At 58.5% G+C, this 104,292-nt stretch carries 87 protein-coding genes, 3 tRNA genes and 2 pseudogenes; 41 read left to right on the top strand and 51 right to left on the bottom strand.

All coding sequences use genetic code 11. From position 1 onward, the window contains the following. Positions 1 to 69: 69 nt before the first annotated feature. On the top strand, positions 70 to 843 hold the full coding sequence (locus TRM7615_RS22880) for a DNA cytosine methyltransferase (RefSeq protein WP_181892923.1): 774 nt from the start codon (positions 70 to 72) through the stop codon (positions 841 to 843). A 2-nt stretch (positions 844 to 845) separates the two neighbouring features. Then, on the top strand, positions 846 to 1,682 hold the full coding sequence (locus TRM7615_RS22875) for an NgoMIV family type II restriction endonuclease (protein ID WP_108792115.1): 837 nt from the start codon (positions 846 to 848) through the stop codon (positions 1,680 to 1,682). 227 nt (positions 1,683 to 1,909) lie between these two features. Here TRM7615_RS22875 and TRM7615_RS22870 read toward each other — a convergent pair whose 3' ends face one another. Further along, a complete protein-coding gene (locus TRM7615_RS22870; protein ID WP_108792113.1) occupies positions 1,910 to 2,611 on the bottom strand; it encodes a GntR family transcriptional regulator in 702 nt (233 codons plus the stop codon). A 79-nt stretch (positions 2,612 to 2,690) separates the two neighbouring features. Between TRM7615_RS22870 and TRM7615_RS22865 the strand changes: the two genes are divergently transcribed. Both TRM7615_RS22865 and TRM7615_RS22860 read left to right on the top strand, forming a co-directional pair. Continuing rightward, on the top strand, positions 2,691 to 3,722 hold the full coding sequence (locus TRM7615_RS22865) for an AbrB family transcriptional regulator (RefSeq protein WP_108792111.1): 1,032 nt from the start codon (positions 2,691 to 2,693) through the stop codon (positions 3,720 to 3,722). 59 nt (positions 3,723 to 3,781) lie between these two features. Beyond that, positions 3,782 to 3,857, top strand: a tRNA-Val gene (locus TRM7615_RS22860). Between the two features lie 621 nt (positions 3,858 to 4,478). On the opposite strand, the gene TRM7615_RS22850 is transcribed toward TRM7615_RS22860, so the two are convergent. From TRM7615_RS22850 to dctP (TRM7615_RS22825), 6 genes are all read right to left on the bottom strand, one after another. Further along, positions 4,479 to 4,934: a universal stress protein gene (locus TRM7615_RS22850; RefSeq protein WP_306417737.1), complete on the bottom strand. Its 456-nt coding sequence runs from the start codon at positions 4,932 to 4,934 to the stop codon at positions 4,479 to 4,481. 68 nt (positions 4,935 to 5,002) lie between these two features. Continuing rightward, positions 5,003 to 6,520, bottom strand: a complete 1,518-nt coding sequence (locus TRM7615_RS22845) for a malonate--CoA ligase (protein WP_108792109.1) — start codon at positions 6,518 to 6,520, stop codon at positions 5,003 to 5,005. Between the two features lie 2 nt (positions 6,521 to 6,522). Continuing rightward, positions 6,523 to 7,770 carry a malonyl-CoA decarboxylase gene (locus tag TRM7615_RS22840; RefSeq protein WP_108792107.1) on the bottom strand — a complete coding sequence of 416 codons (1,248 nt, stop codon included), beginning with the start codon at positions 7,768 to 7,770 and terminating at the stop codon, positions 6,523 to 6,525. Next, positions 7,767 to 9,083 (bottom strand): TRAP transporter large permease, encoded by a 1,317-nt coding sequence (locus TRM7615_RS22835; RefSeq protein ID WP_108792105.1) that lies wholly within the window; start codon positions 9,081 to 9,083, stop codon positions 7,767 to 7,769. The genes TRM7615_RS22840 and TRM7615_RS22835 overlap by 4 nt, the downstream gene beginning before the upstream one ends. Continuing rightward, on the bottom strand, positions 9,083 to 9,631 hold the full coding sequence (locus TRM7615_RS22830; RefSeq protein WP_108792102.1) for a TRAP transporter small permease: 549 nt from the start codon (positions 9,629 to 9,631) through the stop codon (positions 9,083 to 9,085). The genes TRM7615_RS22835 and TRM7615_RS22830 overlap by 1 nt, the downstream gene beginning before the upstream one ends. A 77-nt stretch (positions 9,632 to 9,708) precedes the next feature. Further along, a complete protein-coding gene (gene dctP / locus TRM7615_RS22825; protein WP_108792100.1) occupies positions 9,709 to 10,698 on the bottom strand; it encodes a TRAP transporter substrate-binding protein DctP in 990 nt (329 codons plus the stop codon). A 140-nt stretch (positions 10,699 to 10,838) separates the two neighbouring features. Here dctP (TRM7615_RS22825) and TRM7615_RS22820 point away from each other — a divergent pair, with 140 nt between their 5' ends. Beyond that, complete coding sequence (locus tag TRM7615_RS22820; RefSeq protein WP_108792098.1) at positions 10,839 to 11,486, top strand: GntR family transcriptional regulator; 648 nt, start codon at positions 10,839 to 10,841, stop codon at positions 11,484 to 11,486. Between the two features lie 258 nt (positions 11,487 to 11,744). Here TRM7615_RS22820 and TRM7615_RS22810 read toward each other — a convergent pair whose 3' ends face one another. From TRM7615_RS22810 to dctP (TRM7615_RS22790), 5 genes are all read right to left on the bottom strand, one after another. Further along, positions 11,745 to 12,602, bottom strand: coding sequence for a carbon-nitrogen hydrolase family protein (locus TRM7615_RS22810; protein WP_108792094.1), 858 nt, complete (start codon positions 12,600 to 12,602; stop codon positions 11,745 to 11,747). A 3-nt stretch (positions 12,603 to 12,605) separates the two neighbouring features. After that, positions 12,606 to 13,763 carry a M24 family metallopeptidase gene (locus TRM7615_RS22805; RefSeq protein WP_108792092.1) on the bottom strand — a complete coding sequence of 386 codons (1,158 nt, stop codon included), beginning with the start codon at positions 13,761 to 13,763 and terminating at the stop codon, positions 12,606 to 12,608. A gap of 40 nt (positions 13,764 to 13,803) precedes the next feature. Then, on the bottom strand, positions 13,804 to 14,064 hold the full coding sequence (locus TRM7615_RS22800) for a hypothetical protein (protein ID WP_108792090.1): 261 nt from the start codon (positions 14,062 to 14,064) through the stop codon (positions 13,804 to 13,806). 3 nt (positions 14,065 to 14,067) lie between these two features. Then, complete coding sequence (locus TRM7615_RS22795; protein WP_108792088.1) at positions 14,068 to 14,709, bottom strand: TRAP transporter small permease; 642 nt, start codon at positions 14,707 to 14,709, stop codon at positions 14,068 to 14,070. A gap of 67 nt (positions 14,710 to 14,776) precedes the next feature. Beyond that, positions 14,777 to 15,778 (bottom strand): TRAP transporter substrate-binding protein DctP, encoded by a 1,002-nt coding sequence (gene dctP, locus TRM7615_RS22790; protein ID WP_235824187.1) that lies wholly within the window; start codon positions 15,776 to 15,778, stop codon positions 14,777 to 14,779. Between the two features lie 406 nt (positions 15,779 to 16,184). On the opposite strand from dctP (TRM7615_RS22790), the gene TRM7615_RS22780 reads away from it, so the two are divergent. After that, a complete protein-coding gene (locus TRM7615_RS22780) occupies positions 16,185 to 16,883 on the top strand; it encodes a GntR family transcriptional regulator (protein WP_108792084.1) in 699 nt (232 codons plus the stop codon). Between the two features lie 391 nt (positions 16,884 to 17,274). Here the strand turns inward: TRM7615_RS22780 and TRM7615_RS22775 are convergent. Beyond that, a pseudogene (locus TRM7615_RS22775) lies at positions 17,275 to 18,439 on the bottom strand (IS3 family transposase). 214 nt (positions 18,440 to 18,653) lie between these two features. Between TRM7615_RS22775 and TRM7615_RS22770 the strand changes: the two are divergent. Continuing rightward, positions 18,654 to 18,908: a hypothetical protein gene (locus tag TRM7615_RS22770; RefSeq protein ID WP_108792082.1), complete on the top strand. Its 255-nt coding sequence runs from the start codon at positions 18,654 to 18,656 to the stop codon at positions 18,906 to 18,908. A 77-nt stretch (positions 18,909 to 18,985) separates the two neighbouring features. Here TRM7615_RS22770 and TRM7615_RS22765 read toward each other — a convergent pair whose 3' ends face one another. The 9 genes from TRM7615_RS22765 to TRM7615_RS22725 form a co-directional block, all read right to left on the bottom strand. Beyond that, positions 18,986 to 19,696 carry a porin gene (locus TRM7615_RS22765; protein WP_165821500.1) on the bottom strand — a complete coding sequence of 237 codons (711 nt, stop codon included), beginning with the start codon at positions 19,694 to 19,696 and terminating at the stop codon, positions 18,986 to 18,988. A 170-nt stretch (positions 19,697 to 19,866) separates the two neighbouring features. After that, positions 19,867 to 20,586: a hypothetical protein gene (locus TRM7615_RS22760; protein ID WP_125133734.1), complete on the bottom strand. Its 720-nt coding sequence runs from the start codon at positions 20,584 to 20,586 to the stop codon at positions 19,867 to 19,869. Between the two features lie 225 nt (positions 20,587 to 20,811). Further along, positions 20,812 to 21,957 (bottom strand): iron-containing alcohol dehydrogenase, encoded by a 1,146-nt coding sequence (locus tag TRM7615_RS22755; protein ID WP_108792076.1) that lies wholly within the window; start codon positions 21,955 to 21,957, stop codon positions 20,812 to 20,814. 4 nt (positions 21,958 to 21,961) lie between these two features. Continuing rightward, complete coding sequence (locus tag TRM7615_RS22750; protein WP_108792074.1) at positions 21,962 to 23,338, bottom strand: aldehyde dehydrogenase family protein; 1,377 nt, start codon at positions 23,336 to 23,338, stop codon at positions 21,962 to 21,964. Positions 23,339 to 23,428: 90 nt separating this feature from the next. Beyond that, entirely contained in the window at positions 23,429 to 24,784 is a 1,356-nt protein-coding gene (locus tag TRM7615_RS22745; RefSeq protein WP_108792072.1) for a glutamine synthetase family protein, read from the bottom strand. 97 nt (positions 24,785 to 24,881) lie between these two features. Further along, on the bottom strand, positions 24,882 to 25,916 hold the full coding sequence (locus tag TRM7615_RS22740; protein ID WP_108792070.1) for a TRAP transporter substrate-binding protein: 1,035 nt from the start codon (positions 25,914 to 25,916) through the stop codon (positions 24,882 to 24,884). A gap of 56 nt (positions 25,917 to 25,972) precedes the next feature. Then, positions 25,973 to 27,298, bottom strand: coding sequence for a TRAP transporter large permease (locus tag TRM7615_RS22735; protein WP_108792068.1), 1,326 nt, complete (start codon positions 27,296 to 27,298; stop codon positions 25,973 to 25,975). Beyond that, positions 27,298 to 27,816 carry a TRAP transporter small permease subunit gene (locus TRM7615_RS22730; protein WP_108792066.1) on the bottom strand — a complete coding sequence of 173 codons (519 nt, stop codon included), beginning with the start codon at positions 27,814 to 27,816 and terminating at the stop codon, positions 27,298 to 27,300. The genes TRM7615_RS22735 and TRM7615_RS22730 overlap by 1 nt, the downstream gene beginning before the upstream one ends. Continuing rightward, the gene (locus TRM7615_RS22725) at positions 27,813 to 28,610 is read right to left on the bottom strand and encodes an N-formylglutamate amidohydrolase (RefSeq protein WP_235824186.1); all 798 of its coding nucleotides are present in this window, start codon (positions 28,608 to 28,610) and stop codon (positions 27,813 to 27,815) included. Before TRM7615_RS22725 ends, TRM7615_RS22730 begins: the two co-directional genes overlap by 4 nt. 145 nt (positions 28,611 to 28,755) lie before the next feature. On the opposite strand from TRM7615_RS22725, the gene TRM7615_RS22720 reads away from it, so the two are divergent. Both TRM7615_RS22720 and TRM7615_RS22715 read left to right on the top strand, forming a co-directional pair. Next, complete coding sequence (locus TRM7615_RS22720; protein ID WP_108792062.1) at positions 28,756 to 29,631, top strand: MurR/RpiR family transcriptional regulator; 876 nt, start codon at positions 28,756 to 28,758, stop codon at positions 29,629 to 29,631. A gap of 284 nt (positions 29,632 to 29,915) precedes the next feature. Further along, complete coding sequence (locus TRM7615_RS22715) at positions 29,916 to 35,084, top strand: calcium-binding protein (protein ID WP_108792060.1); 5,169 nt, start codon at positions 29,916 to 29,918, stop codon at positions 35,082 to 35,084. 161 nt (positions 35,085 to 35,245) lie between these two features. Here the strand turns inward: TRM7615_RS22715 and TRM7615_RS22710 are convergent, their stop codons facing one another. Then, positions 35,246 to 36,814, bottom strand: coding sequence for an arylsulfatase (locus tag TRM7615_RS22710; RefSeq protein ID WP_108792132.1), 1,569 nt, complete (start codon positions 36,812 to 36,814; stop codon positions 35,246 to 35,248). A 160-nt stretch (positions 36,815 to 36,974) separates the two neighbouring features. Here TRM7615_RS22710 and TRM7615_RS22705 point away from each other — a divergent pair, with 160 nt between their 5' ends. From TRM7615_RS22705 to TRM7615_RS22690, 4 genes are all read left to right on the top strand, one after another. After that, positions 36,975 to 37,877 (top strand): LysR family transcriptional regulator, encoded by a 903-nt coding sequence (locus tag TRM7615_RS22705; RefSeq protein ID WP_108792058.1) that lies wholly within the window; start codon positions 36,975 to 36,977, stop codon positions 37,875 to 37,877. Positions 37,878 to 38,198: 321 nt separating this feature from the next. Beyond that, positions 38,199 to 39,239 carry an Ldh family oxidoreductase gene (locus TRM7615_RS22700; RefSeq protein WP_108792056.1) on the top strand — a complete coding sequence of 347 codons (1,041 nt, stop codon included), beginning with the start codon at positions 38,199 to 38,201 and terminating at the stop codon, positions 39,237 to 39,239. Positions 39,240 to 39,296: 57 nt separating this feature from the next. Further along, positions 39,297 to 39,671: a DUF4345 domain-containing protein gene (locus TRM7615_RS22695; protein ID WP_108792054.1), complete on the top strand. Its 375-nt coding sequence runs from the start codon at positions 39,297 to 39,299 to the stop codon at positions 39,669 to 39,671. A gap of 5 nt (positions 39,672 to 39,676) precedes the next feature. Further along, a complete protein-coding gene (locus tag TRM7615_RS22690) occupies positions 39,677 to 40,534 on the top strand; it encodes a DUF302 domain-containing protein (RefSeq protein WP_235824185.1) in 858 nt (285 codons plus the stop codon). Positions 40,535 to 40,554: 20 nt separating this feature from the next. Here TRM7615_RS22690 and TRM7615_RS22685 read toward each other — a convergent pair whose 3' ends face one another. The 6 genes from TRM7615_RS22685 to TRM7615_RS22660 all read right to left on the bottom strand — a co-directional run bounded on the left by TRM7615_RS22685 (position 40,555) and on the right by TRM7615_RS22660 (position 50,218). Next, positions 40,555 to 41,013, bottom strand: coding sequence for a MarR family winged helix-turn-helix transcriptional regulator (locus tag TRM7615_RS22685; protein ID WP_108792050.1), 459 nt, complete (start codon positions 41,011 to 41,013; stop codon positions 40,555 to 40,557). Further along, the gene (locus TRM7615_RS22680) at positions 41,000 to 42,145 is read right to left on the bottom strand and encodes an Acg family FMN-binding oxidoreductase (RefSeq protein ID WP_108792048.1); all 1,146 of its coding nucleotides are present in this window, start codon (positions 42,143 to 42,145) and stop codon (positions 41,000 to 41,002) included. The genes TRM7615_RS22685 and TRM7615_RS22680 overlap by 14 nt, the downstream gene beginning before the upstream one ends. Positions 42,146 to 42,553: 408 nt before the next feature. Then, positions 42,554 to 43,867, bottom strand: a complete 1,314-nt coding sequence (locus tag TRM7615_RS22675; protein WP_108792046.1) for an aspartate aminotransferase family protein — start codon at positions 43,865 to 43,867, stop codon at positions 42,554 to 42,556. Positions 43,868 to 43,878: 11 nt separating this feature from the next. Continuing rightward, positions 43,879 to 46,290 (bottom strand): GcvT family protein, encoded by a 2,412-nt coding sequence (locus TRM7615_RS22670; protein ID WP_108792044.1) that lies wholly within the window; start codon positions 46,288 to 46,290, stop codon positions 43,879 to 43,881. Next, on the bottom strand, positions 46,287 to 48,680 hold the full coding sequence (locus tag TRM7615_RS22665; RefSeq protein ID WP_108792042.1) for a GcvT family protein: 2,394 nt from the start codon (positions 48,678 to 48,680) through the stop codon (positions 46,287 to 46,289). The genes TRM7615_RS22670 and TRM7615_RS22665 overlap by 4 nt, the downstream gene beginning before the upstream one ends. Then, on the bottom strand, positions 48,680 to 50,218 hold the full coding sequence (locus tag TRM7615_RS22660; RefSeq protein WP_108792040.1) for a trimethylamine methyltransferase family protein: 1,539 nt from the start codon (positions 50,216 to 50,218) through the stop codon (positions 48,680 to 48,682). The genes TRM7615_RS22665 and TRM7615_RS22660 overlap by 1 nt, the downstream gene beginning before the upstream one ends. Positions 50,219 to 50,325: 107 nt before the next feature. On the opposite strand from TRM7615_RS22660, the gene TRM7615_RS22655 reads away from it, so the two are divergent. The 9 genes from TRM7615_RS22655 (at position 50,326) to TRM7615_RS22615 (ending at position 56,344) form a co-directional block, all read left to right on the top strand. Next, positions 50,326 to 51,309, top strand: a complete 984-nt coding sequence (locus TRM7615_RS22655) for a LysR family transcriptional regulator (RefSeq protein ID WP_108792038.1) — start codon at positions 50,326 to 50,328, stop codon at positions 51,307 to 51,309. Beyond that, positions 51,306 to 52,358, top strand: coding sequence for a TauD/TfdA family dioxygenase (locus tag TRM7615_RS22650; RefSeq protein WP_108792036.1), 1,053 nt, complete (start codon positions 51,306 to 51,308; stop codon positions 52,356 to 52,358). The genes TRM7615_RS22655 and TRM7615_RS22650 overlap by 4 nt, the downstream gene beginning before the upstream one ends. A gap of 111 nt (positions 52,359 to 52,469) precedes the next feature. Then, positions 52,470 to 52,964 (top strand): hypothetical protein, encoded by a 495-nt coding sequence (locus TRM7615_RS22645; protein ID WP_108792034.1) that lies wholly within the window; start codon positions 52,470 to 52,472, stop codon positions 52,962 to 52,964. A 152-nt stretch (positions 52,965 to 53,116) separates the two neighbouring features. Next, positions 53,117 to 54,055 carry a pirin family protein gene (locus TRM7615_RS22640; RefSeq protein WP_108792032.1) on the top strand — a complete coding sequence of 313 codons (939 nt, stop codon included), beginning with the start codon at positions 53,117 to 53,119 and terminating at the stop codon, positions 54,053 to 54,055. Positions 54,056 to 54,076: 21 nt separating this feature from the next. Further along, positions 54,077 to 54,589 (top strand): GNAT family N-acetyltransferase, encoded by a 513-nt coding sequence (locus TRM7615_RS22635; protein ID WP_108792030.1) that lies wholly within the window; start codon positions 54,077 to 54,079, stop codon positions 54,587 to 54,589. Between the two features lie 77 nt (positions 54,590 to 54,666). After that, positions 54,667 to 54,743, top strand: a tRNA-Asp gene (locus TRM7615_RS22630). Between the two features lie 75 nt (positions 54,744 to 54,818). Beyond that, a tRNA-Asp gene (locus tag TRM7615_RS22625) sits at positions 54,819 to 54,895 on the top strand. Between the two features lie 93 nt (positions 54,896 to 54,988). Next, the gene (locus TRM7615_RS22620) at positions 54,989 to 55,834 is read left to right on the top strand and encodes an MBL fold metallo-hydrolase (protein WP_108792028.1); all 846 of its coding nucleotides are present in this window, start codon (positions 54,989 to 54,991) and stop codon (positions 55,832 to 55,834) included. Between the two features lie 303 nt (positions 55,835 to 56,137). After that, the gene (locus tag TRM7615_RS22615; RefSeq protein WP_108792026.1) at positions 56,138 to 56,344 is read left to right on the top strand and encodes a DUF1963 domain-containing protein; all 207 of its coding nucleotides are present in this window, start codon (positions 56,138 to 56,140) and stop codon (positions 56,342 to 56,344) included. 40 nt (positions 56,345 to 56,384) lie between these two features. Here TRM7615_RS22615 and TRM7615_RS22610 read toward each other — a convergent pair whose 3' ends face one another. After that, positions 56,385 to 57,755 (bottom strand): M20/M25/M40 family metallo-hydrolase, encoded by a 1,371-nt coding sequence (locus TRM7615_RS22610; protein ID WP_108792024.1) that lies wholly within the window; start codon positions 57,753 to 57,755, stop codon positions 56,385 to 56,387. Between the two features lie 354 nt (positions 57,756 to 58,109). Here TRM7615_RS22610 and hemA point away from each other — a divergent pair, with 354 nt between their 5' ends. From hemA to ispG, 3 genes are all read left to right on the top strand, one after another. Next, a complete protein-coding gene (gene hemA, locus TRM7615_RS22605) occupies positions 58,110 to 59,333 on the top strand; it encodes a 5-aminolevulinate synthase (protein ID WP_108792130.1) in 1,224 nt (407 codons plus the stop codon). A 130-nt stretch (positions 59,334 to 59,463) separates the two neighbouring features. Then, the gene (locus tag TRM7615_RS22600; protein WP_108792022.1) at positions 59,464 to 60,684 is read left to right on the top strand and encodes a helix-turn-helix domain-containing protein; all 1,221 of its coding nucleotides are present in this window, start codon (positions 59,464 to 59,466) and stop codon (positions 60,682 to 60,684) included. 72 nt (positions 60,685 to 60,756) lie between these two features. Beyond that, the gene (gene ispG, locus TRM7615_RS22595; RefSeq protein WP_108792128.1) at positions 60,757 to 61,878 is read left to right on the top strand and encodes a flavodoxin-dependent (E)-4-hydroxy-3-methylbut-2-enyl-diphosphate synthase; all 1,122 of its coding nucleotides are present in this window, start codon (positions 60,757 to 60,759) and stop codon (positions 61,876 to 61,878) included. Between the two features lie 162 nt (positions 61,879 to 62,040). Here the strand turns inward: ispG and TRM7615_RS22590 are convergent, their stop codons facing one another. From TRM7615_RS22590 to TRM7615_RS22580, 3 genes are all read right to left on the bottom strand, one after another. Further along, positions 62,041 to 63,216, bottom strand: a complete 1,176-nt coding sequence (locus tag TRM7615_RS22590; RefSeq protein ID WP_108792020.1) for an MFS transporter — start codon at positions 63,214 to 63,216, stop codon at positions 62,041 to 62,043. A 200-nt stretch (positions 63,217 to 63,416) separates the two neighbouring features. Beyond that, entirely contained in the window at positions 63,417 to 64,169 is a 753-nt protein-coding gene (locus TRM7615_RS22585; protein WP_108792018.1) for a DsbA family protein, read from the bottom strand. Continuing rightward, on the bottom strand, positions 64,169 to 65,578 hold the full coding sequence (locus TRM7615_RS22580; protein ID WP_108792016.1) for a M48 family metalloprotease: 1,410 nt from the start codon (positions 65,576 to 65,578) through the stop codon (positions 64,169 to 64,171). The genes TRM7615_RS22585 and TRM7615_RS22580 overlap by 1 nt, the downstream gene beginning before the upstream one ends. Here TRM7615_RS22580 and TRM7615_RS22575 point away from each other — a divergent pair. Both TRM7615_RS22575 and TRM7615_RS22570 read left to right on the top strand, forming a co-directional pair. After that, a complete protein-coding gene (locus tag TRM7615_RS22575; protein ID WP_108792014.1) occupies positions 65,577 to 66,722 on the top strand; it encodes a pyridoxal phosphate-dependent aminotransferase in 1,146 nt (381 codons plus the stop codon). The genes TRM7615_RS22580 and TRM7615_RS22575 overlap by 2 nt on opposite strands. Positions 66,723 to 66,895: 173 nt before the next feature. Further along, the gene (locus tag TRM7615_RS22570) at positions 66,896 to 68,116 is read left to right on the top strand and encodes an N-acetylmuramoyl-L-alanine amidase (protein WP_108792125.1); all 1,221 of its coding nucleotides are present in this window, start codon (positions 66,896 to 66,898) and stop codon (positions 68,114 to 68,116) included. Between the two features lie 18 nt (positions 68,117 to 68,134). On the opposite strand, the gene TRM7615_RS22565 is transcribed toward TRM7615_RS22570, so the two are convergent. Both TRM7615_RS22565 and TRM7615_RS22560 read right to left on the bottom strand, forming a co-directional pair. Continuing rightward, on the bottom strand, positions 68,135 to 69,115 hold the full coding sequence (locus TRM7615_RS22565) for a Hint domain-containing protein (protein ID WP_108792012.1): 981 nt from the start codon (positions 69,113 to 69,115) through the stop codon (positions 68,135 to 68,137). Then, complete coding sequence (locus TRM7615_RS22560; RefSeq protein ID WP_108792010.1) at positions 69,105 to 69,629, bottom strand: toxin-activating lysine-acyltransferase; 525 nt, start codon at positions 69,627 to 69,629, stop codon at positions 69,105 to 69,107. Before TRM7615_RS22560 ends, TRM7615_RS22565 begins: the two co-directional genes overlap by 11 nt. A gap of 212 nt (positions 69,630 to 69,841) precedes the next feature. On the opposite strand from TRM7615_RS22560, the gene TRM7615_RS22555 reads away from it, so the two are divergent. Both TRM7615_RS22555 and TRM7615_RS22550 read left to right on the top strand, forming a co-directional pair. Beyond that, the gene (locus TRM7615_RS22555) at positions 69,842 to 72,334 is read left to right on the top strand and encodes a penicillin-binding protein 1A (RefSeq protein WP_108792123.1); all 2,493 of its coding nucleotides are present in this window, start codon (positions 69,842 to 69,844) and stop codon (positions 72,332 to 72,334) included. A 25-nt stretch (positions 72,335 to 72,359) separates the two neighbouring features. Then, entirely contained in the window at positions 72,360 to 72,752 is a 393-nt protein-coding gene (locus TRM7615_RS22550; protein WP_108792008.1) for a RidA family protein, read from the top strand. Here TRM7615_RS22550 and TRM7615_RS22545 read toward each other — a convergent pair. Then, positions 72,749 to 73,585 carry an aminoglycoside phosphotransferase family protein gene (locus tag TRM7615_RS22545; protein ID WP_108792006.1) on the bottom strand — a complete coding sequence of 279 codons (837 nt, stop codon included), beginning with the start codon at positions 73,583 to 73,585 and terminating at the stop codon, positions 72,749 to 72,751. The two genes, TRM7615_RS22550 and TRM7615_RS22545, sit on opposite strands and share 4 nt — an antisense overlap. A 77-nt stretch (positions 73,586 to 73,662) precedes the next feature. Here TRM7615_RS22545 and prfB point away from each other — a divergent pair, with 77 nt between their 5' ends. The 3 genes from prfB (at position 73,663) to TRM7615_RS22530 (ending at position 77,164) form a co-directional block, all read left to right on the top strand. Further along, positions 73,663 to 74,790 carry a peptide chain release factor 2 gene (prfB, locus tag TRM7615_RS22540; RefSeq protein ID WP_108792004.1) on the top strand — a complete coding sequence of 376 codons (1,128 nt, stop codon included), beginning with the start codon at positions 73,663 to 73,665 and terminating at the stop codon, positions 74,788 to 74,790. A 179-nt stretch (positions 74,791 to 74,969) separates the two neighbouring features. After that, complete coding sequence (locus tag TRM7615_RS22535; RefSeq protein ID WP_108792002.1) at positions 74,970 to 76,391, top strand: amidase; 1,422 nt, start codon at positions 74,970 to 74,972, stop codon at positions 76,389 to 76,391. Then, positions 76,391 to 77,164, top strand: a complete 774-nt coding sequence (locus TRM7615_RS22530) for a DUF2189 domain-containing protein (RefSeq protein WP_181892839.1) — start codon at positions 76,391 to 76,393, stop codon at positions 77,162 to 77,164. Before TRM7615_RS22535 ends, TRM7615_RS22530 begins: the two co-directional genes overlap by 1 nt. A 116-nt stretch (positions 77,165 to 77,280) precedes the next feature. On the opposite strand, the gene TRM7615_RS22525 is transcribed toward TRM7615_RS22530, so the two are convergent. The 5 genes from TRM7615_RS22525 to TRM7615_RS22500 all read right to left on the bottom strand — a co-directional run bounded on the left by TRM7615_RS22525 (position 77,281) and on the right by TRM7615_RS22500 (position 82,616). Next, positions 77,281 to 77,508 carry a hypothetical protein gene (locus TRM7615_RS22525; RefSeq protein WP_108792000.1) on the bottom strand — a complete coding sequence of 76 codons (228 nt, stop codon included), beginning with the start codon at positions 77,506 to 77,508 and terminating at the stop codon, positions 77,281 to 77,283. Further along, positions 77,505 to 78,662 carry an aromatic ring-hydroxylating oxygenase subunit alpha gene (locus TRM7615_RS22520; protein ID WP_108792119.1) on the bottom strand — a complete coding sequence of 386 codons (1,158 nt, stop codon included), beginning with the start codon at positions 78,660 to 78,662 and terminating at the stop codon, positions 77,505 to 77,507. Before TRM7615_RS22520 ends, TRM7615_RS22525 begins: the two co-directional genes overlap by 4 nt. A gap of 125 nt (positions 78,663 to 78,787) precedes the next feature. Next, entirely contained in the window at positions 78,788 to 79,585 is a 798-nt protein-coding gene (locus TRM7615_RS22515; RefSeq protein WP_108791998.1) for a helix-turn-helix domain-containing protein, read from the bottom strand. Positions 79,586 to 80,229: 644 nt separating this feature from the next. Further along, the gene (gene ilvN / locus TRM7615_RS22505) at positions 80,230 to 80,790 is read right to left on the bottom strand and encodes an acetolactate synthase small subunit (RefSeq protein WP_108791994.1); all 561 of its coding nucleotides are present in this window, start codon (positions 80,788 to 80,790) and stop codon (positions 80,230 to 80,232) included. A gap of 74 nt (positions 80,791 to 80,864) precedes the next feature. After that, positions 80,865 to 82,616, bottom strand: a complete 1,752-nt coding sequence (locus tag TRM7615_RS22500) for an acetolactate synthase 3 large subunit (RefSeq protein ID WP_108791992.1) — start codon at positions 82,614 to 82,616, stop codon at positions 80,865 to 80,867. A gap of 420 nt (positions 82,617 to 83,036) precedes the next feature. On the opposite strand from TRM7615_RS22500, the gene TRM7615_RS22495 reads away from it, so the two are divergent. Next, complete coding sequence (locus tag TRM7615_RS22495) at positions 83,037 to 83,885, top strand: HalD/BesD family halogenase (protein ID WP_108791990.1); 849 nt, start codon at positions 83,037 to 83,039, stop codon at positions 83,883 to 83,885. A 284-nt stretch (positions 83,886 to 84,169) separates the two neighbouring features. On the opposite strand, the gene TRM7615_RS22490 is transcribed toward TRM7615_RS22495, so the two are convergent. Both TRM7615_RS22490 and TRM7615_RS22485 read right to left on the bottom strand, forming a co-directional pair. Further along, a complete protein-coding gene (locus TRM7615_RS22490) occupies positions 84,170 to 84,817 on the bottom strand; it encodes a response regulator transcription factor (protein ID WP_108791988.1) in 648 nt (215 codons plus the stop codon). Further along, positions 84,814 to 86,244: a cache domain-containing protein gene (locus tag TRM7615_RS22485; RefSeq protein WP_108792117.1), complete on the bottom strand. Its 1,431-nt coding sequence runs from the start codon at positions 86,242 to 86,244 to the stop codon at positions 84,814 to 84,816. The genes TRM7615_RS22490 and TRM7615_RS22485 overlap by 4 nt, the downstream gene beginning before the upstream one ends. Positions 86,245 to 86,490: 246 nt before the next feature. Between TRM7615_RS22485 and TRM7615_RS22480 the strand changes: the two genes are divergently transcribed. From TRM7615_RS22480 to TRM7615_RS22465, 4 genes are all read left to right on the top strand, one after another. Beyond that, entirely contained in the window at positions 86,491 to 87,576 is a 1,086-nt protein-coding gene (locus TRM7615_RS22480; protein WP_085796332.1) for a TRAP transporter substrate-binding protein, read from the top strand. Positions 87,577 to 87,687: 111 nt separating this feature from the next. Continuing rightward, positions 87,688 to 88,623: a TRAP transporter small permease subunit gene (locus tag TRM7615_RS22475; protein ID WP_108791986.1), complete on the top strand. Its 936-nt coding sequence runs from the start codon at positions 87,688 to 87,690 to the stop codon at positions 88,621 to 88,623. Positions 88,624 to 88,640: 17 nt separating this feature from the next. After that, positions 88,641 to 90,995, top strand: coding sequence for a TRAP transporter large permease (locus TRM7615_RS22470; protein WP_108791984.1), 2,355 nt, complete (start codon positions 88,641 to 88,643; stop codon positions 90,993 to 90,995). 113 nt (positions 90,996 to 91,108) lie between these two features. Beyond that, entirely contained in the window at positions 91,109 to 91,735 is a 627-nt protein-coding gene (locus tag TRM7615_RS22465; RefSeq protein WP_108791982.1) for a hypothetical protein, read from the top strand. Between the two features lie 6 nt (positions 91,736 to 91,741). Here TRM7615_RS22465 and TRM7615_RS22460 read toward each other — a convergent pair whose 3' ends face one another. The 6 genes and pseudogenes from TRM7615_RS22460 to TRM7615_RS22435 all read right to left on the bottom strand — a co-directional run bounded on the left by TRM7615_RS22460 (position 91,742) and on the right by TRM7615_RS22435 (position 95,962). Continuing rightward, positions 91,742 to 92,830, bottom strand: coding sequence for a DUF2855 family protein (locus TRM7615_RS22460; RefSeq protein WP_108791980.1), 1,089 nt, complete (start codon positions 92,828 to 92,830; stop codon positions 91,742 to 91,744). Between the two features lie 238 nt (positions 92,831 to 93,068). Beyond that, positions 93,069 to 93,457 (bottom strand): annotated as a pseudogene (locus TRM7615_RS22455) (VOC family protein). A gap of 6 nt (positions 93,458 to 93,463) precedes the next feature. Further along, positions 93,464 to 94,279 carry an arginyltransferase gene (locus tag TRM7615_RS22450; RefSeq protein WP_108791978.1) on the bottom strand — a complete coding sequence of 272 codons (816 nt, stop codon included), beginning with the start codon at positions 94,277 to 94,279 and terminating at the stop codon, positions 93,464 to 93,466. Between the two features lie 232 nt (positions 94,280 to 94,511). Continuing rightward, complete coding sequence (locus tag TRM7615_RS22445; protein ID WP_108791975.1) at positions 94,512 to 94,949, bottom strand: RDD family protein; 438 nt, start codon at positions 94,947 to 94,949, stop codon at positions 94,512 to 94,514. Between the two features lie 79 nt (positions 94,950 to 95,028). Next, positions 95,029 to 95,457 (bottom strand): DUF2852 domain-containing protein, encoded by a 429-nt coding sequence (locus tag TRM7615_RS22440; protein WP_370739833.1) that lies wholly within the window; start codon positions 95,455 to 95,457, stop codon positions 95,029 to 95,031. Between the two features lie 184 nt (positions 95,458 to 95,641). Further along, positions 95,642 to 95,962, bottom strand: coding sequence for a hypothetical protein (locus tag TRM7615_RS22435; RefSeq protein ID WP_125133732.1), 321 nt, complete (start codon positions 95,960 to 95,962; stop codon positions 95,642 to 95,644). Between the two features lie 115 nt (positions 95,963 to 96,077). Here TRM7615_RS22435 and TRM7615_RS22430 point away from each other — a divergent pair, with 115 nt between their 5' ends. The 4 genes from TRM7615_RS22430 (at position 96,078) to TRM7615_RS22415 (ending at position 98,690) form a co-directional block, all read left to right on the top strand. After that, positions 96,078 to 96,461, top strand: a complete 384-nt coding sequence (locus TRM7615_RS22430) for a helix-turn-helix domain-containing protein (protein WP_125133731.1) — start codon at positions 96,078 to 96,080, stop codon at positions 96,459 to 96,461. A gap of 206 nt (positions 96,462 to 96,667) precedes the next feature. After that, positions 96,668 to 97,282, top strand: a complete 615-nt coding sequence (locus TRM7615_RS22425) for a helix-turn-helix transcriptional regulator (RefSeq protein ID WP_108791967.1) — start codon at positions 96,668 to 96,670, stop codon at positions 97,280 to 97,282. Between the two features lie 61 nt (positions 97,283 to 97,343). Beyond that, a complete protein-coding gene (locus TRM7615_RS22420) occupies positions 97,344 to 98,015 on the top strand; it encodes an acyl-homoserine-lactone synthase (RefSeq protein WP_108791965.1) in 672 nt (223 codons plus the stop codon). A gap of 312 nt (positions 98,016 to 98,327) precedes the next feature. Next, a complete protein-coding gene (locus TRM7615_RS22415) occupies positions 98,328 to 98,690 on the top strand; it encodes a tyrosine-type recombinase/integrase (protein ID WP_108791963.1) in 363 nt (120 codons plus the stop codon). Between the two features lie 374 nt (positions 98,691 to 99,064). Here the strand turns inward: TRM7615_RS22415 and TRM7615_RS22410 are convergent, their stop codons facing one another. Further along, on the bottom strand, positions 99,065 to 101,752 hold the full coding sequence (locus tag TRM7615_RS22410; RefSeq protein WP_108791961.1) for a calcium-binding protein: 2,688 nt from the start codon (positions 101,750 to 101,752) through the stop codon (positions 99,065 to 99,067). A gap of 1,484 nt (positions 101,753 to 103,236) precedes the next feature. Next, positions 103,237 to 104,079, bottom strand: coding sequence for a hypothetical protein (locus TRM7615_RS22390; protein ID WP_125133730.1), 843 nt, complete (start codon positions 104,077 to 104,079; stop codon positions 103,237 to 103,239). Between the last annotated feature and the right edge of the window lie 213 nt (positions 104,080 to 104,292).

Raw genomic sequence — 104,292 nt, 5'->3', positions numbered from 1 at the left:
TGCCCCGTCAGAACCTCAACCTGCCGCAACTTCGTGACAATCTCCTCAGGCTTTGGTCGCTTGTTGGCCATGTGTTTCCTCCGTTTTCCTAAACATAGCGGAGGACCACTTCAGTGGGGGAAGACCAGCAAACAGTTGGGTGCAGCCGATGAGCGTGATCTGTTTCCCGAAGCGCTGCGTGTCGTGGATGAAGTGCGCCCCAAGGCGGTGATGCTTGAGAACGTGCGCGGCTTCATGGATGCGGTGTTTCATGATTACCGCCAGAAACTGAAGCGCCAGCTCAAGAAGATGGGCTACAGCTTTGTCGACTGGCATCTCTATAACGCGAGCGATTTCGGCGTGTCACAGTTGCGCCCCCGGGTCGTGATTGTTGCCGTGCGCGATGAGTTTGCCGACAAATTCGAATGGCCCAAGGGGGGCGATATGCAGCCGCCCAGTGTGGGCAACCTGCTGCATGATCTGATGGGAGCGAGAGGATGGACCGGTGTCGATCAGTGGCGCGACGGCGCGGATGAAATTGCGCCGACCATCGTCGGCGGATCCAAGAAACACGGCGGTCCCGATCTGGGCCCGACCCGCGCGCGGCGCGCCTGGGAGGTTTTGGGGGTCAACGGCAAGTCGATCGCGGAGGAGGCACCAGACCCCGATTTCGAAGGGATACCGCGTCTGACCGTGCGTATGGTGGCGCGTATTCAGGGGTTCCCGGACGACTGGCAGTTTGCCGGGCGCAAGACCAATGCATACAGGCAGGTTGGCAATGCCTTTCCGCCGCCCGTGGCCGAGGCTGTGGCGCGCAACGTCAAGGCGGCGATCACCGCGCGGCGTCTTTACGCGGTCGCCTGAGCATGACCTGGCTGCGCGAGGCGCGGGCGCGGTTTCATGCCAGATGCCTGTCCGGCCCGATCACGGAAACACGCGGTGTTCCGTCGGTGGCAGATGTCTCCAATACCTCGAGCCGCGAAATCGCAAAGGCCATGGTGGCAAAGATTGGCCCACTGATCAGCCATGCCGAGAAACCGGCTGGGCAGACCGCAGGCAGCCTGTTTGAGGCCGCGTGCCAGGATTTCATTGCGGAGTGTTTCGAGCAGTTTACCCATCTGCGACCAGGGCGGTTTTCCGTCGAGCGGGGGCAACAGATTTCACGCTACGCGCAATATGCGCATTTGGATGAGCTGCGCGCTCTGGCGGATGCGAGTCGGACGCTCAAGACGCATCTGGGCACGGACTACCTGATCAAGCCGGATGTGGTTGTGGTGCGTGGGGCCGAGACGGATGCAGTGATCAACCAGAGCGGCGATCTGGTGGATGCTTCGGTGGCGCGGCACTCGGGCCTGCGCCAGGCCAATGGGGCGCGAGCGACATTGCATGCTTCGATCAGTTGCAAGCTGACGATCCGGTCAGACCGAGTGCAGAACCCCCGCTCTGAGGCGCTGAACCTGATCCGCAACCGCAAGGGGCGGTTGCCGCATATCGTGGCGGTGACCGCAGAACCCGTGCCGTCGCGGATTGCGGCGATTGCGCTTGGGACGGGGGATATGGACTGTGTGTACCATTTCGCGTTGCTCGAACTGGTCGAGACCATGCGCGAACAGGAGCGCGACGCGCTGGAACTGGTCGAGACGATGATCGACGGACAGCGGCTCAGGGATATCTCGGATCTGCCATTGGATCTGGTGGTCTGAAAGAGGAGAGGAGTTCTCCCGCCCGTCGTCAATTTTTCTGCCGAAAAACCTCCTCCCGTTGGGCCCAGCCTCGCTCCGCTCGGCGGTTGGTGCTTGTCGTGAAACAGATGCCCTATGCGGGACCGCGCCGAGCCGCAGGCGAGGCGCCCGGCCCAACGGAGCAAGGGCCCGTGAGGGCATGTAGCGAGGGCGGGAGCCTTCCCCTGTTCTGAGAACCGAGCCCGGGTTCAGTCGCGAAACGCTTCTGCCAGCACATCCTCGGCTTGGGGCGCCACGCGACGTTCGGCGCGCAACAGGCGAAGGCGTTGGCGATGCCCCGCCTCGATATGGGTACGCATCGCGGCCTCGGCTGCGTCCGCATCCCGGTCACGCAGCGCGCGCAGGATGGCCTCGTGCTCTGTGACGGAATCGGCGGCGCGCGTGGGGTCTGACAGTATGATCGGACCCAGGATCAGCAGGGTTTTCTGCAGCCCGGCCATGGCCTTGATCAGAAACCGGTTTTTGGCCGCGTCCAGCAGGGTCAGGTGAAATTGCCGGTTCAGGTGATAGGCCTGGGGCAGATCATCGCAAGCGACCATGTCGGCGTTCAACGCCTCCAGCTCAGCCAACTCGATGTCGGATGCCGTACGCGCCGCCATCCGTGCAGCTGTGCCTTCGAGCACGGCGCGCATGTCATAAAGCTCCATCACCTCGGCATAGCCCAGCTTGCGGATCGTGGCGCCCACGCGGGGGACATGTTCGACCAACCCGTCCACCTCGAGCATGCGGATGGCTTCACGCACGGGTGTGCGGCTCAGCTCCAACCGAGAAGCCAGCTCGGTTTCGGTCACCCGGTCGCCGGCCTGCAGGGTGCCGTTGCGGATGTCATCCAGCATTCGGGCATAGGCGATGGCGGCTGAAGAATTTTCTTTCCGCGGTGTGCTGCTCATGAGATTGGCCTTGGATTGACAGTATTGCATCCGATTGTATACGACTGGATGCATAAGTTCTAGAGCCCGAGTCTGCCCCATGCCCTTGCCGCCACGTTTGGTAACCTTTGTGATCGCTGCGCTTGGGGCAGGGGTGTTCTGGGCGCTGGCCTTGCCGCTGCCTTTTCTGTTTGGCCCGATGTGCACCTGCCTGATCGCGGCGCTGGCAGGGGTGCAGTTGCAGGGCGTCAAGGTGATCTCGACCTCAGCCCGCACGGTGCTTGGCGTCGCCGTAGGCAGCGCCATCACGATCGACTTGATGATGAAACTGCCTGATATGGCGGTGACGCTGGCGATCATGGCCGCCTACATTGCCTTGATCGCGGTGATTGGCGTTCCGTTTTTCACACGGATCTGTGGCTTTGACCGGGTGACCGCCTATTTCAGCGCCATGCCGGGCGGGTTGCAGGACATGATCCTGTTCGGGCAAGAGGCAGGCGGCAATGTGCGCGCCTTGTCACTGATCCACGTGACCCGCGTTCTCGTGATCGTCTCGATCGCGCCGTTCATCCTGACCGAGTTCTATGGGGTCTCTCTCAGCGGGGCCGTTGGTGCACCGGTGACGGACATACCCCCGACACAACTGGCAGTGATGGTGGTGATCGCCATCGCGGGCTGGAAAGGGGGCGAGCGGGTTGGGCTCTTTGGTGCAGCGATCCTGGGTCCTCTGATCCTTGGGGCGGCGGCAACGCTCTTGGGTGTGCTTAGCTATCGTCCGCCAGCCGAAGCGATCTTTGTTGCGCAATTTGTGATCGGCATGGGGCTGGGCGTCTCTTACACCGGCATTACGGCAACCGAGCTGCGCCGGATCGTTTTGTCTGGCGCGGCCTTTGTCGTGGTGTTGGCGGCGATGGCCGCGGCGATCACGCAAGCGGTTGTTGTATTGGGGCTAGCCGAGCCGGTCGAAGCGTTTTTGGCGTTCTCACCCGGGGGGCAGGCCGAGATGACGGTACTGGCGCTGGTTGTCGGGGCCGACCTTGGATTTGTGGTGCTGCATCACCTGGTTCGGATGGTCGTTGTCATCGCAGGTGCTCCGGTGGCCGCGCGATATTTCCTGAATGAAAAAGAATGACAAAAACTGCGCGTTTCCCTCTTGCGTCTGCCTGTCAGCTTGGGTAAATCCGCCCCCACGGGTGATTAGCTCAGTTGGTAGAGCGCTTCGTTTACACCGAAGATGTCGGGAGTTCGAGCCTCTCATCACCCACCATATCTTTCAATGACTTAGGCTGTTTTTGCGAAGTGCGCCTTAGGTCACCGAACCTATCAAACTCCAAAGTAGCAGCGGCATCGGCCAAATGTTCAGGCATGAACCGGGCATAGATCTTCAGGGTGATCTGAATATTGGAGTGCCCAAGATACTGGCTCACCGCCTATATGGGCGGCCCAGACGACAACATCTTCACGGCTACAGTGTGCCGAATCTGGTGGATGTTCAAACCTTTCAATCCTACGCGTTCAAGGGCGTCGAGACGCGACAGTAGATGATCGCGTTCGCTTGTTCATTTTCGGTTGTTGATCCTGCCATTGGTCCTCTTCTGCGCGGGTCTGCGCCCATTCGTTGTTCAACAAGGATACCAAATCACTGGAATCCTGATCCAATGCTTCCTGATCTTCTCCACAGATTTGCGGAACGGGTTTGATGTCATATGGTTACCGCCGGGTCGCGGCCCGGCTGCGGGGTGCTGGCCGGATCCTCTTGGCAGATTGCTTTGCAATGGCCTGTCGGGCGACGGGTGAATGACAAACGTGCTTGACGTCTATGGTGGCGGGAGGGGCCGAAGGGTGAAATGGTCGGGGAAGACAACAACTAAAGCGATACTTTCTATAGCTATCTTACGACATGAACTGCACAAGACGCGTGGCGAACAACACGTGCCGCGGTAGATCCCGACAGGTAGTCCTGTAGGCCGGGTCGATGGCTCGCAATAACAATGCAATCGGCTTGATGATTTTCGGCATAGTCCAGAATGGTCCGTCCCGAATGACCCTCGACAATGTTCAGAGTGGCATTCTCCAAACCCTCCAGCATGGGGTTAAGCACTTCAGAGATTTTCGATTTGGCGATTTCAAAGTGATCTGCAGGAAGCAAGTCTTCTGAATACTGAGGAAGATGCTCCACAACATGCAAAACGAAAATCTGTCCATCTTCTCCACTCAGAGTCTGGGCAACTTTCATCGCCGTTTTCCCATCGCGGTCTGTATCAAGAGAAATAGGCACAAGAATATTGTCATACATTTGCTGATTTCCATTTTGCAGAAATTGTTTTTGTTCTCTGGTCTTCATCACCACGCTGAAAAAGTGACCCGTAACGGTCGATCAAGAAAATCGTCGCGGGTCTCAGTTCAGGGAGGTCACGCAGGGGCGAACAGGTCTTTGTAGTCGTCACGCAGCTCTTTCTTTTGCACTTTGCCCATGGTGTTGCGCGGAAGTTCGGGCAAGACGACCAACTTCTGTGGCTGTTTGAAACGCGCGAGCGAGGTTCCGACGCTTTTTTTGATTGCTTCAAGGTCAAGCTCTGCCCCAGCTTCAGCCACAAGAACGCCAACGACAGTTTCGCCAAAGTCTGGATGGGGGACACCTATGACAGCACTTTCCAGTACGCCCTCTTCGTCATCCAGGATGAGCTCGATCTCTTTGGGGTAGATGTTGTACCCACCCGAGATAATGAGATCCTTGTTACGACCGACGATATGCAGGTAACCGTCATCATCGATCTGTCCAAGGTCGCCGGTTATGAAGAAACCATCTTCTCGCAGTTCTTCAGCGGTCTTTTCTGGCATCTGCCAATAGCCTTTGAAGACGTTAGGACCACGCACCTCAATTTCGCCGATCTCGCCCTGTGGCAGGGTTGCTCCTGAGTCACTGTCTGTGATCTTGATCTCGATGCCGGGAAGCGGGAACCCAACAGTGCCTGCACGGCGCTCACCCACGTAGGGGTTGGACGTGTTCATATTGGTTTCAGTCATACCGTAGCGCTCTAGGATGCGGTGGCCTGTGCGGTCTTCGAATTGTACATGTGTCTCTGCCAGCAACGGTGCACTGCCGGACACGAACAACCGCATACCCTTTGCCAGTTCTTTGGTGAAACGCGCGTCTTCCAACAGGCGGGTGTAGAATGTTGGTACGCCCATCATGGTTGTCGCGGATGGCATTCGATCAATGATCACATCGAGATCGAACTTCGGCATAAAGATTATCTTGCTACCTGCGAGCAGCGAGATGTTTGTTGCCACAAACAGTCCGTGTGTGTGGAAAATCGGCAATGCATGCAGAAGGATATCATCAGATGTGAATTGCCACTCTCTGGTCAGAGCCTGACAGTTTGAAAGCAGATTCCCCTGGGTCAGCATCGCGCCCTTGGACCGCCCTGTTGTTCCTGAAGTGTAGAGGAAGGCAGCCAAGTCATCTTCGGACCGGTCGACGGTCGAGAATGTGGACGGCATCACCTCGGCTTGCAGTGCAAAACTGCCGCTTCCGTCGTTGTTCATTGTTTCCAGAACTGCGCCTGTTGCCTCTGCAATTGGCTCCAGCTCTTCAGATCGTTTGGCATCGCAAAGGATGACCCGCGCACCACTGTTTTCGACGAAGTATGAAACTTCGTCTGGTGTGTAGGCGGTATTCAAAGGTAGGAACACGAGCCCGGACTGGACACAAGCCGCATAGACAGCCAGCGCCTGAGGCGATTTTCCTATCTGGACCGCAACGCGGTCACCCGGTTTGAGGCCGAGTTGTGTGAAAACGTGCGCATATTGGGCTGCACGCTCAAGGTAATCGCTGTGCGAGATGATAGCACCATCCGCCAACTCAAGGAATGGTGTCGTCTTGCCCAGATGTTGCCCGAAAAGTGTATCATACAATGGGTTTGCCATTATCAATCTCCTGTGCTTTTGGGGGTCACTGACCCGCTCAGCGTTTTGACTGCAGCGGACGCGACGACCGTTTGATCCCCAACAAATTGCTCGTGGTTTTGCGAGATTTGAGAGAGGTCATAGAGATAGTTGACCATCGTCCCGTTGGACTGTCTGCGCCCATTCGGCGAAGTGTCTGCTTCTGCATGGACGGCGTGAACCATGGCGCCATTGCCCAGATGGAATCTCGCCACTGGGTCAAACGGCATACCGTCAGATCGTTTGGCCTCCAGCAGGTAGTGCGCGGCGAGGGCTTGATTGTCTGCGGCCTTCAATACCTCTAGGTCCGTTCCACCAAGCCATTTGTTCAGCCCGGGTATTGGTGACAGCGTCACAAATGTAGAAAGCCCCGGCAGATCCTTTGATAGATCCGAAACGACTTGTTTGATGAGAGAATTGCCGAATGAAATACCCGCAAGCCCGGATTGGCAGTTGGAAATCGAATAGAAGACAGCAGTGTCGGCATCTTCTGCCTCGATCTCATCTCGCCCGTCCGCAAGCAAATCTTGAATCGAATTTGGAACGCCTTTGGTAAGAGCCACCTCAACAAAGATGAGGGGTTCATCTGCCATCGATGGATGGAAGAAGCCAAAGCAACGACGGTCTGTCGGTTTCAACCTGCGCCGCAGGTCATCCCAACTGTCAATTTCATGCACGGCTTCGTAGGCAATGATTTTCTCTAGGATGTCCGCTGGGCTGGCCCAATCAATTGGCCGCAGCACCAAGAAGCCTCGATTGAACCAAGACGCAAACAAATGCTTGAAATCCACATCTAATGGCTCAAGGTCAGGGCGTTCCTTCATCAAGCCCAACAGGTCCTTGCGCATCTTAACCAATTGGCCGGTCGCGCCCTGAACTTGATTGAGACGTCTTGCCAATTCCTGGCGTCGCGGTTCACAGGCTGCCGCAAAGGCACGATATGTGCCTTTGCTTGGATTGTGTTTGTACGCTTCCAGCGAACTGATGACCGCGTCAGGATCGATCTCAAGCTCATGTGCCATGAACTCAAAGAACCCGGTTTTCTCTTCCGCGCTCATTGCTGCGTAGCGATCCAGCAGGTTACGGGCCAGCGTTACACCGGACACCTCTCCATGGCTGCTGAGCAGGGCTTCACACAGTTCTGATGTGGTTCTGCCATCAACTTCACCCGAGAGCGCCTTTTGGTAACGCCGCTCGAACACCGTCGAAATCAGCTCGCTGAAGTAGCTCATACCGCTTCTCCCATCACGAAGTCCGGCAACCAGGTTGCAATGCCAGGGAAGAAGCAGAGCAGGATGATTGCAATTACCATGCAAGCCACGAACGGCAGCGACCCCTTGAGAATGGTCTTGAGCGAGATGTCGGGCGCGATGCCGTTGATCACGTAAAGGTTCAAGCCCACGGGTGGCGATATCAGGCCAATCTCCATGTTGATTGTCAGAACAACCGCGAACCAGATTGGGTCAAATCCAGCTGTTGTGATGATCGGCAGCAAGATCGGCGCAGCCATCAGGATCACTGCGACCGGTGGCAGGAAGAAACCTGCAACCAAGAGAAACAGCATGACAAAGCCCATCAGGACCCAGCGGTTTACATCCAGTGTCCCGATCCATTCTGCAATTGCTTGCGTAATGAACAGGCTCGACAGCATATAGGAGAAAACACCGGCGGCTGCGATGATGAACATGATCATCACGCTTTCCTTGGTGCTGTCCCGCAGAACAACCCACAGGTCCTTGGGGTTCCACAGCTTGTAGATGACCATTGCGATCAGCAAGCATAGCAGCGCGCCAACGGCAGCCGTTTCAGATGGTGTCGCGATGCCGCCATACATTGCATAGAGAACGCCAATGATGATCCCCAGGAATGGCAACACGCGGGGCAGAATTTCGAATTTTTCTTTCCAAGTGTAATTGCCCGCGCTCAGCAGAGCCTTGTCGCCGGATTTCCAGGTGGAGTAGAGCGACCAGAGCATGAAGAGCATCACAAGCAAGAGACCGGGCAGGACGCCTGCAAGGAACAGACGACCAATCGAGGTTTCTGTCGCGATGCCGTAGACGATCATGGTGACCGACGGTGGGATCAGAATACCCAATGTACCACCCGCCGCGATCGACCCTGCGGCCACGCCATCGGGATAGCCACGCTTGCGCATCTCGGGGATGCCCATTTTGCCGATGGCCGCACAGGTGGCCGGGCTCGAGCCAGACATCGCAGCAAAGAGCGCGCAAGCGCCAAGGTTCGAGACGACCAGACCGCCAGGAACCCGCGTCAGCCAGCGTTCAAGAGCTTCGTATAGGTCGGCCCCCGCTCTGGTTGATGCGATTGACGAGCCCATGATGATGAACATCGGGATCGAAAGGAGTGCAAAGTTATCGAGCTTACCGAAGAGAATTTCGGGGATCAGCTCAAGCGAACGTAGCCCATCGAAGATCAGCAAAAATCCGGTCGAAACGATAAGCAGTCCCAGTGCGACTGAAACGCCAGAGAACAACACCATGATTGTCGCGATTGCGACGATGCCACCGAGCAAGATCGGGTCCATTACACGTCCTCCAAGCCAAAGGGAGCGTCGATTTTCAGGAGGACGGCGACCAGATCAGCGATGAGTTGAAGCAGAAACAGGCCAAACCCAACTGGGATTGAAAGATAGGGAATCCAAAGCCGGACAGCCCAGATGGTGTCGGACTTCCAATTGCGTTCATAGGCAAGGTGCCAGTGTTCATAACCGTAGAAGAGCACAATCGCCACGATCGCAATCGATAGCCCCATCGTGAGCAAGTACATATAGTACCGAGCAGTTTTTGAGAGTGCCAGCGGGATCAGGTCGACATTTACGTGACCACGAAGCCGCTGCACATAAGGCAACCCAACAAGCGTGGCGCCGATTGCAAGATAAACGACGGCTTCTGTCTGCCAAACAGTCGAATGGTTCAGAACGAAACGGACGAAAATCATTTGGCAGGTGATGGAAACGGCGGCGACGATCATGGCCGCTGAGCACCAACCGGCGAGGGTAGAGAGGGCCGCTACACCGCGCAAAAAGGGGTTGTTCCCCGTGCGCGAAGAGACGGCTGAGCTTTGGCCAGCCATGTCAGCTTTCCTTCCAGGTTGAGAGATTTCTTGAAGTCGGCGACCGTCATTCACTGGCGGTCGCCCTTGCTGTGGAATTACTCGACGGCCAGAGCCATATCCAACAATGCCTGGCCGTCCGGAACGTCCTCAACAAACGCTTTGTAAGAGGTTTCCTGTGCCAAAGCGCGCCATTCCGCAAAATCCTCGGGTGTCATCTCTGCGATTTCGACACCGGCCTTCTCAAAGACTTCGACTGAAGCGGCATCTTGCTTTTTGGCTTCTTCAAGATAGAAGGTTTCGGCCTTTGCTGACGCGGCCAGAAGAGCCTCTTGCTGCTCAGCATTGAGACCTTCGAAGGTCGATTTGTTCATCAGCAACGGTTGATACATGAACCACAGGGCAACGTCTTCCGTTGCGGGCGTGTAGCATGCGGCCTGTTCGTAAATACGGTACGAAACGAAAGAAGAAGACGATGTATTGGCCGCATTCAGAATCCCGGTTTGCATCGCGTTGTAGATTTCGGATGACGCCATTGATGTGATTGATGCATTCGCGCCGGCCAGCATCTGTTCAAAAGCTTTTCCAGCAGCACGTGTCTGAAGCCCATCAATATCTGAAGGCTTGGTGATGCATCTATCTTTGCCAACGAAGCCGCCTGCCAGATAACCATGGACCAGCACCATGACATCGTCTTCAGCCATCTTCTTTTCGAGGGCTTTCATATACGGAGAATTGCTCAAACGTGCAGCGTGGTCGTGGTTTTTTACCAGTCCAGGCATCAGCGTCAGGTTGAAAGCGGGTTGCTGACCACCGGCATAGCTCAACGGAAGCACGGTCATGTCGAGCTGCCCGCGGCTCAGTGGGCGGTATTGTTCGCGCGGTTTGAACAGCGACTTGGAACCGAAGATTTTGATGTTGAGGTCGACGTCGGCTGCCGCCACCTCATCCGCAACAATTTGTGCCACCTGATTGCGAATGTCCTTGTTCGACCACTGGTGGGACAGGCGCAATTCAGTGGCTCCTGCCATCGTTCCCAGACCCAGAGCTGCAACCATCGCGACAGTCGTTAGAAATTTCGTTTTCATAGGTTCCTCCCATATGTGAGCCGACTCTCCTCAGGTGCGGCAATACGTGATCATCACGAGCCTGGCATCCTATGTCAATATTATTGTATACAAGATTTAAATTCTTGCTCCGACCAAACCAATTGGAGTATCCTGTCCCCATGGAGATAAAACGAGCAGAACAGATTGCTGAAACACTGGAACAGCTTGTATTCCAAGGGGAATATGAAGACGGTCAAAGGCTTGATGAAATCAAACTCGCCGAACAGTTCAGCGTTTCGCGCACGCCAATTCGGGAAGCGCTACAGCGGTTGGTGATGTCCGGGATGGCCGAGCAAATCCCCCGCAGAGGCGTATTTGTTCGCCAGCCTGGGCCTGTAGAGTTGCTCGAAATGTTTGAAACCATGGCGGAACTTGAAGCTGCATGTGGCCGTTTCGCAGCAGCTAGAATGACGGACGAGGGTTTGGATCGTCTGGCGGATGCCAACTCTCGATGTATGGATGCAGTCGAAGAAGAAGATGCTGCCAGATATTATCTTGAAAACGAGGCGTTCCACCAAGAAATCTACCGCGGGTCGACAAACTCATATCTGCAGAGCGAGGCATTGCGGTTGCAAAATCGATTAAAGCCGTATCGCCGCGTACAACTAAGGTTTCGCGGGCGTATGGCTCAGTCGCTCGCCGAGCACGAAGAAATTGTTCAAGCATTGAAGGCTGGGGATTCCGAAGGTGCTGCCAAGCTGCTGCGTGGCCACGTCACAGTGCAAGGTGAAAAGTTTCAGCAGCTGATGGCTGGGTTGAAGAACTAGGCACAAGGTCAATCTATCCGAAAACCGGCCTCCGAACTTGACCGCTTTAGGTGCGAGGGACGAATGCTACGGCGCCCCATTTGCACGTCAAAACCAATCGCATGGTCGTCCTGTTTGCCGCCCAAGCCGACAGGGCTGTGGTCTGCTGTCAGCGGCAACTTTGTGGGGCTGAAGAACGCCTGAATTCGGCTGACATCAAAGTCACCAAACCTTTCTTGTTCCGCCGAAACCGAGTGCACAGACTGCCAACTGATAACGTTATCTCTGCTCAGGGGCACCCGTCGCCATGTTTCGGAGAGATAGAGCTTGAGCTTGATCGAACTCCCGGCAAAGGCCACGAAGGTTCTGCCTGTCGATCAGATAGGGCAGGCGGGATTGCGCTGCCTGCACAGCTCCTTTTTCGATCTTGGCCTGCAATATTTCTTCTCCGGCCCCGGCCCGGGCCAATTCCGCACCGTTTGGCGCAATCACACAGCTGCCGCCAAAAAAGCTCATGTCGTTTTCCGTGCCGCAGGAATTTGCGTAGCAGACATATATGCCGTTCTCAAAGGCCCGGGCTGGAATGACCGTATTGGCAACCACCCCCCATTGCGCACCCAGGGCGGTCGGCACCAGTACCAGCTCTGCTCCGGCACTCGCAACGGCACGAAAGGTTTCGGGAAACTCGGCATCATAGCAGATCAACGTTGCCGCCTTGATGCCGTCAATCTCGAATTGGGTATAGCTTTCTCCCGGGCTGAAGTGATCCCCTTCAAATCTCGGCGGCAGCAGCAGCTTTCGGTGACAGGCCAAAAGAGTTCCATTGCGAGCGATACAGGCGGCGGCATTGTAGATCCGTTCTCCTTCGCGCTCGGCGAAGCCATAGTGGATTGCAATGTTGTGTCGACAGGCGAGTGCGGCAATCGTCCGCGCCAAAGATCCGGCAACGGGTTCTGCCCATTCCGTCACTTTTTCCCCGATGTTGTAACCGGTCAGGAACAGCTCGGGCAGCAGCAGAAGATCTACCTCCTGCCCATCAAGACGGGCCAGGCACTCAGCCAACCAAGCAAGACGCGCCTGCGGACCGAAAAGGTCCGCAGGGCTTTGTGCAACTGCGATGTTCAGACTGTCCACCATGGCTTAGCCCTTGCTCAACAGGATTTCACGGGGGTAGCTGGTGATATAGTCAAAGCCCGTGTCGGTGACGACAACGGAATCGCCAATCCGGCCGGCCGTCACCCCGTCCACCGAGATCCCACCATCGACCGCGAAGGTCATGCCGGGCTGCAACACGGTCTTATCCCCTGCTTTCAGCTCGGGTGCTTCCAGATAGGCCACCCCGATGGAACGACCGGTGCGATATCCGGTTTCGTACCCGCGCTCTTGATAGACTTCATTTGCGGCGGCGGCGATATCCTCGGCCAGAACACCGGGACGGATCGCGTGGATTGCGGCCTGCTGTGCGGCGATCGCAGCCTCTTGCACCCGCCGATCTTCGTCACGCACGTCGCCAATGTGGAACATGCGGTCAAAACCCAGCTTGTATTGCTTGAACTGCGCCATATTGCAGAAACAGAAGTAAACCGGGTCGAATTTCTCGTAAGCCTTCACACTGGCGCGGCGATGCACCATCGAGGCATCCTTGCCACTTTGCACGATCTGCAAGTTATGGATCATCGGCGAGACGAAACGCTCCCAGCCGGTGGCGGTCAGGAAGCCTGCGGCTTTGCGTGATCCTGCCTCGATCACCGAAAGCGCGCTTTCGTATTCCTGCGCGCCCTCGCGCAGACTGTCGTGCGCGGCGGCCATCATGGCCCCGGCGATCTGACCGGCTTGCTTCATCACCTCGATCTCGAACGGGGTTTTGATCATCCGCATGTCGCCCAGCACCGGGGCAATATCCTTGAGCGGGACGCCGGGATAGGTTTCATCCAGATGGTTGCGCACAATCGCCGGAACGGTGGTCCGTTCGATCCAAATCTCGGACGGGTTTTCGCCGAGAGCGCCCGCCAGCGCGCGGCCCCAGGTACGTTGGCCCGCATCTTCCCAGGTGCGCACGTCGTCAACCCAGGTCATCTCTGCAACCATTTCGCTTTCCATCAAGGGTGTAACAACCACAGGGGCGTTATCGGCATCGACCACCAACATTGTTGGGCGGCCGAATTCTATTCCGAGATAGCCCCAGAACCCAGCGAGGTAAGCCATTGAGCTTTCATCGGTAAACACGGCTTTCCGAATGCCCTGTTCACGCATTCGCTCCTGAAGAATTGCTGTCCGTTTCTGTGCTTCTTGCAGCATGTTCTGGGATCCTTTTTGAATTTGGGTTTCAGTGTAGCGGCTAACGACACTCGGTCGAGAAGCCCGGGATGATACAGCGCCACGGGGACACGAAAGTTACGATCAGCACCATCGGCAGGTGGCAAAGCAGCAAGAGCTTCGTTGTCGGGCCAACATAGATCGACAGCGGTAGAGAACGAGAGATGATCAGCCCGACCATCAGCCCGTAGACCAGGGCGCCTGCGCCGAAGGCGAATCCGACGGGCACTTCGATCAGCAACAAAAGGACAATGGCCAGGAAGGCCAGCAGGAAGAAGGTCATGGCTCAGTTGCCTCCCTTGCCGGTGAATTGGCCGGTGAATTGGCCGGTGATCTGGTCAGTGATCAGCGCGCGGGCTTCCAGGAAGGTCTGCAGCGCTAGGTAGAGGATCACTAGGGCAAAGCCCGACACTATGCTGAAATCCAAGATGTATTTCGGCAGGCGCAGGTATGTGCTCTTGCGGTTCAGGGACAGATTGTAGGCGGCAAAATCCCAAGCGAACCAGGCAAAGACCGCGACGGTCACCAGGCTGACCAGCGTGCCGAACAGGTGCACGGACAGCACCGTCCTCGGGTTCTGTGTGACCAGTGTCAGCACGCTGCCTTGGATATGGCCGCGTTTGCGGGTGCAATAAGCCATGCCGATGAAATAGATCCAAAGGGCGAGTATCGGCGCCAGTTCCTCGATCCCCAGGAAAGGCGAGGCGATGACGTAGCGCATGAAGACCTGCGCGGCCATCAGAAGGCCCAGATACAGGATCGCCGTGAACAAGATCACGCTCATCAGCCAGGCCAGGCGGCGTTCGACGGCATAGAAACCACCAAGTCCGCGACAGACCGGTTTGGCGGGATCATGAGCGGCCGGGATGATCGGTTCGTGGGGCAGCACGTCGTCAAAGCCGCCCGTATGCAGAAGTTCCTTGGTCATGCGCCTCCTCCCAGATCTGTGCATGAGGGTGGTCCGCACCCGCGGGAGAAACGGGCGCAGCGAGGGATCAGTTCCCGGCTGTGGCCTTGATCTGATCCATGACATCCGCGCCGATGCTCGCTTCGATGTAGGGGTATTCGACGGCGGTCACCTGGGTGCGGTAGGCGTCCATCTGCTCGAGGAACAGCTCGATCACCTCGATCCCGGCCTCGCGCGTTTGGTCGAACCATTTGGGGCTTTCGGCCTCGGCGTTTTTCCAGGCCCAGGTTACGGCCTCGTCGGCGGCGGTGCGGATCCAGCTCTGCTGTTCTTCGCTCAGACCATCGAACCAGCGCTTGTTGGCGGTCCAGAAGGTGTGTTCGAAGTTCTCACGAGTAAAGACATAGGGGCTGACCGCGTCCTTGAAGAGCGGCACTTCGGAGGGCGGCGAATAGGCGCGGCCGTCAATGGCGCCGGTTTGCAGCGCTGTGTGCACCTCGGAGAAAGCCATGGGCACGGGTGCGAAGCCCGTCGCCTTGTAACGTTCGATCGCCATCGGCATGCCCAGCACGCGCGTCTTGAAGCCTTGCGCATCCTTATGGCAGCTGGTCGGCACGTCGACACCCTTGCGCATGACGAAACCGGTGAATTCGGTCGGAATCGTGCCCAAGAGCGCTATGCCAAGATCGCCCATGATGCCGTCATAGACCTCGTTCATGACCGAGCCGGGGCCATAGACCTTGCGCCCGGTTTCCAAGTCGCTGGCCACATAGCCCAGTACCGACACGTCAAAGCGCGGGTCCAGTTCCGAGTGGTTCCAGCTCATAGTCATCTGCACAGCGCCTTGCGAGACCCGCTCGACGATCGACGCCCAATCGCCCAAGTCGCCACCGGGATGGTAGGCAACGGTCATTTCTCCGCCTGACAACTCCTTGAGGCGAGCCGAGAACTGTTCGGACACCGCGTGGAAGATGTGCCGGGTGCCCATGACGTGGTCCAGAATGATCTCTTTGGCAGTGGCCGTGCCTGTGCCCGCAGCCAGCAGGCCCACAGCGGCGAAGCCTGCCTTGATCTGTTTCGAAGTTGTCACCTTTTCATCCTCCGACTTGGTGATTCGTCCGTTTCGGGATGAGCGGGAAATTGGCACAAACTCTGAAAGCTGCATACAGCAATGTGCCATAAATTGATCAATGCAAAAATTTATGTGAAAAATTTCGATTCGTGTATACAGCTATGTGAGGGGGACCTCGCATGTTCGATGATGGCAGACACGAGCGGGCAAAATCGGATTCGTCCTTTTGGCGACAGAGCAAACGATTGAGGACGACATGTTTACTTTGCATCCGGAAGACGTTGGCATTCATTTCACCCGCGCCTGGATCGAAGACAGCATCACTGTCGACACCCTTCCGCGCGAACTGTGAAATTGATCGTCGCCCGAAGGACGACGAGTTGATATTACAGACAAAACCGCGCCTGGCCGAAAGGGAGCACGCGTGACCGCAGCCAAGATACAACTGACCCCTCCCAGTTGGGGGGAGCGAAAGCCGGGGGTGGAAGAGATCCAGGACCTCATCCTTAAGCGGATCTGCTTTCTGGAATATACCCCGGGTGATCGACTGAAAGAAGCCGAACTTGCCCAGGAATTCGGTGTCAGCCGCACGCCCGTGCGTGACGCGATCAGCCGGATCAACCACTTGGGCCTGGTGGACACAATCAACGGTGTCGGCAATGTGGTCATGGAGCTTTCGCCTGAAAAGATCGCTCATGTTTATGAAATGCGTCTGCACCTTGCCTCTCTGATCGGGGCCACTGCGCCGTGTTCGGTCGAAGACAGTCATCTGGATCGGGTGCGTGATCTGCAGGAGCAGGCCCGCCAACTGAGCAATTATGTCGACAGTCGCCAATATGTCATCGTGAATGATCAGCTAAACACGCTTATCAGCGATCTGATTGGCAACAGCGTGCTTCGCTCATTCTGGACCCAAGCCTATTACCAGGCCGCCAGCACCTGGCATCGGGTCGTCGACAGCGCCGGGTCTGAGGTTGCCGAAGCCCTGTTAGCTGAACTGATCGATTTGGAAATGGCTCTGATGGAACAGGACGTGATGGCCGTCGGCTATATCCAGCGCATCCACATCGGCTATGGCTACGCCCGCATCAGGAAGTTCCTCTTTGGTGAAGTGCCCGATTGACCGCTGCGGCTTGTTACCTTTCAGCACAAGCTCCGGACCATCCACTTCAGTGTATTGCGGTCATTCGTTCAACGTGAAACGAATTCATAGTGTCCGCCAGTTTTGAGCGTCAGGCGCATGCTGTTTCAAGAGTGGGGGACTTCAACGTTGCGCTTGCCCCGTCAGAAATTGGGTGCCTTTTTTCGGTGGTTGTACTCTTTGTTGTCGTTGTCGCGGGCCGTGCAGATGAGATGGCAAGCTCCAATCTGGATAAGTCTGCAGGGCTGTGCCAGCAGGGAAAATTTCACAGAGGCTGGCCACGAGCCTGACCTCGCTGAGCGGAGCGCGCATTGGAATCCGGTCCAGTCAAGGGATCCGTGAGCAGCTTCATCTGACTGGTCCAAGTTGATTGTTAGTGCATGATTGGCCTGCTTTCCATCAGGATGATGGCCTCTGGTGCCGGTGGGCGATAGCCCAATGCACTATGTGGCCGTTTGGTGTTGTAGTGCTTCCTCCATTCTTCGACCAGGATCTGGGCTTCACGCAGGGTATAGAAGATCTCCCCGTTGAGCAGTTCGTCCCGAAACCGGCCATTGAAGCTTTCGCAGTATCCGTTCTCCCAAGGTGAGCCAGGCTCAATATAGGCGACCTTGGCACCCACGGCCGCAATCCAGTCCCGGACGCCTTGAGCCAGGAACTCAGGACCGTTGTCTGAGCGGATGAAGGCAGGCGCCCCGCGCATGATGAACAGATCCGTCAGAGCATCAATCACGTCTACAGAGTTCAGCTTTCGCTTCACCTTGCTCGCCAAGCACTCCCAGCTATGCTCATCAATGATGTTCAGCGTCCGGAACGCCTTCCCATCATCTGTCCGACAATGAACGAAGTCATAGGACCAGACATGGTTCTGATACTCAGGCCGCAGCCGCACGCATGATCCGTCGTTCAGCCAGAGCCGCCCCTTCTTTGGTTGCTTAGCTGGAACCTTCAGCCCCTCTCGCCGCCATGGCCGTTCGACACGCCCGTCACTGATCGACCAGCCTGCATCTCTGAGTAAAGCCGCAATCCGACGATAGCCGTAGCGGCCATACTGCCTAGCCAGTTCAATCATGTCGGCAACTCACCGACCTTCATCGGCGCAGCCTCTCGGGACATGTCTCTGTGTCGAGCGACGTTGCCCCAGCACACAGCAGTCCCGGCGCTCAGACACTTTGACCTGGCTGCGGACGAAGTCGATGCAAGCACGACGACGAGCGGGGCTCAGAAGTTTCCCTTTGCTGCTTCCGTGAGGGTCAACTTGTCGAGCGTCAGGTCCGATACAGCTCGTCTCAGCCGATCGTTCTCCTTCTGTAGTCGCTTCTATTCCTTCAACTGATCCACGCCCATTCCACCCGTCGCCATTGTCGCTCGGACCAATGGCGCAACAAGGCTCCGTGCTTGCGCCAGCGGTAACAGGTCTGTTCAACAACGCCAATCTGTCTGATCGCATCCAGACGAGGCATGCCTTGCCCCATCAATACTTCAACCTGCCGTAACTTCGAGACAATCTCCTCGGGCTTCGGTCGCTTGTTTGCCATTCTCGGTCCTTCGTTTCATAAACATAGCGGGGGACCAGTTCAGTTGGGGAGGCTCACTTTTGAGAACAAGGAATTGGACAACTCGGGTCCTATTGCCATTTAGGCATTGAATGTGCGTGGCAAGGCTGTCCTCACCCGCGAAGCGAGTCAATTGGCGGCTTTTTTGACGGATTTCATAGACAACAACAATGTCAGCTAAACGCTAACCGATGCCTTGATCGACGATCTGGGGCTGAAGACGGATGCGCAAAAAGTGGCGGATCAGATCGAAGAGCTGACGGGGAAGATTAGAATTATGACTTTCTGGATGGGAGAGTTTGCCAAAGATCCGACCAAGACGGACGAAGAGAAACTGGCGGCAAAGACCTGGTATGAAGCACAGATTGCCGAGTTGACGCGGGCCAAGAACGTTCTTGAGCAAGGATGTGATCCTTACCTTGTTGCACAAGGCAATGGATCTTGCACTTAGGTGCGGGCAACCTGAACACAAACTGTCCGTCGCAAGGACCCTGCGACGGACAGATCTAGATCGATGATGAAGTGAGCTTACATGCCCGGCAGGCGGTCCAGAATGGCGCGGCGGCCAAATGTGGTGCCGGGGCGGTCGCCCAGATTGAATTTCATGCCAAAGCCGACAAAGGCGTCGTTGGAACTGAAATTGGCGACGCGGGCGTTGCCGTTGCCCAACTCGCCATAGAGCGCCACGCCGCTGCCGAGCTCATAGTCGGCACCGATGGCCAGGCGGGTCAGATCCGAACCGGTTTTGTTGTCCATATAGTCGAACTGCGCGTTCAGGTTCAGGTTGGCGCCGACGTCGCTGCTGATCTTGGCCCCCAGAAGCGTGGCGTTCTGCCCTTGCACACGCCCGCGTGAGAAATACCCTTCGACCGTAAGCGCGGTGAAATCATAGGTCGCTTCCAGGCCATAGAAGTTGCGGTCGATGGTGTTTTCGTCTTCGGTGCCCCAAAAGGCGCCAACAGCCCCGCCATAGTTGAACTGGTAGATCCCGTGCAAAGTTGCTGAATGGCCCGATGTGTTGCTTTGGCCGAAATTATAGTAGCCCAAGTCGATCTGGGTAGAAAATGTATCGCTCAGACCAACTTCGAAAGATCCGCGCAAAGCCTGCCGCGTGCCTTTGGAATTGTTGGTGAACTGATAGTGGGACACGTCAACATTTGCGCCGCTGATCGCCTGAGCGTTCGCGCTGATCGGGACGAGCCCCATGGCCAGCACCGCCGCCACTGCCTGGGGTTTCATTGTTCTGCTCCTTTGCCTCGTGCTGTGCACGGGTTTGCCTGTGTGCATCTCTGCACGGCGCTTTGCGCGCTCTGATAGGCACAATCTAATGCATGGAGCGAATCAGGTAAAGTATTAAAGGCAATGAAGGAATCGTCGGCGCCATCTGGGGCGCCGACGCTGAAGATGGATCAGAGACCCGGCATCTTGTCCAAGAAACCACGGCGGCCAAAAGTGGTGCCGCGTTTGGCGCCCAGGTTGTAGCGCAAACCAAAGCCGACAAAAGTTTCGTTGGCGCCCACGGGTCCCGCGTTGGCGTCAAAACCGCCGACTTCGGCGTAGAACGCGCCCCCTTCGCCAAAGTTGTAATCGGTCCCGACACTATAGCGTGTGGCGTCCACACCATTACGCGCATCGATGTAATCAATGTTGGCTTTCAGGCGCCAGGCTTCGTTGATGTTGCCCCGGATTTGCAGACCGGCGAGGGTTCCGTTGCTGCCGTTGTTTCCGGCCGCATCAGCGATGGATGCATAGCCTTCGAACTGGACACGGCCCGCCTCGTGACCGGCTTCGACGCCGTAGAAGTTCACGCCCTGGTTGTTGAGGTCGTCCCGACCTGCAAAAACGCCCAGCGACGTAAATTCGCCCACGTGGAAATTACCGTGCAGGGTCACGTTGGTCCCCACTTCGCTGATCGCATTCAGATCGTGAACACCAAGATCCGCTTGCAAGCCAAAGGCACGGGTAAAGGCAACTTCGCCAGATCCCGCGAGAGAGCGTTTGGATACGCGGGTGTTGTCGGTGAACGCGGAATAGCCCACATCGACATAGCCACCAACCAGTTCGGCGGCTGTTGTGGATTGCGCGAACGCGATGGTCAGCCCGAGGGCTGCCAATGTCAAAGTTCTCATGGACCTGCTCCAATTATGTTATGTTTTTCGCGCTTTAGCGCATTTTCCTACCAGCTATCACATTGATCCAAGGGCGATACAGCCCCAGCGGTAAAATGGTGATGTTGTTGCGGCGCGAGCACAGCCGCCGCACGTAACTTAGTGCCTGGTGGTTCTTGCACAAAAAAAACGGCCCCAACCAATAAGGGTTGGGGCCGTAAGCTTGTTTCCAAGCGACTAAGCGCCTCAGAGGATCGCTTCGAACAACGCTCTGGTGTTCTCCGTCGTCATCTCAACGGGGTTGCCGCCCGTCGATGGATCGTTCAGCGCATCCCGCACCAGAGCGTCCAGATCAGGGTTGGAAACACCCAGTACGGTCAGTGTCTTGGGGATGCCAAGGCTCTCGTTCAGGTTGTCAACGTAAGCTGCAAATCCGTCAAATCCACCTTCGATGCCCAGATAGGCGGCGGCCTGGGTCAAAACACCCTCGGCGGCAGGGCGATTGAACTGCAAAACGGCAGGCATGCAGACGGCGTTGGTGGTGCCGTGGTGGGTGTGGTGATGCGCGCCGATGGGGTGCGACAGGGCGTGGATCGCACCCAAACCCTTTTGGAACGCGGTCGCCCCCATGGCAGCGGCCGACATCATATGCGCGCGCGCCTCAAGGTCGTTGCCATCGGCATAGGCGCGCGGCAGATAGTCCTTGACCAGGCGCATGCCCTCTAGCGCCATGCCCTGAGACATGGGGTGATAGTGCGGTGAACAGAAGGCCTCGACACAATGGGCAAAAGCATCCAGACCGGTGCCTGCGGTGATGAATTTGGGCATCCCCACGGTCAATTCCGGGTCGCAGATCACCACCTTGGGCAGCATCAGCGGGTGGAAGATGATTTTCTTTTCGTGGGTGACCGAGTTGGTGATGACGCCCGCGCGCCCCACCTCTGATCCTGTGCCAGCAGTGGTGGGCACGGCCACGATCGGGTGGATGCCCGCCGGATCGGCGCGGGTCCACCAATCGCCGATGTCTTCGAAATCCCACAGGGGACGGGTTTGACCGGCCATGAAGGCCAGCGTTTTGCCCAGATCGAGGCCAGAACCGCCGCCAAAGGCGATCACCCCGTCAAAGCCACCCTCGCGGTAGACGGCCAGCCCGGCCTCGACGTTTTTCTCGTTCGGGTTCGGGTCAACGTCCGAAAAGATCGCGCGCCCCAGGCCAGCCGCCTCCAACAGGTCGAGCGTCGCCTGCGTGATCGGCAGATCGGCCAGGCCTTTGTCGGTCACCAACAAAGGCTTGGTGATGCCAGCCGCCGCGCAGGCGTCGGCGATTTCAGAAATGCGGCCCGCGCCAAAGCGGATGGCGGTGGGGTAGGACCAGTTGCCAACAAGGTTCATCAGATCAGCCCTTTTTCAGGTGGTAGGATTTGGGACGCGTCAGAGCATGAAAGCCCAAGACGGACAAGCCTGCACCGCGCCCGGTGTCTTTGCATCCGGTCCAGCAGAGCGCCGGGTCCAGGTAATCGCAGCGGTTCATGAAGACGGTGCCAGTTTCCAACTGCTCACCGATCTCGTCGGCCTTGTCTGTGTCGGCAGTCCAGATCGAGGCGGTGAGGCCGAACTGGCTGTCGTTCATAAGAGCGATGGCCTCTTCGTCGTTTGACACCTTCATGATCCCCACAACGGGGCCAAAGCTCTCGTCCCGCATGACGCGCATGTCGTGAGTGACATTGGTCAGGATCTGCGGCGTGAGGTAGGCACCGCCATCGTCGGCCTCCATCGTCTCGATATGTGCCACGGCGCCTGCCTCGACGGCCTCGGCGATCTGCGCGCGGACCTCTTGCGCAAAGCGGACGTGTGCCATCGGACCCATGGTGGTCTCGGCTTCCAGCGGGTTGCCCAGCTTATAGGTCTTTACCAGTGCCACGGCCTTTTCAACAAAGGCGTCATAAAGGCTCTCGTGGACATAGATGCGCTCGATCCCGCAACAGCACTGGCCCGAGTTGAACATGGCCCCGTCGATCAGTGTATCAACGGCAGCGTCCAAATCGGCGTCCGCGCGGACATAGCCGGGGTCTTTGCCACCCAGCTCGGTAGAAACTGGGGTAAAGGTGCCAGCGGCGGCCCGTTCCATCGCCTGACCACCGCGCACCGAGCCGGTGAAGTTCACAAAATTTACATGGCGGCCCGAGATCAGCTCAGCCGTTGTGTCGTGGTTCAGGAACAGGTTCTGGAACACGTCCTGGGGCACACCTGCGGCAAGGAATGCCTCAGCCATCCGCTCACCCACCTGCAGAGTTTGCGCTGCATGTTTCAAGAGCACGGTGTTGCCTGCAATGAGGGCAGGGGCCACGGTGTTGATCGCGGTCATGTAGGGATAGTTCCAGGGCGCCACGACCAGCACGACGCCATGCGCCTCGCGTTCGATCTTGCGCAGGAATGCGTCGCTGTCTTCGACCACAATCGGCGCCAGCGCGCTTTCGGCGATCTCGGCCATGTGGCTGGCGCGCTCGTTAAAGCCGCCAAACTCGCCACCATAGCGCACGGGGCGACCCATCTGATGGGCCAGCTCGACCGCCATGCGGTCAGTGGTCTTGCCCACCTCGGCCACAGCGGCCTGGACCAGAGCAATCCGCTCGGCCAAGGGACGCGCGGCCCACTCTCTTTGCGCGGCCTTGGCGCGGGCTGCGGCAGCCAAAGCTTCCGACGGGCTGGCCAAGGGCCGCTCCAGATACACCGATCTATCAATCGGTGAGATACATTGAACGGTTCCAGTCATCACTGAACTCCAACTAAGGGGCACCAACGTCCCTGACTTCATCTTTTCAAAAATACTCCGGGGTCTGGGGCAGCGCCCCAGTCCGACATATCAAGCCTTTTCGAACCCGCGCGCGATTTCCCAATCGGTTACCACGCGGTCGAACTCTTCCTGCTCCCAATCGGCGCAGCGGGTGTAGTGATCCACTGCCCAATCCCCCATCGCCTCACGCAGCATGGTCGAGGCACGCAGTGTTTCCACCGCATCGCGCAGCGTGCGGGGGATTTCACGGGCATCGCTGTCTTCATACAGATCACCCGCCGTTGGCGGTGCCAGCTCCAGTTTCTCTTCGATCCCTTTCAAACCGGCGGCCAGCAGGGCGGCCTGAGCCAGATAGGGGTTCAGGTCCGAGCCACCGATCCGGCATTCCATGCGCACACCCTTGGTGCCTTCGCCGCACATGCGGAAACCGGCGGTGCGATTGTCCACCGACCAGACGGTCTTGGTGGGCGCGAATGTGCCCTTCATGAAGCGTTTGTAGCTGTTGACGTAGGGCGCGAGGAAGAAGGTGTAGTCGGGGGCGTATTTGATCATGCCCGCACAGAACTGTCGGCCTAATTCGCTTAACCCATGGGGGGCGTCGGCGTCGTAGAATTCGGGATTGCCATCGCGCCAAAGGGACAGGTGTACATGGCTGGCCGAGCCAACCCTGTCGTGGTGCCATTTCGGCAGGAAGGACGCCGCGTGGCCGTGGAAATGCGCGATCTCTTTGGTCGCATGTTTGGCAATGGTGTGATTGTCGGCGCAGGCCAGCGCGTCGGAGTAGCGGATGTTGAGCTCTTCCTGCCCGGCCTCGGCTTCGCCTTTGGTGTTTTCTACGGGAATTCCAGCAGCATAGAGGTGATTGCGGATCGGCCGCATCACATGCTCTTCCTTGCTGGTCTGCAAGATGTGGTAATCTTCGTTGTAGCCAGAGATTGGCGTCAGATCCCTGAAATCACCTGCGCGGATTTCGTCAAAGGTGCGGTCGAACAGGAAGAACTCCAGCTCGGTCGCCATCATCGGCGTCAAGCCCATGGCTTCGGCGCGGGCGATCTGTGCCTGCAGGATCTGGCGGGGTGAATGGGGCACAGGCTCGTGTGTGTGGTGATCGAGCACATCGGAGAGCACCATCACGGTGCCTTCGAGCCAGGGCATCGGACGCAGGGTGGAAAGGTCGGGCTTCATCACATAGTCGCCATAACCTGCTTCCCAACTGGTGGCCTTGTATCCGTCAGGGGTGGCCATCTCCAGGTCGGTGGCCAGCAGGTAGTTGCAGCAATGGGTTTCCTCATAGGCACTGTCGAGGAAGTTCTGTACGTGAAAACGTTTGCCCATCAGGCGGCCCTGCATGTCCACCAAGCACACCAGAACCGTATCCACCTCGCCCGAGGCGGCTTGTTCCTTGAGGGTTTCGAATGTCAGCATGACGCACCTTTTCTGTGGTCGCGGGTCGTTTGAATGACCCGGTAATGTTCAGTATGGGGTGTCTGGCCCGCGCTCAGCGGACCAGACATGTTTAATATCAGCCGTAGCGGTAGGGGCGACCTGCCTTTTCCATGTCCGCGTTGTACTGTTTGAAGATCTCGACAACCTTAGCCTTGGTCTCGGACTCGGCGGCGATCTCGTCCCAGAAGACGCGCGCGGCGGCTTCGACCGTTGACCATTCTTCGTCAGGGATCGAGGTCAGCTCCATCTTCGGTCCGTGGACGCGCAGCTTGGCCTCGCCACCCCAATACCACCACTGGCGGTAATAGTGCGACTGGTCACAGCAGACGCGGAACAAGGTTTGCAGGTCTTCAGGCAGTTCGTTCCAACGGTCCATGTTGGCAAAGAACGATCCGGCCCAGGCGCCCGAGATGTTGTTGGTCAGGAAGTAGTTGGTCACATCTGCCCAACCCACGGTGTAGTCCTCGGTGATGCCCGACCATGCGATGCCGTCCAGCTCGCCGGTCTGGACCGCAACTTCGATGTCCTCCCACGGCAAGGTGACCGGTACGACGCCGAACTGTGCCAGGAAGCGGCCCGCTGTGGGGAAGGTGAAGACGCGCTTGCCCTTGAGGTCTGCGAGGCTGCGGATCGGGTCCTTGGTGGCAAAGTGGCAGGGATCCCAGGAGCCTGCGCTGATGTGCTTGACGCCGACCTTGGAGTATTCCGCGTCCCAGATCTCATTCAAGCCGTACTGGTTGAACAGCACCGGTACATCCAGCGAGTAGCGCGAGGCGAAGGGGAAGTAGCCGCCAAAAACAGTGACTTCGGTGGGTGAAGCCATCGAGTCGTCGTCCGACTGCACCGCATCGATGGTGCCGCGCTGCATGGCGCGGAACAGCTCCCCGGTGGGGACCAGCTGATCGGCATAGAACAGTTCAATCTGCATACGGTCGCCAGCGATCTTGTTGAACATCTCGATCGCCGGGTCGATCACGTGAGCCGCCAGAGCTGCGCCCGCATAGGTCTGCATCCGCCATTTGATGGTGGACTGTGCAAGCGCCGGGGTGGCCAGAGGGGCCGCGGCGGTGCCGACGGCGGCGGTGGTTAAAAACTTGCGTCTTGTCGTCATTGGTACTCTCCCATGGTTGTTGTTGGTCGGTTCAGGTGCCCCGGTAGGGTCCAGGGTCAGTTGTTGTAAACGTAGTCTGGCAGCCACAGCGCGATCTGCGGGAAGGTCATGATGGTCGCGAGCGCCAAGGTCATCACCAGCACAAAGGGCAGGATCGAGCCGTAGATGTCGCGCAGGGTCACCTCGGGCGGGGCCATGGCGCGCATCAGGAACAGGTTATAGCCAAACGGCGGGGTCATATAGGCGATCTGGGTGGTGATCGTGTAGAGCACGCCGTACCAGATCAGGTCGAACCCAAGCGCGCCCACCAGCGGCACATAAAGCGGGGCAACGATGACCAGCATAGCCGTGTCGTCCAGGAATGTGCCCATCAGGATAAAGCTCAGCTGCATCAGGATAAGGATCATCCAGGGGCTGAGGCCAAGACGTTCGGTGAACACGCCCTCGATCGCCTTGACCGCGCCCAGACCGTCGAACACTGCGCCAAAGGCCAGAGCGGCGAGGATAATCCACATGAACATGCAGGAAATGCCCAGAGTGTTGCGGACAGAGTTTTCGAAGACGTCACGCGTCATGCGACCCTTGAGGACGGCGGCAGCAAAGGCGGCCAGCGCGCCAATGGCCGAGCTTTCGACCAGCGAGGTCCAGCCGTTCACAAAGGGCACCATCATCGCCGCAAAGATCCCCAGCGGCAGCAGACCGGCGCGCAACAGGCGCATCTTTTCCGCCATTGGCACATCGCGATCTTCTTTCGACAGGGCGGGCCCGAGCGCCGGGTTCACCTTACAGCGGATCACGATATAGAGGATGAACATCGACGCCATCATCAGGCCGGGGATCACGCCAGCGAGCCAAAGCTGCCCCACCGGTTGGCGCGCGATCATCGCATAGAGCACCAGAACGACCGAGGGTGGCACAAGAATGCCCAGACTTGATCCGGCCTGGATCACCCCCGTCACCATCTTCTTGTCGTAGCCGCGTTTGAGCAATTCGGGCAGGGCGATGGTCGAGCCAATCGCCATACCTGCCACCGAAAGTCCGTTCATGGCCGAAATCAGGACCATCAATCCGATGGTGCCAATCGCCAGACCGCCGTTCAGGCCGCCCATCCAGACGTGGAACATCTTGTAGAGGTCGTCGGCGATCTTGCTTTCTGACAGCACGTAGCCCATGAAAATGAACATCGGCAGGGTCAGCAGCGGATACCACTTCATCAGCTTCATCGCCGCCGAAAAGCCCAGATCATAGCCGCCCCGATCGCCCCACAGCAGGAGCGAGGCCATGACAGCCACAAACCCGATGGCCCCGAACACGCGCTGGCCGGTCAGCAGCATCAGCATCATGGTCGAGAACATGAGGATTGCGATCAACTCATAGGACATCAAATGGTCTCCTTCGGAATGTCTTCTCCGCGGATACGCAGGATGTCTTTTAGAAGTTCGGAAATGGCTTGCAGCAGCATCAGGAACAGACCAACGCACATGATGGTCTTGATGGGCCACAGATAGGGACGCCAGGCCGTGGGGCTACGCTCGCCGTATTGGAACGAGTAGCTAAGGCTGTCATAGCCGCCATAGAGCATGACGCAGAGGTAGACGATCAGGAACAACACCGTCAGGGCATCGGTCCTGGCCTGTCGTTTGACCGACCATTCGCCATAAAGCAGGTCCATGCGCACGTTGGACCCCATCTGGATCGAATACGGCCCGCCCAGAATGTAATAGGCGACCATGGCAAACTGCGCCATTTCCAGCGTCCAGAGCGAAGGGAGGAAGAAGGTTTTCGAGATCGACGACCAGAGCAGAATGCCCATCATCACGAAGATGCCGTACATCACCACGCGGCCGATCAGCCGGTTCATCCCGTCGATCCAGGCGATGTAGCGCCGTGCGAGGGTCATGTCGGGGCCTCCCCAGTCTTTTCCAAGGCGGTCAATTGGTCGACCACCTGTGCCAGCATCGGCGCCAGCAGGCCCGAGATACGGTTCACGCCCTCAGGCGAGTTGATCAGGTCATTGCGCACTTCGATCATCACGTTGGGCAATCCGCGCTTTAAGGCATGCTCGCGTAACGTGTGTGTGACACCATCGGTGGCCGAGTAGGGCTCGTTGAGTGCGGTATCGAGCCCGCTGCCTTGCGCCGCCTCCAACAACAACTGCGCGGCGCGGTCATCCGAGTCATGCAGGATACCCAGTTCGACCGTGCGCGGCTGGCCGCGATAGATCGGCGTGAAGCTGTGAATGGTGATCATCACGGACGGTGTGGGGCGGGCGTCCAGCGTCCGGCTCAGCAGGTCGCGGAACGGTTCATAGACTTCCGCGACACGGGACGTGCGGTGTGCATGCGTCAGGTCGACATTGCCCGGAACCTCGAACCGTTCGCTCTTGGCAGGGACGGCATCGGGCGCAGATGGGGGGCGGTTGCAGTCATAGACCAGACGGCTGACGCGGGAATGCACCAGCGGCGCATCCAGCGCGCCCATTAGCTCGACCGACAACTCCAACGCGCCAATATCCCAGGCCGCATGAGAGCGCGCAGCCTCATCGCTCAGCCCCAGACCATTCAGGCTGTTAGGGATGAAACGGCTGGCGTGTTCGCAGACCAGAAAGGCCTGACCCTGGCCGCGCGCATTCAGCGCGCGCGCCGCAGGGCGCTCCAGTTCAGAAAGGAGAGGTGACTCGGTTTCGGCAGACATGTGTAGCATTAGTTACAGCCGGTGGCGGCCTGTCAACATAATTTCTGTAGACATCGTTACAAAGCTGGTTAGGCTGTAGTAAATGCTAACCTGACGTTCCCGATAGGAAACGCGCGGCAGCCAACGAGAGACAAGAGGGATACCTTTGACCCCGACCACCAAGCTTGTGAAACAATTGCTACAGGATCACACCGCCGAGCTGACGCCGTCAGAGCGGCAACTGGCCTCGGTCCTGTTGCAGGACTATCCGATGGGCGGGTTGCAATCGATCACCAAGCTGGCCTCTTCAGCAGGTGTATCGACACCGACGGTGATCCGGATGGCGCGCAAGCTGGGGTTTGATGGGTTCCCTGATTTACAGGATGCACTGCGTGAGGAGGTCGCGGCCCAGATCAAGCAGCCCCTGTCCAAACGCGATGCCTGGATGGTGGATGACAGCGCCGAGCATCCACTGATGCGGTTCGCGCAGGTGGTCTGGACCAACATGCGCCACACACTTGAGCGGGTCGATACCGAGATGTTCGATACCGTCGCGCGGCTTTTGGCGGATAAGTCCCGGCCTTTGTATGTGGTGGGCGGGCGCATAACACGGTCGAATGCGGACTACCTGTTCAACCACATGCAGATCATCCGCCCCAACGTGACCATGCTGGGCAATTCCGCCAACGTCTGGCCGCAGTACCTGCTGGACATGGACAAGAACTCGGTCTTGGTGATCTTTGACATCCGCCGATACGAGGCGCATCTGGAGAAACTGGCCCAGATCGCCAGCGAGCGCGGTGTGACGGTTGTTTTGTTCACCGACCAATGGGGCTCTCCCATCGGGCGCTGTGCGGATTACACGTTCAATGGGCTGGTCGAGGCGCCATCAAGCTGGGACAGCACCATGGCGATCCTGCTGATCGTCGAGGCTCTGATAGCCGAAGTGCAGGACGCGCGCTGGGAAGAAAGCAAGGAACGGATCGAAGAGCTCGAGTCGATGTTCTCGTCCACGCGGCTGTTTCGCAATCAGGGAAACTGATCCCCAAGGCGATAGGGCCATTGCCGGCTGAGTGCAGGCGGCCCAAGACGGCAACTCAATGCCTCTCCAGATTGGAGAGTTGGCCGTCCGATTGGCCTTCGTTTGCTACTTAGGCAAAACTCGGACACGCATGGCGTCGGTCAAGCGGATAAAAATGTCTGTATCCAACGCTCCTTGCTTGCTAGAGTTTCGGGGAATTTATTACGGCCTAGCTGAAAGAAGACGTTTTTTTTTGAGTTTTGGTGGTGTTCGGCGATGGGCCTCCTTGAGATGGGAGCACTTTCGTGACGCAAAGACCCTATCGGGCAACTGCCTATTATTCGCTGAGCAATGTTACTTTTGAGGGAACTCAGTTTCGGCCCGGGTCGACACTTAGTTTTGAGACCGGCGGCGCCACGCGCTCGTACGATCATGTTCACGACGTTGGGAACAATGGCATTCTGACGTTTGATTCAGATTATTGGGCCGACGATATCTATAACCGTGTTTTTACGGGCTATACTATTACCGGAACTGATGGACGGGAATATGGTGTGTTCTCGTCAAATGTTAACCGTTCTACCAACCAATATTATGTCCCGGTTGGCGGCGACTATCAGACCACCACCCTGATCCCATCGTCGGGTGTATCAAACACGTTCCAGTATAATGCCGACGCCGTTGTCCAGTTTGTCGTTGATCCCAGGATCGCGACCTACGAAGGCGACAGCTTTTTGGTGAACACATACACGCCTGACTATCAGTGGCGCCCAAAGGTTGCCGCCCTCACGGATGGCGGGTTTGTGATCACCTGGATCAGCGACGAACAGGACGGGAGCGACTATGGTGTCTATGCCCAGCTTTATGATGGGGCCGGCACCCCTGTCGGGGATGAGTTTCGGGTCAACGATATTCCCGGTGGCAACCAGACAAACCCGGTTCCAATCGCAAACCCGGACGGCGGCTTTACGATCTTCTGGATTAGTTCAAGCGTCTCGCGGATGCAGAGGTATGAGGCGGACGGTACCCGGGTCGGCGAGCAAGTTGTTGTCGATGTCAACAGCGCCAGGGTTTTCTCGGCGGATCAGAGCGGGAACTTTCTCGCCGGACATCCAGTCCTGAACGAAGAAACCGGCACGTATCAGTTCGGGTTGCGCCTTGTCGACGCACAGGGGAGTGCAAGCAACCTGGGCTCGGGGTTTGAAGTGGAAACGGTCGTCAACGGCAATTCCGGGACGGTTTCCAGATTTCAAATGGATCCCTTGTCTGATGGTGGGTTTCTGGCGACGTGGCAATGGAGTCGTGATGGCGCGGAGGTTGAAAGCCAAATCCGGGCGCAACGGCTTGACGCCGATGGTGACCCGGTGGGTGACAGCTTTGCGATCACCGAACTAAACAGCCACGATGCCCGCTATTTGGCAGTGGCCGCTCTGACAGGGGGCGGTTTTGCCGTTGTCTGGGACCAAGGCGACAACGAATATGTCCTTGCATTTGATGGGTTTGGAACAGCGCTTTCTGATGACGTTTGGCTACTACCAACCTGGGGCAGAGGAGGTCACGACAGGCCAGCAATAGTTGCGCTGCGCGACGGCAGCTTCCTGGTGGCATGGGAAGCCCCCGACGATGATGTCAGCGGAATATGGGCGCAGCGTTTCGATGCAACCGGTGTTGCCCAGGGCGCGGCATTCACTCTCAATCTGCAGCTGGAGGGAAATCAGTGGCATCCCGCGCTGGCCGAACTGGCAGACGGTAATGTCGTAGCCACTTGGGCCGGGCTGGATCGGGCCGGTGAAAACACCAGTTTTGACGTCGTTGCGCGCATTCTTGAGGTCAACAGCGCGCCATCCGGGGAATTGACGCTCAGCGGCACCGCGCGCGAGGACCAAACGCTGACCGGGCAATCGACGGTTGTTGATCCCGACGGGATAGAGGATGGGACAGTCGTCTTCGAGTGGCTGCGAAACGGCGAGGTTATCGCCTTGGCAAGTGGCACCGAATTCACGCTGTCCCAAGCAGATGTTGGCGCCCAGATCTCGTGGCAGATGCGTTACACTGATGGCAAGGGACGGACCGAGACGGTCACAAGTGATTTTGTTGTCCCCGAGAACGTGAATGATGCGCCGATTGGCGGGATCACCATCTTTGGGGACGGGTTCGAAGATACGCTGCACGCCGTTGATCGGACACTGCTGAGGGACGAAGACGGCCTGGGGAACAGTGGCGCCTATGTGTATCAGTGGTTCAGCAACGGGATCGAGATCCCCGGGCAGACAAGTTCCTTGTTTCGGCCCTTGCAGGCGCACGTGAATACCAACATCCACGCGCGACTTACATACGTTGACGAACAGGGCACCACCGAGACGCTCGAAACCCCGGCGCGCCGCATCGAAAACGTCAACGACGCCCCGGAAGGCACGCTGACATTTTCCGGCCCGATCGGCGTGGGGCTGACACAACGCGCGGATGTCTCGACCATCACGGACGAAGACGGGCTTGGCACCTTCACCTTCCGCTGGTCCCGCGACTTCCAAGAGATTGCGGGTGCGACGGGACAAGATTATACTCTGACAGCCGATGATTTGGGTAAGACCCTGCGTGTCCGGGCAACCTATGTCGACGGGTTTGGCGGCAACAACCGTCTCGACAGCGAAGGCGTGTTGATGGACAACCCCGGTGGCGGCGAGATTTCTGTCACCGGCCTGCTGATCGAGGGGCAGACCGTACAGGCGGACATTTCGCAATTCTCGGATCCGGACGGCACCGGAAGCGTTGCGTATCAGTGGTATCGTAACAGCTCGGCCATCAACGGCGCGACCGATGATCGCTATACCCTGAACGAGAATGATATCGGACAGGCCATTTCGGTCGAGGTACTTTTGACCGACCCGTATGGCGGGGAAACCACTGGATCCAGCCCCCGTAGCGCACCCGTGGGATCCATTTCACCCACCGCGCGGGGATCCGAGATTCAGGTTACCCCCAATGTCAATCCGCCGGTCGAAGCCGGCGTGTCAGGCTATGATCCGGCTGTGATCGCGCTGTCCGATGACAATTTTGCCATTTTCTGGGCCCAACAGCGCGGCACAATCGGTGCAACCAGCATCATCGGTCAACGGTATGATGGTGAGGGGACGGCCGTTGGCGAAAGCATCACTGTGGCCCAAGATGGCGAATTTGCCTTCTCGCCCCATTCCGCATTGTCCGCGCTCGCATTGACGGGCGGTGGCGCAATTGTGCTCTGGGAATTTGATGCCAACCAGAATGACGGCCCCACAACCTATCGCGCACAACGCATCGACCAGGATTTTTCTCTGGATGGCGCGGATTTTGAGGTGATCAGTGAACCGCAAGGGGAGTACCATGACACGAGCCCCCGGCTTGTTGCCTTACCGGATGGCGGGTTCCTTGTGGCCTGGAAACGGCACGACGAGCGGTTCTCGGTCGAGAGTTTTTTGATGGTGCAAAGCTATGATGCGAACGGCACAAAGGTTGGACCGGAACGCCAGATCAGCGCATCAGAACTTGGCAGCCCTACATTCGGCAACGGCACGCTTGATCCTGACCTTCCCGACCCTCAATCCCTGCTGGTCGCCAGCAACGAGACCGGCGCGCTGGTCACATATGTCGAACAGGGTTTGTACGAAAACCAGTGGGGTAACTTAACCTACAAGAATTACCTGTTTACGCAGAAATTTGACGCAACCGGAGCCCCCGAGGGAGGGCTGAACCAAGTTGAAATCAGCGAGGCAATGAATTCGGGTGGGCTGCCTTACAGCCCTGTCGCGTTAGCCTCTCACGCCAAAGCGTTGACACCGCTTGCAGATGGCACGTTTTTGTATGTCACGCGCCTAAGTTCCGGATTTTTGGATGCGCAGTATCGCGGCACCATCCTTACGGCCAATGGGACAGTGACCGGGCGTGAATTCGACTTTGAGATGCCGCCGCAAGGAACCATCCGAGCCTCGAAAGACAACTATGCGGATTCAAGTTTCAGCGTTGTGCCTCTGGATGATGGCGGGTTTTTGTTGATCCAAGGCTACCATGATCCGAACCGCGATACCGACAATTACCTGTTCGGCGACGAGGTCTTTGCGAGGCGCTTTGATGCGCTGGGCGATCCGGTTGGTAGGCTGTTGAAGGTGAATTCGGAAACACGCGGCCCGCAGGACGCATCAGATGCCGCAATCTTGTCGGATGGGACCATTTTGGCGGCCTGGAAGAGCGAATACAGTGCAAGCGGTGGCTCGCGGGACGCGGAAGGGGTGCCGCACGACATCCGCGCCCAACTCATTTCTGCAGCGGCCGTTCCCGCAACCTCCGCGCCACCGATTACAGGAACCGAGGCGGGCGAGGTGATCGAAGGGACACCTGAGTCCGATCAGATAAACGCACAAGGGGGCAACGATTGGATTCGTCCCCTTGTCGGGAACGACACGATTGATGGTGGCGCCGGGATCGACATGGTCGATTTCAGCACCACGCCGGTCAATCCTGCGCGGACGAACCTCGACTTCATGCTCTCGCTAGATCTGGGCGCGGGCACAGCGAACATCTTTGGCGGTGATGTCAATCGTTTGACCAATGTCGAGAATGTCACCGGTACGATCTTTGCAGATGTTCTGACCGGGGATGCAGGCAACAACCGCCTGCGGGGATTGGGCGATTACGATTGGTTCATCGCCACTGAAGGGAACGATAGCCTTGAGGGCGGGAACGGCTTGGATATGGTCAGCTTTGCCAATTGGGGCGGCACAGGATCGCCAACCGTCACTGATATCCTGCGCCCGTTTTCGATAACGACGTTCAGCGGCGTCCGCGTGGATCTGGCCGACCCGAGCAACAACACAAACCTCGCCGCGGGCCAAACGTTCGACAGCATCGAACGGATAACGGGTTCCTCACATCAGGACATCTTTTTTGGAAATGGTGAGCAGAACGATTTCCGTGGTCTTGGCGGGTATGATTTCTTTGTAAGCTCGGACGGTGGACGGGAACGCTATTTCGGAGGGGCCGGGATCGACACGGTGTCTTACTTCAATGCGCCTTCTGGCGTGATTGCCAGCCTGCGCAATGGTCCCCTGATCGATGGTGAACCCTCCGGGTACGGCACTGCGGGATATGCGACCCGCGATCTCTACTTTTCGATCGAAAATTTCATTGGGTCACGGCTGGACGATCAATTGATCGGAAACGACCTGGTCAATCAGTTGCGCGGTTTGCAGGGGGATGACTTCATTTTCGGATATGGTGGCAATGACCGGATACGCGGAGATCAAGGCGACGATACGCTGGATGGTGGCGCCGGATCCGACTTTGCCATCTATGGGGGAAATCGGGCGGACTATTCGCTAACACGGACGTCTTCGACACAGGTCACGGTTTCCGGACCGGACGGGACAGACAGCTTGGCTAACATTGAATATTTCGTCTTCGATGATGAGACGGCAAATATCTGGGAGCTTAGCATCGTGTGATTTGCCCGCTCCGAGTGTGTTTGGTACCCAAATTGATTGATGCTGCGCTGGGTCCGAAAGAGAGGCTTAGGTGTCAAATCCGCCTTTTGTTTGCAGGAGTTTTCCCGCAAGTTCTTTTTGGATCGGGAGGCAACGATTGATGCCTCCCGACAAATGATTTTCTACTGGGACATCCCGCCTTCGGACGAAACTTGCTCTTCGACGTGGTCCTGATTGGTTATGTTCGAACCCCGCGGAGGATACTCCTTGAACGTGGATAGGTGGTTTTGGACGATCTTGGCAGCAGGACCAAATGCCCACATTTTTTTACCCATCCACCGCGTATACATTCCCGATTCCTCGGCCGTTTTTTCATAAGGGTCGCGACGCAGGTTGAACAGCAGGGGGGCGTTCAGTTCCTCTTTTGGCCCTGCCCAACCTTGGGTTTGGATCGTGAAATGTGCTTTCCAGTCACCATGGCGCACGGCTTGCAGATCGGGGCCTTCGTAGTACATGATCTGATCCCGGTTGCTTTCGCTGTTTCCGGTCAGGAAAGACAATTGGTTATAGCCGTCCAGATGCACCTGATAGCCCTCATAGCCGTCCTGCAATGATCCGGTCAGATCGTCAGGTCCTCCGGCGGCGGCAACAAGCGTGGGCATCCAGTCAAGACCGGCAAAAATCCCGTTGCTCACGGTTCCGGCCGGGACTTTTCCGGGCCAGCGAATGATGGCAGGGACGCGAAAGCCGCCTTCCCATGTTGTGCCTTTCTCGCCATGGAACGGCGTGGTTCCCCCGTCGGGCCAGGTCATGGTTTCGGGGCCGTTGTCTGATGTAAAGACAACAATCGTGTTGTCCGAGACGCCCAGCTCGTCCAACCGTGCCATGACTTTGCCCACGTTGTCGTCAAGCTCTTTCATGACGACATCCTGCAAGCCGCGCCCATCGCCCAACATGGCTTCGTATTCGGGGCTCAGATGGGTCCAGACATGCGCCCGCGCCGGTGCCATCCAGACAAAGAACGGTGTGTCGCTGTCGACCGCGCGGTTGATGAAATCCAGCGTGTGGGCTGTCACTTCGTTATCCAGCGTCTTTTGCCGTTCGGGCGGGGCCGGGCCATCGTCGACGATGCGTTGCTTGCCAACCAGCCCCCAGCGTGGATCAACGGTCTCATCCACTGTATCCGTCGCATAGGCGTGGATGATATTCCGGGGACCAAACGTGTCGTTGAATTTCTGATCTTTTGGCCAGTCCGGGTCGGATGTGTATTCCATCGCGTTCAGGTGATAAAGCCAGCCCCAATATTCATCAAAGCCCTTCACCGTCGGCAGGAATTTGTTCATATCCCCCAAGTGGTTCTTGCCGAATTGCCCGGTCGTATAGCCCAGGGATTTCAACATGTTGGCCAAGGTGGGATCATCCTCGCTCAGACCTTTTTCCGGATCTCCGGGTAAGCCCACGGTGTGCATTCCGGTTCGAACGGGCAGCTGCCCGGTGATGAACGCCGAGCGCCCGGCGGTACAGCTTGGCTGCGCGTAATAGTCCGTCAGGCGCATGCCGTCCGCGGCGAGCTGATCAAGGTTGGGGGTTTTGATGCTTTTCACACCCTGATGATAGCTGCCAAGACTGGCCCAGCCGACATCGTCAGCCATGATGACAAGGATATTGGGTTGGTCGGTTTCAGCCAAAACCGGCAGGGCACATACCGAAGCTGTGGCCAGCGTGGCGGAAACCGCAATGGATCGAAGCATGAACATTATTACCTCTGTGGACATAAATAACGATATCGATGGTGGGATTACCGAAGGGTCCATCAGGGATAGCGATTGAGACTTTCATGTCGCAACAGAGGTTTACCAGGATTTCATATTGTGAAATCTAAAAAGCGAAACTTGAAATGAAATTGGCCGCATGATGAACGAAAACGCTTTGACCGCCTTTCTTGCCTTGGCTGAAACTGGCAGCTTCCAGAACGCGGCTCGTGCGATGGGCGTGTCCAATGCGTCCTTGTCCCGCTACGTGGGGCAGGCTGAGGACCACACCGGGCTTGTTTTGTTTAATCGAAGCCGAAACAGCAGCACATTGACCCGCGCCGGGCAGGAGTTTTTGCCAATCGCCCAAGCGCTGCGCGAAGACCTGAACCGATATGCGACGCGAGTGGCCGGTTTGCGCGACACCGGCCCAGGCACGTTGCTGATTGGTTGCGGGCCGCTGACCACGAGAACCCTGATCCTGCCCGCGTTGCGCGCCGTGCGGCATGTAATGCCGGACCTGCGCTTTCGAATTTTGGTGAGTGCCTACGCACGCCCGCTCGACTTGTTGCAGGCGGGGGATTTCGATGTATTCCTGGGCGATCTGACCTACACACCGGACGCCGAAGATGTCGAGATCATGGTGATGGAAAAGCAGCAGATCCAGTTTGTTGCGCATCGCGATCATGAAATTCACCAACGCGGCCCACAAACGATGGCCGGTATTTTCGAATATCCCTTTGCTTCACCGCATCTTCACAAACACTGGAAAGCAACCTTGATAAAGTCACTTGGTAGCGGTGCTGAGGCTGTTGAAAGGGTCAATGCACAGCCACATATCGAATGCGACGACTACAACTTCCTGACCGGATTGTTGGTAGAACCGGACTATGTCGTCGGCGGGATGCCGGACACGTTTACCGAGCTGATCCGAACAAACACAGTCAAACCCGTGTCGATGAAACAGAACCTTGCGTGGAACATTTGCGCAGCGCGTAAATCGCAGAACACGTCTACTGCGGTTGAATTGTTCTGGAATGAGCTTGCCAATCATCGGGTTTGATCGGTGACGTGAGGCATAGAGGGATCCGTACCTGAAAAATGACTGGCCCAAGCAATGCCGGTTTCACGGGCCAAGTAATTTTACCAAAGTTCTGCTTTGCGCCAAGAGGGCTGGATGGCCAAGTCCCCATTGAGCTTAGGGCGTTCATTGTTGCCGATGCACCCCCATGCCGCGAGCTTGGGGCCGGCGGCATAGAATTGAATGCGCGACGATCAAGATCTTTCCAGATGTGATTTCTCTGCAAGCCAAAGGATGGTGATGGTCTAACTTGGAGTTGCGTGAAGGGATAAAACCCTATCCTAGAGCAGCGGAGGGGAAGAGATGGCAAGCAAGTACAGTGCGGATACACAGCGTGTGGCGGTGAAGGCGGCACAAGCTCAGTCTCTGGTACGGGCGATCATGGGGGCCAAGGGGTGCCCGGATGACATCGCCGAAGAGGTGGGGGCGCATCTGATCAACTCAGATTGGTCCGGGGTAGAATCGCACGGGGTTTGGCGCATCCTTCCCTATGCCGGGTATTACGACAGCGGGTATCTGAAACCGAACGTGCGGCCCGAGCTGAAGCAGAACGCTCAAGGAGCCTGGATCGTGGATGGACACGGTGGGATCGGTATCCCGGCGATGAGTATGGCCACGCGGGATGTGGTGGAGCGCGCCAAAGCCGGTGGGATGGCGGCGATTGCCTTGCAGAATGTGGGTCACACCGGACGGCTGGGAGCTTTTGCCGAAGAAGCCGCCAAACAGGGCTGTCTGATCATCATCATTGGCGGAGGCGGACGCAAAAACTGGCGGCTGGTGGCCCCGTACGGGGGGCGCAAGGCGCTGATGTCCACGAACCCCTACAGCATCGGCATTCCCGGCGGGGACCGTGGCCCGGTGGTGGTGGACTTTGCTACCTCTGCCGCTGCGGCGGGCTGGGTTTATGGAGCGAAGGTTGCTGGCGCACATCTGCCCGAAGGCGTGCTGATCGACAAGCAGGGCGCGCCGACCACCGATCCGCAGGACTATTTTGATGGCGGTGCGATCCTGACGGCAGGGGGCGCGAAGGGCTACGCCTTGTCTGTGGCTGCCGAGATGATCGCCGAGGCGCTGCTGGGGCCCGCGACAACGGAATGCAACTGGCTGATGCTGGCCATGGATTGCTCGCTGTATCGCGAACCCACACAGATGCAGAGCATTGCCGAAGAGATCCTGGACGAGTTTCGCAATTGCCCCCCTGCGGCAGGCTTTGATCGGGTCGAGATCCCCGGAGAGCGCGAGGCGGATGCCCGCAAGAGAAACCAAGGCAAACCAATTTACCTTCCCTTGGCCACGTGGAAACATATTATCAAATTGGCAGATGAATCAGGTGTTCCCTATTAAGTAAAAGTGGTGTCGTCCGTCTGTACTTTGAAACTGAATTCATAGATGGAGCTTTAAGTGACGGACAGGTTGGTTCTTTTGTTGGGGGCTGTTGGATTGGTTCCAATTGCCTTGTCTTATGGCCTGATGCCTCGGACCACTGTCACGTGGTTGTTTGGCTTCCCCGTGGAGGGGACAAATCAAACCCATATCTTTCGCGCGATCATGGGGCTCTATCTGGCAAACGCCTCCTTTTGGCTGCTTGCAGTGTTTCGGCCGGGGCTGCGCAGAACGGGACTGTGGATCATGGTGTTGTTCATGGTTGGGCTGGCGACGGGGCGAGTGCTGAGCATCGTCGTAGATGGAATGCCAGGGATCGTGCTTTGGGCTTATCTTGGAGCAGAAGTATTTTTTGCCGCGCTGGCGATCAACTGTCTAAGACAAGGGGAGTAACCTTGATGACAATTCACAGGCATATGCTTGTCGGGGCGTTCGTTTCGTCGCTCTTCATGATAGAAGCAACGGCGCAGCAAACTGTGCAGTACCAAGTGGACCAAAACGCTGAAGCTGTTCAAAGAGCGGTAGAAGCGGCAGGGTTGGACGCTATTGTCGCAATTGACCATGCCCGTTTGGCTGCCGCCGAAGGTGTCGAAATGCCGGCCTCTCGGGTACAGGTGTTTTCGGACACTGAACTCAATACGGCGATACTGTCCCAGAACATCAGAGCGGGTCTGGATTTGCCCCTTAGGGTCCTGTCATTTGATGAAAGGGCCGAGGCCACCGTTATGTACACCGATTTTGCCTTTCTCGGTAAACGCCATGGTCTGAACTCGTCCGAGCTGGCGGATGCCTTCACGGCAAAGATGGATTCTGCTCTGGCTACAATAGAGGCGATTGCAGCCCCAATTCAGGGACTGACGGAAAACTATGGTGTTCTGGAGCTGACTTCTGCCCATGGGCATCCCGAAACCATCGAAAGGCTGCGAGCAGCCGTCATGTCACAAGGTGATACTGTTTGGTTCGGAGAGATGGACTTTACCCAGGAGGCCAAGGCGCTGGGCCATGACCTTGGACCGGCAACGCTGTTGCTGTTTGGCGGCCCTGCACCGGGCGGCGTAGCTATGGCAGAGTTCCCGGCAATTGGGTTGGATGCCTTTTGTCAAAAGCTGCTGGTTTATGAAGGCCCCGACGGCTCGGTCAGAGTCATCTACAACGACATCGCTGCGCTGGCCCAGCTTCATTATGGGCAAACGACAAAGCCGCATCACCAGTTGAATGAACGGTTGACCGCGACGTTTTCAAAGGCTGTCGAATAGAGCTTCGATGCGCGTGGTGGTCATTCCGCCTCGCGAGCTTTGTCCAGATAAGCTCGAACTTCGATCAGAATTGGCAAGGCGTCCGCAATTTTTGAAACGTCGATGCGCTGGGCCATTTGAACCATGTCCGGGCCTAGGGCTGCGATGGCGTTTTCGCGAAAGGTGCGGCCCTGATCGGTGAGCATCACGCATTTCGACCGGCTGTCTTTGGGGTTCGGCTCAAACGCGATCAATCCGGCCTTGTGCAGCCCTTTGAGCGTGTGCGTCATCGAGGTTTTGGGCACCTGCAGCGCTTGCGCAATCGACAGTGGCGTGCGGCCATCGCCCAGGCGGGTCAGGTGGTTGAGAACCGCAAAGTGTGAGACCAGAAACCCGTCGGGCAGACGGGTTTCGAACAGGCGGCTGGACAGTTGGCTGATGATACCGATCTCGTTGAAAAGGGCAAAGATCGTGGGGATGTCCTGTTCAGGTTTGGACAAGTTTTGCCTCCAATGGCCAGCGTGGGCTTGGCGCCACCTGCGGACCGTAACCGATGCGGGCAAACATTTGAACCGTTCCACCGTTCGGCGCGAGCCGGTTGTGGATTTCGTGGTAAAGCTCTGCCATTTCGGGATATTCCTGCAAGGCCTGGCTGAGGGGCTGCATGCCCAAACCGATGTCCGTAGCGGCCAGATTGAGCCTGAGCCAATCGGCACCTGCGGCGATCTGATCGCGGCGGCTGTTGGTCTTGGTCACCAGCCAGATGTGCCCCATCGCGGTATCGGTGTTGGCAAAGACCGCATCCAGCCCGCCGGTATAGGCCATTGAGGTTGTGTCCAGCGCTACGTCCCGCGTGAACAGACCGGTCATGTGAAGCGTTTCGAACATTGGCCCGGTAAAGTCGATGCCATCGGGATTGGCGTCGACTTCGCGATGGCCGATGCGGAACAGATCAACACTTTCTTTGTAGGTCGCCGGCGTTTCGATCTCGATCCTGAGCGCTTCGTGCGACAACTCGCGATAGATGGCGATGTCGTCAGGCTTTATCGAACCGCCAAAGGTTGTCGCGGTTGCGGCGGCTCGCAGGGTGGCAAGCTCGGTCGGAAGAACCGCGCGGGTGGTGTCAAAGGGCTCTTTGAGAGAGCGGCGGTTCATCACATGGGCAAAGAGCGGATCGGGGCGCTGGTTCGGGTCATTGGTAAATCGGGCGCGGGCGATGGGGCGATGGTCAAGCGTCGTCGGGTCTTCGCCTTCGGGGAAAAGGTCCAGATCGACGCGATAGCCGTCCTGGGCGGCAGCCATGCGCATGACCTCCAGGAAACAGCCAAGGCCGATGGTGATCTGACGGCTGAAGGGGTCGGTTTCCGGTAGCACCCGATCCGGATCGCAAAACAGGGTGACCTCATCGTCTTGGGACAGGTCGACCACCCAAGGCTGCCGGTTGTGCGGGTTGGGGGCGAGCAGGGCAAAGGAAAGCGCGTTACGGCGTGGCTCGGCGTATTGCCCGGCAAGGGCCCAGGGGCGCAGGGCCTGATTAGGGCGACGGGTGACGGCGTATCCGGCGGTGGCAGTGGCGGCAACGATGCAACCGCCGCCAATCAGTGCAAGGGTCTTCCGGCGAGAAAGGGACATGAGGGATCTCCATTTGGTGCGATATCGTATTAAATAGTGCGAAATCGTACTAATGCAAGAAGTATTGAAGGACATGGTGCGCGAAACGGCGGGGGTGCTCCCGCCCGTCGTCAATTTTTCTGACGAAAAACCTCCTCCCGTTGGGCCCAGCCTCGCTGCGCTCGGCGGTTGGCTTTTGCCGCGAACCAGGCGCCCCAAAGCGGAACCGCGCCAAGCCAAAGGCGAGGCGCCCGGCCCAAGGCCGTTAGCGGGGCTGGCGACGCCATGATCGCTCGGGTGCGGGAGCACTCCCGGATCTGGTCTATGTTTCAAAATACAAAAACGCCCGCTCCATCAGGAACGGGCGTTGGCGCATGTCCTTGCGCCATCCCACGGAGACCAATCATACACCGCGAGAGTTCATGACCCTCACAGAGAGGAGAACGCCTGATCCAGGCCGTCCGCCACGCGGTCCACATCCTCGAGCGTGAGGCACATCGGCGGCACCATTCGCAGCGAGCTTTGGAAGGGGCCGGATTTCGACAGGATCAGGCGTTGCGAACGGCAATGCTCAAAGACGGCCGCCGTGGTTTCCGCGTCCGGTTCCTTGGTCTTGCGGTCCTTGACCATCTCAATGGCCAGCATCAAACCCCGCCCGCGCACATCGCCGATGGCGGCGTGCTTGTCCTTCAGCTCATGCAGACGCGCCAGCAGGGCCGCGCCAACGGTTTTGGCGTTCTCCATCACCTTGTCTTCGCGAATGACTTGCAGCACCGCGCGACCCGCCGCACAGGACGTTGGGTTGGCGCCGTAGGTGTGGAACATGAACTTTTCGGCCATGGGGGCTGCGATTTCTTTCTTCGCCACAACGGCCCCGATGGGGAAGCCATTGCCCAGCCCCTTTGCCATAACGATGATGTCCGGCACCACGCCGTCCGCCTCGAACCCCCACATGTGATCGCCGGTGCGGCCAAAGCCTGATTGCACCTCATCTGCGATGTACAGACCTCCGGCCGCGCGCACCCGCTCGGCGGCACCTGACATGTAGCCTTTGGGCATTTCGATGATGCCGCCGTAGCCTTGGACGCTTTCCACGAACATGCCGGCGATCTGACCGGTGGTGGCGGTGCGGATGGTCTGGTCGATCTCGTCCAGATAGGGCGCGGCACCAGCGTTCTCACCAAAGATGCCGCGATACTGGTTGGGTTCGGCGACAAAAGCCACGTTGCCGGGCATGCCGGGATGCCGCCAGCCGCTGATGCCGGTGAGCGATTGTGCGGACGCAGTAGGGCCGTGATACGCCGTGCGCAGGGCCAGCAGATCCAGATTGCCCGTGTAGCTGCGCGCCATGGTCATCGCCAGGTCAATCGCCTCAGATCCAGAGTTGGTGAAATGTACCACCCACTCGTGGCCCTTGGGCATGGTCGCGGCCAGTTCCTCGGCCAGATGCGCCGGGGTAGGGTGGTAGAACATCGTCGTGCAATGGGTCAGCTGCTGTGCCTGTTCCATCGCGGCGGCCACCACGGTTGGGTGCGAATGCCCGACCGAGATGCAGACGTTCATGCCCAGAAGGTCGGTATACTTGTTCCCCTCGGCGTCCCACAGGTACTGCATCGATCCCCTCTGGAAAACGATCGGGTCCTTGAAGGGGACAAACTTGCGCTGACTGGCAGCATAGTAATTGTCGCGCCGGGCGGCAGTGGCCTGGGTGGACCATTCGGTGTTGAGCGGTTGGTGGGTCATGCTTGCCTCCCTCAGGCTTTCAAGCGCAGGTTTTCGGGGTCAAAGGGCGCGGCGGGCAGGATCGTGGCCTGCGTCCTGCGCCCCAGGATGGATACGGTGAGGTTGTCGCGCGCCGTGCGGTCGCGCAGATAGGCCAAGGCCAGCGTCTTTCCGGTGCGATGGCCGTGCGCACCCGAGGTGACAACGCCAACGATGTCACCGCCTTGCAGGACGGAATGCGCATAGAACGGGTCAAACTCGGGATCGTGGATTTCGAGTAGGACCATGTCCCAGCGGTCGTCTTTGGCTTTGCGCTCCAGCATTGCCTCGCGCCCAGTAAAGGCGCGGTCCTTGGTGCGGGCAAACATGCCAATACCCGCCTCGTGCAAGGTCCGCTCAGTGGTCAGATCACCGCCCCAGCCGCGATAGCCCTTCTCCAGCCGCATGGAGTTGGCAGCATAGGCGCCATAGTATCCCGTGCCCATCGGTTTGCCGGTGGCCTCGAGCGCCAGAAATACCTGTTCCGCGTCGGTGCGGTCCATGTGCAGTTCCCAGCCAAGTTCACCCAAGTAGGACACCCGCAACGCGCGCACCTGTGCGCCCGCTACGTCGATCACCTGAGCGCTGAGCCAGGGGAAGCCATCGTCCAAATCGACCAGCGTGTGCTGGCTGAGTATGTGGCGCGAGAGTGGTCCCATCAGGCCGATAACCGCCAGCTCGTCGCACCGGTTGGTGACTGCTACGTCGAACCCTTTGGCGTGGGCTGTCAGCTGATCCATGTCGATCTCTTGCGCCGCCGCTGCCGAGGTCAAATAAGCGTGGGTGTCGCTCAGCATGGTCACTGTGTACTCGGACAGCACTCCGCCCGCCGGGGTCAGCACATGTGTCAGGCCAATACGCCCATTCGCAGGCGGGCGGTTTGCCCCCAAGCTGTCGATGAACGCGCGGGCCTCGGGGCCGGTGATGTCGAACTTCGAGAACACGGACAGATCGGCCAACCCGGCCTTGGTGGTGACGGTCTCGACCTCTTTGGCGACATGTGGGAACCAGTTCGGACGGCGAAAGCTCTCATGCGCTATGTCGCCTTGTCTGTCCGAGAACCAGTTGGGCCGTTCCCAGCCATAGGCTGCACCCATGACTGCGCCACGCTCCACCATCAGATCATGCAGCGGCGACAGGCGCTTGCCGCGTCCGGCGGGGCGTTCTTCGAACGGATAGTGCACGCCAAATTGCAGGCCAAAGCACTCGATGGCTTTCTCGACCCGATAATCCCGGTCGGCCCAAGTACCAAACCGGCGGCTGTCCACCGCCAAAGCATCCATAGGCGGCGCGCCGTGCGTCATCCAATGCGCCAGGAACCAGCCCGAGCCGCCACCTTCCATCACGCCCATGCTCGACCCGGTCAGCAACCAGGCGTTTTCCAGCCCATGCGTGGGGCCGATCAGCGGGTTGGCGTCGGGGGTAAAGGTGATCGGACCGTTGACCACGGTTTTCACACCGCCATTCATCAGCGCCGGGATACGCTCCATCGCCGCCTCGATGATATGTTCCACCCGGTCCAGATCGGGCGGCATCAGGTCAGCGCCAAACTCGGGTGGCACGCCATCCACCGACCAGACCTGCGCTTCTTTTTCGTAAGGCCCCAGGATCAGCCCGTCGCGTTCCTGGCGCACGTACCAGCTTTCCTCGGGGTCGCGGATCATCGGCAGTTCGGGCAGCTTGGCGTCGATGCGCTCGGTAACCTCGGGCACCGCATCGGTCACCAGATACTGGTGCAGCACCGGTACGGACGGGATGTTGAGCCCCATCATGTGCCCGATCTCCCAGCCCCAGGTTCCGGCTGCATTGACGATATGCGTGGCGCGGAACGTCTCCTTGGCTGTCTCTACGATCCACTTACCATCCTCTCGCCGGATGGATTGCACCGCATTGTAGCGGCTGATCTTGGCTCCGTTGCGCGTGGCCACCTGCGCCATCGCATTGGTGGCCAGCGTCGGGTCCACATGGCCGTCATCGGGTTCATAGATACCCCCCAGCAATCCATCCAGCTTGGCCAGCGGGTGCAGTTCGGCGATCCGTTCGGGCGTCAGAACCTCCAGTGGATATCCGGTGAAATCCGACAGGCCGGCGACATGGCGGAATTCATCCATCCGATCCGAGTTGGAGGTGATACGCATCGCGCCAGAACGGTGAAAGCCGCAGTTCTGCCCGGTCTCTTCCGGCAGGATGTCGCGATAAAGGCGGACAGAGGTTGCACGCAGCTCCTGAATGGTTGGGTTGTGCGCAAAATGGGTGCACAGCCCGGCAGCATGCCAGGTCGAGCCATGGGTGAGGTCGTTCTTTTCAACCAGCACCACGTCGCGCCATCCTGCCTTGGTAAGATGGTACATCAGCGACACGCCCATGGCGCCGCCACCAATGATCAGGACCTGTGCGTTGCTCATCCGCGCATCCTTTCGCCTTTGGGGTCAAATGGGGGGCGGGGCAGGGCCCGCGCCGGATAGGTCTTACCTGCGATGTCGAAGCTGAAATCGCGAGCGCAGGTGTCGGCAAGCTTTTCACCGGGGGCGATCTCGATCATCCCCAAGGCCAGCGTCAGGCCGGTGCGCGCGCCCTTGGCGCCGGATGTGGTCAGGCCCACGACACGCCCGCCCTCAAGGATCGGCTCGTCATGCAGGATCAGCGGATCGCCCTCGACCTGGAACAGGCAGAGCTTACGCGTTACTCCTTGGGTGCGTTGTGCCTCAAGCGCTGATCTACCGATGAACTGTTTGCCCCAGTCAATGGTAAAGCCAAGTCCGGCCTCCAGCGGGGTGATCTCGGGGCCAAGGTCGTGGCCCCAATGGCGAAACGCCTTCTCGATCCGACAGGCCTCAAGCGCATACATGCCCATTGGTTTGGCTCCAGCGGTAGAGAGCGCGTCAAAGACTTTGCGGGCCTGGGTCACGGAAACATTCAACTCCCAGCCCAATTCGCCGACAAAGCTCATCCGCGTCGCACGACACGCCACACCCGCCACAGCCACGTCACGCACGGTAGAAAACGGGAAATCAACCCAATCCGCATCGCTTATCCTGTTCAGGATGTCCCGCGCCTCTGCGCCCATCAGGCCGATTACACACTCGTCATCGGTGACATCGTGCAAGGCAACCCGCCAGACCGCGAAGCGGCGGCGCAGCAGCGCCCCGTCCCGCCAGCGCGTCGCAGCACCAGAGGTGATGCGATAATGCTGGCTCCCCAAACGGGTCACGGTCAAATCGCCCTCGATCCCGCCTTTTTCGTTCAGCATCGGGGTATAGACAGCACGGCCCACAGGAACATCCATCTGAGCACAGACCAGTTCATTCATTGCTGCCACCGCATCGGGGCCGATCACGTCGAACTTGCCAAAGGGCGACAGGTCTAACAGCACCGCGCCATCCTGCATCCGCGCCGCTTCACGCCTTGCAATCGGATACCAGGACTGCGCCCCAACTGAGTAGGGCAACTCCCTCTCCGCGTCGTTCTCAGCATACCAGAGCCCACGCTCCCAGCCTGCAGTCAGGCCAAAGACTGCGCCCTGATCTGCCCAGGCCTGATGCAAAGCTGAACAGCGCAACCCACGACCGGCCTTGGGCTGTTTGAACGGCCAATGCATCGCCATCAGATCGGCCACACTCTCGGCCATCCGATCCGCCATATGCGCATTCGTTGCCGCACGCGGATCGGCTCGGGCCACATCGACCTCCCACAGGTCCATCGGGGCCTCGCCATCCACGATCCAATCCGCCAAGACACGCCCAATGCCGGCCGAGGACATTACCCCGACCGAGTTCATTCCAGCCGCAACAAACAACCCGTCCACATCCGGTGCAGCCCCAACCAAAGGCCGCGTGTCATTGGTGAAACTTTCCGGCCCGTTCATGAAATGCTGGATGCCGGTCTCAGCCAGTGCCGGAACCAGGTCCAACGCGGCCTCCATGAAGGGCATGAACTGCTCCCAATCTTCTGGCATCTCCAGAAATGGCCGGTCGCCTTCGGGGCCAAAGGCATCCCAGATCTTGGCGTCAGGCTCAAACCCGCCGATCACCAGCTTGCCAGCATCGCCCTTGATGTAGATACCTGTATCCATGTCGCGGATCACCGGAAACGGATCGGGTAAACCCGGCATCGGCTCGGTCACCACATACATATGCTCGACCGCCTGCAGCGGCAGGTGCAATCCGGCCCCTTCGGCGAGGGGCTTCGACCACGCCCCGGCGCAGATCACGACGCTCTCGGCTTCAATCTCTGTCCCATCGCCAAGCGCAACGCCCCGCGCGGTCCCGCCCTCAGAGAGGATACTGGCAACCCCGCAATTCTCGCGGATCTCCACGCCTTTGGACCGGGCCGCGCGGGCATAGGCCATGCACAGGTCCACCGGGTTCACATTGGCATCTTCGGCCACCCACATGGCGCCCGCGTGATCCGAGACATCAAGCCCCGGAACTTCTACCTCGTCCGCGCCGATGACTTGTGCGGTCAGCCCAAAGTGCCGCCCCAGGGTCGAGACCCGGTGCAACTCGTCCAGCCGCTCTTCACGCCGCGCCAGCCAATAACCACCCGTCTGACGGTAACCCGTTGCCATACCGGTCTCGGCCTCAAGCCGGGGAAACAGCTCCAGCGCATAGCTCGCCAGCTTGGTCATGTTGGGCGTGGCCCTGAGCGGGCCCACGATGCCAGCGGCATGCCATGATGTGCCCGAGGTCAGCTGATTGCGTTCCAATAGCAACACGTCCTCGGCTCCGCGATGCGCCAGGTGATAGGCCACCGACAACCCGATGGCGCCGCCGCCGATGATGATCGTGCGTCCCATCAGAAGTAATCCATGTCTGGCGTCTCGGACTTGCGCTGCGCGATATAGGCCTGCAACTCCTCGTCGATGGCCGGATCAAGGCCGGGGTCCTCATAGGCCTCCAGATGCTTCTTCCATAGGCCGTTGGCCCGTTGTGCGGTATCCAAAGACCCAGCCGCCTCCCAATGTTCATAGGCGTTGTTGTCGGGTGTCTCGGGCCGGAAGAGGGCGGACATGAAATTGGCTTGCGTGTGCTCGGAGCCAAGGAAATGCGCACCCGGACCAGTGGCGGCGATGGCAGACATGGCCTGCGCGTTCTCGCTCAGGTCGATGCCATCAAAGAAGCGGGCCAGCTTGCCACAGAGATCAGCGTCGATCATCGTCTTTTCAAAGCTGGTCACCAAACCACCCTCCAGCCAGCCGGTGGCGTGATTGATCAGGTTGGCACCTGCAAACATCGACATCATCAGACCCCAGGTCGCTTCCTGCTGGCTCTGCGCATCCGGTATTTTCGATGCGCTCAGCGTGCCGACCGTGTGCAGCGGCACCCCCAGACGGCGGGCCAGTTGCCCTGCGGCCAGAACCATCTGACCTGCTTCGGGTGTGCCAAAGGTCGGCGCCCCCGATTGCATTGACATCGTGGACGCAAAAGAGCCCATCAGCACCGGCGCGCCTGGTTTCACCAATTGCGCAAGCGTAAGGCAGGCAAGTGCTTCGGCCAGAACCTGAGCCATGGTACCTGCGACGGTGCAGGGGCTCATGGCGCCTGTCAGCACCCAAGGGGCGGTGGCGACCGGCTGACCAGCGCGGGCATAGGTTTTCAAGGCACCTGACATATGCGCATCCATCACCAGCGGTGCGTTGGTGTTTGACACGCAATAAAGCACTGGGTTTTCGGCCACATACTCCGCGCCAAAGACGATCCGCGCCATATCTAGCGCATGACCGGCGCGCTCAGCGCCGATGAAGGCCCCCATGAACGGCCGGTCGGAATAGCGAATGTGAGCATAAAGCATGTCCAGATGCCGTTTGTTGGCGGGCAGGTCGACCGGCTCACAAACCACGCCGCCCGAATGATGCAGCCAAGGAATGGTGTGGTGCAGCTTCACCAGCGTCTGAAAGTCGTCAAACGTCGCATAGCGGCGACCCCGGTCCAGATCATGCACAAAGGGCGGGCCCCACGACGGGCAGAGCACAGTGGCATCGCCGCCCATCTGCACCGAATTGGCCGGGTTGCGGGCGTGCTGCATGAACTGTTTGGGCGCGGTGGCCTGAATGGTCTTGCGGCAGAACCCGCGTTCAAACCGCACCCGCGTGCCGTCCACGTCGCAGCCCGCATTGGCAAAAATCTCAAGGATTTCGGGATCTTCGACAAACTCCATGCCGGTTTCGGCCAGGATCGTGTCGGCGTTCTCCTCGATCAGGCTCAACCCCTCTTCGCCGAGGATGTTGAACGTACCCAGCTTGCGCAGGATGAAGGGCGTGCGGGGCTGTCCGACCTGGCCACGTGATGCGCCCCGATCGCGTTTGCGACGACGTTTTACAGGTGTCTCAGTCATGACCCGCCTCCCTCGGTTGGGCATAATCTGGCGGTTGCGGGGCATTCGATCAATTGACAGTTGTCAGTATTAGGATTTCTAATAGTGGAAGGTGCGAAAGGCTGATCATGGATGTAAAATTCACAACGAATGCAAATATTATCAAAGCGTTGGAGGTTTTTGTTGCGGTTGTCGAAACCGGTCAGATGACGGCGGCGGCACGGCTGGTTGGAATGACACAATCTGCCGCTTCGCAGCACATCGGGACCTTGGAAAAACACTATGATGTCAGGCTGTTGGACCGTTCAACGCGCCCGGTGAAGCCGACCCAGGCCGGGGTGCTGATGTACCGCCATGCGGGCCGCATCCTGCAGGCGGTTGGGGAACTGGCCAGCGACATGCGTCACCAGGGTCCAACGCCCATCAGCAGGTTGCGGTTGGGGTTGCAGGCTTCGATCGCCACGACCCTGTCACCCGGTTTGGTGCGGATGGCCAAGGACCGCTTTGGCGTGCAGGATATGGTGCTGCATGCGGGCCAGAGCGGCGATCACGAAGCGCTGCTCAGGACCAAACAGGCCGATATTGCCATCACTTCAGATCCGCTGCTGGATATGGATGGGTTGGAACGTCATGCGGTTCTGACCGAGGCGTTTTTGCTGGTCCTGCCGTCCGGATTTGATCAACCGGTGCAGGATCTGGAACAGGTGCTGCGCCACCTGCCGCTGGTGCGCTTTGCCGATACCACCAATGTGGGTCGCCGGATCGGGCAACATCTGCGCCGCCTGCGTCTGCAGCCCGAACGGGTGATCCTGGCCGACCGATCCAGCATGGTGACGGCCTGTGTCGCCGATGGCATGGGGTTTACCCTGTTGACACCGACCCTGTTGATTGACGGGTTGGTGGAACGCATGCCATTGGATCTGCGGCCCTTGCCCGGGGCGGGGATGAGTCGCTCGATCACGGTTGTGGCCCGGGACGGAGAGTTGGGGGAATTGCCCAAAGCGTTTGCCGAATACGCTCGTGTGTCGCTAGTGGACCAGATCGCGGGGCAGATGGGCAAGATCGGCACCGCCGCTTTGGCTGGTCTGGAGACAGAGGAGGAGCCCTTATGACGCCGAACGATTTGCCACCCCAGATTGAAACGCCCGCCGCCTGGGTTGGACGCGATCTGTCCGAGCGGCCCGAGGATTGGCTGTATCAGCTGACACCGGATGACGTCGCCGACCTGGAACAGGCAGCGCGGCACTTCCTGTCGCTGGATCGTGATGTCGGAGAGATCACGGCCGAGGATTTTCCCCTGACGCAGTTTGCCGATCACCTGAGCGCGTTGCGCGACAAGCTGCTGAGCGGTGTCGGTGTCGAGGTGCTGCGCGGACTGCCAATAGAGACCTATGATCAGAAAATGGCGGCAGCGGTGTTCTGTGGCATTGGCGCACATCTGGGCTCGGCCCGGTCACAGAACGCGGATGGTCATATCCTGGGCCATGTGCGTGATGTCGGGCGGGACCCGAATGATCCTACGGCGCGCATCTATCAGACCTCGGCCCGGCAGAGCTTTCATACTGACAGTGCAGACGTGGTGGGGCTGCTGTGTCTGCGGGATGCCAAAGAGGGGGGCGACTCGCTGCTGGTGAGCGCCGAAACGATCTTTAACCGGATGCGCGCGGAACGTCCCGATCTTCTGTCGCTGCTCTTTGATCCCATCGCCACCGACCGGCGCGGCGAGGTGCCCGAGGGCATGGACCCCTTTATGACTATCCCGCCGTTTAGCTGGTTCGCGGGCAAGCTGACGGTGTTCTATCAGCGCCAATACATCGATAGCGCACAGCGGTTCGAGGGCGCATTGCGACTGACCCCCGCCCATGTCGAGGCGCTGGACATGTTCGATGCGCTCGCCAATGACCCCGATCTGCACATCACCATGCGACTGCAACCGGGTGATATGCAGTTCGTCTATAACCATGCGATGCTGCATGACCGGACCGGGTTCATAGACTGGCCGGACTCCGACAAACGCCGCCACCTGTTCCGCCTGTGGCTGTCGCTGCCTGGCGATCGGACACTGCCGCCGGTGTTTGCGCAACGTTATGGCGACCTGACCGTTGGTGCGCGGGGCGGGATCATAACGAACCACACCCGACTTCATGCGCCGTTGGATTGACGCGAGCGGTCATGCCAGCCGGTCGCACAAAAGGAGAGTCGACCTGTAATATTCATCTGTTAGAATGGCTGGGTGCTACGCTTTGGTGGTACGCATTTTTAGGATGGAATAATGACGAAATTCAGAAAGATCGCAGCTGTTTCCTTGTTTGTTGCAGGGATTTCGACACCAGCTTTGGCACAGAATTTTGTGCCCTTTGGCGAAGCCGGCGGATGGAAAGTTTACACCAAAACCGATGACAATACCTGTGTTGTCGAGACCAACAAGGATGGCCTGATTATTCAAATGGGCGTTCTCAAAAGCGGTATCGGTTACATCGGGGCCTTCACGCATGAGCCCGATGGCGCCTCGGCTGATGGTGGCACCACGCTGAACATCGATATCGATGGAAACCAGTACTACGCACCTGAAAATGTCGTGCATGAGAACGAGCAGGGCTTTTCGGGATCTTACATCGCTGCAGATAACCCGGAATTCATCTCGGATGTTGCCAATGGCCAAACCATGAAAGTCGTCGACGAAACCCGGGTGTTTACCTTGGATTTGACGGGCACGAAGGCAGCCATGGAAATGGGACGCGCGTGTCTGGCAGCCGCAGGCGGCTGATCCGAAAAGACTTCAGTGCCAAGGTGGCGCCGCGCCCAGGTTCGAGCGCGGTGCCCGCTGTGCATTCTCGCACCGAAGGTATGTGATTGCTCCCAGTTGTGCGTTTCTGTCCAGGGTCTAAGTTGACCGGTAAGCAACCAGGAGGCACCGCAATGAGCTGGAACCCAATACTTGACGCTGACATTCCCATTGGCGACGCCGTGGATGCCATTGAAACCGTCATCGTGCCCCGTGCGCGAGATCTGGGCGGGTTTGAAGTGCGCCGCGCCTTGCCCGCACCCAAACGGCAGATGGTCGGACCCTTTATTTTCTTTGATCAGATGGGCCCGGTCGAGTTTCTGACTGGACAGGGGATCGACGTGCGCCCGCATCCGCACATCGGATTGGCGACGGTCACCTATCTGTACAAGGGCAAATTGCACCACCGGGATTCGCTGGGAACGGACCAGTGGATCGAACCGGGCGCGGTGAACTGGATGGTGGCAGGCCACGGCGTGACCCACTCTGAGCGCACCGATGAAGAGGCGCGCAAGTCGCCGCTCTCGATGTTTGGTCTTCAGACCTGGGTGGCGCTCCCGGACGAGGTGGAGGACACGCCCGCCTCGTTCGAACATGTGGGTGCAGCGGAGCTACCTGAACTGACCGGTGAGGGTAAAACCGTGCGCCTTATTCTGGGCGACGCTTATGGCGAGCGCGCATCGGTCAAAACACCGAGCGAGATGTTTTATGCCGACGCTGTGTTGGAAGCTGGCGCCGCGATCCCGATGCCCGACAATCACGAGGATCGGGGATTGTATGTCGTTGGCGGCTCTGTCTCCATCGCGGGGCAAGAGTTCGAGGCGGGGCAGATGGTGGTGTTCCGCCCCGGCGACCGCATCAGCGCCAAGGCCGGGCCCACTGGTGCGCGGCTGATGCTGCTGGGGGGCGCGACAATGAACGGGCCGCGCCACATCTGGTGGAACTTTGTTGCCTCGTCGAAAGAGCGGATCGAGGCCGCGAAAGAAGCCTGGCGGGCCGGGGACTGGATGCATGGGCGTTTTCAGCTGCCTCCGGGCGATGATCAAGAGTTCACGCCCTTGCCCGAACGCTAGGGGGCTGGCACCACGGGCGGCATGAAGATTCGTGCCGCCACCCGTGATGATCTGCCTGCAATTCGTGACATCCATGTCCTCAGTTGGCGCGCGTCCTATGCCGGAATGCTCCCCGATGACTTTCTGGGGGCACCGCTTGAGGCCGCGATGACGGACCGGTGGGGGCAGATGCCCGAGAATGACGTATTGCTTCTGGTGGCCGAAGAGGGCGATCTGCTGGGGTTTGCTTGCGTCCGTTGTGACAACGCGCATGGCCCGCTTCTGGACAATCTGCATGTGGCAGGTGATGTGCAGGGGCAGGGTGTTGGGCTTCACCTGATGCAAGCCTTGGCTAAGCGGCTGACAGGCATGCGGAAAACCACGCTCTGGCTGGAAGTGCTGGAGGCCAATACGGCAGCGAGACGGTTCTATGACCGCCTGGGCGGTGTCGAGGGCCCTGTTTTTCAGGATGATCTGTTCGGCAACCCGGTTCCCGCCCGCAAGGTGATCTGGAATGGGTTCGAGAAAATCTTCATGCCGGATGAAAAAAGTTGAAGTCGCCGCTTGACGATGCCGAACCGTAGCCATAATACACCCCAACGTTCCGCAGGGAACGACAACAAAAGCAGCGAGCGGTTGTAGCTCAGTTGGTTAGAGTACCGGCCTGTCACGCCGGGGGTCGCGGGTTCGAGCCCCGTCAACCGCGCCACTGCTTTGCCCCTTTCCCGGGGAGTTGGGATCCGGTCCGGACAGGGCATTGGTGGTCTCCACCAGAAGAAAATGCGCGGTTGTAGCTCAGTTGGTTAGAGTACCGGCCTGTCACGCCGGGGGTCGCGGGTTCGAGCCCCGTCAACCGCGCCACTTTCTTCTCTCTTCCTTCCAGATTGATTTCGTCTTGAAGCAGAGGCGCGTAGCGTATCTGATTGCCCTGTCGGGGTAAGAAAGGGCGTTCTCATGTTGTGTCGTGTCGGAGAGGTCGAGGTCTGGCGAATCCTTGAGATCAACGGGCCGTTTGTGGAACCCGAAAAACTCTATCCAACTGCAGGCCCTGAATTGCACCAAGTTTTGCGCGAACATGCGCCGGGGCAGTTGTGTGAACACAGCGGCAAGCTGATTCTGCCGATCCAGGGGTTTCTGTTGAAAACACCCGATCACGTGATTCTGGTGGACGCCTGCGTGGGCAATCATAAAACGGCGACACACGCAGACTGGCATCAACGCTCGGATGGGCGGTTCATGGCGGCGCTGACGGCTGCCGGAGTGGCGCCCGAGGATGTGGATTATGTCCTGTGCACCCATCTGCACCCGGATCATGTGGGGTGGAACACGCAACTGCAGGACGGGCGTTGGGTGCCGACGTTTCCAAACGCCAAATACCTGATCCCGGCGGATGACAATGCCGCCTACAGCGCCAATCCCACCGACGCCTACACCGAAAGCGTTCTGCCGGTGATCGAGGCCGGGCAGGCGGAAATGGTGCAGCCGGGGCATTGTCTGGGCGATCATGTGCGTTTGCTGCCGACACCGGGGCATTCTCCGGGCCATGTCTCGGTCCTGGTACACAGCGGCGGAGCCGAGGCGCTGATCACCGGCGATGCGCTGCATTCCACCGCGCAATGTCATCGTCCAGATTGGCATTTCACCTTTGATGCGGATCCCGAGCTGGCTGTTGAGTCGCGCGTGGCGTTGTTGGAGGATTCGTCCGAAACCGGTCGGCGTGTGTTGGGGAGCCATTTCACCTTGCCCTCAATCGGTCGTGTCCGTGCTGCAGGGGATGCGTTCCGGTGGGAGCCCGACTAAGGGACGCGGTTTTCCCTGATCAAACACCTTGAAATTATTGAGGTTTCAACATTTTGCCGTAAACAGCGGGGATGGTCTGTTTGGATTGTCCTGTGAAAGTGATTGCGTCTCATGAGTATCGCTTCGGTTCTGAAACGCCACGCGGCCCTGTTGATCCGCTTCCTTCCCAGCAGCATGTCCACTATGCGCGGCGCTGGCTGAACCTGTCGCAGTTTGCGACGGGGTATCCATCCGAAGACATGCTTGGCGTTTTTGTCGATACGCTGATCGAGTTCAGCGGTGCCGGGGTTCTCGCTGGGAACCATGCCGTTGCAAATGTTCGGCCAGGGGTTCGAAATACAATCGGCGATCAGCGATCATGCGGGCGACAGCCTGTTGCTGCAATTGGGGGACAGCTGCGGCCTGCCGGTGGGCTTCGGGTCGGACGGGATCGTGCAGCTGTGGATTACGCCCGAGGATCTGGCCAATGCCAAGTTCGACAAAGTGCGGATGACATTTGAAATGACGTGATGTGCAAGAGGCCCCAAATCGGGGCCTCTGCAATTCTACCTTAGCTCAATGCCGCCAGGACGCGGGCCCACGAGCGGATGCCTTTGTGAAAGCTCTCCATGTCATATTTCTCGTTGGGCGAATGGATCTGGTCGTCGTCCTTGCCAAAGCCGATCAGCATCGCATCGGTGTCCACGATGTCCTTGAAGAACCCTGCAATCGGGATCGACCCGCCGCAGCCCACGTAAGCCGCCGGGATACCCCATTCATCGCTGAGCGCCTGACGCGCCTTTTCAAACGCCGGATCTTCGACCGACATTTGCGAGGCGGCCGAGCCTTTTTCGGTGCGGTATTCGACGCTGAACCCATCGGGCAGGTTGCTTTCCAGATAGTGGCGGAACGCGTCGCGGATCGCGTCGGGGTCCTGTTGACCCACCAGGCGGAAGCTGACCTTGGCGCTGGCCTGGCTGGGCAACACGGTTTTGAAGCCGTCGCCGGTGTAACCACCCCAGATGCCGTTCACGTCACAGGTTGGGCGCGACCAGATCTGCTCCAGCGGCGTGCGGTCCTGTTCGCCTGCGGGGGCTGTCAGGCCCACGTCACCCAGGAAGGTCTGGTGATCAAAGTTCAGGCCCTGCCATTGTGCCCGCATCTCGTCGGACAATTCCGTCACGCCGTCGTAGAAGCCGGGCAGGGTGATCGCGCCGGTGTCGTCATGCAAACCGGCCAAGATCTTGGTCAGCACCCGGATCGGGTTCATGCCGATGCCACCATACATGCCCGAGTGCAGATCACGGTCGGGGCCAGTGATAGTGAAATCCTCGCCCAGAAGACCACGCAGCATGGTGGTGATCGCGGTTACCTTGCTTTCAAAAAGGCCCGTGTCACAGATCAGCGCGATGTCCGACTTCAGCTCGTCGCGGTTTTCTTCCATGAAGGGCACCAGCGAGGGCGAGCCCGATTCCTCTTCACCCTCGAAGAAGAACGTCAATTTGCAGGGCAGGGTGCCGTGTACCTCTTTCCAGGCACGGCAGGCCTCGACAAAGGTCATCAGCTGGCCCTTGTCGTCGGATGCGCCGCGCGCGCGGATCACTTTGCCATTGGGCGTGTCCTGGATCTCGGGATCAAACGGATCGCGGTCCCACAGCTCCAGCGGATCAACCGGCTGCACATCGTAGTGGCCGTAAAACAGCAGGTGCGGGCCAGGTCCGTCGATATGCCCCACGACCATCGGGTGGCCAGGTGTGGGGCGCTTTTGGGCATCAATACCCAAACCCTGCAAGTCAGCCACCAGCCAGTCGGCGGCGGCGTCGCAGTGCTCCTTGAAGGCCGGGTCGGTCGAGATCGACGGGATCTTGAGCAGCTCGATCAGGCGGTCGGTGGCGGCGGGCAGGTCGGCATCAATGCGCGACAGGACATCATCCAGAGACATCGCGGGTTCCTTTTCATTGGGCGAAACGATTTGGCGCGAAAGGTATCAGCGCGGGCCGCACTGTCCAGAGGGGGTAAGCCGATCTCTGCTCAATTCTCGGATCGGAAACTTTTGAAACTGTTTCAGGCTGACTTGCGACGTTTTCGCGCCCCCAAGAGACGCAGTTTGTCTTGTTACATGTGAACTGGGTGTATATTTGATGCAAATCAATGTCGCCTCCGCCTGCACGGATGTAGGCAATTGAGAACCATGACCTTTGTTCGTTCGAAATTGAGCGCTAGGATGCAAGGGACCATGTCCAAAACCGGCCCCGGGAAACTGGCCTTGGGTCCGACAAGACCAATGGAGACCTCGGTGGACTATACCGCGAAACTCGACGACGCCATTCAAAAGCTGCACGACGAAGGCCGCTATCGCACGTTTATCGACATCGAGCGTCGCAAGGGGAACTTCCCCCACGCTGTCTGGACCCGTCCGGATGGCAGCGAACAGGACATCACCGTCTGGTGTGGCAACGATTACCTGGGCATGGGCCAGCACCCCGTCGTGCTCGAAGCGATGCACGAGGCGATCAAATCCACCGGCGCAGGCTCGGGCGGCACCCGCAACATCTCGGGCACCACGGTCTATCATAAGCGGCTTGAGGCCGAGTTGGCAGACCTGCACGGCAAAGAGGCATCGCTGCTGTTCACCAGCGCCTATATTGCCAACGACGCTACATTGAGCACGCTGCCAAAGCTGTTCCCCGGTCTGATCATCTATTCCGACGCGCTCAACCACGCCTCGATGATCGAGGGCGTGCGCCGCAATGGCGGCTCCAAGCGCATCTTCCGCCATAACGATGTGGCGCATCTGCGTGAACTGCTCGAGGCCGATGATCCCGAAGCACCCAAGCTGATCGCATTCGAATCGATCTATTCGATGGACGGCGATTTCGGACCCATCGAAGAGATTTGCGACCTGGCCGAGGAATTCGGCGCGCTGACGTATATCGACGAGGTGCACGCGGTCGGCATGTATGGTCCCCGCGGCGGCGGCGTGACCGAGCGCGACCGTCTGGCGCATCGCATCGACATCATCAACGGCACGCTGGCCAAGGCCTATGGCGTGATGGGCGGCTACATCGCCGCGAACGCAAAAATGTGTGATGCCATCCGGTCTTACGCGCCGGGCTTCATCTTTACCACGTCCTTGCCGCCTGCTGTGGCGGCGGGTGCGGCGGCCTCGGTCGCGTATCTGAAAACCGCGCCTGAGCTGCGTGAGCGTCACCAGACCCAAGCCAGCATCCTAAAGCTGCGCCTGAAGGGCATGGGCCTGCCGATCATCGATCATGGCTCGCACATCGTGCCGGTGATCGTGGGCAACCCGGTACACACCAAAAAGCTCAGCGACATGTTGCTGGAGAACTTTGGCATCTACGTGCAGCCGATCAATTTCCCGACCGTGCCGCGTGGAACCGAGCGTTTGCGGTTCACCCCGTCGCCGGTTCACGGCCCGGATGAAATGAACCGTCTGGTGCAAGCGATGGATGAGCTTTGGTCCCATTGTGCGCTGAATCGCGCCGAATTGGCGGGCTAAGTTCACGGCACTGTGTGCAAAACACTTGCCTCGTGTTAAGCTTGCGGTAACAAAAAGCGTGGACGAATCGTGATAGGGGCGATTCCGGGCGCTGCTGGCAACTCGCAGCAGGCAGAATGGGGCGGCAGGTATGATTGGGCGCAGGGCACAGCGCAAATCAGAGGACATAGAGGTCGAAAAACCCAAGGGGTTTGACGACTTCGAAGTGAGTCTCGGCGATATGATGCGCGGCGAACGGGCGACGATGGGAAAATCCCTGCTCGACGTTCAACGCGAATTGCGCATCAAGGCCAACTATATCGCCGCCATCGAAAACTCCGACCCGACCGCCTTTGACACACCCGGTTTTATCGCGGGCTATGTTCGGTCTTATGCCCGGTATCTGGGCATGAACCCGGATGAGGCCTTTGCCACCTTCTGCGCGGAAAGCGGGTTTGAGGTGGCGCATGGCATGTCGGCCGAGGCGTCGAGCATTCGCAAGCCCGGTCCTGACCTGATCTCAAAAGGGACCAAGTCCAGCGACCCCTTCATGACGCCCAACACGCCTTTTGTTCCCGCGGGCGAAAGTTTCCTCAATCACATCGAGCCGCGCGCCATCGGGTCGACCTTGGTGCTGTTGGCCCTGATCGGTGGCATTGGTTATGGCGGCTGGTCGGTTTTGAAAGAGGTGCAGCAAGTACAGTTTGCGCCGGTTGAACAGACACCGGTCGTGTTGTCGGATCTGGATCCGCTGGACCAGGCCACTCAACAGGCCACTCCGACGACGGCCAACGCAGGATTGACACAGCCAACAGCTGATGCGCTTGACCGTCTCTATCGCCCTCAGGCGCTGGATGTGCCGGTGTTGGTGTCGCGTGACGCGCCGATTTCGACCTTGGACCCGCGCACCTTGGGCAACTTCACGGCGCCCGCTTTGCCTGATGTGCAACTGGCCCAGGTTCTGCCGACGCAGGATACCCCTGGCCAATCCGTGCCGCAGGTGGTTGAAAACCTGGCGCCGTCGCTGACCATGGTGGCGGTGCGCCCGTCCTGGGTTCGCGTCACGGCCGCAGATGGCACACATATCTACGAGACCATCATGGAACCCGGCAGCACCTATCAGGTGCCGCTGACCGAAGAGGCGCCGACCCTGCACGCCGGGGAATCGAGCGGCATCTATTTCATCGTGAATGGAGAGCATCGTGGTCCCGTTGGCGATCGCGGTGTTGTCACTCGCGGCGTGGTGTTGTCGCCCGATGCTGTCGAAGAGCGCTATCTGGTGGCCGAGATCCCTGACGAGGATCAGGTGATGTTGAACAAAGTTGCCGAAGCTTTGACGTCTTCTGCTGCGGCGAGTGAGACCGACGAATAAGCCGCCATTGCACCAAGGGGGGCATCGGCCTATCTAAGGCGCAGGCCCAACTGGATGTGGATTCCCAAAGCGATGTCACTCAACCACGTGCGCCCCTGGCGTAATATCTACCGCCGAAAGTCTCGTCAGATCATGGTGGGCAACGTGCCTGTTGGCGGGGACGCACCGATTGCGGTGCAGACCATGACCAACACACTGACCACCGATGCAGCCGCAACCATCGCACAGGTGCAGGCCGCGGCTGAGGCGGGCGCGGATCTGGTGCGGGTCTCGGTGCCGGATCAGGCGTCGGCCAAGGCGCTGAAAGAGATCGTGCGCGAGAGCCCGGTGCCGATCGTGGCGGACATTCATTTCCACTATAAACGCGGGATCGAAGCGGCCGAGGCGGGCGCGGCCTGTCTGCGGATCAATCCAGGCAACATTGGCGATGAAAAACGCGTGGCCGAGGTGATCAAGGCGGCACGCGACCACAATTGCTCGATCCGCATTGGGGTGAACGCGGGCAGCCTGGAGAAACATCTGCTGGAGAAATACGGTGAGCCGTGCCCGGATGCGATGGTGGAATCCGGTCTGGATCACATCAAGATCCTGCAGGATCACGATTTCCACGAGTTCAAGATTTCCGTGAAGGCCTCGGATGTCTTCATGTCGGCGGCGGCCTATCAGGCCCTGGCCGAGGCGACGGATGCCCCCATCCACCTTGGGATCACCGAGGCGGGTGGGTTGGTGTCCGGCACCATCAAATCGGCCATCGGTCTGGGGCAGCTTCTGTGGATGGGGATCGGCGACACGATCCGCGTCAGCCTGTCCGCTGATCCGGTGGAAGAGGTGAAGGTGGGCTTTGAAATCCTCAAGAGCCTTGGGCTGCGGCATCGCGGAGTGAACATCATCTCGTGCCCTTCCTGCGCGCGCCAGGGGTTTGACGTAATCAAGACGGTGGAAACGCTGGAAAAGCGCCTGGAACACATCAAGACGCCCATGAGCCTGTCGATCATTGGCTGTGTGGTGAACGGCCCGGGCGAAGCGTTGATGACGGATGTGGGGTTCACGGGCGGCGGTGCAGGTTCCGGCATGGTCTATTTGGCGGGCAAGGCCAGCCACAAGATGTCGAACGAGCAGATGGTGGATCACATCGTCGAAGAGGTCGAGAAGAAGGCCGCTGAATTGGACGCAACCAAGGACGCGGCGGAATAGTCAGGTCCGGGGGCGCTCCCGCCCGTCGTCGATGCCCCTAGCGGGACATCTCCTCCCGTTGGGCCAGGCTCAGGCGGGCTTTGCCCGCCTGAGCCTGGCTCGCCCCCTCTACGTGCCGTCCGCAGGACGCAAGGCCGACAGGCCGCGCAGGAAGCAAACTGTCTAAACCGTGGACCTGAAACGGTGTGCATTGAGGTAGAGCGCTGCGCCAAGGGTGATCACCCCCAACAGGACCACAAGCATCAAATCATATCCACCCAGGTTCCAGATCAGCGATCCCAAGTAGGGGGCCACCGCCGCTCCGGCCAGATAGGGCAGCGCCAGCGCGCCTGACTTTGCGCCAAAGTTTGCCTCGCCCAGGATCTCGCGGGCCAGCAGCGGACGCAGGATGCTGACCGTGCCATAGGCACTGCCGAACAGGATGACGAAACCGGACAAGAACACTGGCGACGCGCCGCTGATCAGAAGCATCACCATCGAGAGCGACATGGCCAGAAAGGCGGCAATGGCGACACCGTGGTTCGACAGGTATCTTTCCGAGGCCATCATGGCGATCCGCCCAGCCACCTGCATCGGGCCGATGAACGATGCCGCCAGCACCGCCATCTCGGGCGATAGACCCCGTTCGTCCAAGATCGGCAGCAGATGTTGCAGGGCCGCGCCATGGGCCATGGCGAGGCAGGCGAACCCAAGCGCCAGGTACCAGAACGCGGGGGTTTTCAGGAACTGCCGCGACCGTTTTTTCGGTTCCAGTGTGGCGGGCTTTGTGCGTTTGTCTCGTTCCAGAAGGTGCCCGCCCAACCAAAGGATCGGAGCGACCACAAGTATGACCAACGCGGCAAAGACCTGCACCGCGCCGCGCCAGCCCAGGGCCTCGGCCAGGGTGTAGACAGCTGGATAGCTGATGGTGCTGGCAAACCCTGCAACCAGGGTGACCAGGATGATCCCGGTCTTGGCTTCGGCCCCTCGGGCGCGCGTGATCAGGGCAAAGTAAGGCTCGTACAGGCATCCGGATGTGGCCAATCCGATCAGGATCCATACCGCGAAGAACTGCCATTTCTCGGTGACGCCGGACAACAGGATCAAACTAACACCCCCGACAAGGGCCGACAGACCCAGCATCGGCGCGCCCTTGCCGTGGTCGATAATGCGTCCGGCCAGCGGAGAGGCTGTGGCAGAAACCAGCACGGCGATGGTGATTGCCGCCGTCAGATCGGCCTTGGACCATCCCAGATCACTCTCCCACCGCAACAGCAGGGCGGGGAAGATATAGTAGAGCGACGCCCAGGCAAGCGTTTGCCCAAAGGCGAGCAAAAGCACTGCTGTGTCGCGTTTCATGACGGGGTCCCTTTGCCAATGCTTGCGGGGTTTTGATCCCCTTGGGATTCCAAAAGCCGGTTCTTTACGGATGGCTTAGGTACATCAGGTTCATGCGTCAATAATCCATTCTTCTAGTTTAGTAGTCTAAATGTCGCAAAAAAAGACGCGGCGCACGGGGCATGCGCGCCGCGGTATTTCAAAGGCAGGGGGTAAGCCCGTCAGCCGCGCTCGCGCACCTCTTGTGCGATCAGTTCCATCTGATCGGCCGGCAGATAGCCGCGCAGCAGTTCGGTGCCCAGAACAAAGGTTGGCGTGCCCGAGATGTTCAACTTCTGCGCCAGCGCTCGGGTTTGCGCGATCTCTTGGGTCACGGCATCGCTGTCCATCTTTGCAAAGACGGCGTCGGTGTCCAGGCCAAGGCTATCAGACAGGCGGCGCAGGGTAACCTCGGTCGGTTCGCCTCCAAATTCCAGCAGTGCGTCGTGCACCTGCTTGTAGGCGTCGTCGCCCCCGACATGTTTGGCGGCAACTGCAAAGCGGGACGAGATCATCGATGCTTCGCCCAGGATCGGGAATTCCTTGATCACCAACCGGATGTTTCCGTCGCTTTTCAGCAGTTTGGCCACTTCGGGCACGGCGCGGCGGCAGTACCCACAGCGGTAGTCCATGAATTCGACCAGGGTGATGTCGCCGTCCGGGTTGCCGCCAACCCAGGAGTAGCCGTCGTTGAACAGCTCGTCCCTATTGGCCTCGACCAATTGAATATCGGCTTGCGCCTCGGCCAGTTCGCGGCGCTGCTCGAGGATCTGAAAGGCTTCGAGGATCAGATCGGGGTTTTCCAGGATGTATTCGCGAACTTGCGCGCCAAAGGCTTCGCGTTCGGTAGGTGACATATCGGACAGGTCCAGGGCCTGAGCCGGGCCCGTGATCAGGGCAAAAGCGGTCAAGGCGGGGGCGGCAAGGCGGAGCATCAGCGTTTCCTTTTGTTTGCACGTTCAGACGCAAGGAGCACATCCTGTGCTCTTTGCCAACCCGTTGAGCCAACGGGCAATTGCCCGACAGCGCGTCGGGCGTGGAGTTCTGCATCCTCGGTCCGGCCCTGCAGCGCATAGCGCTCGGCCGTAACCAGCGAGGCCATTCCGTTCTGTCCGGTGCTGGCATAGGCCACGCCCAGGTCACGCATCATCCGTGCGTCGCGTGCGTCGCGTGCGCGTGCTTTTTCCAGCACCTCAAGCGCGGCCTTGGGGTGTTTCGCAGCCAGCAGGGCGCGGCCGTGCCCCGCAAGGATAAGTGGATCGCGGGGGGCAAGTTCAACAGCTTTGCCATAGGCGTCCACGGCGGCGTCAATACGGCGGCTTTCCAGCAGGATCTGCCCCTTCAGTTCATAATAGTACGGATCATCCGGGCGCAGGGCGATGGCGGCATTGATACCTGCCAGAGCCTTGGACAGGTTCCGATTGCGGTGGTGCGCCACGGCTTGGCGCATCAGGCGGATATCGTCATGAGTTTCTTCGCCTGCGCGCAGCAGCGTCCATTTGGGTGCGCGCGTGAAGGCAGAGATTTTGCCTCGGATGCGCGCGAACCAATAGTCTGCATTTGCGTTGGGCAGCGATTGATCCCCATGCGCCTCGAAAAACGCTTCGGCAGCGCGAATGCGGTCCCGTGACAGCGGGTGAGAGCGCATGTATGGGTCCTGATTGCCTGGTGTCAGCAGGTCCTGACCGGCAAAGGCGCGGTGCAGGTCGATCAGGCCGCGCGTGCTGATTTCGGACAGCCGAAGGTAATTGGCGGCCGAGCGGTCGGCCGAGGCTTCTTCGGCGCGGGTGTGCGCTAGAAAGGATCTGAGCGCGGACGACTGGGTGCCAGCGGCGACCCCCGCGGCAGCCTCACCTCCACCGGCAGCCGCGGCGATAAGGGCAAGGGCAACGCCCAGGTTCGCGACCGTTTGCGCACCCTGGAAATTGCTGATCCGGCGCTGGATGTGACCGTTTGCGATATGCGCGGCCTCATGTGCGATCACCGCCTGCAACACATCGGCGCGGGGCACCTTCAGGATCAGGCCGTAATTTAGAAAGATGGTGTTGTGATCAACGACAAAGGCGTTGAAGCCGCCATCATTGACCAGCAGGATCTTGACGCGGTTGGGGCTGAGGCCGGCGGCCCGCAGGATGGGAAAGGCCAGTTCGCGCAACCCGTTTTCGATGTCGGGATCGCGCAGCAACCCGATGGCTGCCGCCGGAAGGGTGCTCGTCAGATAGAGGGTCAGGCTAAGGCTCATCGCCAGCATCTGAACCAACGCGTGCGGTCGCCAGAAGCGTGGGATTGACGTCAGCCGGGATACGCGTTCAAAAGCCATGGCGGCAACATGGGAGAAGGCCATGCGAAACTCAACCCGGTCCGATGTCGATCCCTTCATTGTGATGGACGTGATGGAGGCCGCGCGCCGCGCCGAAGAGGCGGGCAGGCGGGTGATTCACATGGAAGTGGGCCAACCTGGCACCGGTGCACCCAAAGGCGCGCTCAAGGCGCTGGCAGGCGCGTTGGAGGCTGACCCGCTTGGCTACACGGTGGCTTTGGGCTTGCCCGCGTTGCGCCGCCGGATCGCGCAGATGTATGGCGAGTGGTACAACGTCGATCTGAACCCCGAGCGGGTGGTGATCACGCCCGGATCCTCGGGCGGATTTCTGCTCACGTTCACGGCGCTTTTCGACAGCGGCGACCGGGTGGGCATCGGCGCGCCCGGCTATCCCTCGTATCGGCAGATCCTGTCGGCGCTTGGATTGGTGCCAGTTGATCTGCAAACCGCTCCGGAAAACCGTCTGCAACCGGTGCCGGGTGACTTTGCCGGGATGGATTTGGCGGGGCTTCTGGTTGCTTCTCCCGCGAATCCCACGGGCACCATGCTGGACCGCCCGGCGATGAGCGCGCTGATCGAGGCGACCCACGCGCAAGGGGCCTCGTTCATCAGCGACGAGATCTACCATGGCATCGAATATGAGGCGAAGGCCGTGACCGCCTTGGAGGTGACGGACGAATGTTACGTGATCAATTCGTTTTCGAAGTATTTTTCGATGACTGGATGGCGTGTGGGATGGATGGTGGTTCCCGATGATCAGGTGCGCGTGGTCGAGCGGATTGCGCAGAACATGTTCATCTGCGCGCCGCATGCCAGCCAGGTTGCGGCACTAGCGGCGATGGATTGCGACAAAGAACTGCAGGCCAATCTGGACGTCTACAAAGCCAACCGCGCGCTGATGCTGGAGGGGCTGCCAAAAGCAGGTTTTACCAGGATCGCGCCACCGGATGGAGCGTTCTACGTCTATGCGGATGTCTCGGATATCACCGACGACAGCCGCGCCTTTGCGGCCGAGATCCTGGACAAGGCGGGGGTGGCGGTCACACCGGGACTGGATTTCGATCCGGTTCGAGGCGGCGGCACGCTGCGGTTTTCCTATGCCCGCGCGACCGAGGACATCGAGGAGGGGTTGCAGCGTCTCGCAACCTTCATGGCCAACCGCGGGTGAGTGAACTTGACGAGGCGATGGGGCTCGAAACACTCCCGCCCCCTCTACGTGCTGTCCGCAGGACGCAAGGCCGACAGGCCGCGCAGGAAACCTGGGCTCCAAGGCCCTTGAAGCGTTGCTCCCGGCCCAACCCTTGAGATAGGTTGACGCGAAACAGGGGAGACACCCGGATGATGAGCAGGATCTTGACGTGTATTGCCCTTTTGGGGCTGATGGTGAGCTCTGCCGTCGCGCAGGAGTTTTCAGGTCTGGCGCGGATAAACGCTGATCAGTCCCACGTCAGCGACGAGGGTCGCAAAGGGGTCGAGGTGACGCTGAACCTCAGTCAGGGGGTGCCCTACCGCCTATTCACCCTAACCGAACCGCCGCGTTTGGTGATGGATTTCAAAGAGGTCGACTGGACCGGCCTTGCGGGCGACGCGTTCATTCGGACCGATCGGATTTCCAACGCCCAGTTCGGTACTTACGTGCCGGGCTGGTCGCGCATGGTGCTGAACCTCGCAGGCCCGATGGAGGTGTCTCAGGCTGGGTTGAGCGTCAACCAGACCACAGGCGGTGCGCGGCTGGCCGTGAGTCTCTCGCCGGTCTCAGCAGAGGTATTTGCCGAAACATCAGGGGCACCGCGGGATGCCCGCTGGGATCTGCCGCAGCCCGCGGACGTGCCGTCCAGACCCGGGCGGGGGGCAGATGCGCCACTGCGCGTGGTGTTGGACCCCGGTCATGGCGGGATCGATCCGGGTGCAGAAAGTGGCAGGGTCACGGAAAAGCACTTGATGATGACTTTTGCACGTGAATTGGAAGAGATCCTTTTGCGCAGCGAAGGCTTCGAGGTCATCCTGACCCGCACGGACGATTATTTTGTCTCGCTGGAACATCGCATAGCCTTGGCGCATCGGGCCGAGGCGGATGTGTTTTTGTCGTTGCACGCGGATTCGCTGGCCGAAGGCCTGGCGCATGGTGCGACTGTCTATGTACTGTCGAAAGAGGCTTCGGACATTGCCAGTGCCAAGCTGGCCGAGCGGCACAACCGGTCCGATCTTTTGGCCGGCGTTGACCTGAGCAACACGGACGATCAGGTCACTGATGTCCTGCTGGACCTGGCCCGGACTGAGACGCAGCCCCGCACCAACGCGCTTGCGCATTCACTGGTCGAAGGGATGGCGCAACGGGGCGGGCCAATGAACCGTCGTCCGCTGCGCTCGGCCGCTTTTTCTGTGCTCAAGGCCGCGGACATCCCTTCTGTCCTGATCGAGATCGGGTTTCTGTCCAGTCCCCGCGACCTGAAGAACTTACAAAGCCCCGAATGGCGGGTGTCGATGGCCGAGGGCATTAGGAATGCTCTGCTCAACTGGCGCAAAGAGGATCTGGAAAAACGCGAGCTTGTCCGGCAATAAGCTTGTCAGGCCCCAATGTCAGGCTCGGGACAGCGCAGGTTTTAGGATCGCTTGCGCTTCGTAGCTGCGCAGCAGCATCCGAGCGGCCAGACCAAACCGAGGGCCATCAAGTCCAGGCATGTCCGTGTCAAAAATTGCCGAGAGTTCCTGCAAAGCCTCGGACGACAATTGGTACAGCGCTTCTTCCCCCAAAAAGAGTGATTCCGCTGGGACACCGTCTGCATCCAGGATTTCATGACGATCCAACAGGATATGATAGTAACGGATGTCATCATCCGGCAGCACGATGTCGACACCGGGCCAATGGCACAGGTCGCTGGCGCGAACCAGGGCCTCGGGCTCTCCGAACAGCAATTCAACGGCAGGCCCGCAGACCAAGACGCGGTGCTGTTGAGAGACATAGATGTCTTCGCGGGGTTGACCAAGCCCCAGTGAGTTCTTACCGATCCGCACCGGCTGCAAGGCGGGGTCGCGCTTCATTTGGCCCTTGCGTACAGCGCTGGATTCGATCCACTTGATCTCTTGCGGTCCATGATCGCGGGTCCAGATCTTGTCGCCGACCGCCAGATCCTCGACTTTTTGGTATCCTTGAACCGCCCGGATCAGCGTGCCCATTACAAAACAGACCCCTTCGATATTTATTGAGATCTGCTGAGTTTCGGTTTCGACAAACAGACGCCCACCTGGGTTAAAGACAAAAACACTGACTTCGACCTCGAACGTGTCCTGAACAATTTCCCCGTCATCAAGAGCATCAAACTCGGCTGGATCAACGGTATATGTCCATTCGCCCGTGTTCGGGTCGATCGTTGCAGTTCCTATGTCGGGCGCATCAGAAATATCCCAAGTCGAAAACGAAAAGGACCAGCCGGGGTTTCTGAAGTCGACCTCTACGTCCAGATCACCCGTTGCATCGTTGGGGGGGGATCCTGTCACCCGCCCGGTCGTGTCACCGGTAATTATGACCTCAACTGCGTCTCGTGGAGCGTTAGAGACCATCGTCGTTCTCCTCAGCTTTCAGCTGTTTGCGAAATGCAGATTGACGATAAAGACGCATATGCACCTCGCCCTCTGCATCCCGGCTCCATTCCACGATGCGGTTTGTGCCCAGATCGCTGTCCAGCCGGTTGACGCGGACGCGCTGGTGCGGGATCGAGTGTTTGAGCTGTTCCACCATCTGGCGCACTTGCCCAAAGGGAGCCACCAGGTCGATCAGCCAGAAAGACGTGCCGGATGCATAATCTGTTGGCTCGAGAGCCTGTCGTTTGATCGCAAAGCGACGTTCGGCCTGATTGGACAGTCCGGCAAATGTGACGAACCCACGCGGAAAGCCGTTTTGGCGAAAAATGTGATACTGTCCCAGACGCAACGGCGTTTCGAAAGTATAGATGGCTTGGGTCAGCATACGGTCCCTGTGCACCGGCGTCAGAGACGACAGGTACAGCATCGCGCCAAAGTCGGCGTATTTTTCGGGGGGGAGGTCAAACCACCCCTTTGGAAACTGCTTGGTCAAGCGCTGCTCGCTTTAGGCACATATTCCGATTATGTATGATGATGTCCGCTGGATGGTACTTTTGGCAAGAACCAAGACCGAGCAAATCAGCCCTGTTGCCAAATGCCCCCACGACATTGACCCAAAAATGGCGAAAACTGGCCAGTGCAGAGCTTTGACCCTGTGCCCAAGCCACCCTATATAGAGTCCACTTATATAAGGTGGGCAGCTACGTGATCCGGTTCATTCTTTCGTTCTTTGGGGCGATCTTCAGTCTTGTGACGCTTGGCGTCTTCATGGTTGCCTTGACCATTGGCGGGGTGTTCTGGATGTATGGCCGGGACTTGCCCAGCCATGAATCGCTGGCCCAGTACAAGCCGCCCACCATCAGCCGGATCTATTCGGGCGAGGGGCATCTGATCGACGAATTTGCCAAGGAACGCCGTCTGTTCACTCCGTCCGAGGAAATCCCGGACCTGGTCAAACAGGCGTTCATCTCGGCTGAGGACAAGAACTTCTATACCCATCAAGGTTATGACATCCGGGGGATTGCAGCGGCTGGTTTTGAAGCCGTGCGCTCGCGTGGGCAGAACGTGCGCGGTGCCTCGACCATCACGCAGCAGGTGATGAAGAACTTCCTGCTCTCCGGCGATCGTAAGGCTGAGCGCAAGATCAAGGAGATTATCCTGGCCGCGCGGCTAGAGGATACGCTCGACAAGGAACAGATCCTTGAACTCTATATGAACGAGATCTTTCTGGGGCAGAACTCTTACGGTGTGACCGCTGCGGCGCAGACCTATTTCAACAAGACATTGCAGGAACTGGCCCCGCATGAGGCGGCATTCCTGGCATCGCTGCCCAAGGCGCCGTCAGATTATCACCCGGTGCGGCGCAAGGACCGCCTGCAAGCGCGCCGCGATTTCGTTCTGAAAGAGATGTACGAAAATGGCTATATCGATCAGGCAACCTATGAGGTCGAGGTGGCGCAGCCGCTGCGTTCGGTCCAGAACGGCGACTTTGAAAGCTTCCGCACGGCGCTGCCGCCGCGCGACTATTTCACCGATGAAATCCGCCGCCAGCTGAGCGAAGATTTCGGCGAGGGTGAATTCTTTACCGGCGGTTTCACGGTCCGCGCCTCGATTGACGAACAAATGCAAGTCGAAGCTGCCGAGGCTTTGCGCACCGCTTTGCAGAAATATGACCGTGGTCGCGGTCTGTGGCGCGGCACCGAGCAGACCATTCCAACTGAAGCCCTTGGAGATGAGGCGAGCTGGCGTGAGGCTTTGCGCAACGCCGAGGTGTCGCGCGATGTCGATTTGGGCGGCAGGTGGTATCCAGCCGTGGTGCTGACTGTTGCGGATCAATCTCTGACCGTAGGCGTTGAAAACAACGAAGGCACCGGTACGGTGCCACGTTCGGACATCAAATGGATGAAGGGCAACTTCAAGGACAACTTCACCGTGGGTGACGTGGTTCTGGTCCGCAAGGCCGAAGAGGGAGACAGCTGGTCCCTGCGTCAGGTGCCCGAGGTTCAGGGCGGCTTTGTCGCAATGGACGTGAACTCGGGTCGCGTCCTGGCGATGCAAGGTGGGTTCAGCTATCAGGATTCGGTGTTCAACCGCGCCACTCAGGCGCAGCGCCAGCCGGGATCGAGCTTCAAGCCATTTGTTTATGCCGCAGCGCTCGACAGCGGATACAGCCCCGCGACAATCGTGGTCGACGCCCCGATCGAGGTGAACACGCCGCAAGGCCTGTGGCGGCCCAAAAACTCGTCGAACAAGTTCTATGGCCCCACGCCATTGCGCACCGGGATCGAACGCTCGCGGAACCTGATGACCATCCGTCTGGCGCAAGAGGTGTCGATGCCGGTGGTGGCGGGCTATGCCGAGCGCTTTGGTGTTTATGACCACATGGGACCGTTCCTGGCCAACTCGCTGGGGTCCGAGGAGACGACGCTCTACAAGATGGTGGCGGCTTATGCGATGTTTGCCAATGGCGGCGAGCGGGTGGAACCCACGTTGGTGGACCGCATCCAGGATCGCTATGGCGAGACGATCTATCGTCATGACGACCGCGATTGCGTCAACTGCAACTCGGCCAACATCGCCCCCAATGCGGCGCCCACCATCGTGACCAACCGCGAGCAGGTGATGGATGCGATCACCGCCTATCAGCTGACTTCGATGATGAAGGGCGTTGTGGATCGCGGCACTGCCAGCCGCACAGTGAACCTGCCGGTGCCGACCGCAGGCAAGACCGGCACCACCAACGACGCCAAGGATGTCTGGTTCGTGGGCTTCACCTCGAACATCGTTGCGGGTTGTTACATCGGCTACGACCGCCCGCGCGCGCTTGGGCGTGGGGCCTCGGGTGGCGGTATGTGCGGCCCGGTGTTCCAGAGCTTCATGGAAGAGGCCGTCAAGAAGTACGGCGGCGGTCCGTTTGATGTGCCCCCCGGCGGGCATTTCATCAAGATCGACCGCTTCACGGGCGGGCGCCTGCCGGACAATGCATCGGGCGAATATGTTGTGGCCGAATATTTCCGCGACGGCGCAGAGCCAATCTTTGGCCTTGCCTATGACGGTGGCTTTGCCATGGGCTCGGACCTGCCGCTGTTTGACGAGGTGCAGCAATCGGGTCAACAGGTCACCACATCGACCGGTCAGACCACCACTGTGGGTCCCAAGGCAAACTTTGGCACTGTCAGTTCCGGCGGGCTCTATTGATCGGGCGGCGGTTGAAAGGGTGACAATGACCAAGACGCCCTTGATCCCATCCGCCTTGTTGGATCGCCCCGGACAACTGGCAATCTCGCCAGGCATCTTGTCGGGCGGGCATGTGTTCCTGACCGGCATGACAGGAAGTTCGGCCGACGGGTCGATGCCAGATGATCCAAAGGTCCAGTTTCGCAATGCCTTTGCCAAGATTGCCGAGGTTTTGGGCGAGGCGGACCTGACGCTGGATTCGATTGTCGAGATGACAACCTATCATGTCGGTATGGAGGATCATTTTGACCAGTTCGACCGGGTCCGCCTTGACGTGTTAAACCCGCCTTATCCTGCCTGGACTGCGGTCGAAGTGGCCGGGTTGCGACGCAAGGGCGCTTTGGTCGAGATCAGGGTGATCGCGTCCGTCGAGGGTTAAACCTCTCGGGCGCTTGCCAACAGACCTGACAGCAAGTCAGCCTCGGGGTCATCTGATACCGGGCCGCCCGTGCGCCAGACGATGGACAGCGCGCATTTGACAGCGGCCCATTGGGCCAGACGCTGCTCGGGAACATCAAGTGCGTTGGCAAAGATGTCGCGACACCAGGTGATCCAGTCGGGATCGCGCAGCAGTTGGGGCAGGGCGCCGGGATGGCGAAATGCATTGGCCAACTCATACCCGATGTCACCGTGATAGCCCTTTGCGTCCAGCACGCGCGGACCTGCGTGGGTAACGATCACGTTCGAATGATGCAGGTCGCCGTGAAGCGGGCGCAAATCCGTGGCGGTGTTCAACAGGTGCCGCGCCAGGGCTGAGGCCTCTTTCAGGCTCTCGCGCAACGGATCCGGGCAACCTTGGGCACAGTGTACATCCAAGACAGGCGCCAGGACGGTGGGCAACTCTGGCAGGTCCAAGGCTGGCAGGACCGGCATTTCGTGCAGGCGCTGCGCCACCTCGGCCAACATCACAACGGCACGCCTGGGGTCGTCAGTGATCGCCACGTCCGCCAGCGACGGTCCCTCGAGCCACTCCATCACAATGGCTGCCCCGTCTTCGGCCAGAATGCGCACGGCACCACGATCGGCCCAGGCCTGCAACAGCGCGGAACCTGCGGCCTCATTCCCGCGATCCGCGCGCTTGTGCAGCTTGAGAACTGCGTGTGTGCCATCCGTTTGCCGCACCCGCCACAGGGTCGCGCCAGCCGTCTCGGCCAGCGGGTTTGGATCGTGCAGCGCAAGCCGCGACAGCGCCTGATTCAGCTCGTGATGCATTCCCGTCTCAGTCACCTTGTGGAGCGTCTCAGGTCTTGGTATCACGCAAGCCTGATCAAGCAAATCGAGACCCGACCATGCGCGCCGAAACCCAGAACATCGTGACCGAGATCGAAAAATCGCTGGAGCTTTTGGCGCAGCGGATGGATCACGAAACGGCCGCTTACCGGTTGGAAGAATTCAACGCTCGCGTCGAGGACCCGAACCTGTGGGACGACCCAGAAGCAGCGCAGAAATTGATGCGCGAGCGGCAGACGCTGGTCGATGCGATGGACACCTTCAACTCGATCAAGACCGATCTCACCGACAACGTCGAACTGATCGAACTGGGCGAGATGGAAGAGGACGAAGAAGTCGTCAAAGATGCCGAAGAGGCGTTGGCCACTTTGCGCGAAAAGGCGGCCGAGAAAGAGCTCGAGGCGCTTCTGGACGGCGAAGCTGACAGCAACGATACCTTCCTGGAGATCAACGCAGGTGCCGGTGGTACCGAAAGCTGTGATTGGGCGTCGATGCTGGCGCGGATGTATGTCCGTTGGGCCGAGAAAAAAGGCTATAAGGTCGAGCTGCAATCTGAGAGTGCGGGTGATGAGGCCGGGATCAAATCTGCCGCCTACAAGATTTCGGGGCACAACGCCTATGGCTGGCTGAAGTCCGAGAGCGGCGTGCACCGCCTGGTGCGCATTTCGCCCTATGACAGCGCCGCCAAGCGCCATACCTCGTTCAGCTCGGTCTGGGTGTATCCGGTCGTCGACGACAACATCGAGATCGAAGTGAACCCGGCCGACATCCGCATCGACACATATCGGTCGTCCGGTGCCGGTGGTCAGCACGTCAACACCACCGACTCGGCGGTGCGGATCACGCACAATCCCACGGGGATCGTCGTGACCAGCTCGGAAAAGTCGCAGCACCAGAACCGCGACATCGCAATGAAAGCCCTGAAATCGCGGCTCTATCAGATGGAGTTGGACCGTCGGAACGCGGACATCAACGCCGCGCACGAGGCCAAGGGCGATGCGGGCTGGGGCAACCAGATCCGCTCCTACGTTCTGCAGCCCTATCAGATGGTCAAGGACCTGCGCACCAACTTTGAAACCTCGGACACCAAGGGGGTGTTGGACGGTGACTTGGACGGGTTCATGGGCGCGACGTTGGCCATGGATGTGTCGGGCAAGTCGCGGGCCGAGGCGCAGGGCGAAGACTAGGCTGTTCGGGGGCGCTGCCCCTATCGCCTGCGGCGATTCCCCCGCCGTATTTTTCAACAAGAAGAAGCAGGAACGCGGTCGGGTTGGCCGCGCCGAAAAAGATTCATTCAAACAGTGGGTTTTAATGGAAATTCCGCAAGGCTAGGCTGACCCGACACCGGGAGAGCAGGGGGAGCGGAATGGACTTGAGCCAGGTTTCAGCGACGGGGCTGATTGCGGATTTGCAGTCGGGACGGCTCCGTGCCGTTGAAGTGATGCAGGCAACTTTGGACCGAATTGCTGCCGTCAACGGGCAGGTCAATGCGATCGTAGCGTTGCGCGATGCGGATGACCTGATGCGCGAGGCGGAGGCCGCCGATCGGGCCGAGGCGCGCGGTCCGCTGCATGGCCTGCCGATCGCGGTCAAGGATCTGGTGAATGTGGCAGGCATCGCATCGACCAGCGGGTCGCCGTCTCTCAAGGACTTTGTGCCGGACAAGGATGATGAACTTGCCCGTCGCCTGCGTACGGCGGGCTCCATTCTGATCGGTAAGACCAACACGCCGGAATTCGGCCTAGGCTCGCATACCTTCAACCCGGTCTACGGAGCGACCCGCAACCCCTATGATGCGAGCCGCAGCTGCGGCGGGTCATCCGGCGGCGCAGCGGTGGCGTTGGCGACAGGAATGCTGGCCTTGGCGGATGGCTCTGACATGATGGGATCGCTGCGCAATCCGGCGGCCTGGAACAATGTTTATGGGTTGCGGCCCAGCTGGGGGCGGGTGCCATCCGAGCCGGTGGGTGAAATGTTTCTGCATCAGCTGTCCACTCTGGGTCCCATGGCGCGCAGCCCAGAAGATATCGGCCTGCTGCTTGAAGTGCTCTCGGGCCCTGATCCGCGTCACCCGCATGGGGCGCCCGGCATGCCTGTGTCGCCAGTCGTGGCCCGTGAGGCCAAGGGGCTGCGCATCGGTTGGCTGGGCGATTGGGGCGGTGCCTTTGAGATGGAGGAGGGCATTCTGGCGCTCTGTGAACAAGCGCTTGGAGTGTTTGGCGATTTGGGTTGCCAGGTTGACGTCGTACCAGCCCCCTTTGATGCGGATGCGATGTGGGACAGCTGGGTGGATTTGCGGTCCTGGGCAGTTTCGAATTCTCTTGGCCCCCTGTATGAAGCGCAGGCCGATCTCAAGGACAGCGCGATCTGGGAGGTCGAGCGCGGGCTTGCCCTGTCGGGGCGTCAGATCCAACGGGCCAGCGCGATCCGGTCGGATTGGTTCCGCAGCGCGGCCGCGCTGCTTGAGGAGTATGATGCACTGGTCCTGCCTTCGGCGCAGACCTGGCCATTTGATGTGACCCAGCCTTATCCGACACAGATCAACGGCGTTGAAATGGACACCTATCACCGCTGGATGCAGGTGACCGTGCCCGTCAGCCTGATCGGGCTGCCCGCGCTGGCGGTGCCTGCGGGCTTTGGTTCCCAGGGGGTGCCGATGGGCTTCCAGCTTTTTGGCAAACGTGGCAGTGACGCGGATCTGTTGAATCTGGGTACAGCTTATCATGCAGCAACACAGTGGCCTCAGAAACGGCCTGCGCAGCCGGTACCGATGGAGGGCACGGTATAATGACGAAACCATTTGGCGTTCCCGCGCTATACCCCGCTTCGGTGTCGATGTTACGGCAAGCCCTGTCGCTTGGGTGGTCCGACTTCCGAAAGGCGCCTCTCTACGGGCTGCTGTTTTCGGGCATCTACATCGCGGCCGGTTGGGCGATGTACTGGATCACTGTGAGCACCGGAACAACCTTTTGGCTGGTGCTGGCAGCAATCGGCTTTCCGCTGATCGGCCCCTTTGCGGCCGTTGGGCTTTATGAGGTGTCACACCGTCTAAAACAGGGGCAACCCCTGAAATTCAGCGCAATCCTGGGTGTCGTGGTGCAACAAAGCCGCCGTCAACTGCCCTCGATCTGTGCGATCATCGTGGTGGTGTTCCTGTTCTGGTTCTTCCTGGGGCACATGATCTTTGCACTGTTCCTAGGGCTGTCGACGATGACCAATATCTCCTCCTCGTTCGAAGTGTTTCTGACACTGAACGGGCTCACGATGCTGGCCTTTGGCACCGTGGTGGGGGCGCTCTTTGCGCTGCTTCTCTATATGATCACGGTTTTGGCGATCCCGATGCTGCTGGACCGCGAGTTGGATTTCGTGACGGCGATGATCTCCAGCTTTGCCTATGTCAAAACCAACCCTGTGGTCATGCTGGGGTGGGCGGCTTTCATCGCCTTGGTGACTTTTGCGGCATTGATCCCAGGGTTCTTGGGGTTGTTTGTGGTCCTGCCATGGCTGGGACACGCCAGCTGGCACCTTTACGAACAGATCACCACCGAGCCCGCGACGTGATTCAGGACCGGCCGCCAAGGGAGAGGCTCACGCGGGCGCAGCCCGCGTGAGCCAGGCCCAACGGGAGGAGGTGCCCCGTCAGGGGCATTGACGACGGGCGGGAGCGCCCCCGTTGTCTAATTTTCCGACAAATCGGTCTCTCGGCCCTGCTGCGCCAGGCGGCGGCGCAGGTCATTTGCAACCGGCAGGCCCAGTTCCAGGGCAAAGACCATGGCATGGGTTAAATAGAAACAGGCGCTGTCAATGTCGGCAGCCTGATCGGCGGCCTCAGTGTACAAATCCACCAAGGCGCACTTGTCCTCTGCGGCATGCGCCGCCAACAGCCGGTCGTTCAGGTCGCTCATTCGGCGGCCTTCAACCCTCTGTAGGCTTGCAGCTTGCTTGCAACCCAATCGTGGAACACATGGGTTGGCCCGTCCATCGCCGGTGAGAACCGACCGCCATCAAAACCCGGCGCGGCGCGGCCCTTTTGCATACCCTCGACGACAAAGATGTCCTCCTCGAACACGGTTTTCCACTGTTCGGTGTTCTTGCGCCGCAGCTCGCGGCTGGTCTCTTCCGTCGTGTAGTAGAGATGGACGTTCTCGACCGTGCGGTCCTGTGCCTCGGGCACCAGAACGATGGCAAAGCTGTGGTCGCGATGCACACCCAGCAAGACGTTGGGATAGACGGCGATGTATTCGGCGGCTGTGTCCCACTTGTCGCTCAGCTCCTCGAAGTCGGCGAAAACCTCGCCGTTGTCTCCGGCAAGCTGGCGATAGACCAACGTTCCCTGACCGGAATAGGCGCGGGGATGCTCGATGTGATAATGATCTTCCAGACGCGAATAGCTGTTGAGCCCCGGATGCACCCAAGGCAGGTGATAGCTTTCGCAGTAGTTTTCGACCGCAAGCTTCCAGTTGCAGTTCACGGCCAGTTGGAACTTGCTGTCGTCGCCGCCGTGATAGATCGGCTTGTCGAATTCGGACCAGCGTTGCAACAGCTCCGCGTGGACGTCTTCAAACGCAGGCGCATGACCCGTGATGTTGATCCAGACAACACCCATCCAGATGTGGCTGCGCACCTCGATCAGACCCAGGGTGTCGCGGTCGATGTCGTCGTGGGTGTTCTGTCCCGGCCCGCCCACATGGGGGGTCGACACCAGGCGCCCTTGGGTGGAATAGCACCAGCTGTGATACGGGCAACGAATGGCACCTTCGATCTTGCGCGGCTCTTCGACCAGGATCATGCCACGGTGGCGGCAGATGTTCTGAAACACGCGGACTTCACCGTCGCGCCCGCGCAAGAGCAGCAGCGGCATTCCCAGGAACGTCAGCGGCACCGCGTCACCTGCTTCGGGTACATCGGCGGACACGGCCAGGCCAGCCCAGCCATCGGCCAAAAGCGCCTGGTTCTCTTCGGCAAAGACGGCGGGGTCGGTATAGTGGGCGTTCGGCAGACCGTTGGCACGTTCAATCGGCTGGGTCACGTCTGACAGGGTGGTTGTGGCTGTTGTCATGTCTGGCTCCATACTCTTGGACACCAGAAACCACGAACCGAAAGGGTCAGCCATTCAATCAGCGACGCGCGTTTGCAGGAAACGACATAGGTGTCGATTCCTGCAAACGGAGTCTCTGTAAGGTGTTACCTAAAGGGATCCTGCGGTTGCAGCAGGCGTCTATGGAACGGCATCAAGTCATCTTCGGAGATAAACCCGGACGTCCGGGCGACCTGAAAAATGCTGTTACGATCGGTGCCCAAATGCTCATAGACCATGCGGGCAGCACGCGTGCCCGTGACGCTTTCGCGGACGGTTCGGGTGACATACCCAACCCAAAAGTTGTTCTCGAACGAGGCGACACGAGACAAATAGTTGAAAGAGCAGGTCATCGCCTTGCGGCGTGAAATCACCAGTGCGACCCCGTCTTCCTGGCGCGCTGCAAACCCGCGGAACTCGCGTGTCCGCGCGTCGCTTGGAAGGCCTTGCTGCGACATTGCTTCCTTGGCTTCGTAGCCCCGGACATATGTCTGCCCTTCAAAGCGGTAGACATAGACGAGGCCGACGATGAATTGGCTGTCATTCACAAAGCTTCGCCGAGTGAAACGGTAAAATCCGCTGGGAAAGGTTTCTTCCGGCAGGTTTTTGACACCGGCCCCAAAAAAATCACTCAAGATTGGACCGTTCAGGATTTGCCCCTGCGAGGGAATGTTCTCGACCGGGTCCAGCAAGATACGCGCATCGACGTCAAAGAAGACGCAGATGCGCTCCAGAACATCTGGTCTTGGGAAGCTTTCTCCGGACAAGTAGCGGTTGAACTGCGTCCGATTGATGCCCAACCTACGAGATAACTCGGATATCGAGGGGTATTGCCGGGCAAGGATGCGCAAGTTTTCCCCAAACATGTTGCGCAACTCTGCAGGCGTGCGTGTTGACTTGGTCATTTGTGTCCCAGCACTGATTTTCGTTCGTTGTTTGAAACCGTGAAAAGCGGACGAGTGGACGCCGTTTTCAAACCAAATATCACACACTAGACGCAATTTAGCGTCAGAGCGGACGCGCAATTGCGTCACAAAGCTATCGACGTAGACACAAAAAGCAATAGCAAGACGCGCAAATAAGCATGTTTGTGGCATCAAAATTGCCCCAATCTTAAGGAAAACGATAGAATGGAACGGAATATGTTTGGTGTAGTTCTCTGGAGTAATCCAGTTGACCGCAAAGCGGTCATATGGTGCGAAGATCAAGGCGACTTGGCGTTCTATCGCCATACCGATGAAACGCAGAATCTGTCGTTGGAAGCTGGGGACTGGGTTCAGTTCGAACTAGAGACGCAGCGCAAACAGAGGTTTGCCTGCAATCCGAGGTTGATCCAAGGCGGTGCTTGCCGCTCTTTGCCAGATATGTTGACCGCTGCTCGGGATGAAATGAGTGGGGGGTCCGCACAAGGCACCGATGCAGGCCGGAACGGTGGAATTCAAACGGCCAATGTCATTCCGTTCAATCCAACGGGGCGTCGTTCCAGGGCAGAATTGATGGAGACCAAGGCCCGACACGCTTAAGCATCAGGCCTTGATCCAAAATTGTATCAGTCGCCGCGCAGCAATGCGGCAACACCTGTTCGGGCGATCTCTGCCAGACCCAGTGGGCGCATCAAATCTGCAAAAGCGTCGATTTTGTCCGGCGCGCCTGTGATTTCAAAGACAAATGAGTTCAGCGTGCTGTCGACAACATTGGCGCGGAAGATATCCGCCAGCCTCAGCGCCTCGACTCGCTTTTCACCATCACCGACCACTTTCAGCATCGCCAGTTCGCGTTCGACCGAGGGGCCTTCGACGGTCAGGTCGTGCACTTCATGCACCGACACAATGCGACCCAGTTGCGCTTTGATCTGTTCAATCACCTGCGGTGTACCGGTGGTGACAATGGTGATGCGGCTCAGGTGTCCGGTGTGGTCCACCTCGGCCACGGTCAGGCTTTCGATATTATAGCCGCGCCCCGAGAAGAGGCCAATGACACGGGCCAGAACACCAGGTTCGTTCTCCACCAGAACGGCGATGGTGTGGCGTTCCTGAACATCCGAAAAGTTCGGGCGTAGGTTATAGGCTGAATGGCGCGTGGCGCCTTTTTTGATGTGTAGGGCAGACATTTACGTCCCTTTCCTAAAGTCGTTGGCGCGCCCAGTGCTGGCTGCGCCGAATTCTGTAAGACAGGCGGTGCGGGTTAGACCAGCACCGAACCCTTTGAATCGATCACGCCCTGCGTCTCAGCCTCGCCAAGAAGCATTTCGTTGTGCGCCTTGCCGGACGGGATCATCGGGAAGCAGTTCTCATGCTTTTCCACCAGGCAGTCAAAAATCACCGGACCATCGTAGTTGATCATTTCCATGATCGCGTCATCCAGATCGGCGGGGTCGGAGCACAAGATACCCTTGGCGCCAAAGGCCTCGGCGAGCTTGACGAAATCGGGCAGAGCTTCGGACCAGCTGTGCGAGTAGCGCTCGCCGTGCAGCAGCTCCTGCCACTGGCGGACCATGCCCAAACGTTCGTTGTTCAGGATGAACTGCTTCACCGGCAGGCGGTACTGCGTCGCAGTGCCCATTTCCTGCATATTCATTAGCCAAGACGCTTCACCAGCCACGTTGATCACCAGCGCGTCTGGATGCGCCATCTGTACGCCGATGGAGGCCGGGAAGCCGTAGCCCATGGTGCCCAGACCACCGGATGTCATCCAGCGGTTGGGATCTTCGAACCCCAGATATTGCGCCGCCCACATCTGGTGCTGGCCAACTTCGGTTGTGATGTAGCGATCATGATCCTTTGTCAGTTCCTCAAGGCGGGCAAGTGCATGTTGCGGCTTGATGGTCTTGCCTTCTTGCGTGAAGGCCAAGCAGTTGACCTTGCGCCAGTCGCTTATCTGCGCCTGCCAATGTGCCACATTCGCGGAATCCGTCTTGCGACCGCGCGATTTCCAGACCTTCAGGATATCTTCAAGCACATGGGCAACGTCGCCCACGATGGGGATATCAACACGGATCACCTTGTTGATCGAACTGGGGTCGATGTCGATATGCGCCTTTTTCGAGTTCGGGCTGAAGGCGTCGATGCGGCCGGTGATGCGGTCGTCGAACCGAGCGCCGATGTTGATCATCAAGTCGCAGTCATGCATCGCCATGTTGGCCTCATAAAGACCATGCATGCCCAGCATCCCGATCCAGTTATCACCCGAGGCAGGGTAGGCGCCAAGGCCCATCAAGGTCGAGGTGATTGGGAAACCGGTCGCGTCGACCAATTCGCGCAGCAATTGGCTGGCCGCGGGGCCAGAGTTGATCACGCCACCACCGGTGTAGAAAACCGGCTTCTTGGCAGTTTCGATTGCGGCGACCAGCTCGGTGATCTCTTCCATGTCGCCTTTGACGATCGGCTGATAATGCGAAGCAGAAGGTTTGGGCGGTTGGTATTCACCGTTGGCAAATTGAACATCCTTGGGGATGTCGATCAGAACCGGGCCGGGGCGGCCTGCGGTTGCGACGTGAAACGCCTCGTGAATGGTGGCCGCCAGCGTGTCGGTCTCTTTCACCAGCCAGTTGTGCTTGGTGCAAGGCCGCGTGATGCCCACGGTATCAGCCTCTTGAAAGGCGTCCGAGCCGATCATGAACGTTGGGACCTGGCCGGTCAGAACCACAATCGGGATCGAATCCAGCAATGCGTCGGTCAGGCCGGTCACCGCGTTGGTGGCCCCTGGACCGGATGTCACCAGCGCAACGCCGGGCTTACCGGTCGACCGCGCATATCCTTCGGCGGCATGCACCGCGCCCTGTTCGTGGCGGACCAGGATGTGGCGGATGTCGTTTTGCAGGAAAATTTCATCATAAATCGGCAGAACGGCGCCGCCTGGGTATCCAAAGACGGTGTCGACGCCCTGATCCTTGAGGGCTTGAACCACCATTTTTGCGCCGGTCATTTCACGTGTCATCTGCTTTGCTCCATTGGCGACATGCGTCCTGTTTGCATAAAAAAAGCCCCCGAACTTTCGGAGGCGCATGGGTTAGATTGTGGTCTACCGTCACCGGCCCATGCGCGTTGTTCCTACGATTACGACTAGCGAGTTCATTGCCAGCGGCTCCTTTTAGCTTGAAGGGGACATTATGAGCGGCATGCGAGGGCGTCAACAGGCAATGTAGATGAATTTGTATCCCGAAGGAGTGATTTTGCGACATTTTCTTGCGCAAACCAAAGGGTGCGACGAAATATCCAGAAATTTAACCCGCGTGAGGGCCGAGTGACGGCAATTTTCAAGGTCTGAATCCGTCATCGCCTTGTCCAAAATGTGCCAGATCAGAGGGGATCAGGGTGGCAGGCTGAAGTCAGTTCGAGGTTATTGAGGAGGTGAGCGATGGAATTGCACGATCTTGTGGATCTGGGGCGCTATCCCATCGACCGCCCCGACAGCCCCGCATATGAGCGGATGATCCTGGACCTGCGCCGCGAGTTGGACACGGATGGCTGCGCTGTGCTGCCGGGGTTCGTGCATGACGAGGGGATCACGGCGCTGGTGAAAGAGGCGGACAAGGTGACGCCAAATGCCCATCGCTCGTTCGGGCGTACCAATGCCTATTTCAGCCAGGACGACCCCAAGTTGCGGCGTACTCATCCGATCCGACAGTTTTTTGATCGCTCCAACGCCTTTGTTCCTGCAGACAACTTTCTGTCCAAGGGACCACTGCGGCGGATCTATGAATATTCGGGCTTCATGCCGTTCATTCGCGCCGCCTTGAACGAGCCCGAGGATCGGTTCTTTCGCTATGATGACCCGTTGGCGGATGTGATCATCAACGTGGTGGAAGAGGGGCAGGGGTTTCCCTGGCATTTTGACACCAACAACTTCACGGTGACGCTTGCGATACAGAATGGCGACACGGGCGGCCAGTTCGAATATGTGCCGGGGTTACGGACTAGCGAAGACGAGAATTTCGAAGGTGTCGCGCGCGTGTTGGATGGGGACATGCGCAATGTCCGGCAGTTGGAGTTGCAGCCCGGTGATCTGCAGATCTTCAAGGGGCGGTATTCCTTGCACAGGGTCGCTGCTGTGAAGGGCGAGCGGACCCGCTATGTGGGCATCTTCTCTTTTGTTGAAACCGAAGGGATGTGTGGTGGAGTAGAGCGAACAAAACAACTCTATGGCCGTGTGTTGCAGCACCACTATGATCGCGAAGGGCGTCGGTCGGATCAGTTGTTAGACTAGTTCGGCGGCGCTCCCGCCCGGTTCACGTGCATCAAAGATGCCCTCAACCGGTTGGGCGTGGCAGCCCTGCAGGGCTTTGCCCCTTGTGCTGCGGGGCGTGGCGCCCAGGGTCAGGACCCATTAATCCTGCAACGCTGGCGCGCGAACAGCAAAAATAGCGGAGCTTTTGAGCGCGCCGGGACTAGCTGATTTTCCCTCTGAGCCGCGTCACACTCCCTTGAAATAGAACCACTATTCCTGCGGGTCTGTTCCTAGTCAGAGAAAAAATCATTCAAATCAGCGACCTAAAGCTGGGCGCCGGTGCCTTGCAGCATGCCGTGTTCCATTGCGTAGCGGGTCAATCCGGCCGTGGAGGAGATGCCCAGCTTGCGCTTGATGTTCTTGCGGTGCGTTTCCACGGTGCGGACCGAGATGTCCAGCGCGATGGCCACCTCTTTGTTGGATTTGCCCTGCGCCAGCTGGAGAAGGATGGTCTGTTCACGCCCGGTCAATGCCTCGCGCGTGGTGCCGTCCTTGGGCTCTAGCGAGCCCTTGGCCCCGGTGCAGAGGTAGCGTTCGCCATTCATCACCGTGTCGATTGCCTGTTTGATTTCATCCGTGGGCACGTCCTTGAGCACGTAGCCCATGGCGCCGTAGCTGAGCGCGGTGGAGATGTATTCGGGGCTGTCATGCATCGACAGGATCAGGATGCGAGTGTCGGGGGCGCGTTCCAGCAGGATCTCGGTCGCGGACAGCCCGCCGAGGCCAGGCATGTTCAGGTCCATCAGGATCACGTCGGGTTTCAGGGTTTCGGTTTGGTCAACCACCTCTTGGCCGTTGCCGAGCGTGCCGACAACTTCGATATCGTCATAGCTTTCCAGGATCGACTGAATCCCTTCGGCGACCATGGGGTGATCGTCGACGATCAGCACGCGCACGAGGCTTTGTGTCATGACGTCATCTCCTTTGGCGCGGTTTCATCCTGCGGTGGCAACAGGTGCGAGAGGGGCAGATGCACCTCGATCACCGTTCCGCTTTGCGCGCCGCGTGATGACAGAATGCGCAGGGTGCCGTCAAGCTGCTCGATCCGCTCCTGCATGTTGCGCAGGCCCAGGCCGGAACTCACGTGATCGGGACCTGAGCGGATGCCGCGCCCGTTGTCAGTGATCCGCATGGTGGCGCCTTTCTTGTGGCCGCGCAGGTCCATGGTGACGTGGGTCGCCTCGGAATGACGCTCGATATTGGTCAGCGCCTCTTGTGCGATCCGATAAAGCGCGATCTTGGCGTCCTGGTCCAGGCGGTTGCGGAAGACCACGGTGGTGAATTCCGTCTCGATCCCCGTTCGCTCGCTGAAATCATCTGTCAGCGCCTTGAGCGCCGGGCCAAGGCCCAGATCATCCAGCACACCGGGGCGCAGGTCGCGGCTGATGCGGCGTACCTCGGTGATGGCGGTGCCCAGATTGTCGAGGCCCTTGTCCAGAGGATCCTGTGCGCCATCGTGATCCCCGCGGGCCAGGCGACGGCGGGTGTTGTCGAGCGCATAGCGCACGCCCACTAGGATCTGGCTGATGCCGTCGTGCAGCTCGCGCGCCACGCGACCGCGTTCCTCTTCCTGGGCGTCGAACACCCGCTGGGTCAACTCCTTGAGCTTGGCGTCGGCCAGGCGGCGTTCGCGGATGTTGAGCATCATGCCGGACAAAAAGACGGTGAGCAGGGCGCCTAGCGTAATAGCACCGATATAGACGAATGTGCGCTGAACACGCGCTTCAACTTCGGCCCGAGCCGCGGCGACTGAGGCAAGAACATCATCAATAAAGACACCGGTTCCAACCGCCCATCGCCAGCTTTGAAAGCCGGTGACATAGGCCACCATCTGCGCCTCTTCCCCGGTGGATGGCTTGGGCCACATAAATGTGTGCCAGCCTGCGCCCTGTCGCGCCAATCGGATCAATTCGTCCACCACCGGCGTGCCGGCACTGTCTGTCAAACCGGCCCAGTTTTCATTGATCATCTCGGTCTGGCGGGGGCTGACGATATTGGTTCCGTCGTATTCGTAGACAAAGAAGAAACCGTCAGTGCCATAGATCATCGCCGACAGGATCTGTGTGACCTGGTCCTTGGCCTCCTGATCGTCGGGCTGAGCCGAGCCGTAGATGTAGTAGAACCCGTTGCGGGCCTGGGTCACATAGTTGCGCAGCTCGGCTTTCTTCGCCTCGAGCAGCTGTTGTTCCAGCGCGTCGATCTCGCGTTCGGCCAGGGCGCGGCTTTGATAGGCGACCAGTGCGGCAATTGCCGCCACAGCGCAGACCAACGGCAGCGTCGCCAGTAGCGAGAGCTTTTGCGCATAGTTGGGGCGCAGGATGTTGGTCAGAAACCGCATGGCGAATCGATACGAGAAGTTGCGCCAAAAAGCAAAGAGGCAGGAAAAATACATGTAAATACGGGTGCAAAGGGGCGTGATTTCAGTAACTTTTCCTACGTCAGAGGCAAAAAATCCGGCTTTCTACGCAGTACTAGGTATTCACATCAAAGTGAGGGTCGCTAGGCTTGGCCACACTGAAAACGATCCGTCCGCGCCTTTGAGAGGGGGCTCGGGCACTGTACAATTTTGGGAGGAATGTCTCTGATGGATCGCCGTTCTTTTTTGAAAACATCCGCACTTGGCGGTAGCGCCGCAGCCGCCACAACGTTGGCAGCACCGGCCTATGCGCAGGGCAAGCGGACCCTGACCATGGTTCAGTCCTGGCCCCGCGGCTTTGCGGTTCTGGATGATGCGGCCAGCTATATGGTCGAAATGGTTGGCGCCATGTCTGACGGTCAGCTGACCATCGACAAGAAAGCACCGGGCGAGCTGGTGGGCGCGCTGGAAGTGTTCGACGCCGTATCGTCGGGCCAGGCGGACATGTACCACTCGGCCGACTACTATTTCATTGGTCAGCACCCGGGTTACGCCTATTTCACCGCCGTTCCGTTCGGCGGCACCGCTCAGGAAGTCACCAACTGGTACTACCATGGCGGCGGCGAAGAGCTGCACGATGAACTGGGTGAGATCTTTAACCTGAAAGGCCTGCTGGCCGGTAACTCGGGTTCGCAGTCCGGTGGTTGGTTCCGCAAAGAAATCAACTCGGCCGCTGACTTCAACGGTCTGAAGTTCCGTATGCCGGGTCTGGGTGGCAAGGTTCTGGGTAAACTGGGCGCATCCGTGCAGAACATCCCTGGTGGCGAACTGTATCAGGCGCTGTCGTCGGGTGCTCTGGACGGTCTGGAGTGGGTTGGCCCGATGGCTGACGAACGCGCCGGCTTCCAGGAAGTTGCCAAGGTCTACTACACTGCGGGCTTCCACGAGCCAGGTTCGGCTCTGGCCGCTTCGGTCAACTTGGACGTCTGGAACGACCTGACACCGCAGCACCAGGCAATCCTGCGCAACGCGTCGATGGCCGTGACCCACTACCAGCTGTCGGAAACCCTGGCCAACAACGGTGCCGCTCTGGCCCGTCTGCAGGCGCAAGGCGTCAAGACCCTGCAATTCTCGGACGATGTCTGGGATGCGTTCGGCAAAGCGTCGGCAGAGGTTATGGACGAAAACATGGGCGACGAGATCTTTGCAAAGATCCGTGGTTCGTTCGAAGAGTCGCTGGCGAACTCGGCGTCCTGGATCAACAAGTCGGACGGCTACTACGTTCAGCAGCGCATTCGCGTTCTGGGCGGCTAAGCCATCATTTGACACGAAAGAGGCCCCGCATCGGGGCCTCTTTTGCAGTGCACCCGGCACTGCCTGAGCAGACCCCGAAGATGGGTCACGGGGAATATACTGGGGGACACCATGCAGGAAGAGAGTACTGCGAGCCTCGGCTCGGCGTTCGGCGCCCTATGGAATGGGTTGCTGTGGACGCTGCAAAACCTTGCCGAAGCATTTTTGAACATTGGATACGCCATTGCGAACCCGTCGCTGTGGCTGGACTGGTCCAACAAAGAAGCAGTCATGCGCTTCGTCTATTACGGGGGATCGGTGGAGTTCTTCTTTGCCGTCTTTGTCATTGTTCTGATGATCACCATCATCGGCATGATCCGCAACCAATTCATGTGGGGGTGCGTGCGCGTCCTCGAAGGGTTCGCCAACATCGTTGGCCGCTTCTTCGCCTGGGCCGGTCTGCTGATGGTGCTGCAACAGATCATCATCGTCTTCATGCAGCGGATTTTCACCCGTCCGGACATCGTGTTCGGTTTTGGGGTTCCGATGCAGTTCGACATCAGCTGGTATGCTGAAGAACTCAAGCTTTACAACGCCTTGGTGGTCGCTCTTTGTGTGACTTACACCTTTGTGCAGGGCGGCCATGTCCGCGTTGATCTGATTTATTCCGCCGTGCGCTTTCGCACCAAGAAGGTCATCGACATGTTCGGCTCGGTCTTCTTCATGATCCCGACCGCCGTGCTGATCTGGATGTATGGCTGGTACTTCATGTGGCGTCACCTGATCGTGCCGAAGCCGTCGGCCAGTGACGCGCTGGATCGGTTGCTGCTCAAATCGCGCGCGATGCGGTGGAATGTGGAAACCATCGGCTTTTCGCCAAATGGGTTTACTGCATATTTCATCTTCAAGATCCTGCTGGTGGCCTTTGCCGGACTGGTCTTTCTGCACGCGATTGCCTTCTTCTACCGCTCGTACCTCGAGTTCGTCGAAGGCGAAGGCAGCGAAAACAAATACCTCGACAAGGATAGTCTTGGAGAGGGTGAAGAAGCCTATGAAGGCGCTCATTGAGAATAGGAACCTGAGCTATGCTATTCGGTCTTGATGGCGTCGAAGTCGGCCTCATTATTGTGTTCTTCTGCCTCTTCGGAGGCATCCTGTCCGGTTTTCCGGTGGCCTTTGCCATCGGTGGGGCTGGCATCATCTCGTTTGGTATCATCGCCGCGCTCGACAGCGCGGGGCTGCTGATCCACCAGGCAATCGACACCTCGTCCACGGTTTATCGTGATCTGGTCAATTCCGGCGTCAAACCGGACTCGATCTCGGTCTTTAGGTATCCAGAGTTACCCAGAGTGGCCGAGGCGGTCTTCCCCAAGGGTTGGGAAGTTGCGATGGATCGCAACGTCTCGTTCATCGTGAACCGCATCAACGAGCGTGTTCTGGCGGGACAGTCGATTGAAACCCTGCTGGCGGTTCTGATGTTCGTCCTGATGGGCATCACACTGGAACGGTCCAAGATCGCCGACGATCTGCTGACCACCATGGCGCGCGTCTTTGGCCCGCTGCCTGGCGGTCTGGCGGTGTCAATTGTTGTCGTGGGGGCTTTCCTGGCTGCTTCGACCGGTATCGTTGGCGCGACTGTTGTCACGATGGGTCTGTTGGCGTTGCCGACCATGTTGCGGAACGGGTATTCGCCCGAACTGGCAACGGGCGTCATCGCGGCATCAGGCACGTTGGGGCAGATCATTCCGCCCTCGATCGTGATCGTTCTGCTGGGTACCCTGGCCGGTGACCTTTATTCGGCGGCACAGGAAAGCCGTGCGGTTGCAGCGGGTTGTACCGATGCGTTGACCTATCTGGGCAAGCCTGCGGTTGTGTCCGTGGGGACCCTGTTCCAGGCGGCGCTGTTGCCGGGGATCATGCTGGCACTGCTTTATGCGCTTTATGCATTCGGCTATGCGATGTTAAACCCGGACAAGGCACCTGCTGTGGAAATGGGAAGCTCCAACAACGAGCCGATCACCCGCAAAGAGGGCCTGCTGTGGTTCTTGGCGGCACCTGTCGGTCTGATCGGTGGCGTGTTCCTGCTGGGCAGCGTTGGCCTGGTTGGATCGCAGGACATCACCGTCTCGGCCTTCTCGGACATCGGTGAGGGCGCCAGCCTGCGCACCAATGTCGGCGAGGAATGCCAGGCGTCGATGATCGAACTGCACGGGCAAGAGGCGTGGGATGCTGCTGTAACCGAGCAGCAGGCGATCAACGATGCAGGTGGTGTGACACAAAGCGAACGCCTGAGCGACGAACAGATCGCCGAGGCCCGCCAGGCCAAGATCGACGCAGCCGCGCCGATTGGCACCGGGCTGGCGGTTCTGGCAGTGCTCTTGGGTCTGACCCTGATCCTGGGTCGTGGCATCGCGCCGTCCAGGGACACCAAGCCGCTGATTGTGGGGACCATTGGCCTTTTGCTGGTGGTGCTGGTGGACGTCCTCTTTGTGAAGCCTACCACGTCCTCGGGCGTAATGGCGGTGATGCTGGCCATCCCGGCGGTCATCGCGCTCTATGGCTGTAAAGAGGCGGCAATTCGCGCCACCAAGAATGAGCTGATCCGGGTGGTCTTCCCCCCGCTGGTTCTGATCATCGCGGTTCTGGGTTCGATCTTGGGCGGCATCACCAACCCGACGCCGGCTGCGGCGCTTGGGGCAGGCGGGGCCATCATGCTGGCGGCCTATCGCAAGCTGCAGGACGACGGGCGTTCGGGCAAGGTGATCATCATGTCCACCTTCGCGATCCTGATCTGTATCCTGGTGGGTGTGAACTTTGACCTTCGGATCAATCAGGACGGTGTGAGTGTTGAAACCTGGATCGCGTTCTTTGTTGCCTATGCGGCGTACCTTTATGCGCTGTTCGGTTTGATCTTTGCCTGCTGGGTTCTGTACGGCGGCGGGGTTCTGACACCAGTGGTTCGCGAGACTGCCAAGGTTACATCTATGGTGTTCACCATCTTGATCGGCTCTCAGCTGCTCAACCTGGTGGTCATCTCCTTTGGCGGCGAGCACTACATCCAGCAGTTCCTGAAGAGCTTTGACAACGAGTTCACGGTCTTCCTGATCGTGATGCTGGTGCTCTTCATCCTGGGCTTTGTGCTCGACTTCCTGGAGATCATCTACATCGTGATCCCGATCGTGGGGCCGGTGATCTATGGTGGGTCGTTCGACCCGAAATGGGTCACGATCATGGTGGCGGTGAACCTGCAGACCTCGTTCCTGACGCCACCCTTTGGGTTCGCGCTGTTCTACCTGCGCGGCGTGGCCCCAAAAGAGGTGACAACAGGGCACATCTACCGCGGGATCCTGCCGTTTGTGCTGATCCAGGTGGCGGGGCTTGCGATCCTGTGGACCTTCCCCAGCATCGTGACCATCATCCCGGACCTGATCCCGAATTGATGTCGGTACTGATCTGAACCACCAAAAAGGGGCCGCAAGGCCCCTTTTTTCTTGTGCCGCGTTCGGTTGCCCATCGATGATAGGGGCACGCCGGAATTCAGAGACAAGAGACCATGGAAATCGCGATCCAACCCCTGAAAGCTCATAACCTTGACGAGGCGTTCGAGTTGGCGACCGAGGTGTTTTCGCGCGCCAGCACGCTGCATCGGGCGCTTGGTGTGACATTGGAAGACTACCGCACCTATCTGCGGCCCCAGTTTCAACAGGTCGTCGCCCAAGGGCTGTCTGTTGTGGCCATCGACACCCGGACGGGTGCCGTGATGGGGTGCATGATCGTCACCGATTACGCCAAACAGCCTGCCGGAGATATCCGTACGTATCCAGAGATGACACCTCTTGCTGCGTTGGCACGGGAGCTGGATCACCAGTACACCGCCGCCGGAAAGGTCTCACCGGGGCAGGTGGTCCTGATCGACATGGGCGCGGTTCGACCTGAGGCAGAGGGCAGGGGGATCTATCAATCCATGCGGGCCCAGGTCCACACGATCGCAAAATCCAAAGGGTTTCAGCGTGTGGTTGGAGAACTCTCTTCCGCGGCAACTCAGCATGTCGTGTTGACTCAACTCGGCCATACCAAAATGGCCGAAGTCTCTTTTCATGATTTTGAATGCGATGGCGCGTTTCCATTCCGCACCATCACTCAACCCCGCAGTATCGTGTTGGCCGAGGGGCAGTTGTAGCTGGCATCATTCGGTCAAGGAGATCGTCCACGCCTGATCCGCCGGTGTTTTGCCCCCCAGCACCTCGCGATAGGCGGATTCTGCCTGGGCCAATCCCTGCGCGTGGTTGATCGTCAGCCAGTCCGCGCTCTTGCGCATGGCTTGGCTCCAGAAGTCGCCCGAACGCCGCTCAAACTCACCCGGTCCCCAATCGGCATTGCGTTTGGCAATGTGGCCGGGGGCAAAGAACATCTCGGACCGCTCGCGAATGTAACCATCGCCCATCCCAGCCTCGGAATAATGCGTCAGGCCCACGTGGCTGGTGAAGCGCATGTTGTCGCCCAAGTGCTGATGCAGGCGCGAGATCACCGGACCAGAGCCGGACATGTCGATGATCAGGGTCGGGACGTTTTCCAGTTCGGCCTCGATCTGGTCATAGGTCAGCACCTGATCATAAAGGGCCAGCGCATCGACCTTGGCTTTGTTCCCGGCTGAGGTCATCCCGACGATTTTGGGCGTATCTGGATCGGCCTGAAAGGCATAGCCCGTACCGATACCGGTTTTGGACGAGGCCGAAACGATGAGCACCTGTTCGGCGCCATACCAGTCCCCGGCCAGTGCAAAGTCATAGAGGCAGAAAGAGGTCGCATAGAGCGGCCAGAGCACCATGCGCATGTCATCGGTCGCGGGATCGTCCTGCGGATCGTTGGACAGGCGCAGATAGCGATTGTATACGGCAGCAAGGTCCTTGCGATGCTCCGAAGCGTCGAAAAATCGCGTTTGGTCAATGCGTCCAGGCTCCAGCACGGCATGGCTGCCCATTGGCCAATACCCGTAAAGCCGCTCACCAACCGTGATGTCGGGCAGGCCGCTTGCCTCGACAACGCCAATGCCCCAAACCGGGATGACACCGAACGCGTCGTCCTCGGTGGGGAAAAACTTCCAATAGCCGATGCGGTCACCGACAACGCCATACGTGATGTTGTTTGCAGTCATCCCAAACCGCTCGATCCGCACAAGGATCTTTCCGCTCAGGTCTTCAGGGCTGTGGGTCGTGCTGACGCCAAGTTCGTCCAGGTTCACCTTGCGGACCTGCATGGTCGTGATTTCGGTCATGCGCCTCTCCCATTTCGCCTGATCTCTTTCCTGTCACACAGTGCCACGTCCGTTTTGAATGGGTAACGGTGACGTTGCGCTGTCAAATGGTACCTGTTTCGATCAGCAACGACGATGAGCGTTCTGCGATAACACGCCGAGCGACCAACGAGGCGCACGGCTTGGGCGGGAGGAGATGTCCCGTTAGGGGCATTGACGACGGGCGGGAGAGCCTGGTTTGTTCTCAAGCGTGGATGCTTCAGGAAAACTCCAGCAAATCCCACCGATTGCCAAAAGGATCGCGCCAGACCGCAACCGTGCCATAAGGTTCATGGCGCGGCGCTTCTTCGAACTCGATCCCTTGTGCCAGCATCATGGCGTGATCTCGCGCGAAGTCATCCGTGGTCAGAAAGAACCCAACACGCCCCCGGTCTGATTGCCAATGGCAGTCTCTTGTTGCGCGCCATCCGCTTTGGCCAAAATGATCGAGCCAGCCGTTCCGCCGGGCGGCGTCACCCGGACCCAACGCTTGCCATCTCCCAGATCCTCGTCCTGATCCAGGGTGAAGCCCAGCCGGTCCACATAAAACGCCAGTGCAGCATCGTAATCGGGCACCACGAGGGCGATGGCAAAAAGCTGTTGGGGCATATCAGATCAGGGCGCGCGCCGGTCGGGCAATTGGATATTGGCGACCTGTTCGGCAATCGGGTCGGTGGACAGCGGGTGCGAGGCAGACTCGTAGTCCTCCGGGTTCTTCATCACTTGCCATTTCCCGCCTACATAGACTTCAAGCCCAGAGAACCGCGCCTTGTAGCCCATCTTGGGGCTCTCTGGCACCCAATAACCCAGGTAGACATACGGCAAGCCGGCCTCACGTGCGATTTCGATATGATCCAGGATCATGAAGGTGCCCAAAGAGCTGCTGCGCAGCTCTGGTTCATAAAAGGAATAGACCATGCTCAACCCATCTTCGAGCACATCGGTCAGGCTCACGGCTGCCAGAGCGTCCGTCTTGCGGTCACTGTACTCGATGACCCGGCTGCGTATCGGGGTTTCTTCGATCATGGCAGCAAATTCGAAAACATCCATGTCAGCCATGCCGCCGTCGGCGTGGCGGATATCCAGATAGCGGCGAAAGAGCTCATACTGCTCGTCCGTGGCCCAGGGTGATGTCGCCCGGCGCCCGAGATGCGCATTGCGCCGCAGTGCGCGGCGCTGGCTCTTGTTGGCCGCAAAATCGCTCACCTTGATGCGGGCCGAAAGGCAAGCGGCACAGTCGGCGCAAGACGGACGATAGAGCACGTTCTGCGAACGTCGAAACCCCTGTCGGGACAGGGCATTGTTCAACTGGTCAGCCCCTTCGCCCTGCAAAGCGGTGAACAGCTTCCGCTCCATACGGTTTTCAAGATAGGGGCAGGGTTGCGGGGCCGTCACGTAGAACTGTGGAACAATCGGCAGCGTGTGGCGCATCAAAAAAACTCATAAGGCGGCTCGCGGTTTCAGGGGATGATAACAACCGATCCCAAAGCCGCCAAGTGGCGATTGCAGGACCTGTGGGTCCTGCGTCCTGCGGACGGCGGGGGGGGCCGGGCAGGCGCGGGCAAAGCCCGCGCCTGCCCGCCCCAACGGGAGGAGATGTTTCGCCAGAAACACCGACGACGGACGGGAGTGCTCCGGAGCAGTGTTTTGGCTAGTGTCTGCGTCAGGCGACAGCGCGCCGGTTGATGGCAACGGTGCCCAGCATCGCGTCTGTCAAACCTTGGGCGCGGGCGCTGGACAGCATCATGATGACCGAGATCACCTGCAAGACAGGCAACGCCATTGAAACCGTGTAGCCTGCTGTATGAGCCAGGGCCAGGCCACCATCCAATCGCGCACCATGGGCGTCGCGCAGCTCGATCCCGACAAAGCGCATTCCCCAGGTGGCCGATCCGCTGGCGATGGTCGCCACGCGGTAGACAAATCCGATCGCCAGATAAAGCAACGGCCAGACAAAGAGACCAACAAAGGCGGTCATCAACACAGCGAGCATACTCAGCGCCAGAATGATGCAGCTGTCGAGAAGCCAGGCGAACAGCCGCTTCATCGCGACGGTTTCATAGAATTCTGGCTGGTGGTCGGGGTGGGGAAGATGTGTCATCTCACTCGATTTCCGGGGGGGAGGGTAAGGCTTTGGCCCCCGCAACGCGCGGGGACCAGTGGGGAGAGGGGCCTGCGGATCAGGCCGCGTCGTCCTTCTTGTCGTCGGAATTGGCCGCTTCACGTGCCCGGTCGTTCATGAACTGATCGAACTCGGACTTGTCCTTGGCTTCACGCAGCCGTTCCAGGAAGGCCTCGAAATCCACCTGCTCCTGCTCCAGACGGGCCAGAGTGTCGGCCTTGTAGCTGTCAAAGGCGGTGTTGCCGGTCTGGCGCATGGCGTGCATGCCATGACGTTTCCAGGATGTGCTTTGGCGGCGGCAGGATTTGCTGAACATGCGGTCACTCCAGATCATGTAGAACAGTAGGGCTAGGCCGATGGGCCAGAAGAAGACAAAGCCAAGGACCATGGCGGCGATCCATGCGCCTTTGCCCTTGCTGTCTAGCCAAGCTTCGGTGCGATGCAACCAGCCCGGGTTCGACGGGGCGGTGGCAACGGGGTCGGTCATAGTGGTCATTGTCAGTCTCTCCAGATCAAGGTTTATGTGAATGCCTTTCACATTGGGTAAGATGGGGGCTGGATCTGGGGATGCAAGGGGTGATGTGAATGTTTTTTACATTGGTGGGTTTGAGCGGGCCAGCGGGATTGTTGTAGCTGAGGGGGGAGGGAGTTTATTGACTGTTTGGACGGCATCAGGAAACGCCCTCCGAGGCCCCATGAACTCTGGGGCAATAGACACCCTTCGCCTTTAAGTGAGGGATGACATCTTGTTCCGGGCTCTCGATTGAAACGCCGAGCGTTAGAAGAAAACAGCGCATGGCTTTGGCTGAAGGATTGGGGTCTTCGGCCGTGAGGAGGTTTCTCAAATATCCAGGCGAGTAACCTGATAGTTCGGACAGGCTCCGAAGGGTGACTTTTCCAAGGCCAGAGTTTTGCTTCTCCAGTTCTTGTTTGACGAAGCGAACAAACTGCTGACCGCTCATCAGTGCTTGATGTGTGTTTTTGCTCGACATGAACCCTAACCTTCACTTTGGAGGCTAAGATGAACTTTATAGTTCACATAATCAACTGTAATAGTTCACATTCCTGAACTAAAAAATTTAGCAAGCTGACACTGCGTGTTCGTTCTTGCACTTTATTGGCCATCATGAATATTTTACTATTCAAGATGACTTCATGGGTTGCGAGATGGCGGCGGAAGAAAAAGCCTTAGAACCTTGGCGCGTTCGCTTGAAAGCAGAGATCGATGCCAGGGGAATTAGCTACACCAAATTGTCGAAGGACATTGGTGGTCATGACGCGTATGTGAGCCGCACTCTTCAGGGCAAAACTGAACCCTCAATGAACACGGTACTGATGATCATGGAGGCAGCAGGTATTGATCCGGCAGCCATTTTCATGCCTAAGACCCCAAGCGAGAAAGCTCAAAAAGTTCTGGATGCCGCAGCCGAGCTGGATGACGAAGAGGCTCAGCTAGTCGTCCGTCTCTTGGATAGCACCAACCCCAAGTAACCGAACCTGTTTGATCGCGGCGGTGAGGGCGTCCAGCCCCGTTCCAGGGTGGCGCTCTTCTATTGCCGTGTACCGTTCCACGATGGACATAAAAGTGCCAGTCGAGAGGTTTTCGCCGTTCTTCTGGGGTGCCTGCATTATAACTTGTCATAACTCGTACTGTTGCTATATAGAGGCAACTTACACGCTTAAAGAGAATTTCCAATATGACAAGTAATAATAAGGCTCATTTTCTGTCCGAACTGGCCCGGCTTTCAAAAACCGGTTTCTCCATTGGGGTAGGTTTCCATGACGGTGCACCCACATGGGTCCATTCAACGTACAGCGATGGTTGGGTCGATCGATACGTCGAAGAGGGGTGGATGGCAGTCGATCCAACCATATTGCACGGGCAAAAGAACGCTGGACATTTTACCTGGGGGAAATTGTCTGAGCTGTATCCCGACAACCCGGTTATGTTGGGCGCGGCTGAAGCTGGCATGAAAGAGGGCAATACCCTTTCGCTGAGGATGAACGGGGTTTGCGCCATCTTCAGTGGCGATGGGCCAATCTGGAACAACACCCAGGTTCAACAGGCGGCCGCGGCAACCAGTGGTCTGGCCTTCATGTTCGGCGAACAGCCCATGCCGTGCATATTGGCCAACCCGGAGATGGACGTTGTCAGGTTGATGGCAGATGGAGCAAAGGATCGAGAAATCGCCGAGCGTTTGGGTGTGAAAATTGAAACGATCCGCAAGAGGAGAGAAAAGGCCTACGACCTTACCGGGACTCGTTCTCCGGCCTCTCTGTTATCATTTGTCATAAGGAATTGCTGGTTGTAGTCAGTTTTTAGATACATGCTTTGATTGTTTGGGTTCCATGTCACCACTCTAGGAGGTTGATATGGAACTACACACATTCACATTCATCGAGCAGTCATTTCATGGCGATTGTTTTCCAGGCTATTTGAGACTGCGTAAGCGGCATTTCGTGGATCAACTTGGATGGGAGCTTTCCCACGATGGTTGTCACGAGATGGACCAGTATGACCATCCGCTTTCCATCTACTCTATCGTTATGGAGGAGGGCCGCGTAGTTGGTGGTGCACGGGCGCTACCTTGCAATGCGGACTGGTGTGGATGGAGCTATATGCTGGGCGATGCAGCTCGCGGTAAGATCGACGCCATCCCGCCCGACTTAATGAGCAATTACCCGACTTCAGGACGCACCTGGGAATGCACGCGTCTGGTGCTGGATGACACGCGTCTCAATGCCGATGAACGCCAAACGGCTTTGAAATTGGTCGTTCACGGGCTTTGTCGCGTTGCGAGAGCAAGTGGCTGTGAGGAGATGCTCTCTCTCTCGCCGACAGTATTTGGTCGGTTGTTGAAAAGGTTCGGCTACGATTGCCAGGCCTATGGAAGACGATACGTAGGCGTCGAGGATGGACGACTGTATGGCCCCTTCCGAATGACCTGTGACCCTTCTGTAAACCTGGGCCTCGTCGAAAGGTCCAACGGCGACGAAGTTAGCAGTCGCCGACTCTTAACTAGGCTGGTCGGGCAGGCGGCATGATCCAGTTAGATCGATCTTCGTCTGAGGGATTCCGAGCCTCGGGTAGGGCTTTAAGATGAATGGAGGCGGGTCTTGTCACAGCGGCAGGAATGCGCAGGGAGCGGACTTTGCAAAGTCTAAAGGCCTGCTGTGAAGCCGACATTCGTGCAGGCCGTCATGTCGGTCGCTTTGAGCCCCTTGTGTCAGATGGTGCACTTTGCACCAATGTCAGCTTTGAAAGAGCCAGCTTGTTATGGTGTAGTTATTGAGTTTGCAGCTATCTTCCATTTGGGGCTATGTTTCTTCTGTTTCTCGACATAGCGACCATCACTAATGGATCGAAAGCTGACGACTATCCTTGCCGCCGATTTGGCAGGTTTGGCGCCCCTCCCAAGGTCAGGGAAACACATCCTTGCCAAGAACCTCACGCAGCCGCTGTCAAAGCGTCGGGTCCAAAAATTGGTGATGGATATCCGAACGGAGATCGGCGCAGTCGAATTTGTAATCCACGGCTGGCGATACAACGCTGCGGTCCAGCTGGCGGAGGCGGGATGCAGCGACACTGAAATTCAGGCGGTCACAGGTCACAAAACCTTGGCGATGGTGCAGAAGTATCGCGCGCAAGCAAACCAAGAGCATTTGAGCAAGCCGGCACAGGCAAAAAGAACAGAACAAAAACGAAACGAGAAAAAGTGAAACTCTGTCGTCGGAAGAGAAAACGAAACGCAGATCAATCCGAATTTTTACAGTATTTTCAAAGTGGTGCGGGTGAAGGGACTCGAACCCCCACGCCAAAGGCGCCAGAACCTAAATCTAGCGAATACTTCGCGAATACAAATCCTTGGCTCTTTGAATTCACAGGACAAACCAAAAACAAAGAGTGAAAGTGTGAAACGCTACAAAACCGCCCTCGGCCGCTCCTGCCTAATCGGCAGAGCCTCAGGCGCTTCGACTTCATGAGCGATGAACCACTCTCGAATCCGCGCCCACCTGTCTGAGTTCTTGGGTGACACCCGCCACTCATCCAGCTCGCACAAAAAAACACGCCCTTGTTGCCCCAGGTTTTGGACTTACGCGATCGCGAATTGCCAGATGTTGGCGGTCTCGTCGTCGAACTGGAAATACTCGACCGAGATCAGGCTGTCGGTGCCAGCGGCACCCGTCACCGTCACATCCGTCGTCGAGCTGCGCGTGATCGTGTAATCCGCACGGTTGCCGTCAAAGATCGCAAAGTCCGACCCCGCGCCGCCGTTCAACGTATCGTTGCCCGCGCCGCCCTTCATGTAGTCGTTGCCGCCGTAACCGAACAGGAAATCATCCCCGTCCAGGCCCGACAGCTGGTTGCGCTCGTTGTTGCCGGTCAGGCTGTCGTCAAAGTTGGTGCCGACCAGGTTTTCGATCTCGAAATACAGGTCCCGCACCGCATCCCCGGCCGAGCCATAGCCCGTTTCCTGGCCGCCAGACAGCCCCGCGCCGTTGCGCAAGCTTGCTGCCACGCCGGACGTCGACTGGAAGTAGGTCACCGTGTCCAGCCCGTCGCCGCCGAAGTAGCGCTCGCGCCCGCCGGTCGAGCCGACAAACCAGTCATAGCCCCCCAGACCCCGGAAATCGTTCTGCTGGGCGTCGCCATAAAACACGTCCTGATGCGACGAGCCGGTCACCCGCTCCACCGAATTCAGCGTCAGCCCCAGGGCCAGCCCCGTGCTCTGGGTCGGATCGCTCAGGTTCAGCGTCACGCCGCCCACCGCCGCGCCCATCGGCGGCGCGCCCGTGGCCGAGAACACCGTCTCAACCACCGGTGCCCCCGAAGAGCTCGCCTCGAGGAAGGTGATCATGTCCTGCCCGTTGCCACCGTCCAGCGTGTCGTTGCCCGCGGTGGCGATGAACCAGTCGTAATCGCCCAGGCCGCGCATCTCGTCATTGCCATCGCTGCCGCGCATCACATCGGCAAAGATCGAGCCGGTGGCCCGTTCGATGCTGATCAGCTGGTCGACCTCGCCGCCAAAGATGTTCGCGGTCCCCGCGCCAAGGTCCAGATCCAGCATGAAGTTCGTCCCACGCCCCGCAACCTCGGTCACGTCGGAGTAGGACACCATGTCCCGCCCCACGCCGCCATCCACCGTGTCATTGCCACGGCCCGGAATGATCCAGTCGTAGCCCTCTCCGGAAGACAAGTTATTGGCCTCGGCACTTCCCGTGATGTTGTCGGATTGAGGGGTACCAATCAGGTGTTCAAATCCCGAAAGAACGTGTGTGGTTTGAGGGGAAGAGTTGAGCCAACCAAGTCCAGCCTCCAGATCAATCACATGTCCATTGGCTGTAAGGCGACTTAAATCAATAAGGTCTTGGCCTGCGCCCCCAATGTACGCATCCTGCCCCGGCAGGTTGTCCGGCCCCAAATTGTTAAAGGCTGTAATGACGTCGTCGCCGTCACCGCCATCGTAGAGCTTGGGCCCGCCCGTTGCAGTTATGGTATCATTCCCCGAGAGCCCATGTACTTCCATGAAATCGGCCTGCACAGAAGCCAGGATAATATCGTCCTGAAATGTGCCAATCTGCCAGTTCTGTTCGAAAAAGCCAAAAGACGTCTGGTCGCGGGTATCAAACATTTGCGTTCGAACATCGCCGAGTTGCTCCCAGACGACCACAACGCGCCCATCCCCAAGCGATTGAATCGCAGGGTTCGTGGCTGAAGATGCATCCAGTATGACTTCGTTTCCGACGGCTAGTCCTGTGTCGTCAAAGCGTTGCAGAACCAGCTGACCGTTTGTTTCGTAAACGACAATCAGGTGGTTGTTTGGAAGCTGCGCCAAAGCTGGTGAGGTAAATGTATCAATCCCATCTGTCGAAATCTTGATCAGATCTCCGTGGGTGAGACCCGCATCTGTATATTTCTGAATATGAATTTCTCGGTCTGTGCCCGTCTCGGCCTGCCAAGCGACAGCAAAACCAACATCCAATCGTGTCAGTGCGAAGTCGGTATCATCTCTGCCATTGATACGTGTATTGGAAACAGAAGATGTTGCAGCAACAACAGTCCCATCTGGTTGCAGAATCGTTATCAAACCCTCGGTGACACCGTTGACGACATGTTCTCCTAAGACAGCAAAATTCCCGCTTCCTAAAGCTAAGACTTTAGGAGAGTGCACGGCAGTCCCCACCAAGTCGAAGATCTCGAATTCAGCGCTATAGGCGTCTGTTTCTGCAACATATGTCCGAGCCAGAACGTCCACGTCATCTGCATTGTCTTGAGCGACCCGTTCATAAACTATGAGAGCCGTCGTGAACCCGGTTTGCGCGGAGTACTGAACGTCGATGTCGGGATTGCCAAAGCTGGGGGTATGGACCGAACCGTCGACCCTCAGCGAACTGCTGTCCTGCCCGAAATCTGTTCCATCTTGAATGTGTTCAGCCAACTTCAATTGAACGGTTGATCCGCTGGTTGCTTCATAGACGACGATCAGCCCGTCAAACGGAAGAGCCGCGACAGATCCGTTTGATGTTGCTGATGAGAATTCATCAAGGGGCAGATGATTTCCGGGCCAGGCCGTATCGTCCAGCACACGTCCCAATTGATCAAACCGACGACCGGTGATGTTAAGCCCCGCGCCTTGAGTTGGGGATGTCTGATCATCAGTGGTCCAAGTGATCACGTAGTTGCCGGAAGCCAGCAAAGCGAAATCGGGATCGAATTGAGAGCCGTTTGAAATTCCCGGAGCAAGGTATGATGGTCCCCAGGAAATTGGCGTATCTGGCATAGGTGAACCTCCGACTTTGAGACAGACAGTCGCAATACAGGCTTGATCTTATGTCTGCTCATAATATTGATGCGGCAAGCTTCTGCCAAGTTTTCTGGCAATTGCGTTTCCCTTTGGCTGCCTCAACCAACACCAGAGCGCTTGCTTTCCATCTAAGCCCTTGGGGACACACCTGTTTGACAGCACTATAAACGTCGTGCCGAGCGCATGTCCCTTTTTCACCAGTGTTCTGCTCTACCTTGTACTCTGCCGTTATCAGTTGGTTTTTTTGGGTTTCGCTTTCCATTTGACAAGGGAGCATGTCGGCTTCGCGGCCTGTCTGCGACGCTGCGGTCGGATTGGCTGAGGCGGGATGCAGCGACACTGAAATTCAGGCGTTCACAGGTCACAAAACCTTAGCGATGGTGCAGAAGTATCGCGTGCAAACAAACCAAAAGCGATTGAGCAAGTCGACACAGGCCAAAAGAACAGAAACGAAACGAGAAATAGTGAAACTCTGTCGTTGTTAGAGAAAACGAAACGCAAGTCGATCAGAATTTTCCATGCATTGTCAACCCCGTGAGAATTCGAAGACCCCTTCCACAAGGCAACCGGCTGGTATCTGCGCGGCCTGCCAGAGCTGGTCGAGACCAGCTTCCCCGCCCTCCAGCGTTATCGCAAAGGAGCGAGTGGCCGTGATAATCATGTCCGCTTTGGGCTGCAAACGGACATGTTCAGCGGAAGAGACTAAGCGCGATCCGACTGCGAAAATCTCTTTCAAGTTCACGTGCGTCCTCTCCGAGGGCGGTTTCCTCGTTCCCTTTGATATCAAAGGGAAAATCCTGTTCTTGAAAACCCAGGCCAAACTTGAAAGCTCTCTTTCAAGTTCGAGCAAGGATTTTGGCTTGGGGTAGGGGGACTTTCAGGGTCGCTTAGTAGCCCAAAGTCCTTATTTTATGGGCGTTCAGCAGCGCGTCTTGAGTTTGCAAGTATCTCTGTTTGAAAATAACATAATGGCACTTACATGGCCGCTTGAAGCCGTTTTGAAAAACATGGCGGTTTGGGCGATTACCACGCCGTTGTCCCCCTCGTAGCCCTTGTTTTATAGGCTCCATCCAAGTTCTTCCGGCATCTTCGGGGCTCTTCCGGTTACTGCAATTATCTGTGTCTCATAACAGTAGCGCGACACAGAAAGTTGCACGGCGAAACACAGAAAGTTGCAGCAACTCGTTTTTCACCCATCGTAGGTGACGGGCTTGCCGCTGGACGTTGAACTCGGCCGCGCCGCATCCATGGGATTGCCCCCTGCATCATAGGACAGCACGGTGCGGAAACGGTTTGCCGCGCCACACTTTGAACAGTGGGCGCGGATGGGTCTCATAGATTTATGTGCTTCGATGGCTGCCGGATCTTTTATGACCCCGGTGTGCCCGCAGGCGCAGGTGGCGTAGATGACGTGCAAACACGCTGCTCCTCTTCATGACTGGCGAAAAGGGGGGCGGACGCTATTCCCACACCAGCCTATCCCCTTCGATGCTTGTGGTTCGGGACAAGATTTTCACATCAATTCTACCACCATCAGCCTTGGTAACTTCGCAGTGATGCGCCGCGATGGGGACCACGTCACCGGCATCGACGGACGCTTTGCATATGGTTACGTTGTCCGCTCTCTGTCCACCAGAGACTTCAGCGAACCTCCTTGAGCGATATTGGACAGCCATCCTCCCAGAGTAACCCGGGTTTTTCTCGTCAACATGAACTGGATCTTCAAATAGGATATTGGTCAGCGTTGCAGTGATTTCATAAAACACCTCCCCAAGATGACCAAACCATTGATTGAAGCGGCTGTGAATTTGGTCAAACCCCTTGCCATATGACGCATACAATTCACGTCTGTACTCCATACCCTCAGGCTGTATCACCAGCTCATCTGCGCTGTATCCCAAGGGGATTGCTACGATGACGCGGGTGGCTTGCCATTGCGAGATCACGCACTTTGTCCCGACCTTCGGTTGCACTTCCAGGAGAGCTGCGCCTTCGTGGGCTGCAGTATAGAGCACAGGGTTTTCAGGAAGGTTGCACCTTCCAAAACTCTTGATCTTGTCTTCGGGGGGGTAGCTTAGTCGCCCGACGCTTTCGGGGCGTTCGTCGTCGGCTAAAAGCGAGGCCCGGAAGAGAATTTGACCAACGCTTACCACGTTTCCAACTTGGGGCAGTGCTTGCACAGCCCGTCGAATTTGCTTCTTCCTGAGCTCTAAGTTTGGCGTCCTTTCGATGATCCTCATTGCTCTTTGCGCTTCTGCAACGTTGATCTTTTTTGCACTATTGATGAGTTTCCTCGAATTCACGATGATCAGCCCTTACCCAAAACACACTAACTCTTGCATTGGATTAAGCTGCCGCAATGCAGGTATCAACCGCGTTTTGAACGGCCTGTCAACGCCGGACTAAAACTGCACCATTCGCCGGAACAATAGTGCACCATTTGTTCGGTTTTGGCCGGAGCAAAAGTACACCACCGTTTCGTATTTAGGTTTGTCCTTCGTCGCGCATAGCGGAGC

It is taken from the genome of Falsiruegeria mediterranea M17 (genome assembly GCF_900302455.1).
GTDB lineage: Bacteria > Pseudomonadota > Alphaproteobacteria > Rhodobacterales > Rhodobacteraceae > Falsiruegeria > Falsiruegeria mediterranea.
Note: the sequence above shows the minus strand (reverse complement) of the source record. Positions and strands in the feature narration are given on the sequence as shown.

Coding starts and splice junctions, on each gene's coding strand:
- TRM7615_RS22880 (WP_181892923.1), top strand. CDS start 70: ATGTGTTTCCTCCGTTTTCCTAAACATAGCGGAGGACCACTTCAGTGG.
- prfB (WP_108792004.1), top strand. CDS start 73,663: ATGCGCGCCGAAACCCAGAACATCGTGACCGAGATCGAAAAATCGCTG.
- TRM7615_RS22845 (WP_108792109.1), bottom strand. CDS start 6,520: ATGGCAAACCCATTGTATGATACACTTTTCGGGCAACATCTGGGCAAG.
- TRM7615_RS22485 (WP_108792117.1), bottom strand. CDS start 86,244: ATGCGGTTTCTGACCAACATCCTGCGCCCCAACTATGCGCAAAAGCTC.
- TRM7615_RS22550 (WP_108792008.1), top strand. CDS start 72,360: ATGACCAAGACGCCCTTGATCCCATCCGCCTTGTTGGATCGCCCCGGA.
- TRM7615_RS22590 (WP_108792020.1), bottom strand. CDS start 63,216: ATGAAACGCGACACAGCAGTGCTTTTGCTCGCCTTTGGGCAAACGCTT.
- TRM7615_RS22475 (WP_108791986.1), top strand. CDS start 87,688: ATGCAGGAAGAGAGTACTGCGAGCCTCGGCTCGGCGTTCGGCGCCCTA.
- TRM7615_RS22700 (WP_108792056.1), top strand. CDS start 38,199: ATGGCAAGCAAGTACAGTGCGGATACACAGCGTGTGGCGGTGAAGGCG.
- TRM7615_RS22735 (WP_108792068.1), bottom strand. CDS start 27,298: ATGTCCTATGAGTTGATCGCAATCCTCATGTTCTCGACCATGATGCTG.
- TRM7615_RS22640 (WP_108792032.1), top strand. CDS start 53,117: ATGAGCTGGAACCCAATACTTGACGCTGACATTCCCATTGGCGACGCC.
- TRM7615_RS22750 (WP_108792074.1), bottom strand. CDS start 23,338: ATGACTGGAACCGTTCAATGTATCTCACCGATTGATAGATCGGTGTAT.
- TRM7615_RS22650 (WP_108792036.1), top strand. CDS start 51,306: ATGACGCCGAACGATTTGCCACCCCAGATTGAAACGCCCGCCGCCTGG.
- TRM7615_RS22635 (WP_108792030.1), top strand. CDS start 54,077: ATGAAGATTCGTGCCGCCACCCGTGATGATCTGCCTGCAATTCGTGAC.
- TRM7615_RS22660 (WP_108792040.1), bottom strand. CDS start 50,218: ATGACTGAGACACCTGTAAAACGTCGTCGCAAACGCGATCGGGGCGCA.
- TRM7615_RS22420 (WP_108791965.1), top strand. CDS start 97,344: ATGGAACTACACACATTCACATTCATCGAGCAGTCATTTCATGGCGAT.
- TRM7615_RS22500 (WP_108791992.1), bottom strand. CDS start 82,616: ATGACACGTGAAATGACCGGCGCAAAAATGGTGGTTCAAGCCCTCAAG.
- TRM7615_RS22800 (WP_108792090.1), bottom strand. CDS start 14,064: ATGACCTTCTTCCTGCTGGCCTTCCTGGCCATTGTCCTTTTGTTGCTG.
- TRM7615_RS22450 (WP_108791978.1), bottom strand. CDS start 94,279: ATGCGCCACACGCTGCCGATTGTTCCACAGTTCTACGTGACGGCCCCG.
- TRM7615_RS22690 (WP_235824185.1), top strand. CDS start 39,677: ATGACAATTCACAGGCATATGCTTGTCGGGGCGTTCGTTTCGTCGCTC.
- TRM7615_RS22805 (WP_108792092.1), bottom strand. CDS start 13,763: ATGCTGCAAGAAGCACAGAAACGGACAGCAATTCTTCAGGAGCGAATG.
- TRM7615_RS22525 (WP_108792000.1), bottom strand. CDS start 77,508: ATGAGCGACCTGAACGACCGGCTGTTGGCGGCGCATGCCGCAGAGGAC.
- TRM7615_RS22710 (WP_108792132.1), bottom strand. CDS start 36,814: ATGCTTCGATCCATTGCGGTTTCCGCCACGCTGGCCACAGCTTCGGTA.
- ispG (WP_108792128.1), top strand. CDS start 60,757: ATGTCACTCAACCACGTGCGCCCCTGGCGTAATATCTACCGCCGAAAG.
- TRM7615_RS22580 (WP_108792016.1), bottom strand. CDS start 65,578: ATGGCCTTCTCCCATGTTGCCGCCATGGCTTTTGAACGCGTATCCCGG.
- TRM7615_RS22410 (WP_108791961.1), bottom strand. CDS start 101,752: ATGCCAGATACGCCAATTTCCTGGGGACCATCATACCTTGCTCCGGGA.
- TRM7615_RS22680 (WP_108792048.1), bottom strand. CDS start 42,145: ATGTCCCTTTCTCGCCGGAAGACCCTTGCACTGATTGGCGGCGGTTGC.
- TRM7615_RS22470 (WP_108791984.1), top strand. CDS start 88,641: ATGCTATTCGGTCTTGATGGCGTCGAAGTCGGCCTCATTATTGTGTTC.
- TRM7615_RS22745 (WP_108792072.1), bottom strand. CDS start 24,784: ATGCTGACATTCGAAACCCTCAAGGAACAAGCCGCCTCGGGCGAGGTG.
- TRM7615_RS22830 (WP_108792102.1), bottom strand. CDS start 9,631: ATGGCTGGCCAAAGCTCAGCCGTCTCTTCGCGCACGGGGAACAACCCC.
- TRM7615_RS22670 (WP_108792044.1), bottom strand. CDS start 46,290: ATGAGCAACGCACAGGTCCTGATCATTGGTGGCGGCGCCATGGGCGTG.
- TRM7615_RS22725 (WP_235824186.1), bottom strand. CDS start 28,610: ATGTCTGCCGAAACCGAGTCACCTCTCCTTTCTGAACTGGAGCGCCCT.
- TRM7615_RS22565 (WP_108792012.1), bottom strand. CDS start 69,115: ATGGTCTCTAACGCTCCACGAGACGCAGTTGAGGTCATAATTACCGGT.
- ilvN (WP_108791994.1), bottom strand. CDS start 80,790: ATGTCTGCCCTACACATCAAAAAAGGCGCCACGCGCCATTCAGCCTAT.
- TRM7615_RS22545 (WP_108792006.1), bottom strand. CDS start 73,585: ATGCATCACGAGCTGAATCAGGCGCTGTCGCGGCTTGCGCTGCACGAT.
- TRM7615_RS22705 (WP_108792058.1), top strand. CDS start 36,975: ATGATGAACGAAAACGCTTTGACCGCCTTTCTTGCCTTGGCTGAAACT.
- TRM7615_RS22620 (WP_108792028.1), top strand. CDS start 54,989: ATGTTGTGTCGTGTCGGAGAGGTCGAGGTCTGGCGAATCCTTGAGATC.
- dctP (WP_108792100.1), bottom strand. CDS start 10,698: ATGAAAACGAAATTTCTAACGACTGTCGCGATGGTTGCAGCTCTGGGT.
- TRM7615_RS22645 (WP_108792034.1), top strand. CDS start 52,470: ATGACGAAATTCAGAAAGATCGCAGCTGTTTCCTTGTTTGTTGCAGGG.
- TRM7615_RS22755 (WP_108792076.1), bottom strand. CDS start 21,957: ATGAACCTTGTTGGCAACTGGTCCTACCCCACCGCCATCCGCTTTGGC.
- TRM7615_RS22600 (WP_108792022.1), top strand. CDS start 59,464: ATGATTGGGCGCAGGGCACAGCGCAAATCAGAGGACATAGAGGTCGAA.
- TRM7615_RS22480 (WP_085796332.1), top strand. CDS start 86,491: ATGGATCGCCGTTCTTTTTTGAAAACATCCGCACTTGGCGGTAGCGCC.
- TRM7615_RS22530 (WP_181892839.1), top strand. CDS start 76,391: ATGACGAAACCATTTGGCGTTCCCGCGCTATACCCCGCTTCGGTGTCG.
- TRM7615_RS22495 (WP_108791990.1), top strand. CDS start 83,037: ATGGAATTGCACGATCTTGTGGATCTGGGGCGCTATCCCATCGACCGC.
- TRM7615_RS22460 (WP_108791980.1), bottom strand. CDS start 92,830: ATGACCGAAATCACGACCATGCAGGTCCGCAAGGTGAACCTGGACGAA.
- TRM7615_RS22675 (WP_108792046.1), bottom strand. CDS start 43,867: ATGACCCACCAACCGCTCAACACCGAATGGTCCACCCAGGCCACTGCC.
- TRM7615_RS22810 (WP_108792094.1), bottom strand. CDS start 12,602: ATGGTGGACAGTCTGAACATCGCAGTTGCACAAAGCCCTGCGGACCTT.
- TRM7615_RS22415 (WP_108791963.1), top strand. CDS start 98,328: ATGGATCGAAAGCTGACGACTATCCTTGCCGCCGATTTGGCAGGTTTG.
- TRM7615_RS22765 (WP_165821500.1), bottom strand. CDS start 19,696: ATGAAACCCCAGGCAGTGGCGGCGGTGCTGGCCATGGGGCTCGTCCCG.
- TRM7615_RS22820 (WP_108792098.1), top strand. CDS start 10,839: ATGGAGATAAAACGAGCAGAACAGATTGCTGAAACACTGGAACAGCTT.
- TRM7615_RS22760 (WP_125133734.1), bottom strand. CDS start 20,586: ATGAGAACTTTGACATTGGCAGCCCTCGGGCTGACCATCGCGTTCGCG.
- TRM7615_RS22490 (WP_108791988.1), bottom strand. CDS start 84,817: ATGACACAAAGCCTCGTGCGCGTGCTGATCGTCGACGATCACCCCATG.
- TRM7615_RS22445 (WP_108791975.1), bottom strand. CDS start 94,949: ATGACACATCTTCCCCACCCCGACCACCAGCCAGAATTCTATGAAACC.
- TRM7615_RS22835 (WP_108792105.1), bottom strand. CDS start 9,083: ATGGACCCGATCTTGCTCGGTGGCATCGTCGCAATCGCGACAATCATG.
- TRM7615_RS22875 (WP_108792115.1), top strand. CDS start 846: ATGACCTGGCTGCGCGAGGCGCGGGCGCGGTTTCATGCCAGATGCCTG.
- TRM7615_RS22870 (WP_108792113.1), bottom strand. CDS start 2,611: ATGAGCAGCACACCGCGGAAAGAAAATTCTTCAGCCGCCATCGCCTAT.
- TRM7615_RS22850 (WP_306417737.1), bottom strand. CDS start 4,934: ATGAAGACCAGAGAACAAAAACAATTTCTGCAAAATGGAAATCAGCAA.
- TRM7615_RS22435 (WP_125133732.1), bottom strand. CDS start 95,962: ATGTCGAGCAAAAACACACATCAAGCACTGATGAGCGGTCAGCAGTTT.
- TRM7615_RS22585 (WP_108792018.1), bottom strand. CDS start 64,169: ATGCTCCGCCTTGCCGCCCCCGCCTTGACCGCTTTTGCCCTGATCACG.
- TRM7615_RS22570 (WP_108792125.1), top strand. CDS start 66,896: ATGAGCAGGATCTTGACGTGTATTGCCCTTTTGGGGCTGATGGTGAGC.
- TRM7615_RS22520 (WP_108792119.1), bottom strand. CDS start 78,662: ATGACAACAGCCACAACCACCCTGTCAGACGTGACCCAGCCGATTGAA.
- TRM7615_RS22840 (WP_108792107.1), bottom strand. CDS start 7,770: ATGAGCTACTTCAGCGAGCTGATTTCGACGGTGTTCGAGCGGCGTTAC.
- TRM7615_RS22515 (WP_108791998.1), bottom strand. CDS start 79,585: ATGACCAAGTCAACACGCACGCCTGCAGAGTTGCGCAACATGTTTGGG.
- TRM7615_RS22440 (WP_370739833.1), bottom strand. CDS start 95,457: ATGACCGACCCCGTTGCCACCGCCCCGTCGAACCCGGGCTGGTTGCAT.
- TRM7615_RS22575 (WP_108792014.1), top strand. CDS start 65,577: ATGCGAAACTCAACCCGGTCCGATGTCGATCCCTTCATTGTGATGGAC.
- TRM7615_RS22865 (WP_108792111.1), top strand. CDS start 2,691: ATGCCCTTGCCGCCACGTTTGGTAACCTTTGTGATCGCTGCGCTTGGG.
- TRM7615_RS22655 (WP_108792038.1), top strand. CDS start 50,326: ATGGATGTAAAATTCACAACGAATGCAAATATTATCAAAGCGTTGGAG.
- TRM7615_RS22610 (WP_108792024.1), bottom strand. CDS start 57,755: ATGTCTCTGGATGATGTCCTGTCGCGCATTGATGCCGACCTGCCCGCC.
- TRM7615_RS22535 (WP_108792002.1), top strand. CDS start 74,970: ATGGACTTGAGCCAGGTTTCAGCGACGGGGCTGATTGCGGATTTGCAG.
- TRM7615_RS22795 (WP_108792088.1), bottom strand. CDS start 14,709: ATGACCAAGGAACTTCTGCATACGGGCGGCTTTGACGACGTGCTGCCC.
- TRM7615_RS22740 (WP_108792070.1), bottom strand. CDS start 25,916: ATGACGACAAGACGCAAGTTTTTAACCACCGCCGCCGTCGGCACCGCC.
- TRM7615_RS22615 (WP_108792026.1), top strand. CDS start 56,138: ATGCCGTTGCAAATGTTCGGCCAGGGGTTCGAAATACAATCGGCGATC.
- TRM7615_RS22665 (WP_108792042.1), bottom strand. CDS start 48,680: ATGGGACGCACGATCATCATCGGCGGCGGCGCCATCGGGTTGTCGGTG.
- TRM7615_RS22465 (WP_108791982.1), top strand. CDS start 91,109: ATGGAAATCGCGATCCAACCCCTGAAAGCTCATAACCTTGACGAGGCG.
- TRM7615_RS22730 (WP_108792066.1), bottom strand. CDS start 27,816: ATGACCCTCGCACGGCGCTACATCGCCTGGATCGACGGGATGAACCGG.
- TRM7615_RS22425 (WP_108791967.1), top strand. CDS start 96,668: ATGACAAGTAATAATAAGGCTCATTTTCTGTCCGAACTGGCCCGGCTT.